This is a genomic window from Pseudomonas sp. TE21394, assembly GCF_054057835.1.
The window spans coordinates 4050265-4161768 of the sequence record NZ_JBSRZR010000001.1 but is presented as its reverse complement, the minus strand read 5'-3'; the positions used below and the strand labels follow the sequence as shown (position 1 = coordinate 4161768).

At 58.0% G+C, this 111504-nt stretch carries 116 protein-coding genes, 4 tRNA genes and 3 pseudogenes (2 of these 123 cut by a window edge); 58 read left to right on the top strand and 65 right to left on the bottom strand.

Annotated elements, in window-relative coordinates; translation table 11 throughout:
- Positions 1 to 565 carry the 5' portion of a substrate-binding domain-containing protein gene (locus tag ACVWZT_RS19055; RefSeq protein ID WP_457470773.1) on the bottom strand. It extends 392 nt beyond the left edge of the window, so the window shows 565 of its 957 coding nt (coding positions 1-565); its start codon is at positions 563 to 565; its stop codon lies off the left edge, out of view.
- Positions 566 to 804: 239 nt separating this feature from the next.
- On the opposite strand from ACVWZT_RS19055, the gene ACVWZT_RS19050 reads away from it, so the two are divergent.
- Entirely contained in the window at positions 805 to 1047 is a 243-nt protein-coding gene (locus ACVWZT_RS19050; RefSeq protein ID WP_296230757.1) for a DUF1654 domain-containing protein, read from the top strand.
- A gap of 21 nt (positions 1048 to 1068) precedes the next feature.
- Here ACVWZT_RS19050 and ACVWZT_RS19045 read toward each other — a convergent pair whose 3' ends face one another.
- From ACVWZT_RS19045 to ACVWZT_RS19030, 4 genes are all read right to left on the bottom strand, one after another.
- Positions 1069 to 1494 carry a GTP pyrophosphokinase gene (locus ACVWZT_RS19045; RefSeq protein WP_296230756.1) on the bottom strand — a complete coding sequence of 142 codons (426 nt, stop codon included), beginning with the start codon at positions 1492 to 1494 and terminating at the stop codon, positions 1069 to 1071.
- A gap of 189 nt (positions 1495 to 1683) precedes the next feature.
- Positions 1684 to 2253 (bottom strand): SPOR domain-containing protein, encoded by a 570-nt coding sequence (locus ACVWZT_RS19040; RefSeq protein ID WP_457470772.1) that lies wholly within the window; start codon positions 2251 to 2253, stop codon positions 1684 to 1686.
- 131 nt (positions 2254 to 2384) lie between these two features.
- A tRNA-Val gene (locus tag ACVWZT_RS19035) sits at positions 2385 to 2461 on the bottom strand.
- Between the two features lie 190 nt (positions 2462 to 2651).
- Positions 2652 to 2728 (bottom strand) — tRNA-Val (locus ACVWZT_RS19030).
- A gap of 203 nt (positions 2729 to 2931) precedes the next feature.
- Here ACVWZT_RS19030 and ACVWZT_RS19025 point away from each other — a divergent pair.
- Entirely contained in the window at positions 2932 to 4215 is a 1284-nt protein-coding gene (locus tag ACVWZT_RS19025) for an NAD(P)/FAD-dependent oxidoreductase (protein ID WP_186674499.1), read from the top strand.
- A 78-nt stretch (positions 4216 to 4293) separates the two neighbouring features.
- Here the strand turns inward: ACVWZT_RS19025 and ACVWZT_RS19020 are convergent, their stop codons facing one another.
- Positions 4294 to 4980: a peptidase C39 family protein gene (locus ACVWZT_RS19020; RefSeq protein WP_296230752.1), complete on the bottom strand. Its 687-nt coding sequence runs from the start codon at positions 4978 to 4980 to the stop codon at positions 4294 to 4296.
- 221 nt (positions 4981 to 5201) lie between these two features.
- On the opposite strand from ACVWZT_RS19020, the gene ACVWZT_RS19015 reads away from it, so the two are divergent.
- Complete coding sequence (locus ACVWZT_RS19015; RefSeq protein WP_296230750.1) at positions 5202 to 5378, top strand: hypothetical protein; 177 nt, start codon at positions 5202 to 5204, stop codon at positions 5376 to 5378.
- A 126-nt stretch (positions 5379 to 5504) separates the two neighbouring features.
- Here ACVWZT_RS19015 and ACVWZT_RS19010 read toward each other — a convergent pair whose 3' ends face one another.
- Together ACVWZT_RS19010 and ACVWZT_RS19005 are read right to left on the bottom strand one after the other, a co-directional pair.
- On the bottom strand, positions 5505 to 6257 hold the full coding sequence (locus ACVWZT_RS19010; RefSeq protein WP_296230749.1) for a TerC family protein: 753 nt from the start codon (positions 6255 to 6257) through the stop codon (positions 5505 to 5507).
- A gap of 29 nt (positions 6258 to 6286) precedes the next feature.
- Positions 6287 to 6526: a hypothetical protein gene (locus tag ACVWZT_RS19005; protein WP_457470771.1), complete on the bottom strand. Its 240-nt coding sequence runs from the start codon at positions 6524 to 6526 to the stop codon at positions 6287 to 6289.
- A gap of 132 nt (positions 6527 to 6658) precedes the next feature.
- Here ACVWZT_RS19005 and nhaR point away from each other — a divergent pair, with 132 nt between their 5' ends.
- The 3 genes from nhaR (at position 6659) to ACVWZT_RS18990 (ending at position 9602) form a co-directional block, all read left to right on the top strand.
- On the top strand, positions 6659 to 7552 hold the full coding sequence (nhaR, locus tag ACVWZT_RS19000) for a transcriptional activator NhaR (protein WP_296230746.1): 894 nt from the start codon (positions 6659 to 6661) through the stop codon (positions 7550 to 7552).
- Positions 7553 to 7655: 103 nt separating this feature from the next.
- A complete protein-coding gene (gene sstT / locus ACVWZT_RS18995; protein WP_296230744.1) occupies positions 7656 to 8867 on the top strand; it encodes a serine/threonine transporter SstT in 1212 nt (403 codons plus the stop codon).
- Positions 8868 to 8954: 87 nt separating this feature from the next.
- Positions 8955 to 9602 (top strand): YceH family protein, encoded by a 648-nt coding sequence (locus ACVWZT_RS18990; protein WP_296230742.1) that lies wholly within the window; start codon positions 8955 to 8957, stop codon positions 9600 to 9602.
- 4 nt (positions 9603 to 9606) lie between these two features.
- Here ACVWZT_RS18990 and ACVWZT_RS18985 read toward each other — a convergent pair whose 3' ends face one another.
- The 11 genes from ACVWZT_RS18985 to ACVWZT_RS18935 form a co-directional block, all read right to left on the bottom strand.
- Entirely contained in the window at positions 9607 to 9795 is a 189-nt protein-coding gene (locus ACVWZT_RS18985) for a hypothetical protein (RefSeq protein ID WP_170030426.1), read from the bottom strand.
- A 167-nt stretch (positions 9796 to 9962) separates the two neighbouring features.
- A complete protein-coding gene (gene ahpF / locus ACVWZT_RS18980; RefSeq protein WP_296230739.1) occupies positions 9963 to 11525 on the bottom strand; it encodes an alkyl hydroperoxide reductase subunit F in 1563 nt (520 codons plus the stop codon).
- Positions 11526 to 11716: 191 nt separating this feature from the next.
- Positions 11717 to 12280 carry an alkyl hydroperoxide reductase subunit C gene (ahpC, locus tag ACVWZT_RS18975; protein WP_054884952.1) on the bottom strand — a complete coding sequence of 188 codons (564 nt, stop codon included), beginning with the start codon at positions 12278 to 12280 and terminating at the stop codon, positions 11717 to 11719.
- Positions 12281 to 12419: 139 nt separating this feature from the next.
- Positions 12420 to 14849, bottom strand: a complete 2430-nt coding sequence (locus tag ACVWZT_RS18970) for a fimbria/pilus outer membrane usher protein (protein WP_457470768.1) — start codon at positions 14847 to 14849, stop codon at positions 12420 to 12422.
- 67 nt (positions 14850 to 14916) lie between these two features.
- Positions 14917 to 15654, bottom strand: coding sequence for a fimbrial biogenesis chaperone (locus tag ACVWZT_RS18965; RefSeq protein ID WP_457470766.1), 738 nt, complete (start codon positions 15652 to 15654; stop codon positions 14917 to 14919).
- Positions 15655 to 15715: 61 nt separating this feature from the next.
- On the bottom strand, positions 15716 to 16240 hold the full coding sequence (locus ACVWZT_RS18960; protein ID WP_457470765.1) for a fimbrial protein: 525 nt from the start codon (positions 16238 to 16240) through the stop codon (positions 15716 to 15718).
- Between the two features lie 197 nt (positions 16241 to 16437).
- Complete coding sequence (gene gorA, locus ACVWZT_RS18955) at positions 16438 to 17793, bottom strand: glutathione-disulfide reductase (RefSeq protein WP_296230734.1); 1356 nt, start codon at positions 17791 to 17793, stop codon at positions 16438 to 16440.
- A gap of 96 nt (positions 17794 to 17889) precedes the next feature.
- On the bottom strand, positions 17890 to 18729 hold the full coding sequence (gene galU, locus ACVWZT_RS18950) for a UTP--glucose-1-phosphate uridylyltransferase GalU (RefSeq protein WP_013973181.1): 840 nt from the start codon (positions 18727 to 18729) through the stop codon (positions 17890 to 17892).
- Positions 18730 to 18985: 256 nt separating this feature from the next.
- Entirely contained in the window at positions 18986 to 19900 is a 915-nt protein-coding gene (locus ACVWZT_RS18945; protein WP_296230732.1) for a c-type cytochrome, read from the bottom strand.
- On the bottom strand, positions 19897 to 20547 hold the full coding sequence (locus tag ACVWZT_RS18940) for a c-type cytochrome (RefSeq protein WP_296230731.1): 651 nt from the start codon (positions 20545 to 20547) through the stop codon (positions 19897 to 19899). The genes ACVWZT_RS18945 and ACVWZT_RS18940 overlap by 4 nt, the downstream gene beginning before the upstream one ends.
- Positions 20548 to 20624: 77 nt before the next feature.
- Positions 20625 to 20984 (bottom strand): hypothetical protein, encoded by a 360-nt coding sequence (locus ACVWZT_RS18935; protein WP_457470763.1) that lies wholly within the window; start codon positions 20982 to 20984, stop codon positions 20625 to 20627.
- A gap of 160 nt (positions 20985 to 21144) precedes the next feature.
- Between ACVWZT_RS18935 and ACVWZT_RS18930 the strand changes: the two genes are divergently transcribed.
- The 8 genes from ACVWZT_RS18930 to csrA all read left to right on the top strand — a co-directional run bounded on the left by ACVWZT_RS18930 (position 21145) and on the right by csrA (position 26902).
- A complete protein-coding gene (locus ACVWZT_RS18930; RefSeq protein WP_004375922.1) occupies positions 21145 to 21447 on the top strand; it encodes a DUF1883 domain-containing protein in 303 nt (100 codons plus the stop codon).
- A 6-nt stretch (positions 21448 to 21453) separates the two neighbouring features.
- A complete protein-coding gene (locus ACVWZT_RS18925) occupies positions 21454 to 21624 on the top strand; it encodes a hypothetical protein (RefSeq protein ID WP_170030435.1) in 171 nt (56 codons plus the stop codon).
- Positions 21625 to 21663: 39 nt separating this feature from the next.
- A complete protein-coding gene (locus ACVWZT_RS18920) occupies positions 21664 to 22752 on the top strand; it encodes an NAD(P)H-dependent flavin oxidoreductase (protein WP_296230725.1) in 1089 nt (362 codons plus the stop codon).
- 91 nt (positions 22753 to 22843) lie between these two features.
- Positions 22844 to 23599 carry a molybdate ABC transporter substrate-binding protein gene (gene modA, locus ACVWZT_RS18915; protein WP_296230724.1) on the top strand — a complete coding sequence of 252 codons (756 nt, stop codon included), beginning with the start codon at positions 22844 to 22846 and terminating at the stop codon, positions 23597 to 23599.
- Positions 23599 to 24279 carry a molybdate ABC transporter permease subunit gene (modB, locus tag ACVWZT_RS18910; protein WP_296230723.1) on the top strand — a complete coding sequence of 227 codons (681 nt, stop codon included), beginning with the start codon at positions 23599 to 23601 and terminating at the stop codon, positions 24277 to 24279. The genes modA and modB overlap by 1 nt, the downstream gene beginning before the upstream one ends.
- A 1-nt stretch (position 24280) precedes the next feature.
- The gene (gene modC / locus ACVWZT_RS18905; RefSeq protein WP_296230721.1) at positions 24281 to 25372 is read left to right on the top strand and encodes a molybdenum ABC transporter ATP-binding protein; all 1092 of its coding nucleotides are present in this window, start codon (positions 24281 to 24283) and stop codon (positions 25370 to 25372) included.
- A 57-nt stretch (positions 25373 to 25429) separates the two neighbouring features.
- A complete protein-coding gene (locus tag ACVWZT_RS18900) occupies positions 25430 to 26452 on the top strand; it encodes a DNA topoisomerase IB (protein WP_296230719.1) in 1023 nt (340 codons plus the stop codon).
- 252 nt (positions 26453 to 26704) lie between these two features.
- Positions 26705 to 26902, top strand: coding sequence for a carbon storage regulator CsrA (gene csrA, locus ACVWZT_RS18895; RefSeq protein ID WP_004375914.1), 198 nt, complete (start codon positions 26705 to 26707; stop codon positions 26900 to 26902).
- A 45-nt stretch (positions 26903 to 26947) separates the two neighbouring features.
- Here csrA and ACVWZT_RS18890 read toward each other — a convergent pair whose 3' ends face one another.
- The 4 genes from ACVWZT_RS18890 to ACVWZT_RS18875 form a co-directional block, all read right to left on the bottom strand.
- The gene (locus tag ACVWZT_RS18890) at positions 26948 to 27301 is read right to left on the bottom strand and encodes a response regulator (RefSeq protein ID WP_457470760.1); all 354 of its coding nucleotides are present in this window, start codon (positions 27299 to 27301) and stop codon (positions 26948 to 26950) included.
- Positions 27302 to 27313: 12 nt separating this feature from the next.
- The gene (locus ACVWZT_RS18885) at positions 27314 to 28759 is read right to left on the bottom strand and encodes an ATPase domain-containing protein (RefSeq protein WP_457470758.1); all 1446 of its coding nucleotides are present in this window, start codon (positions 28757 to 28759) and stop codon (positions 27314 to 27316) included.
- A 5-nt stretch (positions 28760 to 28764) separates the two neighbouring features.
- On the bottom strand, positions 28765 to 29922 hold the full coding sequence (locus ACVWZT_RS18880) for a two-component system sensor histidine kinase NtrB (RefSeq protein ID WP_457470757.1): 1158 nt from the start codon (positions 29920 to 29922) through the stop codon (positions 28765 to 28767).
- Positions 29923 to 30019: 97 nt separating this feature from the next.
- A complete protein-coding gene (locus ACVWZT_RS18875) occupies positions 30020 to 30295 on the bottom strand; it encodes a hypothetical protein (protein WP_296230715.1) in 276 nt (91 codons plus the stop codon).
- 199 nt (positions 30296 to 30494) lie between these two features.
- On the opposite strand from ACVWZT_RS18875, the gene ACVWZT_RS18870 reads away from it, so the two are divergent.
- Both ACVWZT_RS18870 and ACVWZT_RS18865 read left to right on the top strand, forming a co-directional pair.
- Positions 30495 to 30579, top strand: a tRNA-Leu gene (locus tag ACVWZT_RS18870).
- A 103-nt stretch (positions 30580 to 30682) separates the two neighbouring features.
- Positions 30683 to 31096: a DoxX family protein gene (locus ACVWZT_RS18865; RefSeq protein WP_457470755.1), complete on the top strand. Its 414-nt coding sequence runs from the start codon at positions 30683 to 30685 to the stop codon at positions 31094 to 31096.
- Position 31097: 1 nt separating this feature from the next.
- Here ACVWZT_RS18865 and ACVWZT_RS18860 read toward each other — a convergent pair whose 3' ends face one another.
- Positions 31098 to 31295, bottom strand: a complete 198-nt coding sequence (locus tag ACVWZT_RS18860) for a hypothetical protein (protein WP_457470754.1) — start codon at positions 31293 to 31295, stop codon at positions 31098 to 31100.
- A gap of 256 nt (positions 31296 to 31551) precedes the next feature.
- On the opposite strand from ACVWZT_RS18860, the gene ACVWZT_RS18855 reads away from it, so the two are divergent.
- The 4 genes from ACVWZT_RS18855 to ACVWZT_RS18840 all read left to right on the top strand — a co-directional run bounded on the left by ACVWZT_RS18855 (position 31552) and on the right by ACVWZT_RS18840 (position 34119).
- Complete coding sequence (locus ACVWZT_RS18855; RefSeq protein WP_296230711.1) at positions 31552 to 32226, top strand: polysaccharide lyase family 7 protein; 675 nt, start codon at positions 31552 to 31554, stop codon at positions 32224 to 32226.
- A gap of 221 nt (positions 32227 to 32447) precedes the next feature.
- Complete coding sequence (gene adhP / locus ACVWZT_RS18850; protein ID WP_296230709.1) at positions 32448 to 33458, top strand: alcohol dehydrogenase AdhP; 1011 nt, start codon at positions 32448 to 32450, stop codon at positions 33456 to 33458.
- 155 nt (positions 33459 to 33613) lie between these two features.
- The gene (locus ACVWZT_RS18845; protein WP_457470752.1) at positions 33614 to 33832 is read left to right on the top strand and encodes a hypothetical protein; all 219 of its coding nucleotides are present in this window, start codon (positions 33614 to 33616) and stop codon (positions 33830 to 33832) included.
- Between the two features lie 50 nt (positions 33833 to 33882).
- A complete protein-coding gene (locus ACVWZT_RS18840; RefSeq protein ID WP_296230706.1) occupies positions 33883 to 34119 on the top strand; it encodes a hypothetical protein in 237 nt (78 codons plus the stop codon).
- A 51-nt stretch (positions 34120 to 34170) separates the two neighbouring features.
- On the opposite strand, the gene ACVWZT_RS18835 is transcribed toward ACVWZT_RS18840, so the two are convergent.
- Positions 34171 to 34635 carry a GNAT family N-acetyltransferase gene (locus ACVWZT_RS18835; protein WP_296230705.1) on the bottom strand — a complete coding sequence of 155 codons (465 nt, stop codon included), beginning with the start codon at positions 34633 to 34635 and terminating at the stop codon, positions 34171 to 34173.
- 287 nt (positions 34636 to 34922) lie between these two features.
- A complete protein-coding gene (locus ACVWZT_RS18830) occupies positions 34923 to 35222 on the bottom strand; it encodes a hypothetical protein (protein ID WP_457470750.1) in 300 nt (99 codons plus the stop codon).
- Between the two features lie 317 nt (positions 35223 to 35539).
- On the opposite strand from ACVWZT_RS18830, the gene ACVWZT_RS18825 reads away from it, so the two are divergent.
- Positions 35540 to 36043 carry a DUF6630 family protein gene (locus ACVWZT_RS18825; protein ID WP_457470749.1) on the top strand — a complete coding sequence of 168 codons (504 nt, stop codon included), beginning with the start codon at positions 35540 to 35542 and terminating at the stop codon, positions 36041 to 36043.
- A gap of 805 nt (positions 36044 to 36848) precedes the next feature.
- On the opposite strand, the gene ACVWZT_RS18820 is transcribed toward ACVWZT_RS18825, so the two are convergent.
- The 4 genes from ACVWZT_RS18820 to sohB form a co-directional block, all read right to left on the bottom strand.
- Positions 36849 to 37034, bottom strand: coding sequence for a hypothetical protein (locus ACVWZT_RS18820; protein ID WP_353853243.1), 186 nt, complete (start codon positions 37032 to 37034; stop codon positions 36849 to 36851).
- A 46-nt stretch (positions 37035 to 37080) separates the two neighbouring features.
- Entirely contained in the window at positions 37081 to 37230 is a 150-nt protein-coding gene (locus tag ACVWZT_RS18815) for a hypothetical protein (protein WP_296230702.1), read from the bottom strand.
- Between the two features lie 62 nt (positions 37231 to 37292).
- Positions 37293 to 37366 (bottom strand) — tRNA-Cys (locus ACVWZT_RS18810).
- A 154-nt stretch (positions 37367 to 37520) separates the two neighbouring features.
- Complete coding sequence (gene sohB / locus ACVWZT_RS18805; protein ID WP_296230700.1) at positions 37521 to 38546, bottom strand: protease SohB; 1026 nt, start codon at positions 38544 to 38546, stop codon at positions 37521 to 37523.
- Positions 38547 to 38743: 197 nt separating this feature from the next.
- Between sohB and ACVWZT_RS18800 the strand changes: the two genes are divergently transcribed.
- The 4 genes from ACVWZT_RS18800 to ACVWZT_RS18785 all read left to right on the top strand — a co-directional run bounded on the left by ACVWZT_RS18800 (position 38744) and on the right by ACVWZT_RS18785 (position 41935).
- Complete coding sequence (locus tag ACVWZT_RS18800; RefSeq protein ID WP_457470746.1) at positions 38744 to 39454, top strand: histidine phosphatase family protein; 711 nt, start codon at positions 38744 to 38746, stop codon at positions 39452 to 39454.
- Between the two features lie 56 nt (positions 39455 to 39510).
- On the top strand, positions 39511 to 39828 hold the full coding sequence (locus ACVWZT_RS18795; RefSeq protein ID WP_186687057.1) for an SCP2 sterol-binding domain-containing protein: 318 nt from the start codon (positions 39511 to 39513) through the stop codon (positions 39826 to 39828).
- 236 nt (positions 39829 to 40064) lie between these two features.
- The gene (locus ACVWZT_RS18790) at positions 40065 to 41132 is read left to right on the top strand and encodes a phosphotransferase family protein (RefSeq protein ID WP_296230695.1); all 1068 of its coding nucleotides are present in this window, start codon (positions 40065 to 40067) and stop codon (positions 41130 to 41132) included.
- Positions 41133 to 41167: 35 nt separating this feature from the next.
- On the top strand, positions 41168 to 41935 hold the full coding sequence (locus tag ACVWZT_RS18785; RefSeq protein WP_296230694.1) for an SDR family oxidoreductase: 768 nt from the start codon (positions 41168 to 41170) through the stop codon (positions 41933 to 41935).
- Positions 41936 to 42080: 145 nt separating this feature from the next.
- Here the strand turns inward: ACVWZT_RS18785 and ACVWZT_RS18780 are convergent, their stop codons facing one another.
- Entirely contained in the window at positions 42081 to 42431 is a 351-nt protein-coding gene (locus ACVWZT_RS18780) for a hypothetical protein (RefSeq protein WP_457470743.1), read from the bottom strand.
- Positions 42432 to 42544: 113 nt separating this feature from the next.
- Between ACVWZT_RS18780 and ACVWZT_RS18775 the strand changes: the two genes are divergently transcribed.
- The 5 genes from ACVWZT_RS18775 to ACVWZT_RS18755 all read left to right on the top strand — a co-directional run bounded on the left by ACVWZT_RS18775 (position 42545) and on the right by ACVWZT_RS18755 (position 47150).
- Positions 42545 to 42835, top strand: a complete 291-nt coding sequence (locus ACVWZT_RS18775; protein ID WP_296230692.1) for an RcnB family protein — start codon at positions 42545 to 42547, stop codon at positions 42833 to 42835.
- Positions 42836 to 42969: 134 nt separating this feature from the next.
- Complete coding sequence (locus ACVWZT_RS18770) at positions 42970 to 43161, top strand: hypothetical protein (RefSeq protein ID WP_186687162.1); 192 nt, start codon at positions 42970 to 42972, stop codon at positions 43159 to 43161.
- Positions 43162 to 43233: 72 nt separating this feature from the next.
- Positions 43234 to 43617, top strand: a complete 384-nt coding sequence (locus ACVWZT_RS18765) for a glycine zipper domain-containing protein (protein ID WP_296230689.1) — start codon at positions 43234 to 43236, stop codon at positions 43615 to 43617.
- Positions 43618 to 43755: 138 nt separating this feature from the next.
- Positions 43756 to 45585, top strand: a complete 1830-nt coding sequence (locus ACVWZT_RS18760) for an SLC13 family permease (RefSeq protein ID WP_457470741.1) — start codon at positions 43756 to 43758, stop codon at positions 45583 to 45585.
- Between the two features lie 140 nt (positions 45586 to 45725).
- On the top strand, positions 45726 to 47150 hold the full coding sequence (locus ACVWZT_RS18755; RefSeq protein ID WP_457472114.1) for a diguanylate cyclase: 1425 nt from the start codon (positions 45726 to 45728) through the stop codon (positions 47148 to 47150).
- 1 nt (position 47151) lies between these two features.
- On the opposite strand, the gene ACVWZT_RS18750 is transcribed toward ACVWZT_RS18755, so the two are convergent.
- Positions 47152 to 47913 carry a sulfite exporter TauE/SafE family protein gene (locus ACVWZT_RS18750; protein ID WP_457470740.1) on the bottom strand — a complete coding sequence of 254 codons (762 nt, stop codon included), beginning with the start codon at positions 47911 to 47913 and terminating at the stop codon, positions 47152 to 47154.
- A 98-nt stretch (positions 47914 to 48011) separates the two neighbouring features.
- Between ACVWZT_RS18750 and ACVWZT_RS18745 the strand changes: the two genes are divergently transcribed.
- The 12 genes and pseudogenes from ACVWZT_RS18745 to ACVWZT_RS18690 all read left to right on the top strand — a co-directional run bounded on the left by ACVWZT_RS18745 (position 48012) and on the right by ACVWZT_RS18690 (position 62675).
- Positions 48012 to 48917 (top strand): LysR substrate-binding domain-containing protein, encoded by a 906-nt coding sequence (locus ACVWZT_RS18745; RefSeq protein WP_457470739.1) that lies wholly within the window; start codon positions 48012 to 48014, stop codon positions 48915 to 48917.
- A 536-nt stretch (positions 48918 to 49453) separates the two neighbouring features.
- Positions 49454 to 50032 carry a cysteine hydrolase family protein gene (locus ACVWZT_RS18740; protein WP_457470738.1) on the top strand — a complete coding sequence of 193 codons (579 nt, stop codon included), beginning with the start codon at positions 49454 to 49456 and terminating at the stop codon, positions 50030 to 50032.
- 146 nt (positions 50033 to 50178) lie between these two features.
- Complete coding sequence (locus tag ACVWZT_RS18735) at positions 50179 to 51222, top strand: alpha/beta fold hydrolase (protein WP_457470736.1); 1044 nt, start codon at positions 50179 to 50181, stop codon at positions 51220 to 51222.
- Between the two features lie 291 nt (positions 51223 to 51513).
- Complete coding sequence (locus ACVWZT_RS18730; protein ID WP_296230680.1) at positions 51514 to 51699, top strand: hypothetical protein; 186 nt, start codon at positions 51514 to 51516, stop codon at positions 51697 to 51699.
- Between the two features lie 208 nt (positions 51700 to 51907).
- Positions 51908 to 53248, top strand: a complete 1341-nt coding sequence (locus tag ACVWZT_RS18725; protein WP_457470734.1) for a cytochrome C — start codon at positions 51908 to 51910, stop codon at positions 53246 to 53248.
- A 4-nt stretch (positions 53249 to 53252) separates the two neighbouring features.
- Positions 53253 to 53744, top strand: a complete 492-nt coding sequence (locus ACVWZT_RS18720) for a sorbitol dehydrogenase (protein ID WP_296230678.1) — start codon at positions 53253 to 53255, stop codon at positions 53742 to 53744.
- Positions 53741 to 55963 (top strand): GMC family oxidoreductase, encoded by a 2223-nt coding sequence (locus tag ACVWZT_RS18715; protein ID WP_457470732.1) that lies wholly within the window; start codon positions 53741 to 53743, stop codon positions 55961 to 55963. The genes ACVWZT_RS18720 and ACVWZT_RS18715 overlap by 4 nt, the downstream gene beginning before the upstream one ends.
- A 448-nt stretch (positions 55964 to 56411) precedes the next feature.
- Positions 56412 to 57659 (top strand): tyrosine-type recombinase/integrase, encoded by a 1248-nt coding sequence (locus ACVWZT_RS18710; protein WP_457470731.1) that lies wholly within the window; start codon positions 56412 to 56414, stop codon positions 57657 to 57659.
- Between the two features lie 227 nt (positions 57660 to 57886).
- Positions 57887 to 59149, top strand: coding sequence for an AAA family ATPase (locus ACVWZT_RS18705; RefSeq protein ID WP_457470729.1), 1263 nt, complete (start codon positions 57887 to 57889; stop codon positions 59147 to 59149).
- Positions 59146 to 60033, top strand: coding sequence for a hypothetical protein (locus ACVWZT_RS18700; protein ID WP_457470728.1), 888 nt, complete (start codon positions 59146 to 59148; stop codon positions 60031 to 60033). Before ACVWZT_RS18705 ends, ACVWZT_RS18700 begins: the two co-directional genes overlap by 4 nt.
- Before the next feature lie 332 nt (positions 60034 to 60365).
- Positions 60366 to 61127: an Abi-alpha family protein gene (locus ACVWZT_RS18695; protein WP_457470726.1), complete on the top strand. Its 762-nt coding sequence runs from the start codon at positions 60366 to 60368 to the stop codon at positions 61125 to 61127.
- Between the two features lie 563 nt (positions 61128 to 61690).
- Positions 61691 to 62675, top strand: a pseudogene (locus ACVWZT_RS18690) (IS5 family transposase).
- A 176-nt stretch (positions 62676 to 62851) separates the two neighbouring features.
- On the opposite strand, the gene ACVWZT_RS18685 reads toward ACVWZT_RS18690, so the two are convergent.
- Together ACVWZT_RS18685 and ACVWZT_RS18680 are read right to left on the bottom strand one after the other, a co-directional pair.
- Positions 62852 to 63040, bottom strand: a complete 189-nt coding sequence (locus ACVWZT_RS18685) for an MbcA/ParS/Xre antitoxin family protein (RefSeq protein WP_457470725.1) — start codon at positions 63038 to 63040, stop codon at positions 62852 to 62854.
- A gap of 50 nt (positions 63041 to 63090) precedes the next feature.
- Positions 63091 to 64281, bottom strand: coding sequence for a hypothetical protein (locus ACVWZT_RS18680; protein ID WP_457470723.1), 1191 nt, complete (start codon positions 64279 to 64281; stop codon positions 63091 to 63093).
- Between the two features lie 392 nt (positions 64282 to 64673).
- Between ACVWZT_RS18680 and ACVWZT_RS18675 the strand changes: the two genes are divergently transcribed.
- Complete coding sequence (locus ACVWZT_RS18675) at positions 64674 to 65993, top strand: hypothetical protein (protein ID WP_457470722.1); 1320 nt, start codon at positions 64674 to 64676, stop codon at positions 65991 to 65993.
- 106 nt (positions 65994 to 66099) lie between these two features.
- Here ACVWZT_RS18675 and ACVWZT_RS18670 read toward each other — a convergent pair whose 3' ends face one another.
- Positions 66100 to 66264, bottom strand: coding sequence for a hypothetical protein (locus tag ACVWZT_RS18670; protein ID WP_457470720.1), 165 nt, complete (start codon positions 66262 to 66264; stop codon positions 66100 to 66102).
- 183 nt (positions 66265 to 66447) lie between these two features.
- Between ACVWZT_RS18670 and ACVWZT_RS18665 the strand changes: the two genes are divergently transcribed.
- Positions 66448 to 66711, top strand: a complete 264-nt coding sequence (locus ACVWZT_RS18665; RefSeq protein ID WP_457470719.1) for an enoyl-CoA hydratase-related protein — start codon at positions 66448 to 66450, stop codon at positions 66709 to 66711.
- A gap of 252 nt (positions 66712 to 66963) precedes the next feature.
- Here ACVWZT_RS18665 and ACVWZT_RS18660 read toward each other — a convergent pair whose 3' ends face one another.
- Entirely contained in the window at positions 66964 to 67881 is a 918-nt protein-coding gene (locus tag ACVWZT_RS18660; RefSeq protein WP_457470717.1) for a LysR substrate-binding domain-containing protein, read from the bottom strand.
- Between the two features lie 190 nt (positions 67882 to 68071).
- On the opposite strand from ACVWZT_RS18660, the gene ACVWZT_RS18655 reads away from it, so the two are divergent.
- The 4 genes from ACVWZT_RS18655 to ACVWZT_RS18640 all read left to right on the top strand — a co-directional run bounded on the left by ACVWZT_RS18655 (position 68072) and on the right by ACVWZT_RS18640 (position 72094).
- Entirely contained in the window at positions 68072 to 68821 is a 750-nt protein-coding gene (locus ACVWZT_RS18655) for an SDR family NAD(P)-dependent oxidoreductase (RefSeq protein ID WP_457470715.1), read from the top strand.
- A 100-nt stretch (positions 68822 to 68921) separates the two neighbouring features.
- On the top strand, positions 68922 to 70223 hold the full coding sequence (locus ACVWZT_RS18650; protein WP_457470713.1) for an MFS transporter: 1302 nt from the start codon (positions 68922 to 68924) through the stop codon (positions 70221 to 70223).
- Between the two features lie 18 nt (positions 70224 to 70241).
- Positions 70242 to 71090 carry a transketolase gene (locus ACVWZT_RS18645; RefSeq protein WP_457470712.1) on the top strand — a complete coding sequence of 283 codons (849 nt, stop codon included), beginning with the start codon at positions 70242 to 70244 and terminating at the stop codon, positions 71088 to 71090.
- Positions 71087 to 72094: a transketolase family protein gene (locus ACVWZT_RS18640; protein WP_457470710.1), complete on the top strand. Its 1008-nt coding sequence runs from the start codon at positions 71087 to 71089 to the stop codon at positions 72092 to 72094. Before ACVWZT_RS18645 ends, ACVWZT_RS18640 begins: the two co-directional genes overlap by 4 nt.
- A 552-nt stretch (positions 72095 to 72646) precedes the next feature.
- Here ACVWZT_RS18640 and ACVWZT_RS18635 read toward each other — a convergent pair.
- Both ACVWZT_RS18635 and ACVWZT_RS18630 read right to left on the bottom strand, forming a co-directional pair.
- Positions 72647 to 72781 (bottom strand): SMR family transporter, encoded by a 135-nt coding sequence (locus ACVWZT_RS18635; RefSeq protein ID WP_457472113.1) that lies wholly within the window; start codon positions 72779 to 72781, stop codon positions 72647 to 72649.
- Between the two features lie 144 nt (positions 72782 to 72925).
- On the bottom strand, positions 72926 to 73612 hold the full coding sequence (locus ACVWZT_RS18630) for a B3/B4 domain-containing protein (protein ID WP_457470708.1): 687 nt from the start codon (positions 73610 to 73612) through the stop codon (positions 72926 to 72928).
- A gap of 45 nt (positions 73613 to 73657) precedes the next feature.
- Between ACVWZT_RS18630 and ACVWZT_RS18625 the strand changes: the two genes are divergently transcribed.
- Positions 73658 to 74260, top strand: a complete 603-nt coding sequence (locus ACVWZT_RS18625; protein WP_457470707.1) for an XRE family transcriptional regulator — start codon at positions 73658 to 73660, stop codon at positions 74258 to 74260.
- 192 nt (positions 74261 to 74452) lie between these two features.
- Here the strand turns inward: ACVWZT_RS18625 and ACVWZT_RS18620 are convergent, their stop codons facing one another.
- The 4 genes from ACVWZT_RS18620 to ACVWZT_RS18605 form a co-directional block, all read right to left on the bottom strand.
- Positions 74453 to 74875 carry an aminotransferase class I/II-fold pyridoxal phosphate-dependent enzyme gene (locus ACVWZT_RS18620; protein ID WP_457472112.1) on the bottom strand — a complete coding sequence of 141 codons (423 nt, stop codon included), beginning with the start codon at positions 74873 to 74875 and terminating at the stop codon, positions 74453 to 74455.
- Between the two features lie 579 nt (positions 74876 to 75454).
- A complete protein-coding gene (locus ACVWZT_RS18615; RefSeq protein ID WP_457472110.1) occupies positions 75455 to 75661 on the bottom strand; it encodes a hypothetical protein in 207 nt (68 codons plus the stop codon).
- A complete protein-coding gene (locus ACVWZT_RS18610) occupies positions 75606 to 76616 on the bottom strand; it encodes an SLAC1 family transporter (protein WP_457470706.1) in 1011 nt (336 codons plus the stop codon). Before ACVWZT_RS18610 ends, ACVWZT_RS18615 begins: the two co-directional genes overlap by 56 nt.
- Before the next feature lie 148 nt (positions 76617 to 76764).
- A complete protein-coding gene (locus ACVWZT_RS18605; protein WP_457470705.1) occupies positions 76765 to 78264 on the bottom strand; it encodes a CoA-acylating methylmalonate-semialdehyde dehydrogenase in 1500 nt (499 codons plus the stop codon).
- Positions 78265 to 78402: 138 nt separating this feature from the next.
- Here ACVWZT_RS18605 and ACVWZT_RS18600 point away from each other — a divergent pair, with 138 nt between their 5' ends.
- Positions 78403 to 79338 (top strand): LysR family transcriptional regulator, encoded by a 936-nt coding sequence (locus ACVWZT_RS18600; protein WP_457470703.1) that lies wholly within the window; start codon positions 78403 to 78405, stop codon positions 79336 to 79338.
- Positions 79339 to 79402: 64 nt separating this feature from the next.
- Here ACVWZT_RS18600 and ACVWZT_RS18595 read toward each other — a convergent pair whose 3' ends face one another.
- On the bottom strand, positions 79403 to 80317 hold the full coding sequence (locus ACVWZT_RS18595; RefSeq protein WP_457472109.1) for an alpha/beta fold hydrolase: 915 nt from the start codon (positions 80315 to 80317) through the stop codon (positions 79403 to 79405).
- Between the two features lie 324 nt (positions 80318 to 80641).
- Here ACVWZT_RS18595 and ACVWZT_RS18590 point away from each other — a divergent pair, with 324 nt between their 5' ends.
- The 5 genes from ACVWZT_RS18590 to ACVWZT_RS18570 all read left to right on the top strand — a co-directional run bounded on the left by ACVWZT_RS18590 (position 80642) and on the right by ACVWZT_RS18570 (position 85867).
- Positions 80642 to 81610 carry a GlxA family transcriptional regulator gene (locus ACVWZT_RS18590; RefSeq protein WP_457470702.1) on the top strand — a complete coding sequence of 323 codons (969 nt, stop codon included), beginning with the start codon at positions 80642 to 80644 and terminating at the stop codon, positions 81608 to 81610.
- 328 nt (positions 81611 to 81938) lie between these two features.
- Complete coding sequence (locus ACVWZT_RS18585; RefSeq protein ID WP_457470700.1) at positions 81939 to 83003, top strand: NAD(P)H-dependent flavin oxidoreductase; 1065 nt, start codon at positions 81939 to 81941, stop codon at positions 83001 to 83003.
- A 21-nt stretch (positions 83004 to 83024) separates the two neighbouring features.
- Positions 83025 to 83414 carry a tautomerase family protein gene (locus tag ACVWZT_RS18580; RefSeq protein ID WP_457470698.1) on the top strand — a complete coding sequence of 130 codons (390 nt, stop codon included), beginning with the start codon at positions 83025 to 83027 and terminating at the stop codon, positions 83412 to 83414.
- 369 nt (positions 83415 to 83783) lie between these two features.
- Complete coding sequence (locus tag ACVWZT_RS18575; protein ID WP_457470696.1) at positions 83784 to 84686, top strand: LysR family transcriptional regulator; 903 nt, start codon at positions 83784 to 83786, stop codon at positions 84684 to 84686.
- Positions 84683 to 85867 (top strand): YbfB/YjiJ family MFS transporter, encoded by a 1185-nt coding sequence (locus tag ACVWZT_RS18570; protein WP_457470694.1) that lies wholly within the window; start codon positions 84683 to 84685, stop codon positions 85865 to 85867. Before ACVWZT_RS18575 ends, ACVWZT_RS18570 begins: the two co-directional genes overlap by 4 nt.
- A 42-nt stretch (positions 85868 to 85909) precedes the next feature.
- Here ACVWZT_RS18570 and ACVWZT_RS18565 read toward each other — a convergent pair whose 3' ends face one another.
- Positions 85910 to 86578, bottom strand: a complete 669-nt coding sequence (locus tag ACVWZT_RS18565; RefSeq protein ID WP_457470690.1) for an MOSC domain-containing protein — start codon at positions 86576 to 86578, stop codon at positions 85910 to 85912.
- A 109-nt stretch (positions 86579 to 86687) separates the two neighbouring features.
- On the opposite strand from ACVWZT_RS18565, the gene ACVWZT_RS18560 reads away from it, so the two are divergent.
- Positions 86688 to 87599: a LysR family transcriptional regulator gene (locus ACVWZT_RS18560; protein ID WP_457470689.1), complete on the top strand. Its 912-nt coding sequence runs from the start codon at positions 86688 to 86690 to the stop codon at positions 87597 to 87599.
- A 2-nt stretch (positions 87600 to 87601) separates the two neighbouring features.
- Here ACVWZT_RS18560 and ACVWZT_RS18555 read toward each other — a convergent pair whose 3' ends face one another.
- From ACVWZT_RS18555 to ACVWZT_RS18525, 7 genes and pseudogenes are all read right to left on the bottom strand, one after another.
- Positions 87602 to 88579: an NAD(P)H-dependent flavin oxidoreductase gene (locus ACVWZT_RS18555; RefSeq protein WP_457470687.1), complete on the bottom strand. Its 978-nt coding sequence runs from the start codon at positions 88577 to 88579 to the stop codon at positions 87602 to 87604.
- Positions 88580 to 88581: 2 nt separating this feature from the next.
- Positions 88582 to 89130 (bottom strand): cytochrome b, encoded by a 549-nt coding sequence (locus tag ACVWZT_RS18550; protein WP_457470685.1) that lies wholly within the window; start codon positions 89128 to 89130, stop codon positions 88582 to 88584.
- Positions 89131 to 89191: 61 nt separating this feature from the next.
- Positions 89192 to 90865: a cation/acetate symporter ActP gene (actP, locus tag ACVWZT_RS18545; protein WP_457470683.1), complete on the bottom strand. Its 1674-nt coding sequence runs from the start codon at positions 90863 to 90865 to the stop codon at positions 89192 to 89194.
- Positions 90862 to 91380: a DUF485 domain-containing protein gene (locus ACVWZT_RS18540; protein ID WP_457472107.1), complete on the bottom strand. Its 519-nt coding sequence runs from the start codon at positions 91378 to 91380 to the stop codon at positions 90862 to 90864. The genes actP and ACVWZT_RS18540 overlap by 4 nt, the downstream gene beginning before the upstream one ends.
- Positions 91381 to 91478: 98 nt before the next feature.
- A pseudogene (locus ACVWZT_RS18535) lies at positions 91479 to 91845 on the bottom strand (IS3 family transposase); the annotation flags it as partial.
- The gene (locus ACVWZT_RS18530) at positions 91767 to 91961 is read right to left on the bottom strand and encodes a transposase (protein WP_457470682.1); all 195 of its coding nucleotides are present in this window, start codon (positions 91959 to 91961) and stop codon (positions 91767 to 91769) included. The gene ACVWZT_RS18530 and the pseudogene ACVWZT_RS18535, both read right to left, overlap by 79 nt.
- A 517-nt stretch (positions 91962 to 92478) precedes the next feature.
- Positions 92479 to 93378 (bottom strand): LysR substrate-binding domain-containing protein, encoded by a 900-nt coding sequence (locus ACVWZT_RS18525; protein WP_457472105.1) that lies wholly within the window; start codon positions 93376 to 93378, stop codon positions 92479 to 92481.
- Between the two features lie 174 nt (positions 93379 to 93552).
- Between ACVWZT_RS18525 and ACVWZT_RS18520 the strand changes: the two genes are divergently transcribed.
- Positions 93553 to 94308 (top strand): class II aldolase/adducin family protein, encoded by a 756-nt coding sequence (locus tag ACVWZT_RS18520; protein ID WP_457470681.1) that lies wholly within the window; start codon positions 93553 to 93555, stop codon positions 94306 to 94308.
- An 83-nt stretch (positions 94309 to 94391) separates the two neighbouring features.
- Here the strand turns inward: ACVWZT_RS18520 and ACVWZT_RS18515 are convergent, their stop codons facing one another.
- The 10 genes from ACVWZT_RS18515 to ACVWZT_RS18470 form a co-directional block, all read right to left on the bottom strand.
- Entirely contained in the window at positions 94392 to 95771 is a 1380-nt protein-coding gene (locus ACVWZT_RS18515) for a sodium:solute symporter (RefSeq protein WP_457470680.1), read from the bottom strand.
- 272 nt (positions 95772 to 96043) lie between these two features.
- Positions 96044 to 96775 carry an amino acid ABC transporter ATP-binding protein gene (locus ACVWZT_RS18510; RefSeq protein ID WP_457470678.1) on the bottom strand — a complete coding sequence of 244 codons (732 nt, stop codon included), beginning with the start codon at positions 96773 to 96775 and terminating at the stop codon, positions 96044 to 96046.
- A 13-nt stretch (positions 96776 to 96788) separates the two neighbouring features.
- Complete coding sequence (locus ACVWZT_RS18505) at positions 96789 to 97532, bottom strand: amino acid ABC transporter permease (RefSeq protein ID WP_457470677.1); 744 nt, start codon at positions 97530 to 97532, stop codon at positions 96789 to 96791.
- 68 nt (positions 97533 to 97600) lie between these two features.
- Positions 97601 to 98422: an ABC transporter substrate-binding protein gene (locus ACVWZT_RS18500; RefSeq protein ID WP_457470675.1), complete on the bottom strand. Its 822-nt coding sequence runs from the start codon at positions 98420 to 98422 to the stop codon at positions 97601 to 97603.
- Between the two features lie 244 nt (positions 98423 to 98666).
- Positions 98667 to 99275, bottom strand: coding sequence for a DUF1989 domain-containing protein (locus ACVWZT_RS18495; RefSeq protein WP_457470674.1), 609 nt, complete (start codon positions 99273 to 99275; stop codon positions 98667 to 98669).
- Positions 99275 to 100558 (bottom strand): amidase, encoded by a 1284-nt coding sequence (locus tag ACVWZT_RS18490; RefSeq protein ID WP_457470673.1) that lies wholly within the window; start codon positions 100556 to 100558, stop codon positions 99275 to 99277. Before ACVWZT_RS18490 ends, ACVWZT_RS18495 begins: the two co-directional genes overlap by 1 nt.
- A gap of 409 nt (positions 100559 to 100967) precedes the next feature.
- On the bottom strand, positions 100968 to 101813 hold the full coding sequence (locus ACVWZT_RS18485) for an IclR family transcriptional regulator (protein WP_457470672.1): 846 nt from the start codon (positions 101811 to 101813) through the stop codon (positions 100968 to 100970).
- Positions 101814 to 102120: 307 nt separating this feature from the next.
- Positions 102121 to 103560, bottom strand: coding sequence for an NAD-dependent succinate-semialdehyde dehydrogenase (locus ACVWZT_RS18480; protein ID WP_457470671.1), 1440 nt, complete (start codon positions 103558 to 103560; stop codon positions 102121 to 102123).
- A gap of 84 nt (positions 103561 to 103644) precedes the next feature.
- The gene (locus tag ACVWZT_RS18475; protein WP_457470670.1) at positions 103645 to 105186 is read right to left on the bottom strand and encodes an acetolactate synthase large subunit; all 1542 of its coding nucleotides are present in this window, start codon (positions 105184 to 105186) and stop codon (positions 103645 to 103647) included.
- A 73-nt stretch (positions 105187 to 105259) separates the two neighbouring features.
- The gene (locus ACVWZT_RS18470) at positions 105260 to 106474 is read right to left on the bottom strand and encodes an aminotransferase-like domain-containing protein (protein WP_457470669.1); all 1215 of its coding nucleotides are present in this window, start codon (positions 106472 to 106474) and stop codon (positions 105260 to 105262) included.
- A gap of 346 nt (positions 106475 to 106820) precedes the next feature.
- Between ACVWZT_RS18470 and ACVWZT_RS18465 the strand changes: the two genes are divergently transcribed.
- Positions 106821 to 107723: a LysR family transcriptional regulator gene (locus ACVWZT_RS18465; RefSeq protein ID WP_457470667.1), complete on the top strand. Its 903-nt coding sequence runs from the start codon at positions 106821 to 106823 to the stop codon at positions 107721 to 107723.
- 56 nt (positions 107724 to 107779) lie between these two features.
- Here ACVWZT_RS18465 and ACVWZT_RS18460 read toward each other — a convergent pair whose 3' ends face one another.
- The 4 genes and pseudogenes from ACVWZT_RS18460 to ACVWZT_RS18445 all read right to left on the bottom strand — a co-directional run.
- Entirely contained in the window at positions 107780 to 109051 is a 1272-nt protein-coding gene (locus ACVWZT_RS18460; RefSeq protein WP_457470666.1) for an MFS transporter, read from the bottom strand.
- A 63-nt stretch (positions 109052 to 109114) separates the two neighbouring features.
- Positions 109115 to 109900 (bottom strand): methyl-accepting chemotaxis protein, encoded by a 786-nt coding sequence (locus ACVWZT_RS18455; protein ID WP_457472103.1) that lies wholly within the window; start codon positions 109898 to 109900, stop codon positions 109115 to 109117.
- 69 nt (positions 109901 to 109969) lie between these two features.
- Positions 109970 to 110977 (bottom strand): annotated as a pseudogene (locus ACVWZT_RS18450) (HAMP domain-containing protein); the annotation flags it as partial.
- 217 nt (positions 110978 to 111194) lie between these two features.
- Positions 111195 to 111504, bottom strand: partial view of an acyl-CoA dehydrogenase family protein gene (locus ACVWZT_RS18445; RefSeq protein ID WP_457470664.1) — the 3' end only. It continues 845 nt past the right edge of the window; only the last 310 of its 1155 coding nucleotides appear in the window; its start codon lies beyond the right edge, outside the window — the gene reads right to left on this strand; the stop codon is at positions 111195 to 111197.

Here is a 111504-nt window from a genome sequence, read left to right as displayed (position 1 = left end):
CCTTGAAGCCGGCGGTGCGCTGCTGGGCATTGGTCGTGGTCGGCACGCCTTCGATGATGCCGACCTGGTCGCCGGCCTTGAGTTTCTCGTTGGCCAGGTAGTCGCCGACCAGGCGCGCGCCCTTGCGGTTGTCGGGGCCAACGAACGGCACGCTGATGCCTTTGCTCTTGAGCAGGTCAGGGTCCAGGCGGTTGTCGATGTTGATCACCACCACGCCCTTGTCCATGGCTTTCTTCACGGCGGACACCAGCGCCTTGGAATCGGCCGGGGCGATCACCAGCGCTTTGGCACCGGCGTTGACCATCTGCTCGACGATGCGGATCTGTTCGCCGGTGTCGGTTTCGTTCTTGATCCCGTTGGCGATCAGCTCGAACTCGTCAGGGTGGGCTTTCTGGTAGTCCTTGGCGCCGTCTTCCATGGTGCGGAAGAACTCGTTCGCCAGCGATTTCATCACTAAGGCAACCTTGGGCTTGTCTTCGGCATGGGCTGCCGAGAACGGGATGGCGAAGGACAGAGAAGCAACGACAGCGAGGGCCAACAGGCGACCGGGGAACGGCAGTTTCATGGACGATGACTCCGAATCTTGTGGTTTTTATCGGATAGCAAACGTTTGCGATACGTAACTATGGAAACAGTACCGAGGTTTGTCAAATCCGCTTGGCTGTCGGATGTCAGCGAACTGCCGGGAGCGATTATCCAGAAAACTTCTCCAAAACCGAACGTTTATATTATCCCGGCACCCTGTTGCGTAATAACTGACAGTGAAATACTGTATGTGCATACAGCAAAAACAAGGAAACACTTGTGTCCAACACTGCCTCCGCCACCCCAAACAGCTACACACAACTGGGCATGCGTATCCAGAAGATCATCAACAGCCCCACCGCCCAGCGCAGCCGGGCAGCGTTGATCTTCCGCCTGGAACAGGAAACCCCCGAAGACTGGGAAACGTTGCTTGAGGAAATTGCCGAAAACGACAATGTCACCCTCGCCCACCGCGACGATGGCGGCGTGCAGATTTTCTGGACTGTGCCCAAGGAAGATTGACCGCGCAAGCGCCCGCCGCCATCAGGCCAGCGCCTGCAGATAGGCACTGGCCTCGCGGTAACGGGCCAACCGCGCCAGGTCGGCTGGGCCGGGACTCGGAATGCGCGAAAGGTCGCTGTTATCGGCCAGGTCGGCCAGTTTGACCGTGCGCGCCAGCGGGTCATCGCCCAGGCGCACCACGAAGTCCTGGTAAGCCTCGCCTTCGCGACGGCTGAGCGCCAGCAAGGCGGCAAGAATTTTCAGCGCGAAACCTTCACGCGCCAGGTCGGAGAGGGTCAGCGGGGTATCTTCGATCACGTCGTGAAGCACCGCGACAATCCGTTGTTCTGGGGTGGAAACCCGCATCATCACGCGTAGCGGGTGGAGGATATACGCTGCCCCACCCTTGTCATATTGCCCTTCATGCGCGCTGGCGGCCACGGCAATGGCCCGCTCCAGTGTAGACATGAGCCCCTCCCTGTTCGGCTTGTTCCTGCCAAGCATAGCCAAACTTGGGCCGCCGCGGTCCGTGTAGGAGCGGCCTTGTGCCGCGATGGGCTGCGTAGCAGCCCCAAGGGTTCAGCGTCACGGCAGACTCTGTGGGGCTGCTACGCAGCCCATCGCGGCACAAGGCCGCTCCTACAGAGGGCCGCGCAGTCAGCGAGCTGCGCCGTGCTGAATGACAACCGAATCGGTGCCCAGCTTGGCCATGACCTCGGCCTTGCGTGCTTCGGCTTCTTCACGGGTCGGGAACGGCCCCATCAACACCACCGGCTTGCCGTCGCGGTACTCCACCGAGGATGGAATGCCCTTTTCGATCAGGCGCGCAGTCATGTCGCTGAGCGCACCCATGTTGGCCCCCTGGATCACTTCCACGTCCCAGCCTTGCGGGGCCGGCTGGCCAGCCAGGGCCTCGGCGCGGCGCTGCAGGTCGGCGCCGCCGCACAGCTCGCGGATGCGCAGGTTGTTGCCGCTGTCATCGACAATGATTTCGTACCGGCCATCACGCTTGATCGCCACATAGCTGCGGTAGGGCTCGTACTGCCCGGCGTCGTCCTTGCCACGCACCTGGCCACAGATGGTGCCCTGGGTGTCGATCCGCACGTTACCGAACTTGGCCGTCTTGGGGTTATGCAGGTGTTCGGCCACTTGCTTGTGCACGCCTTCGACTTCGTTCTCACAGCCCGCCAGGGCGAGCACTGCCATTACCACAGCCAGTTTGCGCACGCGTGTACCTCCAGATTCGAAGAGGCGGATTCTAGCACGCCGGGCCATGCCCCGAAGCGCGACCAAACGTTACAGCCTGCTTCGCGCGCATAGCAAAAAGGGCGATCATTGCTGATCGCCCTTTTCGAATTTGGTAGGCACAATTGGACTCGAACCAACGACCCCCACCATGTCAAGGTGGTGCTCTAACCAACTGAGCTATGTGCCTGTCGTGTGGTGCGCATATTAGAGATCAAACACACGGCTGTAAAGCGTTTTTTTGAGAAAAATCAAAAACTTTCGAGTACCGCCCACGCCGAGGCAACTTCGCTGCGCAACCGCCGGCACAACAGGCTGGGCGCCACGTAGAACTCCAATGAAAAAAGGGATGACCCTTGCGGATCACCCCTTCTTCGATTTGGTAGGCACAATTGGACTCGAACCAACGACCCCCACCATGTCAAGGTGGTGCTCTAACCAACTGAGCTATGTGCCTGTCGTGTGGTGCGCATTCTACTCATTCCAAAAACCCTGTCAACACTTTTTTTCACGCTAAGCTACTGAATCATAACCCCTTTATAGAAAGGTGCACGAGCCAGGACCGAGTAAAGGATTTTCAACGGACGACTAGCGGGTGTTTATTATTATTGATAGCATCGGTACATTCGTTAAAAATATAAAACACGAGGTTCCTGCAACATGGCTAACACCCCCTACCCCCAGTCCTACTACGCCGCCTCGGCCAACCCGGTGCCGCCACGTCCGGCGCTGCAGGGTGAGGTGGAAACCGATGTGTGCATCATCGGCGCCGGCTACACCGGCCTGTCCAGCGCCCTGTTCCTGCTGGAGAACGGCTTCAAGGTGAGCATCGTCGAAGCGGCCAAGGTCGGCTTCGGCGCGTCGGGCCGTAACGGCGGCCAGATCGTCAACAGCTACAGCCGTGACATCGATGTGATCGAACGCACGGTCGGCCCCAAGCAGGCGCAACTGCTGGGCCAGATGGCCTTCGAAGGCGGGCGCATCATTCGTGAACGCGTGGCCAAGTACAACATTCAGTGCGACCTCAAGGACGGTGGCGTGTTCGCTGCCCTCACCAGCAAGCAGATGGGCCACCTGGAGTCGCAAAAACGTCTGTGGGAGCGCTTTGGCCACAACCAGCTGGAGCTGATGGACCAGAAGCGCATCCGCGAAGTAGTGGCCTGCGACAACTACGTGGGCGGCATGCTGGACATGAGCGGTGGCCACATTCACCCGCTGAACCTGGCCCTGGGCGAGGCGGCGGCGGTCGAGTCGCTGGGCGGCATCATCTATGAGCAGACCCCGGCCGTACGCATCGAGCGTGGCGCCAACCCGGTGGTACACACCCCGCAGGGCAAGGTCCGCGCCAAATTCATCATCGTCGCCGGCAACGCCTACCTGGGTAACCTGGTACCGGAGCTGGCCAGCAAGTCCATGCCATGCGGTACCCAGGTGATCACCACCGAGCCGCTGGGCGAGGAACTGGCGCGTACCCTGCTGCCGCAGGACTACTGCGTCGAGGACTGCAACTACCTGCTCGACTACTACCGCCTGACCAGTGACAAGCGCCTGATCTTCGGCGGTGGCGTGGTATACGGCGCGCGTGACCCGGCCAACATCGAGGCGATCATCCGTCCGAAGATGCTCAAGGCCTTCCCGCAGCTGAAGAACGTGAAGATCGACTACGCCTGGACCGGCAACTTCCTGCTGACCCTGTCGCGCCTGCCACAGGTCGGCCGTATCGGTGACAATATCTACTACTCGCAGGGTTGCTCGGGCCACGGCGTGACCTATACCCACCTGGCCGGCAAGGTCCTGGCCGAGGCCATGCGCGGCCAGGCCGAGCGCTTCGATGCGTTCGCCGGCTTGCCGCACTACCCGTTCCCGGGTGGCCAGATGCTGCGTGTGCCGTTCAGCGCCCTGGGTGCCTGGTACTACAGCCTGCGCGATCGCCTGGGCTTCTGATGTAGGCAGGCCTGGCCCTGTCGTCGGCGAGCCGGCTCTCACAAGAGCCGGCCGGCGACATGCCGGGGGCAGGCAAAGCTATCTGCCCAAGCTGCTTACGGCCTGTTTCGCGGCAATCTCCTGCCCGGCCCGGGCCAGTTCATCGGCAGCCTGCAGCCAGCGCTGGCGGTCGACCTGGGCCGGCAGCTGCCGCGGCGGCTGCACCAGCACCGCCCAGCTTCCCTGGCTGGCCCACGCCGAGGCAAAGTCATCGAACGCCATCAGCTGTCGCCGGTGCATGCCCGAGCGCAACAGCACGCGCTGCTTGTAGCGGTCATAACCGATCAGCACGGCGTAACGTGGCTCACCCCACCAGGCCGCGCCGTCCTCATAGCGCAACAACACCGGGTTGCCCGCCGCCACCTGGGTCAGCAGCGCGTCCAGCTGCTTGTCCAGCGGATACACCACCATGCCGTAGTCACGCGCCACCCGAGGGATGCTGCTGCCCAGTGCGTCGGCGCCCTGGGGCAGGTTCAACGGCTTGTCCAGCAGCCCCGGGGTAATGGGCGCACCCTGTTGCGAAAGTACTGCCGCCAGGGCCATGGCCCCGCTGTGGTTGGCGTTGCCACGGTAGAATGGCACGCTGCTGATTTCGACCCGCTGTGGCAGGCCATTGAGGCCGGCGGGCGGCGTGCCGGCACAGCCGGCCAGGCTGGCTGCCACCAGGCAGGCCAGCAACAACCGGCGTGGGCTGGTGATTGCCGACTTGAAGGAATCTTGCTCCATGGACACTCGCTTGTTCCAACGCCAGGCAGGCAGCGCCCGGCTCTGCCAGCGATCATAGGGCGGACGGCGGCGCGGGTATAGCCCGGCACTGGCTTGGAGCAAAACGGACCAAGCAATAGACCTTCGGTCAATGGAACGTCACGGGCGAACGGCTAGACTAAAGCAGTGTCTGGAAGGCAAGCGCTGGCTGGCCGAGCGCGGCCCTGAAGAGGGAGGCACAGATGAGCCTGACCATGGCAATTCTCATGCTGGTAGGTATGTGGCTAAGCGTCGCAGCCGCCATGCTGTGGGGTGTAATGCGTATCGTGCGGCGCCATGCCCACCATCACCTGCCGCCACAGGCCCCTGCCCGGGCGCAGCCTGCACACCGGGCACGGCGGCATGCCGGGGTGCACTGAGCAAAGATTCCTCATAGCCATTCGCGGGCAAGCCCGCTTCCACAGGGACAGCACACGCCCTGAAGCGGTGCTGTGCTGTGAAAGCGGGCTTGCCCGCGAATGGGGCGCAAAGCGCCCCCCGCTACTTCACCCTTGCGCCGCTTCGCGCTTCAACCGCGCCCGGCGGGCCAGGATGTTGAGAATCTCGATCGCCGTCGAGAACGCCATGGCCGCATACACATAGCCCTTCGGTACATGGGCGCCGAAACCTTCGGCAATCAGCGTCATGCCGATCATGATCAGGAAGCCCAGCGCCAGCATCACCACGGTCGGGTTGTCGTTGATGAAATTGGCCAGCGGGTCGGCGGCCACCATCATGACGATCACCGCAGTGATCACCGCAATGATCATGATCGGCAGGTGCTCGGTCATGCCTACGGCAGTGATGATGCTGTCGACCGAGAAGACGATGTCCAGCAACAGGATCTGGAAGATCGCCGCGGCAAAGCCAAGGGTAACTGTCGAGGAAACCTTGGCTTCTTCCTTGGCACCGTGCGGGTCGACGTTCTCGTGGATCTCCCTGGTCGCCTTCCACAGCAGGAACAGGCCACCGGCAATCAGGATCACGTCCTTCCAGGAGAAGGCATTGCCGAACACTTCGAACACCGGGTCGGTCAGCTGGACGATCCAGGCCACCGTGCTGAGCAGGGCCAGGCGCATCACCAGGGCCATGCTGATACCGATACGACGCGCCTTGGAGCGGTATTCCACCGGCAGCTTGTTGGTCAGGATGGAGATGAAGATCAGGTTGTCGATGCCTAGTACAACTTCCATGGCCACCAGCGTAGCCAAGGCAACCCAGGCGGTAGGGCTAGCGACGAGTTCCAGCAAGTATTCCATTGTTCACATCCTGCAGCAGCGGTTAAGGGTCAGATTTCCTGGTTGTCTTTGTGCTTGTCGGCGTCCTCGGGTGCGCGCCCTTCACTGCCGATGGCCTCGCTCAGCGCCTGCTGGGCGGCCTTGTTGGTATCGTCGATCGCCTGCTTGGCCGACTGCGCGGCCTGGTCGAGCATCTGCTGGGCGGACTTCTCGGCCTGCTCGCAACCAGCCAGGGCGAACAGGGCCAAGGCTAGCACCAGCGGCGTGCCGATGGATTTGAATTGCAGCATGGGTTCCTCGCTTGTGTGTTCCGGTGGCGCACATGGCGCCCGATGGAGCGCATTCTAAATGCGCGTGATACATCAGGAAAATTCGTATTTTCAGCGGTTATACTTCGGCTTTTACGAATCCGGAAAGCACTGATGCTCAACTATCGGCAATTGCACTATTTCTGGGCCGTGGCCAAGACCGGCAGCATCGCCCGCGCCAGCGAACAGCTGAACCTGACCCCGCAAACCATCAGCGGGCAGATCAGCCTGTTCGAGCAGACTTATGGCCTGGAGCTGTTCCAGCGCGTCGGGCGCCAGCTGGAGCTGACCGAAACCGGGCGCCAGACGCTGATCTATGCCGAGCAGATGTTTCAGCTGGGTGGCGAACTGGAAGCCATGTTGCGGGCCGGCCCGCAGGAGCAGATCCTGTTCCGCGTCGGCGTGGCGGACGTGGTGCCCAAGTCCATCGTCTACCGCTTGCTGGCGCCGACCATGGAGCTGGACGATGTGCTGCGCATCAATTGCCGTGAAGACAAGCTTGAACGGTTGCTGGCCGACCTGGCGATCCAGCGCCTGGACCTGGTCATCTCCGACAGCCCCATGCCCAGCCACCTGGACATCAAGGGCTACAGCCAGAAACTGGGTGAGTGCGGGCTGAGCTTTTTCGCCACCCCGGCCTTGGCCCGACGGCATGCCGGGGCCTTCCCCGGCTGCCTGCACGATGCGCCCCTGCTGATCCCCGGCCAGGAAACCGTGGTACGCAGCCGTTTGCTACGCTGGCTGGGCGAACAGCAGGTGCAGCCACGCATCGTCGGTGAGTTCGACGACAGCGCGTTGATGCAGGCGTTCGGGCAATCGGGCAGCGGCATCTTTGTCGCACCCAGCGTGATCGCCGAGGAGGTGTGCCGCCAGTACGGAGTGGAACTGGTCGGGCAGACCGAGGCCGTACACGAATCGTTCTATGCCATTTCCGTGGAGCGCAAAGTCAAGCACCCGGGCATCGTGGCCATCACCGAGGGGGCGCGGCGGGAGTTGTTTCATTGGTAGCCCTGGGCTTGCTCGCGGGTAAACCCGCAAAGGGCCGACACTGCTCGACAAAGGTCTATGGTAAAGTCGCGCCCTTTTCGAACATGCCGGGATACCGCTGCACATGACCCCAGTCCTCCGCTTCCTCAACCGCACCAGCCTGGTGACCCAGATCGTCATCGGTCTGATCGCCGGTATCGTCCTGGCCCTGCTTGCGCCCGACATCGCCCGCGACCTGGCCTTCCTCGGCAAGGTGTTCGTCAGCGCCCTCAAGGCGGTGGCACCGGTGCTGGTATTCATCCTGGTCATGGCCTCGATCGCCAACCACCGCCACGGCCAGGAAACCCACATTCGGCCGATCCTGTGGCTGTACCTGCTGGGGACCTTCGGTGCCGCGGTCGTGGCCGTGGTAGCCAGCATGCTGTTCCCCTCGACCCTGGCACTGAGCACCGGCGGGGCCACGCTGAGCGCTCCGGGTGGTATCGGCGAAGTGTTGCAGAACCTGTTGCTGAGCGCGGTCGACAACCCGATCAACGCCCTGCTCAACGCCAATTTCATCGGCGTGCTGACCTGGGCCATCGGCCTGGGCGTGGCCTTGCGCCATGCCGGCGAAACCACCCGCAACGTGGTCGAGGACCTGTCCACTGGCGTCACGTTGATCGTACGCGTGGTCATCCGCTTCGCCCCGCTGGGCATCTTTGGCCTGGTCAGCGCCACCCTCGCCCAGTCCGGCCTGGACGCCCTGCTCGGCTACCTGCACCTGCTGGCCGTGTTGATCGGCTGCATGCTGTTCGTGGCGCTGGTGATGAACCCGTTGATCGTGTTCTGGAAAATTCGCCGCAACCCCTTCCCGTTGACCTTGCTGTGCCTGCGCGAAAGCGGCATCACTGCGTTCTTCACCCGCAGCTCGGCGGCCAACATCCCGGTCAACCTGGCCCTGTCCGAACGCCTTGGCCTGCATGAAGACACCTATTCGGTGTCGATCCCGCTGGGTGCGACCATCAACATGGCCGGTGCGGCCATCACCATTACCGTACTGACCCTGGCGGCGGTGCATACCCTGGGTATCGTGGTAGACCTGCCGACCGCCGTGCTGCTCAGCGTCGTGGCGGCGATCTGTGCCTGCGGTGCATCGGGGGTGGCCGGCGGCTCGCTGCTGCTGATTCCGCTGGCAGCCAGCCTGTTTGGCATCCCCAGCGAGATTGCCATGCAGGTGGTGGCGGTGGGCTTCATTATCGGCGTGCTGCAGGACTCGGCCGAGACGGCGCTGAATTCTTCCACCGATGTGCTGTTCACCGCGGCGGCGTGCCAGGCCGAAGAGCGGCGCAACGCTTGAGATGGCCGGGGCCGCGTTGCGTCCCCAATTGCCTTGTACGATGGCATTACCTACCCTAGTGGCCTTTCCCAGCAACGAGGCAGGGCCATGTCAGAACACCAAACCGCAGGCGAAGGCCGTTTCAACAGCATCGAGATCCGCATTCTCGGCGCGCTGATCGAAAAGCAGGCCACCAGCCCGGAAAGCTACCCGCTGACCCTCAATGCCCTGGTGCTGGCGTGCAACCAGAAGACCAGCCGCGAACCGGTCATGAACCTTACCCAAGGCCAGGTCGGCCAGGCCCTGCGCGCCCTCGAAGGGCAAGACATGGCGCGACTGCAAATGGGCAGCCGCGCCGACCGCTGGGAACACCGGGTAGACAAGGCGCTGGAGCTGGTGCCGGCGCAACTGGTGCTGATGGGCCTGATGTTCCTGCGCGGGCCGCAAACCCTCAACGAACTGCTGACCCGCAGCAACCGCCTGCATGACTTCGACGACATCGAACAGGTCCAGCACCAGTTGGAGCGCCTGATCGCCCGCGGCCTGGCTTTGCACCTGCCGCGCCAGGCCGGGCAGCGCGAAGACCGTTATACCCACGCGCTGGGCGACCCGGCGGAAATCGAGGCGATCCTCGCCGCACGGCAGCAGGAAGGCAGCCCGCGCAGCAGTGGCGGGAGCGTCTCGGAAGAACGCATCGAAGCCCTGGAAGCCCGTATTGCCGCGCTGGAGGCCCGCCTGGCCGAACTGGAAGGCTGAGCCGTCACGGCTCCGGGTCGGGGAAATTGCGGCAGCTCTTGCGCTCTGCCAGCTCCCGGTCAGTGGGGCGCTGGTCGACGAACACGGTGCGGCCGTCGGCGTAGATTTCCAGGTAGCCCCAGTGCAGGTCCTGCTCTTGCTGCCCGGGCTTGGGCGGGACTAGCCACCAGGGTTCGCGGCTGATCAGGGTCATGGGTGTGATTCCTGAGGGAGTCTGCAGTAATCATAGACACCCCCGGATATTGCTTTGCCTGGGCCGGCCCTTGCGCAGCCAAAACCGCTCCTGCAAGTAGCGCACAGTTTTCGCAACCTGCGCAGTACCTGCAAGAGCGGCTTGGGCCGCGAGAGACCGGTGCGGGCTTACGCCGGTGCCGAGGTGCGGATCAGGTGATCGAAAGCCGCCAGCGAAGCCTTGGCGCCCTCGCCCACTGCAATCACGATCTGCTTGTACGGCACCGTGGTCACGTCACCGGCAGCGAACACACCCGGGATGCTGGTCTGGCCCTTGGCGTCGACGATGATCTCGCCACGCGGCGACAGCTCGACGGTGCCCTTCAGCCAGTCGGTGTTCGGCAGCAGGCCGATCTGCACGAAGATACCCTCCAGCGCCACCTCGTGCTGCTGCTCCGTGGTACGGTCCTTGTAGCGCAGGCCGGTCACTTTCTCGCCATTGCCCAACACTTCGGTAGTCAGCGCGCTGGTGATCACCTTGACGTTCGGCAGGCTGTGCAGCTTGCGCTGCAGCACCGCATCGGCGCGCAACTGGCTGTCGAATTCAATCAGGGTCACCTGGGCGACGATGCCAGCCAGGTCGATGGCCGCCTCCACGCCCGAGTTGCCACCGCCGATCACCGCCACCCGCTTGCCCTTGAACAGCGGGCCATCGCAATGCGGGCAGTAGGCTACGCCACGGGCGCGGTATTCCTGCTCGCCCGGCACGTTCATTTCGCGCCAGCGCGCACCGGTGGCCAGGATCACGGTCTTGGCCTTGAGCGCAGCGCCGCCAGCCAGGCGGACTTCATGCAGGCCGCCATCGGTGGCCGGGATCAGCGCTTCACCGCGCTGCAGGTTCATGATGTCGACGTCGTACTGCCTGACGTGTTCTTCCAGGGCCGTGGCCAGTTTCGGCCCTTCGGTTTCCTGCACCGAGATGAAGTTCTCGATGGCCAGGGTATCGAGCACCTGGCCGCCGAACCGCTCGGCCGCGATGCCGGTGCGGATGCCCTTGCGTGCAGCGTAGATGGCTGCCGAGGCGCCAGCGGGGCCACCACCGACCACCAGCACGTCGAAGGCGTCCCTGGCGTTGATCTTCTCGGCCTGGCGAGCGCCTGCGTTGGTGTCGATCTTGCCGAGGATTTCCTCCAGGCCCATGCGGCCCTGGCCGAACACTTCGCCGTTCAGGTAGATGCTCGGCACCGCCATGATCTTGCGCGATTCCACTTCTGCCTGGAACAGCGCACCGTCGATCGCCACGTGGCGCACGTTGGGGTTGAGCACGGCCATCAGATTCAGCGCCTGGACCACGTCAGGGCAGTTCTGGCACGACAGCGAGAAATAGGTTTCGAAGGTGAATTCGCCTTGCAGCGCCTGGATCTGCTCGATCACTTCGGCACTGGCCTTGGACGGGTGGCCGCCGACCTGCAGCAGGGCAAGCACCAGCGAGGTGAATTCGTGGCCCATGGGGATGCCGGCGAAGCGCAGGCTGATCTCGCCATTCGGGCGGTTGAGCGAGAACGATGGACGACGGGCGTCATCACCATCCACGCGCAGGGTAATCAGGTTCGACAGGCCGGCGATCTCCACCAGCAGGTCGTGCAATTCGCGGGACTTCGCGCCGTCGTCGAGGGAAGCAACGATCTCGATCGGCTGGGTGACCCGCTCCAGGTAGGTTTTCAGTTGCGATTTAAGCGTGGCGTCCAACATACGGGGCGATTCCTTTTTCAAAACACGGATACAAAAACGCCCAGGCGATCGCGCCCGGGCGTTTTTACGGGGGCGGTGAGAGAATTCAGCTTTGGCGGCTGCTCACCGCCCACGGCTTGCACATGACCGGATTTTCCTTCGAGAAGCGACTGCGCGGCATGGTCGTCGCGCAGGCGCTTGTCAGGCGAAAATCAGATCTTGCCGACCAGGTCCAGCGACGGCGCCAGGGTGGCTTCGCCTTCCTTCCACTTGGCCGGGCACACTTCACCCGGGTGGGCGGCGACGTACTGGGCAGCCTTCACCTTGCGCAGCAGTTCGGCAGCATCGCGGCCTACACCACCGTCGTTCAGTTCGACGATCTTGATCTGGCCTTCCGGGTTGATCACGAAGGTACCGCGATCGGCCAGGCCGGCTTCTTCGATCAGCACGTCGAAGTTGCGCGAGATGACGTGGGTCGGGTCACCGATCAGCGGGTACTGGATCTTGCCGATGGTTTCCGAAGTGTCGTGCCAGGCTTTGTGGGTGAAGTGGGTGTCGGTGGACACACCGTAGATCTCCACGCCCAGCTTCTGGAACTCGGCGTAGTTGTCAGCGAGGTCACCCAGTTCGGTCGGGCAGACGAAGGTGAAGTCGGCCGGGTAGAAGAACACCACAGACCACTTGCCTTTCAGGTCGGCTTCGCTGACCTGGACGAACTCGCCCTTGTGGTAGGCGGTGGCGTTGAACGGTTTGACCTGGCTGTTGATGATAGGCATGAGAGACGCTCCTTCATGGGTTGGAATCAGTTGACGGAGAGAATCCTAACCGCTGGTCGGTGATTAGGCTCATTGGCAAACCTCATGCGCATCATTGGTTTTGGCTATAAAGCCTGTGCCTGGATAGACACGTCGCTTTCTAAGCGCCGCCGCGCCTGCAGATGTGCACCCGCTGCATCGGCCTTTCGTCCAGCTGGTACGCCAATGAACATTGCTCATCTGGCGCGTCACCCCACTTGACCAGCAGCGTGCCGGCATCCCTGGCGGTACGCACATGCAGCCGGCTGCCCTGGCCGACCATGCCCAACTCGCTGGCCTGGCCACTGGCCTGTGCGGCAAACACCAGCGCGCCGAACGGCAGCGCACTGCCATCCTCGAAACGGGCCCGTAAGGTGAACTGGCGACCGCTGCGCGTCGGGTATCGCAGCAACGAGGCAGCACCGGCGCGTGGCACCACCGATTGGGCGGTCAGCTGCAACTCGGTATCACGGGACATGCCTTTGGGGTCGAGCTCGACCGTATTGACGTGGTAAGGCACCAGTGCCGGCATGACCGCGTAACCGCGCCGGTCGAGACTGACCTGCGGTTGCTGGCGCAGGCGCGCGGCATCGGCGCCCGGCGCATGCACGATGGCAAAGCTCTCGCCCAGCGACGGTGCGGTGATCAGGCCACCGGCATGGGCGACCACGGCGCCTTGCGCCCCCAGCGTCGCCTGGCGATAGCCACGCCGGCTCGACAACGCGCCCTGGATATCCCCACTCGACCCACGGTGCTGCAGGGTGGCGTCGAAGCCACTGTCGGCCCGCTCGCCCTCCTGGCGCACCAGCGCCAGCCCATGGCCCCATTGGCCATGCTCACCGGACACGCCTCGCCAACGAACGCTGGCGCTGCCCTGGCCGCGAGAGTCGCTGTTCAGCGCCGTGCTGAGCGAGGACCGCCGGCGCTCGCCAAGCGGCAGGCTGGCATTGAACATGAGGGCGTCGACAGCATGGCCTGTCACAGCCAGCTCGCGGCTCAGGTTGATGCCATAGCTGAGCGACCCGATGTGGTTGTTGTAGCCAACGCTGTAACTCTCGCTACGGCCACTGCCGGCCCAACGCTGTCGCAGGCTGGCGCGCAAAGTGAAGCGACCGCCCCGCTCGCCCACGGGTTGATCCACACCCAGGCCCGCCTGCCAACGCAGCGGTTCGATGCGCGCACCAGTCACGGCGCGGGCATAGTCGTTGAAGCTGTAGTAGCCTGGCCCGTCGCTGCGGGACAACGTCGCGCTCAGGTCGGTACCGGTAGTGCTCAAGCGCTGGCGCCAGCTCAGGCGCCAGGCCTGGCCACGCACCTGGCGGTTGCGGGCAGGCTCGGCGCTGGCGTGATACCCGGTCAGGCCCAGCGCTCCCAGCCCGGTGTTCATGGCAACCCCCATGGCACTGGCCAGGTAATCCTCGGCCAACCAGCTACCGCCGTGCACGCTCAAGTGGCTGCCCAGGCCTTGCTGCCAACTGCCTTGCACAAAGCCCGGGCCCGAGCGCCCGTACGCCTGACGCCAGACGCCACTGGCCAGTTCGAAACGCCTTGCGCCAGGGCGCAGTGCCAGTGGCGCGGCGGCATAGGGCTGGATGAACGTGCGCACACTGCCATCGGCCTCGCGCAGCGTCACCTCCAGGTCATCGTGCAGGTCATTGGCGTACAGGTCGTCAATCTCGAACGGCCCCGGCGCGACAGTGGATTCATGGATCAGCACACCGCGCTGGCGGATGCTGACCAACGCGACGCTGTTGGCGACGCCCTTCACCACAGGGGCGAAGCCGCGTTGCTGCTCCGGCAGCATGCGCTGGTCGCTGCCCAGTAATAGGCCGCGCATGGCGCTGCCCTCGAATACTTCCGAGCGGCTGAAGCTGTCGCCAATGGTCAATTGCGCTGCCCAGGCGGGAATATCCCGCTGCACCGACGTGGCCATGGCCTGATAACGCGAGGCAATACCCGAGGAAGCCTGCCAGCTGCCTTCGTGGCGCCAGTACCAGCGGCCGCTGTTGAAACCGGAGCGTACGCCCAGGTAGGCCTGGCGGGTGGTATTGCCCTGCTCGAGGTCCTGCTGCTCATACAGGTTCAGGCGGTAGTCGAAGAACCCGGCAGTAATGCCGCTGTCCCAGTTTTCCGCCGGCAGGTATCCGCCGGGCAAGCGCTGCAAGGCTTGCTGCGGGATGCTCAGGTCCAGCCTCAGGTTGGCGAAATCCAGCGTTTCGCGGCTCTGCGCAACGAGGCTACCCAGCCCTGCGCAAGCGCCCTCCTGGGCGAGCAGGTCGGCGCTCTCGCGGCCAAGGCGGCGCAGGTCCACGCCCAGCGCCTGCAGCAAGGTTTCGCTGTAGCAAGGTGTTGCCTGACCACTTTGCCCCTGCGCCCGCAGAAGCACCCGATGACGCCCCAGCCACTGCTGGTTCAGCATCACGTCGAGAGAGTACCTGCCCTCGGGCACTACCGTGTCTTGCTCGTAGCGACGCAGGTCGGCTGGGGTTCCCTCCCGAAGCAGCCCGGCATCGAACTCGACGGCGCTTGCCGGGGCAATGAGCAACCCCATCAACACGCCCGCGGCTGAAGGACGGCGAAGCTTGAGTCGCAATGGCTTATGCATCGTACCCTGCGCCTCAGTTGGCCAAATGCACGGTCACCGCTTGTGGCGCGGCACGTACCGCGCCGTAGTCGTCGATGAAGGCATAGTGCAGCCGAACAGTGGCCTGGCCAGCCAGGCGCTCGACGCTGAAGCGGGTGCTGGCGAACGGCAGCACATGGTTGGGGCCCAGCTCCACTGGGCTGTGGCGGTCCTGCTCCAGGGTCACACTGGCCAGGTTGACCACATACGGGCCGGGGTTGCTGGCGGTAAGCAGCCATTGCTGGCCTTCACGCAGCAATTGCCAGGTAAGCCGACGGTGGGCATCGACGGCTTTCCCCGGCAGCCCTGCCGGCCGATAGAGCAATTTGATGCGTGAACGTAGCGCCACCTGCAGGGCATTCCCCGAACCCTTCGGGGGCACTTCCAGCACATTGAGCCAGTACAGGCTTTCGCGGTCGGCGGGCATTGCCTCACCGTCATGGAACAGCCTCAGGCTCTGGCCTTTGCCAGCATCGAGGCGAAACATGGCGGGCATCACGTTGAATGGCAGCTGCAGGTCCTGTATCTGGGCCTGTGGCCGACCATCGTCGACCCAGGCCTGGACCAGCGAGGGCGAACTGCCGACATTGCTCAGTTTGACCGTGACTTCGGACTGGACGGCAGGAAACACAACCCGCGTGTTGGCGATGACCACATTGGCGGCAAGAGGCGGCGATGCCAGGCAGACGGCCAGCAGCAGTCCACGCCGCAGGACGTTGGAGAAGAAACGCATGATGTAGGTGCTCAGGAACGTCGGAAAGGCAGCCCTGGAACGGGCCGCCTTCAGGGAAATGTCATGGATAGTCGAGCGAGTACTGCACGCGGGTTGCCACCAAGCCAGGCGTGGTGCCACCGGTGGAGTAGTAGCGGGCGGTGTAACGCAATGTCGCACTGCCGCTGACGATCGGCACCACCTGCGAGTTCTGCGAGCCCTTTGGCGCCGCCAGGTTCATCGGCCGCTGCTCATCGTTGAGCAGTTCCACCTGGACATTCTCGCTACCGCCTGCATCCACGATCAGACGCCCTTCCGGGCTGATGGTCGGGCCAGTTTCGAAATAGGTCGATACCCGGGTGACACCGGGGGAGCAATTGGTGAGATCCAGCTGGAAGGGCGTGTTCCCGGCAGTCTGACCGGGGCTGGCAAGCAATGCCGCGTTTACCGGAGGCAACGAGACCGGCAGGTTGCCGTTACCACCATTGATTTGACAGGTTGGCGCCTCTACCAGGCCGTCCAGGCTGATCTGGCCATAATCGGCCTGTGCTGCCTGCGCCCAGAAGAACAGCATGCAGCAGCCTGCAAGCAACGACTTCGAGTTCATAGTCACCCTCTTTACTCATGGAAATGGCCAGGCATTGGCTGCCAGGCCCCGGCCGCTGAATGCGGCGCGGTGCAGTATCAGTAAGGTGACACGGGAAAAATGTAGGCTGACTCAGCAGCCGAGCAGTTGAAAATCACCCCCCCGAGGTAGGAAACATGACCTCGTGTACACGAGACCATGCTTCCCGCCGGGGGCCATCAGCGGGTGATGGTGCGCAGGGTAACGAACTCTTCGGCGGCAGTGGGGTGAACGCCGATGGTCTCGTCGAACTGCTGTTTGGTGGCGCCGGCCTTCAGCGCGATGCCCAGCCCCTGGATGATCTCGCCGGCATCCGGGCCGACCATGTGACAGCCCAGCACCTTGTCGGTCTCGGCATCCACCACCAGCTTCATCAGGGTCTTCTCCTGGATATCGGTGAGGGTCAGCTTCATGGCGCGGAAGCGGCTTTCGAAGATCTGCACCTTGTGCCCGGCTTCCAGCGCCTGCTCTTCGCTCAGGCCCACAGTGCCGATCGGTGGCTGGCTGAACACTGCCGTGGGGATGTTGCGGTAATCCACCGGGCGATATTGCTCAGGCTTGAACAGGCGCCGCGCCACGGCCATGCCTTCGGCCAGGGCGACCGGGGTGAGTTGCACACGACCAATCACGTCACCGATGGCCAGGATCGACGGCGCGGTTGTCTGGTATTGATCGTCGACATGGATGAAGCCGCGCGCGTCCAGTTCCACACCGGTGTTTTCCAGGCCCAGGTTGTCGAGCATCGGGCGGCGGCCGGTGGCGTAGAACACACAATCGGTAACCAGCTCGCGGCCGTCGTGGAGGGTGGCCTTGAGGCTGCCGTCCTCGAGCTTGTCGATGCGCTGGATGTCGGCGTTGAACTGCAAGTCCAGGCCGCGCTTTTCCAGCTCTTCCTTGAGGTGGGTGCGCACCGAGCCGTCAAAGCCTCGCAGGAACAGGTCGCCGCGATACAGCAAGGTGGTGTTGGCACCCAGCCCGTGGAAGATGCCAGCGAACTCCACGGCGATATAACCGCCGCCGACCACCAGCACCCGGCGCGGCAGGTCCTTGAGGTAGAAGGCTTCGTTGGAGGTGATGGCCAGTTCCTTGCCTGGAATGTCCGGCACCTGTGGCCAGCCACCGGTGGCAATGAGAATGTGCTCGGCAGTGTAGCGCTGGCCTTCCACTTCCACTTCATTGGCACCGGTCAACCGCGCATGACCCTGCAGCAGGGTCACCCCACTGTTGAGCAGCAGGTTGCGGTAGATGCCATTGAGGCGTTCGATTTCGCGGTTCTTGTTGGCAATCAGCGTGCCCCAGTCGAAGTGCCCTTCTTCAAGGCTCCAGCCGAAACCTGCCGCCTGCTCCAGCTCGTCGGCAACGTGCGCGCCGTACACCAGCAGCTTTTTCGGCACGCAGCCGACGTTGACGCAGGTACCGCCCAGGTAGCGGCTTTCGGCCACCGCCACCTTCGCGCCGAAGCCGGCGGCAAAGCGCGCCGCCCGCACACCGCCGGACCCGGCGCCAATCACGAACAGATCAAAATCGTAGGCCATGTATTCAGTCTCCTAGGCAGGCGCCCAGCATAACGCCGTTGGCTGCCGCAAACAAAAAAGCCACCCCGAAGGGTGGCTTTGCGGCCAGCAGGCTGATCAATAAGCCTTGCCGGTCTTGTAGTAGTTCTCGAAGCAGAAGTTGGTCGCGTCGATATAGCCTTCGGCACCACCGCAGTCGAAACGCTTGCCCTTGAACTTGTAGGCGATCACGCAGCCATTCTGCGCCTGTTGCATCAGCGCGTCGGTGATCTGGATCTCACCACCTTTACCCGGCTCGGTGTTGGCAATGATATCGAAGATATCCGGGGTCAGGATGTAACGGCCGATGATCGCCAGGTTGGACGGGGCGTCTTCCGGCTTTGGCTTCTCGACCATGTTGGTGACACGGAAGATGTCGTCACGGATCATGTCACCGGCAATCACGCCGTACTTGTTGGTTTCCTGCGGGTCGACTTCCTGGATGGCAACGATCGAGCAGCGGAACTGGTTGTACAGCTTGACCATCTGGGTCAGCACGCCGTCACCTTCGGGGTTGACGCACAGGTCGTCCGCCAGCACCACGGCGAACGGCTCGTCGCCGATCAGCGGGCGGCCGGTGAGGATGGCGTGGCCCAGGCCTTTCATTTCGGTCTGGCGGGTGTAGGAGAACGAGCACTCGTCGAGCAGGCGACGGATACCGACCAGGTATTTTTCCTTGTCGGTGCCCTTGATCTGGTTTTCCAGCTCGTAGCTGATGTCGAAGTGGTCTTCCAGGGCACGCTTGCCGCGCCCGGTGACGATGGAAATCTCGTTCAGGCCGGCATCCAGTGCCTCTTCAACGCCATACTGGATCAGTGGCTTGTTGACCACCGGCAGCATTTCCTTGGGCATGGCTTTGGTAGCGGGCAGGAAGCGAGTGCCGTAACCGGCTGCCGGGAACAAGCATTTTTTGATCATATACGTCCTTACAAAAGGCTAGGCCTGTGGAATTCGGCGCAGTCTAATCACGCGGCAGTCACCTTACAATGCCCTACCGCCGGCCGACCGTTGGGAACATAGAGATAACCCAGTGTAGATAGTTCCAATGGAAGGTAAATATTGCGTTCAGGGATGGCCACGGCGGCGTTCGCCAGTACCGGCCTCTTCGCGGGAAACCCGCTCCCACAGGGTACTGCAACAGCATTCCCCCGGCGAAGAGTCCGGTACAGGTCATTCAGCTACCTGTGCCCTGCCCGATCAGCACGCCATCGACCTTCTGCCCATACAGGTTCACCCCGTCATTGGCGTGGAACTTCAGCCGTGTCTTCTCGATGGAGTCTTCGACCAGCCGCGGGTCCTGCGGCCGCTCATGGCGGTTGATCCAGGCCGCCACGTCCCAGGCCTGCTGGTCGCTGAGACTGCCCGGCCTGCCCAGCGGCATGTTGTACTTGATGAACGACGCCGCTGTGTTGATGCGGTGCATCCCGGCACCCCAGTTGTAGGAGTCCTTGCCCCACAGTGGCGGCATCACGTACTCACCGGCTACCTTCTGCCCTTCGCCGTTGTCACCGTGGCAGATCGCGCACTGTTCGCGGTACACCTGCTGGCCACGCTTGAAGTCGTAGCCGCCCTGGGGCTGCGCCACCTCCGGGTAACCGCGCCCGGCAATCTCCACGCCCGTCGGCGCCTTGGTCGACAACCAGTACGAATACACGGCCAACGCCGTCATCTGCGGGCTGTCGGCGGCCGGCGGCGTGCCGTTCATGCTGAACTGGAAACACCCCTGGATTCGCTCGGCATAAGTGTTGACCTTGTCGTTTTTCTTGCGGTATGCGGGGTACATCGGGTACGCCCCCCACATCGGCGCGGAATGCGCCAGCCGGCCCTGGTCAAGGTGGCAGTTGCTGCAGTTCATGCCGTTGCCCACCGCCTCAGGCATCAGCCGACGGGTGTCGACGAACAATGCATGCCCCTCGCGCACCATCTTGCCGAAGGCATTGTCGGGCAAATCGCTTTCGGCTGGCGGCACGAACTGCGGCGCTTTCCGGGCCCCAGGCACTTTCAACTGGGACTGGTCTTCCATGGCGATCTGGGCGGCCTGGGCGCTGCCCATGGCCAGCAGCAACAGGGTTGCAAGCAGCGGTTTCATGGCGTGACCTCCTGGCTGGCAGGGCGGGCGAAGAATTCGGCGATGGCCTTGATCTCGTCATCGGTCATGGCCTTGGCCACACCGACCATCAGCTGGTTGGGGTCATTGCTGCGGCTGCCGTCACGCCAGGCATCAAGCTGAGCCACCAGGTAACTGGCGGGCTGCCCAACCAAAGGCGGGAAGTGTTCGCCAACACCGCTGCCGCCCGGGCCATGGCACTGCACGCAGCCGGGTATCTGCCGGCTCCAATCGCCGTACAGGGCCAGGCGGGTGGTTGGGTCATTGGCGATCTGCTGACGGCGCAGTTCGCCGGCGGGGCTGGCCGGCAGGCTGGCCAGGTAGCTGCTGACCGCGTCGATCTCGTCATCGCTCAACGCCTTGGCCAATGGCGCCATCACCGGCTGCTTGCGGCTGCCGCTGCGCCAGTCATGCAGCTGCTTGCGCAGGTAGCCAGCCGGCAGCCCGGCCAGGCGCGGAAAGCCGGCAGCGGCAATGCCCTTGCCGTCTGGGCCATGGCAACCCAGGCAAGCCATGGCGGCGGGGTTGGCCCCACCCTGGGTGAAGACCTTCTGGCCATCGGCGGCATGCGCCGCAGGCCAGGCCAGGATCAGCAGGCTGCCGACCACGACACGTCTCAGGGGTGTCATCACGAATCTCCTTTTCTATTGTTATATGCTTAGGCCTAAAACATATAAGCAAAAGGAGCGAGATCAGTTGCCCTGGATCAACTTCCGGAGATGCATTGCGTGGCTGCGGTGCGTACGTCGCCCAGGCGCAGCGGGAAGTTGTTCAACCGTTCGTGTAGCTTGATGCTGCTGCCGCTGCCACGCTTGTCGATGTCAATCAGCGCCGCCGGGCCGACGCCGGAGCTGATCTTCTGCGGTACGATCAGCCGCAGGCCATCGCCCCGCTGCTCTTCCACCAGCGGGTCGCGCGTTTCGGCCAGCTTGTGCTTGACGCAATCGGCATACTCGCGCGGGGATTTGCCGGAAATCACGTCCAGTGTTTCATGCGATTGTTCCAGCTCCGCGACACTCACGCAGCCACCCAGCGTTACCGCCAACGCCGCCACCATCCACTTCATTTGCAGCACCTCTGCCATCAAGAATCCGCTTCGACCACTGCCAGGCGGTTTTGCTCCCTGCTTTGGCAGATTTATCTGCGCCTGGCTGAACAGCGCGGCAGTGTAACCCGACATCATGGTATCGTTTGCCTTTGCAGAACCAATCCTTGCGGAGCATCACATGAAATTCGTACACCAGCGCGAGCACCTGAACGAGGACGACATCGTCGTCATCGAGTGCTCCCAGCGCTGCAACATCCGCCTGATGAACGACGCCAACTTCCGCAGCTTCAAGAATGGCGGCCGTCACACCTACCACGGCGGCCATTTCGACAAGTTCCCGGCGAAGATCACCGTGCCCAGTACCGGCTTCTGGAACATCACCATCGATACCGTGACCACCCGTCCGATCTCGGTCACCCGCAAGCCGACCTTGACCCACAAGATCAAGATTGTCCGTCGTTCGTCGTCGAAACTCAGGTAAGGCCCCATGACCCAGACCATCAAGTACGTCATCAAATACAAACTCGACGGCCAGCGCCGCTGGGACTTCGCGCAGATGCCCGACGCTTCCCTCGAACAAGCCCTGGAAGCCCTGCGCAAGATCCACGGTGAAGACGCCGAGAAGATCAGCGACATCCAGGTCAGCAAAGCCTTGTAAGCCCCGCCCCCATTGCATCGCCCAAGCAAGGAGAACCGCATGAGCCACTGGCCCGACCGCCGCATCCTCGACCTGCTGGGCGTTGAATTGCCCATCCTCCAGGCGCCGATGGCGGGGGCGAGCGGTGCGCCCATGGCCATTGCGGTGGGCCTGGCGGGCGGGCTGGGGGCCCTGCCCTGCGCCATGCTCACGGCTGACCAGGTGCGCGACGACATCGCCGCCTTCCGGGCCGCCTGCCCGGGCCGCTCGCTGAACCTGAACTTCTTCTGCCACCAGCCACCTGCGCCCGATGCCGAACGCGATGCCCGCTGGAAACAGGCGCTCGAACCGTATTACCGGGAAGTAGGGGCGGATTTCGCAGCCCCCACACCGGTGTCCAACCGCGCACCTTTCGACGAACAGAGCTGCCAGCTGGTCGAACAGCTGCGCCCGGAGGTGGTGAGTTTCCATTTCGGCCTGCCCCGTACCGACCTGCTGCAACGGGTCAAGGCCAGCGGTGCCAAGGTGCTGTCCAGTGCCACTACCGTGGAAGAAGCCTTGTGGCTGGAGCAGCACGGCTGTGACGCGATCATCGCCATGGGCTATGAAGCGGGCGGCCATCGCGGCATGTTCCTCAGCGACGACATCACCAGCCAGATCGGTACCTTCGCCCTGGTGCCACAGGTGGCCGACGCGGTCCGCGTGCCGGTGATTGCCGCCGGCGGCATTGGCGACCACCGCGGCCTGGCCGCAGCACTGGCCCTGGGTGCCTCGGCGGTACAGATCGGAACGGCGTACCTGTTCTGCCCCGAGGCCAAGGTTTCGCTGGCGCATCGCCAGGCCCTGGACACGGCATCTGCCAGCGATACAGCGCTGACCAACCTGTTCACCGGCCGCCCGGCGCGCGGTATCAACAACCGCATCATGCGCGAGCTGGGGCCGATGAGCGAGCTGGCACCGCGCTTCCCGCTGGCCGGTGGCGCACTGATGCCGTTGCGCGCGATCACCGACCCGCAGGGCATCAGCGATTTCAGCAACCTGTGGTCGGGGCAGGCATTGCGCCTGGGCCGGCACCGGCCGGCGGGCGAGTTGACCCGCGAAATTGCCGAGAAAGCACTGGCCATGGTCGGGCCAGCGGCATTTTCCTGAGCAAGCCTGACCCGCGCTTTTTGCCTCTTTCAGACCTGCGGCCCATCGCTATATAGTTATCAATATAACGATAACCCGAGGAGCTGCGTTCATGCGTAACCGCCTTCCCTACCTAGCCACCACCCTGGCCAGCCTGCTTGCCTACAACACTGCCTGGGCCGATGAGGTCCAGGTCGCGGTCGCAGCGAACTTCACAGCCCCCATACAGGCCATCGCCCGGGACTTCCAGAAGGATACCGGCCACAAGCTGATCGCTGCCTATGGCGCTACCGGGCAGTTCTACGCGCAGATCAGCAATGGCGCGCCATTCGAAGTATTCCTCGCCGCCGACGACAGTACGCCGGCCAGGCTCGAGGCGGAAAAGGCCATCGTCCCGGGCTCGCGCTTCACCTACGCCATCGGCACCCTGGCCCTGTGGTCAGCCAAGCCAGGCTACGTCGACAGCCAAGGCCAGGTGCTGCAGAAGAACCAGTACCAGCACCTGTCGATTGCCAACCCGAAAACCGCACCGTACGGCGTGGCTGCCCTGCAGGTGCTGGACAAGCTGAAGCTGACCGAGGCCACCCGGCCGAAGCTGGTGGAGGGGCAGAACATCACCCAGGCGTTCCAGTTCGTCTCCACCGGCAACGCCGAGCTGGGCTTCGTGGCCCTGTCGCAAATCTACAAGGACGGCAAGGTCGAAAGCGGTTCGGCGTGGATCGTGCCATCGTCCTTGCATGCGCCCATTCGCCAGGACGCGGTGATCCTTGCAAAAGGCAAGGACAACCCCGCCGCCAAGGCGTTGGTCGAGTACCTGAAGGGCCCGAAGGCCGCAGCAGTGATCAAAGCCTACGGGTATGAAATCTGATGCCGCTGGACGCCAGTGACCTGGGGGCTATCTGGCTGACCGTGAAACTGGCCAGCCTGACCACCCTGATTCTGCTGATCGTCGGCACGCCGATCGCCTGGTGGCTGGCGCGCACGCGTTCATGGCTGCGTGGCCCGGTGGGTGCCGTGGTGGCCTTGCCGCTGGTGTTGCCACCCACGGTAATCGGTTTCTACCTGCTGATCGCCCTCGGCCCGCAGGGTTGGCTGGGCCAGGCAACCCAGGCACTGGGCCTGGGCAGCGTAGTGTTCAGCTTCAGTGGCCTGGTGATCGGCTCGGTGATCTACTCCATGCCGTTCGTGGTCCAGCCGCTGCAGAACGCCTTTGCCGCGATCGGCCAGCGCCCGCTGGAAGTGGCCGCCACGCTGCGCGCCAGCCCCTGGGATAGCTTCGTCCACGTGGTGCTGCCGCTGGCTCGCCCGGGCTTCATCACCGCCAGCATCCTCGGCTTCGCCCATACCGTGGGCGAGTTCGGCGTGGTGTTGATGATCGGCGGCAATATCCCGGACAAGACCCGCGTGGTCTCGGTGCAGATCTTCGACCACGTCGAGGCCATGGCCTATACGCAAGCGCACTGGCTGGCTGGCGCCATGCTGCTGTTCTCTTTCCTGGTGCTGCTCCTGCTGTACGCTGGACGCCGCGGCAAAGCTGGCTGGAGCTGAAATGAGCGGTTCGATTGTGGTACGCCTGAAACTGGCCCGCGACGACTTCACCCTGGATGTCGGCCTGCACCTGCCGGGGCGCGGTATCAGCGCACTGTTCGGCCACTCGGGCTCTGGCAAGACCAGCTGCCTGCGATGCCTGGCCGGGCTGGAACGGGCCGCCAGTGCCTATATCGAGGTCAATGGCGAAGTCTGGGAAGACAGTGCTCGCGGCTACTTCCGACCGCCGCACCTGCGCCCGGTAGGCTATGTATTCCAGGAGGCCAGCCTGTTCCCGCACCTGTCGGTGCGTGGCAACCTGGAGTTCGGCTGGCGCCGGGTGGCCCCTGCCGAACGCAAGGTCAGCCTGGAGCAGGCCTGCCAATTGCTGGGCATAGGCCATTTGCTGGCACGCCGGCCTGCAACCTTGTCGGGGGGCGAGGCACAGCGGGTGGGCATCGCCCGCGCCCTGCTGAGCAGCCCGCGCCTGCTGTTGATGGACGAGCCGCTGGCGGCGCTGGACGGGCCACGCAAGCGCGAGATCCTGCCCTACCTGGAACGCCTGCACGGCGAGCTGGACATCCCCCTGGTGTATGTCAGCCATGCCCAGGACGAAGTGGCGCGGCTGGCCGACCACCTGGTATTGCTGGAACAAGGTCAGGCGGTGGCCAGCGGCCCGGTCGGCGAGACGCTGGCCCGGCTCGACCTGTCGCTGGCCCAGGGCGAGGACGCCGGCGTGGTGTTCGACGGCCTGGTGGTGGGCCACGATCCACACTACGACCTGCTCAGCCTACGCCTGCCCGGCAACAATGGGCCGCTGCTGCGCATCGCCCACCCGGCCCAGGTGATCGGCAGCACCTTGCGGGTCAAAGTGCAGGCGCGTGACATCAGCCTTGCGCTGACTGCCGATGGCACATCGAGCATCCTCAACCGCCTGCCGGTGCGCGTGTGCGCAAGCCGGGCGGCGGCCAACCCGGCCCATGTGCTGGTCAGCCTGGATGCCGACGGCAATGCCCTGCTGGCGCGGATCACCCGCTTCTCGGCAGACCAGCTCGGCCTGCACCCGGGCCAGGTGCTGTTTGCCCAGATCAAGTCGGTGGCCTTGCTGGGCTGAGCATCCGCCGCATGGCCGCTGTCCATTGATCAGTCACCTGATCGAGGCCTGCTGCCGATGCTCGACTGCCCGCTTCCCGCCACACTGCATTACGTCGATGACAGCCAGCCCGGCCTGACCCGCCGACGCTGGCGCGACCGCTTCATCTACCTGGACGCCGAAGGCCGCCGGGTGCGTGACCCGGACACCTTGGCACGCATCGCTGCGCTGGTGATACCCCCGGCCTACACCGATGTCTGGATCTGTGCCGACCCGCAGGGCCACCTGCAAGCGACGGGGCGCGATGCGCGTGGCCGCAAGCAGTACCGCTACCATGCACAGTGGCGGGAAACCCGCGACCAGCACAAGTACGGGCGCATGCTGGCCTTCGCCCAGGCCTTGCCCAAGCTGCGCAAGCAGCTGGAGGCGCACCTTGCCCGCCCGGGCCTGGATCGGGAAAAGGTCATGGCCCTGGTGGTCAGCCTGCTGGACCACACCCTGATCCGCATCGGCAACCAACGCTACCTGCGTGACAACAAGTCTTACGGGTTGACCACCTTGCGCAACCGCCACGTGCAGGTCAAGGGCAGTACCATTCGTTTCCAGTTCCGTGGCAAGCGTGGTGTCGAACACAACGTCACCCTCAACGACCGGCGCCTGGCCAACCTGCTCAAGCGCTGCATGGAGCTGCCTGGCCAGTCGCTGTTCCAGTACCTGGATGAGAATGGCCAACGGCATAGCGTCGGCTCCAGCGAGGTCAACCAGTTCCTGCAACAGTTGACCGGTGCCGATTTCACCGCCAAGGACTACCGCACCTGGGCCGGCAGCCGCCTGGCCCTGGAGTTGCTGCGGCCCCTGGCCTGGGAACCCGAAAGCGAAGCCAGGCGCCAGGTCAGTGCCATCGTCCGCCAGGTCGCCACGCGCCTGGGCAACACACCGGCCGTGTGCAGGCGCTGCTACATCCACCCGGCGGTACTTGAACACTTTGCTGCGGGGCGCCTGGCCAACTTGCCAAAAAGCCGACTGCGCAAAGGCCTGGACCGCGAAGAAGTGGCATTGCTGGTATTTCTTCAAGCACTGGCGGAACAGCAGGACCATTAACCCGGTCTATTCAGTCCATGATGCGAAGAAATTTCCCATTGGCCACCAAGCCCCCTATTCTTGCCAGCGAGCACCTTGGCCGACAAACCCCTGGCGGTTTGCTTCGGCACCTGCGACTGAAAGCACGCAACAGAATTTGTCTGTCGGGGAATTACTATCCGCCGAAAGCGTCTTTAATGAGAAGGAAGAGGGACCAGCTCCCGCCGCCGTGGCAACTAGCCCGACGGACTTTTAATTACCAAGGAGAACTACATGCTGATACTCACCCGTAAGGTTGGCGAAAGCATCGTCATCAATGATGACATCAAAGTCACCATTCTGGGCGTCAAGGGGATGCAGGTGAGGATCGGTATCGATGCACCGAAAGATGTCCAGGTCCATCGCGAAGAGATCTTCAAGCGTATCCAGGCCGGCAGCCCAGCCCCGGAGAAGCACGACGACTCACACTGAACGACCTGCCTCGAGCCGCACGGATGCGCTTGATCGCCCCGCGCTTCAGGCGCCCAGCAGCTCGCGTACCTTGGCGATCATACAGTCCATGTCGAACGGTTTGTCGAACACTGCGGCAAACAGGTCCGGGCAGCCTTGGTTGGCTTGCGCGCCACTCATGAGAATGACCGGCAAGCCGCTCAGGGCCGGGTCTTCGCGCATCGAGCGCACCAGCTCCTCGCCATTGAGCAGCGGCATCATGTAGTCGGTGATCACCAGCTGAACGCGCTTTTCCTTCAGCGCTTCCAGCGCCTTGCAGCCGTTGCTCGCCTTCTCCACCAGAAAACCTTCATCCTCCAGGGCGAAACCAAGGATGTCGGCAATCAGGTACTCGTCATCGACGATCAGGATGGTGTTCATGGGGCCGTCCCGTCAGCCACTTCCCTGTGGCACCGGCGTTCCCGAAAGCACACCACAGGCGCCTTCGAACGCCTTGCGCAAGGTAATGCCATGTGAACCGATCTGCAGCTCGTGCAAGGCAGGGTCGTGGTGGCTGTCACGCACCTTGAGGATCGACAGCATCCGCCGCAACTGCGATTGCAGCTCGACGAAACGCATCAGCATCAGGTTGTCGACGATGCTCGACAGGTCCGGCGCGGGGGCACTGATTTCCGCGCCGAAGATATCGCGCATTTCCCAGGTCAGCATCACGCTGACGTCACGCGCGCGCAGCTCGCCGGTCAACGCGCGGAAAAATGCATTGAGCCGCGCCGGGTCGGTGGCCAGGCGGCTGAACGCCCCCAGGCTATCGATCAGCACGCGTTTGCTGCCTTGTGCCTCGACACGCTCCAGCAGGCGCGCCCCGACCTGGTCGAGCAAGCCCTCGGTAGTCGGCTGCCAGCACAGCTGCAGGCTGCCGGCCTGCTCCATCGCGACAAAGTCGTGCCCCAGCGACGCAGCCTTGTTACGCAGCCGCTCGGGCGTTTCGTAGAAGCCGAAATGCAGCCCCGGTGCCTGCGGGCTGCTGGCACCGAGGAAGGCCAGGCCCAACGAGGTCTTGCCAATGCCGGAGGGCCCGATCAGCAAGCTCACCGAGCCGGTGGCGAGGCCACCACCGAGCATTTCATCGAGGGTTTCCACCCCGCTGCTGACACGCTCGCGGGTAGCGCTGCCAGCATTGCTGGGGTGACTGAACAGCGCCTCCAGGCGCGGGTAGACATGCATGCCGGCTTCATCGATAAGGCATTCGTGGCGCCCCGACAATGCCCCACTGCCGCGCGTCTTGCGCAGCTGGATATGGCGCACGGCACGGCTGCCGCACAGTTGCTCGCCCAGTTCGATCACGCCGTCGACCATGGTGTGCTCCGGGCTGCCTTCTTCCAGCCGGGCACTGGTCAGCAGCAGCACGGTACAGCCGGCAAAGGCCGCATGGCCCTGCAGTTCGGAGACGAACTTCTTGGTGTCCAGGGTGGTTTCCGCGCGGACCCGGGCATTGAGCACGCCATCGACGATCAGCAGGCTGGCCTGCTGGCGGGCGATTTCCTGACGCAGCAGCCGTACCACCGCGTCGAGGCCTTCCTGTTCCAGGGCGTCAAAGGCACTGACGAACTGGATCGGGTCGCCGACCAGCGCCGGGTCGAAGAATTCCAGGGTCGCCAGGTACTGGAACAGCCGCTCGTGCGACTCGCTCAGCAGGGTCGCCACCAGCACACGGCCGCCGCCGCGCACATGCCCGCAGGCCAGCTGGTTGGCGAGAATGGTCTTGCCGGCCCCCGGCGGCCCCTGAATGATGTAGGACGCACCGGCCACCAGGCCACCCTTGAGCAACGCATCGAGCCCTTCGATGCTGGTCTTCAGCCGCCTGAGTGCCTGAGCCATGGTGTCTACCTGTCGAGTTGGCTGTCTGCCGGAGCCTGATAGATTGGCAAGTAAAGCTGCATGCAAGTTCCCTGGCCGGGTTCGCTTTTCACGCAGATCGCGCCGCCGCTCTGCCTGGCAAAACCGTACACCTGGCAAAGGCCCAGGCCTGTGCCCTTGCCAAACGGTTTGGTGGTGAAGAACGGCTCGAAGATGCGCGGCAGTACCGCTGGCGCAATACCCTCGCCGCTGTCTTCCACCTCGAAACGCACGAAACCACCGCACAGCCCTTCGACCTCGCCGGCCAGTTCGACCACGTCGACCGTCAAGCCGATCCGGCCCGGCCCGGCAATGGCATCGCGGGCATTGAACAGCAGGTTGAGCAGCACCATCTGCAACTGCCCGGCGTCGATCTCGATCAGCGGCAGGTCGGGTTGCACCAACACCGTCAGTTCGATCGAATCTGGCAGCGCATGCTCCAGCAGACCGCGGGTGGCGTCGATCAGGTTGGCCGGGGCGACCCGGGTCACGTCGAGCTTGCGATGGCGAGCAAAGCTGAGCAATTGCTGGGTCAGCTCAGTGCCGCGCTGCCCGGCATCGACAATGTGCTGCAGCATGCGTTGGGCGCGCGCCGGGTCCTTGGTGGACAGGGCCAGGTGCGCCGAGCTGAGGATGATGGTCAACAGGTTGTTGAAGTCATGGGCCAGGCCACCGGTCAACTGGCCGAGTGCCTCCAGCTTCTGTGCCTGAAACAGCTGGGCACGTACCGCATCCAGTTGCTGCGCCGCCTCGCGGCGGTCGGTGATGTCCCGGATCACCTTGGCCACGACAACCACCTGGCCTTGGTCATCGTGGATCACATGCAGCACGGCCAAGGCCCAGAACTGCGTGCCATCCTTGCGCACCCGCCAGCCTTCGTCCTGTGCCCCGCCCTGCTCCAGCGCCTGGCGCAGCAAGCGTTCCGGGCGGCCTTCGGCACAATCCTGGGGAGTAAAGAACACCGAAAAATGCTGGCCGATCACCTCATCGGCACGGTAGCCCTTGATGCGTTGCGCACCAGCATTCCATGACACCACATGGCCCGACGGGTCGATCATGTAGATGGCGTAATCCACCACCGACTGGACCAACTGCTCATAGCGGTGGTCAGGCATCACGGGTTCGAAACAGTCGGTTGAAACCATGCAAACTCCACCGGTACGACAGGAAAGGGAAAACCGGCTTGGCCGAGCGCGAGCACCAGCCAGCATTCATGTGACTGTCCCAGGTGAAGGGTTAAGCTCAGCGCTCGGAATCAATCGCTGCCGGGCCAATGCACCACGGCATCGTCACTTCGATCAGCCACAGGCTGACCAGCAATATGAAGCCACCACCGGCCAGGGCCACCCATTGCTGCGGCTGGGCCTGTTCGGCATCGAACCCCAGCATCAGCAGGTAAACACCGAGGCTGATCAGCGAAATATACAGGAATGCGCTCAAGACAAGCATCTGCGCGAACACCAGGCGCCAAAACAGCCGTGGGCACACGTTAGGCTGCGAAACATTGGGCTGAGTCATTGCTGCACGCTCATTGGATCCAGGCGGGGGGAAAGTGGCGCAATGACAACAAGGTGTCAATTACCCCTTCGATCGACACCTTCTCTATTGATCATAGGCGCTGCGGTTGACTCAACTATAACGATGGGTTATAAAGCGCGCTTGATTGCGAAGCCCTTCTGCTTAGAAGCGAGCCGGTCGTCGCGACCCCTTCAAACGTGCGAGTGTGGTGGAATTGGTATACACAGCAGACTTAAAATCTGTCGGCGTGAGCCTTGCGGGTTCGAGTCCCGCCACTCGCACCAAATTTCTTTGAAAAGGCGCCTTTAGGGCGCCTTTTTATTGCCCGCCAGCAATCCGTGGCGCAACTGCTAGAGTGAGCTTAAACGGGTTCACTGGAGCGCCGCCATGCGCTACTCACTGTTCGATGGTCAACGCGACACCCTGCTACTGATCGCCCGCATACTGCTGATGGTGCTGTTCATCTTGTCTGGCTGGGGCAAGCTGACCGGTTTCGAAGGCACGGTCGGCTACATGACCTCACTGGGCGCCCCTGCCCCAACGCTGGCCGCAGCAGTCGCCGTGGTCATGGAGTTCGTTGTCGGCATTCTGCTGATCCTTGGTTTCTATACCCGGCCGCTGGCCTTCCTGTTCGCCCTGTTCGTGCTCGGTACCGCGCTGCTTGGCCACCCGTTCTGGAACATGGTCGACCCGGAGCGCAGTGCCAACATGACCCAGTTCCTGAAGAACCTCGGCATCATGGGCGGCCTGTTGCTGCTGGTCGTGAGCGGCCCCGGCCGTTTCTCGCTGGACCGGCGTTGAATCACTCCTCTTCGCAGTCGTCGAACCAGGCTGGGTGATCACGCTCCTCCTCGTCGAGGTCATCCAGCGTTTCTTCATCCTCCTCGACATCATCCTCGACGCCTCGGGCGTCGGCTTCAGGCTCACTGTGGTCATGGAGGAATTCGTGATCAAGCAGGTGATCATGCTCGGGTTCGTGCAGGTAGTCTTCGTCGTGCATGCTGGCTCCTGGGCGGATGGCAGGCCTATATAGGCCGAACAGTTGCAGAGGTCAATGCATAGCGTTTAATGCTGGGTTAACCGGCCAGGTCCACTCTGCAGGCTCTCCCTTCAAACGTTGCTTGCCCGCCTTCCCGGCGGGCTTTTTTATGGCCGTCGTTCTCCCTCCGTCCCGTGCAGAGAAATCACAGGGAACCCTGCCAATGCTGGCCACGCTCGCAAATGATGCAGGACCTTTGTTTTCAAGGAGAACATCCATGACTGTAAACATCGACACCCTGATCATCACTACCCCTGTAGCCAAATCCGCAACCAACCCGGTAGCGCTGGAACTGACCGGCGCCCAGGCGCTGGCGACGCTGCCCGAGGTGGTTACCCGCCTCAGTGATGGCTCGGTGCGCCTGACGGCCCCGACCAAGGGCGCCTCCAGCAAAAGCACCCACCGCACCCGCTGTGAATGGAAGGAGCCGGTTTATTGGGCGTTGAACAGTGCCGCTCGCCACCGCAACCACCAGACCATGGTTCTTCAGAAAGTCAACCTGGTTCAGAAAGTGGTGATAGCCCAGCTGCACGTCAAGGATGACGACAGCCCACCTATCAAAGTGTTCTGGAACAAGGCCAGGATCACCGTCGGTTTCCGCACCGAATTCAACCAGCTCACGACAACCAGCAGTACGGTACTGACCGACGTCCCGCTAGGTGCGCGGTTCGACGTCACCATCGAGGTAACGGGAGACGGCGCCTGCATGGTCAGCGCCAGCTGTAATGGCCGCACAGGTACCACTTCGGGGCTTCAACTCAGCAGTAGCTGGGCCACGCGCACGCTGAAATTCCATGGCGGTGTGTACAACCAGGTGGACTATACCGATACCACGCCAGCCGAGGACGGCTCGGTGTGCGTTATCAGCCAGCTTGAACTGCGCCATGCGTGACACTCTCATCACCTGAGCTTCACAAAATACTGACATGCGGCGGGGCACACTAACCCTGCTCCTTATGTTCTTGCAGCCCGCCGCATTTTTGCCGCGGGCTTTTCTTTTTGCGGCATGCATCCGCCCGCAGACCATGACCTGAAGCAGTTTTACCGTACCAGCCCAGGGCTATGCTTACCCGGCGATAAGCCCGCTCATTCGGATAGGACATGGAGGCTGGTATGAAAGCTGCTGTTGTTGCACCAGGTCGTCGCGTGGAAGTGGTGGAGAAAACCCTGCGTCCACTCGAGCACGGCGAGGCGCTGCTGAAGATGCAGTGCTGTGGCGTATGCCACACCGACCTGCATGTGAAAAATGGCGATTTCGGTGACAAGACCGGGGTGGTACTAGGCCACGAAGGGATTGGCGTGGTCCAGGAGGTCGGGCCGGGCGTCACCTCGCTCAAGCCAGGCGACCGGGCCAGCGTGGCCTGGTTCTACCAGGGTTGCGGCCATTGCGAGTACTGCAATAGCGGCAATGAAACCCTGTGCCGCGAAGTGAAGAATGCCGGCTACACGGTGGACGGCGGCATGGCCGAAGCCTGCATCGTCAAGGCCGACTACTCGGTCAAGGTGCCCGACGGGCTCGACTCCGCTGCTGCCAGCAGCATCACCTGTGCCGGTGTGACCACCTACAAGGCGGTGAAGGTGTCCAACATCCGCCCCGGCCAGTGGATCGCCATCTACGGCCTCGGTGGCCTTGGCAACCTGGCGCTGCAATATGCCAGGAACGTGTTCAACGCCAGGGTGATCGCCATCGATGTCAATGACGAGCAGTTGCGCTTCGCCAGCGAAATGGGCGCCGAGCTGGTGGTCAACCCACGCACCGAAGATACCGCCAAGGTCATCCAGGCACAGACCGGGGGCGCCCATGCTGCGGTAGTGACTGCAGTGGCCAAGGCGGCCTTCAACTCGGCGGTCGACGCCCTGCGCGCCGGGGGACGCCTGGTGGCAGTAGGGCTGCCATCGGAAGCCATGGACCTGAATATCCCCCGCCTGGTGCTGGACGGTATCGAAGTGGTCGGTTCGCTGGTTGGTACCCGGCAGGACTTGCAGGAAGCCTTCCAGTTTGCCGCGGAAGGGAAAGTGGTGCCGAAGGTCACACTGCGCCCTATCGAAGATATCAACCACATCTTCGAGGAGATGCTGGAAGGCAAGATCAAAGGGCGTATGGTGATTCAGTTCGAAGGTTGAGGTTCGCGTGCGCTGGCTGTGGCTGCAGCGCACGCTTCCCCTTGATCAAAGCGAACCAACGGCGCGCTCTGGGCTCTAGTTTCTGGTAAGCGTACGAATTTCTGCCCGGCAACCAGCCAGGCATGGATGACACGTAGCCGAAGAGGGTGAACAGCATGACGGAAGAAGAAGCAAACGATGTGCTTGAGCGAATCGAGTACGAGCTCAGCCTTCAGCAGCCGCACACCGCGACGCGCATAATCATCCATGACCTGGGGTTATGGGCCCGTCTGGAGAAAGCCGGCGGTATCATCAATGGCACTATGCTGTTCGACAGGCCGGTGTTGCTGGAGCCGAAGTGTGATGCTTCCTATACGGTCCTGCCCAAACCGTGAGCCATGCGGTTTTGCAAACAGAAACCTGAAGGACACACCGGGGTGAAAATATGGGCATCCGCAGCTTGGCGAAGAACCTGCCACCCGATCCAGGCAATGAAGGCTGGGTGCTTGGCTGGGGTGTACTGAGGGACCGCTATCCCTGGCATTTCGTCGATGTATACGCCGACCAGAAGACCGCCACGGCCGAGGCGCAGCGCCGTGGTCATGGCTATGTTGTCGAGTTTGGTTCACACCGCTTGGGATCGGATGAATTTGTCTGTGGGGTAACTCCGCCTGAAGGCTAGCACTTGCTCACGAGGCGAGGTGGCGGGGACGCCTGGGCGCCCCGCCTTCGCTCATGCCAACATTCGTCGCATGATCAGCTCGTCATCAATCACTTCGCCAGTTTCGACGAAGCCTTCGCCAGCGTAGAGGCGTCGTGCCGCGACGTTTTCCGGGGCTACGCCAAGGGCCACGCCGGGCCCACCCGGCAGCTGTTGCAGGTATGCCAGCAGCGCGCGCAAGGCTGCGCGCCCATAACCACGCCCCTGATATTGATGGTCGATCATCAGGCGATAGATCCAGCGGCTGTTCTCATCCGGATCGAGAGCATGCATCAGGAAACCGACCATTTCACCGCTGTGCAGCGCACGCACGGCCAAGGGTTCACACCAGGGGCTATCGGCGGCCTGTTCCAGCGATTCGCTGTTGCTGGCGATGAAGTCAGACTGCTCGTCGCGTACCCGCAGGGCACGGCATTGGGCTTGCTCCTCAGCCGAGCTGAGGGCCACCAGAAGCACTGATGGACAGGGAGTAGACATGTTGGGTTCTCCGCGGGGCAGCAACGGCCCCTCCAGGATTTCGTTGACGGTTCATTGACGGACACATCATTGGAAACTGGGTCATGGGCACCTCCTTGTTCGCGGATGGGAGAGAAAGACAGTCGGCAGCTCCGGCCGACCGGGCCGTGATTCTAAAGCCGTACTTGAAAAATTCAAGCGACAAACGAGGCATTGCAGTGCGGGGGGGGTGGCGACGGCGCAAATGCTGAAATCGGAACGATTAGCCCAGCGCCCATTTGTTCTCACCACTGACCCGCCTCTCGCTTCTATTTTGAGCAGACGACCCGGTCGAACTGCGGCTGCGTGTCAGTGGCAATGCGGCGAGCCCGGCCCACACCCCAGGCCAAAGCCCTGGTCATGGATTCACCGGGGCGCGATTCAATTGCCTCTTCGTGAAGGGCCATGCCGCGTGCGGCGTACACCCCAATGAACATCTGTGTTTTACCCGTGCGCGACAGTCGCACTTGAACATCTATGTACGTTCCATCGCTGAGGGTCTCGTTGTGAGTGCGGTGGTGAAGGGTCGGATCAGCCCACTCCCAGAAAACTTCACCGCGATTTCTCATGTCAGCCTCCTACGACTTTAGTTGTATGCCATTGGTGAACTTTCACCATAGCGAAAGCGAGGCGGCACGCAATCGCTGTAACCCAGTTCGAGAACGGAATCGGACCACCGGCTGTTTTTAGCCCTCCTTGGACAGTTGCCGCGATATGGCAACCTTGAAAATGACCGGTGATATCACCTGGACCCTGTTCGCTGTCACTGAACCGCTGGGGTAAGCTTTGCAACTGGCTTCACTGACCAAGGGGAATGAACGGAATGGGCTTGTTCAGTCGATTGTTTGGCGGTCGCTTCACACAACCTCCACCCGATGAACCACGGATGAGCGACGCCGCGATAATGCGAGAGCTTTATCCACTGCGTGCCCAGTTGAAAGTATTCACCCAAGCCTTGTTGGCGCGTCTGCCAGAAAAAGAACGCATGCGTCTCGTCAGAAGGGTATTGCGCTATTACAACCAGGGAGAGGATCCAGCCACCGCGCTCGCAAGCGGTCTTCTGGACGCTGAGAAAGGCCAGCCACTCAATCATCTGATTCTCATGGCCGTGGATGTGCGTGGCTTCGATGATTTCGAGTACCAGGCACCGAAGCTGGTTGAAGCCAGCGGTATTGACCAGGTTTATGCCTACAAGCTGGAAGGTACACAATCACTGATGCAGGTGCTGATCGATTTCGATCAATGGCTAAGCGGGTTCGGAAAGCGCTTTGTGCATATGGACACAGGCGGCGCCGATTACGTGGGCTGCATAATTGAACAAGAAGGCGTCGAAGACCTTATTACTCTGGCCAGGCAGGCCGGCATCGATGCACGGCTCGATCCCTTTTGAGGCACATTGGCAGGCTGAAATGCCATGTGCGCTAGCGCCTTATTCTCGCAGCATCCATGATGCGTCGCCTATGAAGGTCAAGTCCGCAACTCAACGCCCGCAGGGCGCCTTCGGCGGGTTCAGTTATCCCCCGGGGCCCGATCCTTTCATCAATGCCCATCTACAGCTGGACGTTATTCCAATGGGCGCTTGTGATAACCATAACGCTGCGCATGGGATACCCTCGGTGGGTCCGGCGGCCCCTGCTTATGCCCTCTTCGCAAGGGAGGGTGTCGAAGTTGTCGTCACGCTCCTCTTGGCAAACGGTTCCGTTGTGAGCGATTGATCTCTGTAGCGGACCTTCATTACCGGCTGGCTGGCAGCACTGTCTTTCGCTATCTACACCATACCTGTCTCTGCACATACACACCTCTCAATGCTCAGAAGTACTGAGCTATTTGAAGTATGCGCCTCCAACGCTTTCAGGCGGTTTAAAACGGACCACCGGGACAAGGCTTGGAATGAGCTTGAGTCCAGATCGTATGCTCAATCCAACTCGCTCATACGCCTGTCGCCTGGGTTTTCAGCTTTTACAAGGAGGGTGAAACTGCCAGTAAGGCTGTGGCGAAGCTCGCGGGGCATTGCGAAAGAAAAATGGATGAGCCACGAACCATCCTTCAATCGAAATGTATCACCCCGGTAAAGAGCGACATCCGTCTCGCTGACTCCAATCCACCCGGCAATATCCAAATCACTAGGTGCCTCAACCATACTTGTGCCCTCGCATTCGCTATGGAGCAACCAAGCAGTGCTGTTTTTGAACGTGCTATCGCTTGTGGATGGGCTTGGCCGTGTGAGGGTTGGTCCAAACGACCTTCGGCTTGCTCGCTAGCACTCCGCTGACTCCAGAGGGAACGCTCTCGATCTGGCCTCCCTGCTTGATGAACCGCTCGGTCTGTTCATTCAAGCGCTCATGGGCACGCTGCGTCTCGGGGGATATGGCCTGGTGCATAAAGCTACCTCAACGTGTAAAGCCGCAGAAAACGGCTAGGCAGTCATTATACAGGCAATTGTGCAGAATCCCTGGCAATTAAAGCCAGATACTGAAAAATGCCCGCAAAATAAATACCAAATTCTGCAATTTTGCTCAGAAACCCATGAGCCAAACCTGCCGCCGCCGCTCTACCGCTACATTTGCAGGTGCTCATGGCATTTTCCGACCCATAAAAGAAAAACCCCGCAGACGTTAATCTGCGGGGCTTTCGAATGGTGGAGGCCGAGGTCGGAATCGAACCGGCGTAGACGGATTTGCAATCCGGAGCATAACCACTTTGCTACTCGGCCTCAAAGTTCGGATCTAGCGGCTTGCGCTTCGCTATCTCCTTGAAACGGTGAACCTTTTTCAAGGTTTGCTGCGTTTCGATGGGCGCCATTATGTCTGCATTCGTTTAACCTTGCAACCCCCTGAACGAAAAAAAATTTCAACGGGTTCAAGGTGTTAGCGCAGGCGGCCGAGTTTACTCCATAAACCCACCACGGTGTTTTCCACCGTGCCGCTGGCCGCCATGCCGATGCGCTCCTGCAGGCTCTTGCGTTCGGCATAGTGCAAATGGAACAGGTTGGCCGTGCGCGCGCGTTCGCTGAGATACTCGTCGCTGGTCTGCAACTCGTCCACCAGCTTGCGGTTGAGTGCCGCGACGCCCAGCCAGACCTCACCGGTGGCCACTTCGTCGATGTGCAGTTGCGGGCGATAACGGGCGACGAAATCCTTGAACAGCTGATGGGTGATGTCCAGGTCTTCCTGGAACTTCTCCCGCCCCTTCTCGGTGTTCTCGCCGAACACGGTCAGGGTGCGCTTGTACTCACCAGCGGTGAGCACTTCGAAATCGATGTCGTGCTTTTTCAGCAGGCGGTTGACGTTGGGCAGTTGCGCAACGACGCCGATGGAACCCAGCACGGCGAACGGTGCGCTGACAATCTTTTCGCCAATGCAGGCCATCATGTAGCCGCCGCTGGCAGCCACCTTGTCGATGCACACGGTCAACGGAATACCGGCCTGACGAATACGCGCCAGCTGCGATGCGGCCAGGCCATAGCTGTGTACCAGGCCTCCCCCGCTTTCCAGGCGCAGTACCACCTCGTCCTGCGGGGTGGCCAGGGTCAGCAGTGCGGTGATTTCGTTGCGCAGGCTTTCGGTGGCAGAGGCTTTGATGTCGCCATCGAAGTCGAGGACGAAGACCCGACCCTTTTCCTCGGCCTTGCCCTTCTTCTTCTGCTGCTGTTTTTCTGCCTTGGCCTGTTGCTTGCGCAACGCCTTGAGCTGGGTCTTGTCGAGCAGGCCGGACTCCAGGCGCTCACGCAGGTCCTTGTAGAATTCGTTCAGGCGGGTGACCTGCAATTGCCCACCCGGTTTACGCCGCCCTTTGCCCCGCAGCCCGGCAATGGCCGACAGCACCACGAGGATGGCGATGACCAGGGTGGCGGTTTTGGCGAGAAAGCTTGCGTATTCGGCAAGAAACTCCACATTGACTCCTTAAATACCTGCGCCACAACGGCGCGTAACTGTAGCAAGCATACCGTTGCGCCTCAGGTGCTGCCAGCCAGTGCAAACGCTGGCAACATCTTTCAAACAACCTTTTCAAACGCTTGTATGTTTTTTCGTTGACAGCCCGTGTGCCGCATCCTAACCTCGCAGCAACCTCCAACAGGCCGGAACCTTTCGTGGGCAACCTCTACTTGATCCGACATGGCCAAGCCTCCTTCGGCGCCAAAGACTACGACGTCCTCTCACCCGTGGGTGTGCGCCAAAGTCAGGCCCTGGGCGAACACCTGGCCCAGCTCGGCCTGCGCCTGGACCGCTGCGTGGCCGGCGACCTGCGCCGCCAGCAGGATACCGCGCGCCTGGCATTGGCAGCCTTGCATGCCAGCGGTTGCCCGGTGCCGGCTGTTGAGACCGACGCAGCGTTCAATGAGTTCGACGCCGACGGCGTGATCCGCGCCCTGTTGCCCGGGCTGCTACCGGACGAACCCGACGCCCTGCACATCCTGCGTAACGGCGCACAGCATCGCAGCGAATTCCAGCGCCTGTTCGCACTGATGGTGCAGCGCTGGTACGAGGGCGAGCGTACCGACGATGGCCTGGAGACCTGGCAGGCCTTCACCGCCCGGGTGCAAGGTGGCCTGCAGCGTGTGCTCGATGCCGCCGGCGGCGGTGACAATATCGCCATCTTCACCTCGGGCGGCACCATTGCCGCCCTGCTCCACCTGGTTACCTGCATTACCCCCGGCCAGGCGTTCGCGCTGAACTGGCAGATCATCAACACGTCGCTCAGCCAGCTGAAGTTCCGCGGCCGCGACGTGGCACTGGCTTCCTTCAACAGCCAGGCCCATGTGCAGCTGTTGAAGGCGCCGGAGCTTGTCACCTATCGATGAGCCCGGCTTGTTGTGTCCCTGCGGGGACATGTAAATCACTCTATAAGGAATGCGCCATGACCTCCGTAGCTGATGCCGTCAAAAAGATGCAAGAGAAGTTCAACCCATCCGCTGCCGCCGGCCTGGACCTGGTGTTCGGCTTCAACATCACCGACGAAGACAAGCACTACGCGCTGATCGTCAAGGACGGCACCTGCGACCTGCAGGAAGGCGAAAACCCGGATGCCAACTGCACGCTGGTCATGGACAGCGAAACCCTGAAGGGTATCGTCAGCGGCGAAACCGACGGCATGCAGGCATTCATGAGCGGCAAGCTGCGCGTCGAAGGCGACATGATGCTGTCGATGAAGCTCAGCGAGCTGTTCCCGTCCTGAGGGCTGGGGATACCGCCTGATGGAAAACCGAAGCCTGAATGGCTTCGGTTTTTTTTTGCCCTCGCCAGGCTGAGCTTGCTTTTGTAGCAGCGCACCAGGCGATCAGCGCAGCTTTCATCAAGGCAGTTGATCGTGCAGCAACACCCGCACCTATTTGGCAATTGGCACGCTTGTTCCAACCTCACCAGCGCATTAGATTAGCCAATAGTCCTTGCGATCGAGAATAAGGAAAACGCATGACGCTCACCGACCAGTCCACCCAGGTACGCCCCGGCGAAGAACTTGATGCAGCCGTCATCGACCCTTACCTCAAGGCCAATATCCCCGGCCTGCACGGCCTGCCGCGCATCACCCAGTTCCCCGGAGGCGCCTCCAACCTTACCTATCTGGTCAGCTACCCGGGCCGCGACTTCGTGCTGCGCCGCCCGCCGTTTGGCCAAAAGGCCAAGTCGGCCCACGACATGGGCCGCGAGTTCCGTATTCTCAACCAGTTGAACAGCGGCTTCCCGTACTGCCCCAAGGCCTACGTGCACTGCACCGACAGCAGCCTGATTGGCGGCGAGTTCTATGTCATGGAGCGGGTCAACGGCATCATCCTGCGTTCGGACATCCCGGCCGAACTGGACCTCGATGCCCCGCGCACCGAGGCCCTGTGCAAAAGCTTCATCGACCGCCTGGTAGAGTTGCACCAGGTGGACTACAACGCCTGCGGCCTTGCCGACCTCGGCAAGCCGCAAGGCTATGTACAGCGCCAGATCGAAGGCTGGACCAGCCGCTATGAAAAGGCCCTGACCCCGGATGCCCCGCGTTGGGAACAGGTGACCGCCTGGCTGCACGAAAAGATGCCTGCGGACCACCCACGCCCGGCCATCGTGCACAACGACTACCGTTTCGACAACGTGATCCTCGATGCCGTAAACCCCATGCGCATCATCGGTGTACTGGACTGGGAAATGGCCACCCTCGGCGACCCGCTGATGGACCTGGGCAACAGCCTGGCCTACTGGATCGAGGCCGATGACCCGGCGCCGGTGCAACTGATGCGCCGCCAGCCCAGTAATGCGCCGGGCATGCTCAGCCGCCGCCAGTTCGTCGACTACTACGCCGAGCGCGCCGGCATCCGCCTGGACAACTTTGACTTCTACTATTGCTATGGCCTGTTCCGCCTGGCCGGCATCGTCCAGCAGATCTACTACCGCTATTACCACGGCCAGACCCAGGACAAGCGTTTCGCCCAGTTCATTCACATGAACCGCCTGCTGGAGCAAATGACCCTGCAGGTCATTGCCAAGTCCAGCCTCTGAGCCCGACCTCGACGACGGATAACAAGGAAAACAGCATGTCCAAGACCCACCTGTTCGACCTCGATGGCAAGATCGCCTTCGTTTCCGGCGCCAGCCGTGGCATCGGCGAAGCGATTGCCCATCTGCTGGCGCAACAGGGCGCCCATGTGATTGTGTCCAGCCGCAAGCTCGATGGCTGCCAGCAGGTCGCCGACGCCATCATCGCCGCCGGTGGCAAGGCCACGGCGGTGGCTTGCCACATTGGCGAACTGGAGCAGATCCAGCAGGTGTTTGCCGGCATTCGCGAACAGTTCGGTCGGCTGGACATCCTGGTCAACAATGCGGCGACCAACCCGCAGTTCTGCAACGTGCTGGACACCGACCCGGGCGCATTCCAGAAGACCGTGGACGTCAACATCCGTGGCTACTTCTTCATGTCGGTGGAGGCCGGCAAGCTGATGCGCGAGCAGGGCGGCGGCAGCATCATCAACGTCGCATCGATAAACGGGGTGTCGCCGGGCCTGTTCCAGGGCATCTATTCGGTGACCAAGGCGGCGGTCATCAACATGACCAAGGTCTTCGCCAAGGAATGTGCGCCGTTCGGCATCCGCTGCAACGCCCTGTTGCCGGGCCTTACCGACACCAAGTTCGCCTCGGCACTGGTGAAGAATGACGCCATCCGCAACGCCGCGTTGCAGCAGATCCCGCTCAAACGCGTAGCCGACCCTAAAGAGATGGCCGGCGCCGTGTTGTACCTGGCCAGCGATGCCTCCAGCTACACCACCGGCACGGCGCTCAATGTCGACGGGGGATATCTGTCCTGATCAGGGTTCTGCAGCCATAAGGTTCGCGCGGCCCCTGTGGGAGCGGGTTCACCCGCGAATGCGCCGGGACGGCCAATGTCGCATTAGCGGGTGAGCCTGCTCCCACAGGGACGGGCGTTGTGCCTTCGGCCTGCCATTCGGCGCGTTACAGGCAGGTCGCCGCCGCCGCACGGCGCTGCAGGGCCACGCCGTCGTTGTTCTGCGCGTAGAAATCCACCCGTGCCCCACCGGCTTGCGGGTACACATCCACGAACGCTTCGGCTTCACGGGTATAAACCGTGAACCCGCCCTGCTCGCGCGGTTCCAGGTAGCCGCTGGCGTCGTCGCCAAACACCTTCTCCTCCTGCCAGCTGAACTGGATGCACTGGGCTACCAGTTGCGGCGCCTTGTGCGAGTCGAGTTGCGCGGTCGGCTTGCCGTCGCGGGCCGTTTCCATGGTTGCAGAAGCACAACCCACCAGCATCAGCGCCGCGGCCATCGGCAGAATCGCACGCATGTTCCATCCTCAGGGTTAAAAAGAAGGCGACTCTAGCATTGGCAGGCATCGCGAGTGAATTGCCAGGCGCAAACCGCTGTCGCAGCTAATACACGTCGTTACGAGGAATCGTCATGAAACTGCACTACCTGCTTCTTGCCGCCCTGCCTTGCCTGCCCCTGGCCGTTAGCGCCGCCCCGTCCAGCGAAGAAAGCATCACCGCCCCGGAAACCCACAACCGCGAACTCAAGGTCGGCGACAAGGCGCCTGACCAGTACAAGCGCGACGACCAGGCGCTCACGAACTGGAAAGCCAAAGGCCTGCCGGCACCGGAAAAGGAAAGCCATTGGGTACGCATGGGCGACCACTACGTGCTGGTGCAGATCACCAATGGTGTCGTGCTGGCGATCCAGCCAGCACGCTGAACCTACCCGCATCAGGCCAAGCAGCTCATCGCTGGCACGGCAATTATTTTTTGCCTGCCAGCGAAACCAAATGGAGCATTTTCAGTCTCAGGGGGTGTGCCGTAAACCATTGCGGATCAAGGACCTATATCGTGATACCCCGTCTTGCAAGCCTTTCGCTGATCGCCGTTGTCCTGCTTACCGCCGGCTGCCATAGCCATCGCTACCATGACGATGACGATGGCTGGCGGGACCGCGACCATGAGCACCGTCACCACCATCGGCATGATCGCCATGACGACGATGATGACGACCGTGATTACCGCGGTGACCGCTACTACCGCTGAAGCGTCTTTTTCCCCTGACCCGCCGCCCATTGCGCGGCACCTTTACCTGATGACTCCTTCGAGGTTCGTATCATGCGTCTGACTCTGCCTTCCCTTGCCTTTGGCCTGCTGCTGTGCCAGGGCGCTTTCGCCGGTGACGGTACTGCCGCCATTGGCGGTGGCCTGGGTGGTGTCCTGGGTAACGTTGTCGGCCAACAGATCGGCGGCCGCACCGGGGCGGCCATTGGTGCCGGCCTCGGCGGCGCAGCCGGCAGTGCAGTAGGCGCACGCAAAGGCAACCGTACCGAAGCTGCCATCGGCGGTGGCCTGGGCTCGGCTGGCGGTTCGCTGCTGGGCGGCGCGGTGGGCGGCAAGACCGGTTCTACCGTGGGTGCCGGCCTGGGCGGCGCGGCCGGTGGTGCCATCGGCAACCACCTGGGCGACAATGGCGGCCGCCGTCACCGTCACCGTCACTGATCGCGGTGACCAAGGGGCCGCCATGCGGCCCCTTCTGTTTTGCCGACCCTGCAGTACATCAATATCTCCTTCAGCACAATCCGGCACACTGCCTGCTACTGTCTAACGTGCCCCCGTGTGAAGGAACACCCCCTCCCCATGAACCAAGAGCTGCTCTGGGTCCTCGGCCTGCTGGCCATCGTCATCGTCCTGTTCGTCATCAACCGCCCGCGCATGGACGTGGTCGCGCTATTGGTGATACTCGCCCTGCCACTGTCGGGCATCCTGACCGTGGAGCAGGCCCTGGCCGGCTTCAGTGACCCCAACGTAGTGCTGATCGCCGCCCTGTTCGTAATCGGTGAAGGCCTGGTGCGCACCGGTATTGCCTACCGCATCGGCGAGTGGATGAGCGAGCGTGCCGGCAACAGCGAAGCTCGTTTGCTGGTGCTGCTGATGGTGGCCGTGGCGGGGCTGGGGTCGATCATGAGTTCCACTGGCGTGGTGGCCATCTTCATTCCGGTGGTGCTGAGCATCGCCGCGCGCCTGCAGCTTTCGCCCAGCCGCCTGATGATGCCGCTGGCCTTCGCCGGCCTGATCAGCGGCATGCTCAGCCTGGTGGCAACGCCGCCCAACGTGGTGGTGCACAGCGAGCTGGTGCGCCATGGCGAAGTGGGCTTCAGCTTCTTCAGCTTCACCCCGTTCGGCCTGGTGGTGCTGGTGCTGGGCATCGGCTACATGCTGCTGACCCGGCATTGGCTAAATGGCGAGGTGCGCAAGGACGGCCGGGTGGAAAGCCGTCGCACCTTGCTCGACCTGGTGCTGGACTACAAGCTCAGCGGCCGTGAACGGCGCCTGCGCATCCGCCCGCACTCGCCATTGATAGGCCATACCCTGGGCGAGCTGGAACTGCGTACGCGGCATGGCGCCAACGTGATCGGTATCGAGCGCCAGCACAAGTTCACCACCCGGGTGATCGCCGCCGACTCCGGCACCGTGCTGCAGCAGGGCGACGTGCTGCTGCTGGATCTGTTTGCCAACCGGGACGACCTGCGCAGCCTGTGCCAGGCCATGCAACTGGAGCCATTGCACTTCAAGGCCGCCTACTTCATTGACCAGTCCCAGGAGCTGGGCATGGCCGAGGTCTCGCTACCGCCAGGCTCGCAACTGATCGGCAAGAGCATTCTCGAGCTGGCCTTCCGCACGCGCTTCGACCTCAACGTGGTCGGCCTGCGCCGCGAGCAGGCAGCGATCGAGGCGCAACTGGTGGAAGAGAAGCTGCGCCTGGGCGACACCCTGCTGGTAGTCGGACCGTGGAAGGCGGTGCGCCAGCTGCAAAGCCGGCCCAAGGACTTTCTGGTCCTGAGCCTGCCTGCGGAAATCGACCTGGTCGCGCCCGCCCGCAGGCGCGCACCGCAGGCGCTGCTGAGCCTGGCAGTGATGGTCGGCCTGATGGTCAGCGGCGCGGTACCCAACGTCATCGCCGCGCTGATCGGCTGCCTGCTGATGGGCGCAGGCCGCTGCATCGACATGAACAGCGCCTACCGGGCCATCCACTGGCAGAGCCTGGTACTGATCGTCGGCATGCTGCCCTTTGCCCAGGCACTGCAGAAAACCGGCGGCATCGACCTGGCCGTGGGCGGGCTGGTCAGCGTACTCGGCGGTGCGGGCCCTGGCGCCATCCTGGCCTGCCTGTTTGCGGTCACTGCGCTGATCGGCCTGTTCATCTCCAACACCGCCACTGCGGTATTGATGGCCCCGGTAGCCGTCAGCACCGCCGCGCAGTTGGGCATGTCACCCTACCCGTTCGCCATGACCGTGGCGCTGGCCGCCTCGGCCGCGTTCATGACGCCGGTTTCCTCGCCAGTCAATACGCTGGTGCTGGGCCCTGGACAATATCGCTTTGCCGATTTCGTCAAGGTCGGCGTGCCGTTCACGCTGCTGGTGATGCTGGTGACCGTGTTGATGGTGCCTTGGTTCTTCAGGCTGTGAGGCGCGTCGCAAGCGGTGACGGCAGTTTGACATCATCCAGCCCGATCGGGGGCAGATTGACATCAAGTCCCCTGACGAAACACACTGATGCGTCATTGCCCCAGGTGCGTCCAGCCGTTGTCCTGGATTTCGTTTCCGCTTTGCCGGTCGAGCCCATGGTTTTTCCAGCCCAATCGCGCTTGTTGCACCTCGTCATTCTGCTCACCCTGACCTTTGCCCTGACGGTGGGCGGTATCCTGGCCCGGCCGATCGAATCCCTGTCGTTGTTCTGGCCGGTCAATGCGGTACTGGCCGGGGTGCTGCTGCGTTTCCCCCGGCAGGCCACCCTGGCCGGCTTCGCCCTGGTCTGGTTGGCCATGGTGGGCGCCGACCTGCTGTGCGGTAGCGCCTGGGTACCGGCGCTGTGGTTCAACCTGTGCAACCTGGGCATGGTCGTCACGCTGTGGCAATTGCTTGCGCGCCTACCGCGCCTGCACCGGCGCATGCGTACCCCGCACGGCGTACTCAGCATGTTTGCCGCCAGTGCCGCTGGCGCCGCGGTAGCGGCCAGCATGGCCACGCTGATGGCTGCCCCCTGGTTCGACCAATCCTTGCGGGCGACCTGGCTGGCCTGGTTCAGCGAACAGTTCTCGACCAGTGTACTGGTGCTGCCAGTGCTGCTCACCGCGCCCTCGGCGCCCGCCCTGCTACGCGGCGGCGCCGAGGCCATCCGCCTGGCGCCGCTGCTGGTGCTGCTGGCCTCGCTGGCGTTCGCCATTGCCTTCGGTGGGCCCGGGGCCATCGCGTTCCCGATTGCCGCGCTGCTGTGGTGTGCCTGGACCTACTCACCCTTTCTGGTTGCGCTGTTGACCTTGACTGCCGGCAGCACACTGATCGTGGCCGTGGCACAAAACCTCATGCATTTCATCGTGCCGCAGAGCGAGCCGGGCGTGACCTCCCTGGTGTCGGCGCGACTGGGCATCGCCATGCTGGTGCTCGGGCCGTTGGTGGTGGCCTGCGTCAGCCAGGCCAACCGCAGCCTCATGGCTCGCCTGGCGCACCAGGCCACCATCGACCACCTGACCGGCGTGCTCACCCGCAGCGCCTTCACCCGCCGCGCCAATGCCCTGCTGGACAGCCGCCAGCAACACGCCCAGGCGCTGCCGTTGACCCTGATGATGCTGGACATCGACCATTTCAAGGCGATCAACGATGTCCACGGCCACGCCATAGGTGACCAGGTGCTGCGCCAGTTCGCCGCTACCCTGCAAGATCAGTTGCACGAAGGTGAATTGCTCGCCCGCATGGGTGGCGAAGAGTTCGTTGTGGTCGTGCCGGGGCTGGCGCCCGAGCGGGCCAAGTTCACTGCCGAACGCCTGCGCCGCGCCGTGCAGGACCTGCAGGTGATGCAGGCCGACCAGCCCCTGCAGATTACCGTGAGCATCGGCGTGGCCGGTTGTGCCGCCGACACCCCGGCTCCCAGCCTGGACGCGCTGCTGGCGCTCGCCGATCAGGCGCTGTACCGGGCCAAGGCCCATGGCCGCAACCGCGTGGAACAGGCCGAGGCACAGCGCCAGGTAATCTGAACTAGCCGGCGAGCAAGTCCCACGACAACTTGGTGATCAGCACGCACAACAACACCAGGAACAGCCCGCGGACAAAACCCGCGCCCTTGCGCACCGCCAGCCAGGTGCCGGTGAGCGCGCCAAGGATGTTGCACGCTGCCATGGGCAAGGCGATGGCGTACAGCACGTTCCCCGAGGGCACGAAAAACACCAGTGCCGCCAGGTTGGTGGCGATGTTCACGACCTTTGCCGACGCCGAGGCGTGCAGGAAGTCCAACGCGAAAAAGCGGATGAACAGGAAGATCAGGAAGCTGCCGGTACCCGGCCCGAACAGGCCGTCGTAAAAGCCGATCGCGCCGCCGATCAGCACTGCCAGGCACTGTTCCTTGCGGCCGATCTTCGCGGGTTTGTGCAAGGTGCCGAAATCCTTCTTGCAGAAGGTGTAGATCGCCATCAGCACGATCAGTACCAGCACCGCCGGGCGCATCACGCTGGGCGGTACCAGCGACACCGTGGCAGCCCCGGCAAACGACATGACAAAGGCGCTGAGCGCAGCCGGCACGATCAACCCCCAGTCCAGCGTCACCTTGCGGATGAACGAACGCGCCGCGAAGGCCGTGCCGCATACCGAAGCCAGCTTGTTGCTACCAAGCAGGGCCGCCGGTTGCGCAGTAGGCAACACGTTGAACAAGGCCGGAATCTGGATCAGCCCGCCGCCACCGACGGCGGCGTCAATCAGCCCGGCGGCGAAGGCGAACACGGAAAGCACAGCGATATCCATCATGATGCGGTTCCAGGCAGTGAAGACGCCAGCAAGGCTAATCAAAGTGCTGCACTTGTGGTGAAATACCGCATTGCGAAAACTGCAACAAGGAGCCGGCAATGGCACTGGACATGCTGCGGGAGATACAAGCGTTCGTCAGTGTCGCGCACAAGCGCAGTTTCGTCGCCGCGGCCCGCGCCCTGGGGCGCTCGCCCAGCGCAGTGACTCGTGCGGTACAGGCGCTTGAAGATAACGCTGGCAGCAAGCTGCTCAACCGCAACGCCAGCGCCGTGAGCCTGACCGAAGCCGGTGAGCGCCTGCTGCCACACGCCGAACGCTTGCTGGATGTGCAACGTGATGCCGCCGACGAACTGGCCGCGCTCAGCGGCAGTGCGCAAGGCTGGATTCGCTTCGCCGTACCGCAACTGCTGGGCGAACATATGCTGCCACAGGTGCTGGCCGAGTTTTCCCGCTGCCACCCGCAGGTCACCCTGGATGTGCAGTACAACGACGGCGCCGTCGACCCGCTGCAAGGCAAGTTCGACTTCGTGGTGCGCGGCGCCTTTCCGCAATCGAGCGAGTTGATTGGCTACCCGCTGTGGGATTACCAGCGCCACCTGTATGCAAGCCCGGCATACCTGGCATTGGCCGGCACGCCACAGCACCCCGAAGACCTCCAGAGGCATGCCCTGATCCTGCACACCGCGCCGCGGATCCTCAAAGCCTGGCACTTCTGTCGCGACGGCCAGATCACCAGCCTGCGCCCCAGACCGAGGCTGCGCCTGGACTCAGGCCACGCGGTGTACCACAGCACGCTGGCCGGTGCGGGCATCGCTCGCCTGGCTGCCTGGGTCGGCGAAGCACAGGTGAAGACAGGGCGGCTGGTGCGGGTGTGCCCGCATTATCGCCTGACCTCCAGCAGCGGCCAGGACCCGCAGATGCATGCCGTCTACCCCGCCGGCGAACTACCGGCGCGGGTACGTGACCTGCTTGGCGCCCTGCGCCGCGCCGGCATGGCCTGCTGAAACGCCCCGGGAACGGCTGTTCAAATTCTGCTCAATTTAACAGAGCCCGCCGCAGGCTTGGCTTGCAGCACTTTATCCACAGACCTACCCACGTTTTTTGTGGACAGATTTCCCAGCGTAAAGAACGACTTATCGTACAAATCGGCAGGGTGAATCGGCCAAAACGAACGGCAGCCGGCCCGCCGGGAAACCGGGCAGGCCGCGCAGAGGTGGGAAGTGCAGGAATCGAGTTCAGCTTGGCGGGATGGTGCCAAGAATACCTATCAGCAGGGTCAACAGCAGAAAACCACCCAGGAACAGCGCGAGCTTGCCCATCGGAACCTCAACAGTGTGGATGCGGGAATGGGCCTATTGTCCGATCTGGACTGATACGGTTACAGATTCAGGTTTGTGGAAAAAAAGCGGATCAGATGACCAACCCAGCTGGCCTCGCTGGGCTGCGCAACAGCCCGCAGGCTGATGTTCACGCAGGCTGCCCTGTCATCGACGCTGTGCTAGGGTCAACCGCTCGAACCTGCCAGGGAGTGCCACCCGCCATGACCGCTTTTACCGACAACACAGCCCTGCTGCTGATCGACCTTCAGGCCGGCATCCACCACCCACGTCTGGGCCGGCGCAACAATCCCGAAGCCGAACTGCGCATTGGCGAGTTGCTGGCTGCATGGCGTCGTCTGGTGCGCCCGGTGGTGCATGTACGCCACCTGTCCCGCTCGCCGGATTCGGTGTTCTGGCCTGGGCAGTCCGGTTGCGAATTCCAGCCTGCGTTCAGGCCACTGGCGAGCGAAACGGTGTTCGACAAGCATGTGCCCGATGCCTTCGCCAACTCTGGCCTGGAGCGCTGGCTACACACTCGCGGAATCAGCCAACTGGTCATCGCCGGGGTCATTACCAACAACTCCGTGGAATCCACTGCCCGCTCGGCGGGCAACCTCGGTTTCGATGCGGTGGTGGTCGAAGACGCCTGCTTCACCTTCGACCAGCACGACCTGCATGGCCGACTTTGGCCCGCAGAGGACGTACACGCCCTTTCGCTGGCTAACCTGGCCCTGGATTATGCATGGATCTTGCGCACGGAACAGGTACTGGCTGACAGCGCGCTTGCCGGCGGCGGCTGACGCTGCGGTTTGTAGCTTAATGTGTACAGACCGAACCCTGATACACAACCACGCGGCTGCACGCCGAGCGGACACATCACCGATACAGCCATCCTCTCTACTGGGCCCATCAACCCGCACCGATGGTTTCGTCAAGGAGATGCCCAATGTCTGCCCGCCACCCGAGCACCGCCCTGCCACGCCGTTTCAGCCGTACGCTGCTTGCCTGTGCCCTGTTGCCGCTTGGCCTGATGTCGGTGAATATCGCCACGGCTGCGCCACAGGAGGTCCAGCCAGCCGCCAGCGTGAAGGATGACTTTGGCCCGCTGAAACATATCAACGCCGGCGTGCTCGACGTGGCCTATGTCGAGCAGGGCCCAGCCGACGGCCCGGTGGTGATCCTGTTGCATGGCTGGCCCTACGACATCCACAGCTTCGAACATGTCGCGCCTGCCCTCGCCGCCAAAGGCTACCGGGTGTTGGTGCCCTACGTTCGCGGCTATGGCCAGACCCGTTTCCTGTCTGCCGCCACCCCACGCAATGCACAGCCCGCGGCGCTGGCCAGCGACGTCATCGCGTTCATGGACGCGCTGCACATCCAGCGTGCCGTGCTCGCCGGCTTCGATTGGGGCGCACGCACTGCCGATATCGTCTCGGCACTGTGGCCCGAGCGGGTCAAGGCGCTGGTGTCGGTCAGCGGTTACCTGATCAGCAGCCAGGAAGCAGCCAAGGCCCCCCTGCCCCCCAGTGCCGAACTGCAATGGTGGTACCAGTATTACTTCGCCACCGCACGCGGCCAGGCCGGCTATGAGCAGAACCGCCATGCCTTCGCCAAACTGATCTGGCAAACCGCTTCCCCGAAGTGGGCCTTCGACGACGCCACCTTCGAGCGCAGCGCCAAGGCCCTGGACAACCCCGACCAGGTGGCGATCACCGTGCACAACTACCGTTGGCGGCTGGGGCTGGCACAGGGCGAAACACGCTACGACCCGCTTGAAGCCAGGCTGGCCCGCTTCCCCAGCATCGGCGTGCCGACCATTGCCTTGGAGGGTGACGCCAACGGCGCCCCGCATCCACCAGCCTCAGCGTATGCACAGCGCTTCACCGGCAAGTACGAGTACCGGCTGATCAGCGGCGGCATTGGCCACAACCTGCCCCAGGAGGCTCCGCAGGCGTTCACCCAGGCGGTTGTGGATGCGGATCATATGTAGTGCTGGCCTCTGCAATTGCTACATAACGTTTCAAAAGCATGGCAGGCCGGAGTGAAGCGCAGTTGCTGGCCTGCCTCGTGCAAAAACGGCAGCGGCCAGCTACCTCGCGCGTTGAGACGGGCCGGAAAGACATGGTTTGAAACGTGGCTTGTAGGATGTTTTTCCAGGCAGAGTAGGAAGATTCGCGTCAGCAAGCATTGCCTGTATGAAACATCAGTTTCTCCCGCAAATTCGAGCTGTTAGGGTCCAGTTTTCCTACAACGGCACGGACGCCCACAGCGTGAGAAAAGCATGGATCCGTTCAACGCCTCGGCCCTGAAACTGCAGAAAAATCTCCTCAACCTGCGCCTGGAGCGTGATCGCCTGAGAAGGGAGGGCAAGGACAAGGAAGCGGATGAACTCGCAGAGACGATTGCCCGGCTTGAAGAGACATTGCGCAAGCTACCGGACGGCATGAAGCCGATGACCTTGCAATAGACGCTACGAAAGGGTTCGCAGGTAGCCAGACCGGCGCGCTTAGACAAGGCGCGCCACCGCCTTATCCAAACCGTTGGTCGGATATATCCGGGGGTTCCGACGCGACGGCTAGCCTTCAGCCTAGCGTCAGGGATAACGCTAAACATAGGGTCCAGGAAGGGCCACTCCGCCTCGTCGTCCCGACGCTCTATCTGCTGAGGAGACGACAATGAAAATAACCCTGAAACGGTTGGCGTGCCTGGGTGCAAGCTTCACCAGTGCGCTCGCCATGGCCGATGCGGCCAGCCCCCCGGTGCTGTCACCGGCGATTCCCTTCGATGTCAACGCCACGCCCCCCTTCACCCTGGACAACCTGCAACACGATTTCGACGTGCTCTCGTGGCAGACCTTCGTCGCCCTGAACTGGCCTGCCAATGCCGACGGCAGCGCCAACACTTCGCTGAAGATCGGCGCGCCGGGGCAGACGGTGTGGGAGTCGTGGAAGGAAAGCTACGAGATTTTCCTGCCCAAAGGCCAGAAGCCGGTCGCCTGGAACCAGGACTCGCCGCTACCCGCTGCCTGCCAAGGCCAGGGGGACCTGCCCGTGCTGCAGCAGATGGGCAAGGTCGCCGGCGTGCTCGACGAGTTCATCCAGCCGTTCAAGACCGGCCCACTGGTCGACCAGAGCGGCACCTACACGCGCAACGCGATCATGGTCAACCAGCCAATGTTCGATGACATCGTCAACAACGGCCTGTACAGCAAGGAAGGCCAGCAAGCGTTCCTGGGCAAGGCCGGCAACCGCATCGCCTTCGCCTGCGGCTCGCAAAAAACCCAGCAGGTCGGCGCGATCATGGTCAAGTCGGCCTGGAAAGTGCTCGATGGCAGTGACAACCCGGCGGATTTCCACGCCGTCGACGCGCTGGTCTACACCCCCGGCAACGCCGACCCGAACAAGGGTGCGGTGATTCCCGAGTCGTGCAGCGCGCAGAAGGTCGGGCTGGTCGGCCTGCACATCGTGCACAAGACCAGCAGTGCCCCACAGTGGGTATGGTCGAGCTTCGAGCACGTGCGCAACGTGCCGGAAAAGACCACGCCGGTCAGCGAGCGCAAAGGCCCCTACCTGTTCTACGACGCCCAGGCCAGCGACCGCCCGGTGAACGAGCCGCCCGCACCACCGTGGGACCCGTCGAAGAAGGCCACGCCTTCGCAGATCGTGCGGGAAATTCCGCTCACCGCCGCTACCCACCAGCTCAACGCACAATGGCAAGGCGCGCTCAAGGGCACGGTGTGGGCCAACTACCAGTTGATCAGCACCCAGTGGCCGACCGACCCCGCCGATGACTGCCAGGTACCCTCGGCAACCAACCCGCTGGGCACGCCTGCGCCGAATTTCCTGGCGAACGCCACGCTGGAAACCTACAACCAGGGCACCACGCCGCAGGCGTCATCCAGCTGCATGGAGTGCCACAACAACGCGACCACTCGTGTGACCCAGTCACCGCGCACCAGCTTCGCCGATTTCACTTTCCTGCTTGAACGTGCCCAATCCACTGGCGCCAAGGAGTGATGCCATGAGCGACCCGAACCTGCAGAACTTCATCGAATTGTCCGCCGTACTCACCGGCCTGTCAGCCGACCGGCTGGCGCCTGCCGTCGACCCGATCAACCTGCCACCGCTGTTCTTCGCCACCACCCAGCAAGGCATGGGCACCGCGGCGTTCAGCAACCTGCTGGAGCTGTACGTCAGCCTCAAGGGCCAGCCCCCTGCACAGATTGCCAGCGCCGTACTCGGCAATTCGGACCCGCAGATCGCCCAAGGCGCGCGCTCGATCATGAAGCTGTGGCTGCTCGGCAGTTGGTACCAGCCGTATGACCAAGGCAGCGCACACAAGGGTGACACCAGCGTGGTGTCCGACCAGGCCTACAAGCAAAGCTGGGCGTGGAAGATCGCCCAGTCCCACCCCATGGGCTACAGCCAGTTCCACTTCGGCTACTGGGCCGAGCAGCCCCCCACACTCAAGCAGTTCACCGGTGTTGACGCCAAGGAAGGGCAGCAGCCATGAGCAATGTACAAACCCAAAGTATCGAAACCGCCGATGTGATCGTGGTGGGCGCCGGTATGGCCGGCAGCGTCATGGCCTACCAGTTGGGCCTGGCCGGCTTGAAAGTGTTGGTGCTCGAGTCTGGCCCGGCCATACCGCCGAACCGCAGCGAGTACCTGGAGCGCTTCTACACCGCCGTGCTCAAGGCGCCCGAGTCACCCTACCCCCCCGAGCAGACCGAGCAGACCCCGGCCACGCAGTTCGCCCCACGGGCAACCATCCAGGACCTGATAACCGCCGGCAGCAGTGACCCGAACAAGGCGCAGAAGAGCTACCTGGTACAGCAGGGACCGTTGCTGTTCGCCAGCACCTATGAACGCGTGGGCGGCGGCACCATGTGGCACTGGATGGGCACGGCCCTGCGCCTGTTGCCCAACGACTTTCGCATGCGCAGCGTGTATCAGGTTGGGGTCGACTGGCCGATCAGCTACGACGACCTGCAAACCGCCTATTGTCGCGCCGAGGAGGAGATAGGCGTATCCGCCGATGTCGCGTCGCAAAGCTACCTCGGCGTAACCTTCCCGCCGGGCTACAAATACAGCATGCACGGCATTCCTCCGTCATTGGTCGACCAAGGCCTGGGCAAGGCCGTCGATGGCACCCAGTACCAGGGTGTCACGCTCAAGGTGCGGCAAACACCAGCCGGGCGCAACTCGCAGAACGACAACGGCCGCCGGGTGTGCGCCGGCAACACCAGTTGCACGCCGATCTGCCCGATCCAGGCCAAGTATGACGCCACCGTGACCATGGCCAAGGCGCTGGATACCGGCAATGTGCGCATCCTTTACCAGAGTGTGGCGAGCAAGGTGCAGGTCGATGCCAGCGGCGTCACCGGCATCGAGTACATCCAGTACCAGAACGACGGCAGGCGGCAGAACGGCTTGGCCCAGGGTAAACGCTACGTGATCGCCGCCCACGCGATCGAAACGCCGAAACTGCTGCTCAACTCGGTCGGCCCGCACAGCCCGAACGGTGTGGCCAACAGCAGCGGCCAGGTCGGTCGGGGGCTGTCCGACCACCCGGTATACCTGGCCTGGGGCCTGATGCCTGAAGGCAAGCCGCTGTTCCCGTTCCGCGGGCCGCTGTCCACCTCGGGGATCGAGGACATGCGCGACGGCGCGTTCCGCAGCCAGCGTGCCGCCTGGCGTATCGAGATCGGCAACGAGGGCTGGAACTGGTCGGCGAATGATCCGTACACCACGGTCTGCGATTACATCGACGGCACCAACATCGGCGGTGCCAACCCCGGCCAGCAGGCGTTGTCCGGCACGGCACTGGTGCAGCAGCTCAACAGCGTGCTGACCCGCCAGTTCCGCCTGGGCTTCCTGGTCGAGCAACTGGAGCAAGACCCGGACAAGGCGGTTTGCCGGGTGGAGGTGTCGAAGACGTTCACCGATGGCCTAGGCCTGCCTCGGCCGCAGATCACCTACGACTTCTCCAACTACACCAAGGAGGGATTCAAGCAGGCGCGCCTGGCCGCCACGCATATCATCACCGAACTGCTGGGCGCCACCGAACTGACCGACTTCGCGCCCAAGGTGGGCCCGGGGCCGCAGACGGTGTTCGAGTATGACGGCCAGCACTATCCGTTCTTCGGCGCCGGCCACCTGATGGGCACTTATCGGATGGGCACGGACAGCACCAAATCGGTGGTGAACAAGGACCAGCGCAGTTGGGACCACCCCAACCTGTTCCTGGTCGGTGACGGCGTGTTCCCCACCACCGGCACCGCCAACCCGACCCTGACCATCACCGCGCTGACCTTCCAGGCCGCCGACGTGGTTGCCAGCGACCTGCTCAAGCGTACCGTGCAGGTGCAGGCCAACCAGGCCTGGCAGGGCACCGGCGTGCAGGTCAACGGGCAGAGCTGGCAACTGGCAGTGTGCACCGGTGGGCAGTGGACAGCCAACCCGGCCACCGGAATGGTTGGCGCGGCGGGCAACCCTGGGCTCATCGCCAAGCCCGGCTACACCTTGCCGGGCCAACCGGAAGGAGCGCTGATCGGGCGTATCGGTAACAGCGGCGCGCCGTTCCTGGTCGGCAACCAGGCACAGTTGCCGCGTGGCCAGCAGGGCGAGCTGCAGCTGTGCATCAATGACGACCTGGACGGGCGTTACGGGGCTGGCCTGCGCGATAACCTGGGCAGCCTGGCGGTGGAGGTGCGTTTCGGGTCAGTGTAGGCGCTTTCATACAATCCCACAGGTACACGTCAGCGGCGCTGACCTTCGCGCATTATGCGAAGTGGCTCAGCGAGCAAGGGCCGGTCGTGGTGGGGTTGGCGAACCTGGCGCTCAGGCTGAGCTGCAGAAACGACAAAGGGGCCACGGAGGGCCCCTTTCTCTTGCCGTGATTCCCCAGTGTTCCCGAAACGCTCCCGCTTGAGCGGTAAGCAGTCGTGAACATCAACTGAATCAAGCACTTGTATGGCGGAAGCGTAGTCATTCGAAGTGTGTTTCCACTCCCGACCACCGGCATCCAAAACCCGACATCCGGCCGCTCTAGGACGGCATATTTGGGGTAGCTTGCATGTTGCCGCAGTCTTCTAGCTTCCGCCCAGTTCCGTCTGTTTCCAGGCTACGAGTGGGGGACCAAATGGGGGACCGGATTCAAAGATCGGAGGCCACCACCATGCGCAAGCTCACCGCGAAATTGATAGAAAATCTCAAGGACTATGGCAAATACGATGATGGCGATGGCCTGCGCCTTGTCATTCGAAAGTCTGGAAAAGCGTGGGTGCTGCGCTACCAGCTTGCAGGCAAGCGCAAGGAAATCGGCTTGGGCCCTTACCCTCACTATGGATTGAAGGAGGCGCGCTCCCGCGCCGACACTCACAGAGCATTGATTCGTGAGGGTATCGACCCTCTGACACACAAGGCTGATGCACTCCAGCAGGCTGAGGCTGCGCGGGTTGCTCGGGAGATGAATCTTGAAAACACCTTCCGCGCTTGTGCAGTGGGCTACATCGAAGCCCATAGAGCCGGCTGGAAAAACGCAAAACACGCGCAACAATGGGTCAACACACTCACAACTTATGCATTCCCCTTTATCGGAGAAAAACCAGTCGACGAAGTAGAAACAGACGATATCCTCAAGATTCTGAATCCAATATGGACCACTAAACCTGAGACAGCGGCCAGGGTCAGAAACCGGCTAGAGCTTGTTCTCGATGCCGCCAAAGCACGCCGGCTGCGCACGGGTGAAAACTGCGCTCGATGGAGAGGGCATCTGGACAAGCTTCTGCCTAGAAGAAGGCTGGCAGATCGTGGTAATCATCCGGCGCTACCCTGGGAGCAATTGCCAGCCTTCATGGCAGAACTTGAGCATTCCAGGGATCTTAGTTCAACAGCGGTAAAGTTAACCGTGCTGTGCGCTCTGCGTACAAGCGAAGTGATAGGTGGATATTGGGAAGAAGTTGATCTGGATGAAGAAATTTGGACTATTCCGGCTTCCCGAATGAAAGCCGGGCGCCAGCATCGAGTGCCGTTATCTAAAGCCGCCCTTCATACGCTCAGGTGCCTGAAGGCGGTAAGCAAAAGCGGGTTGCTTTTCCCTGGTCGTAGCATTGGTCGACCGATCTCGAACATGACAATGCTACAAAAAATACGCGGTATGGATGAGAAGTCCTTAGCCAACAATGGACCAGGCTGGCGCAACGAAGCCGGCGAAGTCATCACCATGCATGGTTTCCGATCAAGCTTCAGAGACTGGGCTGCCGAGACAACCAACTTCGCCAACATCGTTCCTGAAATGGCCTTGGCGCATAAAATTAGTAATGCGACTGAAGCAGCGTATCGACGAGGCGATCTGCTGGAAAAACGAAAACAGCTTATGGAGGAGTGGGCTCGCTATGCACTGTCAGGTTGCAAAGCAACCTGACAAAGGCAAGGTGCTGCCGGAACTGAATTAACGAATGGAAACGAGACTCGAACTGCGGATGTCTACCTGCTTGCGCAGGTGTACGCGATGGTAACGGTGATCAATGAGCAGCCGGTGGCCTCCAAAGCGGATCAGGCCGGCACCAGGTAGATACTCAAGGGGCTGAAGTTGCCCTGATTGCGACGTACACTGTGCGCCTACCACGCACTCATCCATGAGGTACGGCCTTGTACGCCAAATCCCTGCACATCTATGACTTCAAATGCTACGGCAAGGCAGTGCTTGATCTGCAGTATCCGAGTCGTGTTGGCAAAAGCGTGCCTGAGCTGAAAAACGTCAATCTGATACTCGGTGACAACGGCGGTGGCAAATCCTCGGTGTTGCGCGCCCTGGCCATTGCCACCCTGGCCCCTGCACTGCTGGAGTCGGGGTTTGTGCCCTATCGCCTGGTTCGGCGCGCAAAACCCGACGCTCCCAGTGTTGCGCAATGCCTCCTGAAGATTGAAGCCGTCATCACACGCGATGAATCCTTTCCTCAATCTAGGAGCAAGAAGCTGGAACTGCTGGCTCGTCTAGAAACACGTGGAAAGGGGAGCCTGGACCGGCTTCATCTTGAAAGCACGCCAGACTCTCCGATCAGCCGGTTGCTTGAGGATGTTTACTCACCCGCCTTCTTCGTGGTCGGCTACGGCGCCACAAGACGGGTCGAGACCGGCGACTATTCCGCAAGCAGCGCGCGACGTTCGCGAGGTTTGCGCTACCAGCGAATCGCCGGGTTGTTCGAAGATCAATTGACGCTGCGCCCGCTTCAACTGTGGCTTTCACGCCTGCAGCATCGGGCACCTCAGCGCTTGGAGTCGGTCATCGAACTGCTTAACCGTGTGTTGCCGGGCAACATCCGGTTCACCGGGGAGCGCGATGAGGAAGACGAGCAGTACCTTTTCCTCTTCGAAGGCATCCCTACCCCCTTCACCGCCCTTTCCGATGGCTACAAGGCCTTCATCGGCTGGGTCAGCGACCTGCTGAGCCACTTGTGCGACGTGACACCCGAAAACCGGCGCATCGATGAAGTGCCCGGCATGGTACTGGTGGACGAGATCGACCTGCACCTGCATCCCGAATGGCAACGCAGTGTCGTGCCCACGCTGGCAACCACCTTCCCCCATCTGCAGTTCGTCTTCACGTCGCACAGCCCACTGGTCGCCAGCACCGTCAAGCGCGAGAACATCTTCATCACTGATACGGCCGAAGACGGCACTGCGACCATCAAGCAACTTGAGGAACATGTGTTCGGCAAAAGTATGGAACAGCTACTTTTGTCCGCCTACTTCGGGTTGCAGACGACCCGGCCGGATGCCTTCAAGGCTGAAGATGAGCAACTGTTCGAGAAAGCCGCAAACGGTGATACGACAGCTGCCCTCGAATTCCTTGCACGGCTCACGCACCCGGCGCCACTGCCTGCCAGTGCCAAGGGAGAGGGCAAGCAATGATCAGGTATGCCGTCGAGCTGGCAGAACTGACGACCGAGATTGCCGCTGTCGACCCCAAGTGGGCCGGCAAAGCCCAAAAACGCAAGCTCAAGCTGGTCGCGCAAGGCCATTACGCCGAAACAGCGGCTATCTGGAGCACGGTGAAACCCGTGTTCATGAAGCTGCAGCTCAACAAATGCGTGTTCTGCGAGCGGCAATTCGAAAGCCCGCTATACGGCACGATTGAATTCGACCTTGAACATTTTCGGCCAAAATCCAACGTTCTGGCCTGGCCCGACCCGCAGCGGCATTCTGCTTTGAACTACACCGTGGCGATGGGCGACGCCAGCGAACAGGGTTACTTCTGGCTTGCCTATGACCCTCTGAACTACGCCGCTTCCTGCAAGGTGTGCAACTCTATCTTCAAGTCGAACTACTTCCCGATTGCAGGAGCAAGAGGAGCGATCGAGTCATCCGTCGCGGACCTAACCACCGAGCGGCCCTACCTTTGTTACCCGCTGGGGACCCAGGCAGAAGACCCTGAAGCGCTCATTACCTTCAAGGCAACGGTAGCCGTTCCGACACAGGCAGCAGGCCCGGACAGGTTGCGCGGACAAATCATCATCGACTTCTTCGGGCTGAATGCGCGTGAGCAATTGCACCGTGACCGGGCGCGCATGATCACAGTGTTCGGCCCAGCGCTGCTGGCACAGCAACAAGGCCAGGCCAGCGCTTCGGACCTTGATCTGATTGCCAGGATCGACTCGCCAAACCTGCCGCACGCCAACTGTCTGCGGGCCTTCAAACGGCTGTGGGCAAGCGATGCTACAATGGCCAGGCAGGTTTTCGAACAGTGCCGGGTATATATGTTGAGCGAGTTGGGGACACCGCTGCCGCACGCCTGAACGGCGTGACTACCCATAAGCGTTCCAGGGTGGCATGCTTCCCACCTTCGTTGCTGCTGCCCCGTCATGGCAGTGCTCCCCTCGATCCGGTGAACAGTCGGGCTCAGGATTGCCGCTTCCCTGCGATGATTGATTGGGAATAGTTTCATTGCGGACCAATATCCATAAAGCCTGTAGGCTGCACCATCCAGTTCAGTGCCAATTTAGCTCGGGAGGACTACACTCCACGCTGATCTAGCAACAGCTTCTAGCTCCATGATTGATTGAATTCTGACCTGAGCCTCTGCGCTTTGCGGCTAATCTCAATTCCACTCCGAAGACACCGGATACCTATGGACGAACAAGCCAAAGCAGTGCAAGAAGTCGCAAAAACAACTGGCCAAGCTATCGAGGCCGCTAGGGAAGTAGGTGGATTTATCTCAAAGTTCATTTCCGGCACTCTTGAGCAAGGACTTGGAATTTTTGAAGACAAATTAAAATACCTGCGCTGGGAGCGATCAGTCCGACTAGCAAAAAAGGCTGAGGAGCTAATGGCCCAGGTGGGGCTTACAACCCCCAGTCGTCCTATCCCCCTTAAACTAATGCTCCCATTGCTACAGGGAGCCACGTTGGAAGAGGACAACGAGCTCCAAGATCGCTGGGCCGCATTGCTCGTGAATGCAGCGAATGCAAATTTCAACGGCGAGATCCGACGTTCCTACGCAGTGATACTTGAGCAGCTGACTAGTCTTGATGCTCGAGTACTTGACGCAATTTACTCGCTACCATTCGAGAACAGCCAACACAAGGGCATAATTACAAGCGGCCTCCCTAATCAAGCTCGCATCGCAGATGACTCCGATACAGAGCCCGCCCTTCCTGAACAAGCTGTACTGCTATCCCTCAGCAATCTCGCTCGCCTAGGCTGCATAGCCCCTGCACTCACCTGGGGTGGCGGGGAAAGTTACAATCGAGTAAATCCAACCGTAGCAGGAAAGGCATTTGTGGACGCCTGCCGCATACCCCCCTCTAGACTTCGCACGGGATACAGTGAATCGCATACTACCCATACAGACGATCGCGATCTGAGTAGGCCTGGCCTTCCAGCCGAATAGCCGCTCGACTAACACTCCTGGGGAAGCTGGGCGAGGTCTCTGCTGTGGTCACTGGCATCCAATGTGCCTGGCTGGCGAGTCTTTGATACGATAACCACCGAATGATGGCTACATGATGCCCCTATCACACTGCCTATTAGTGCGTCTACGACAGGCGCAGTTCACAAGAAAGGAAGATATGCGTATTTTCTTTACAATTGCCGCTGCGATGGTCGCAGCCACCCTCCTATCAGGTTGCGGCGACAAAGATCAAAATTTCACTGGTGCGTGAACATCAAGTAGATGAGTGTGCTCAGAAGGGTGTATCCCGAAATGTGTGTGCATGCGTCCCGAAAGAGATGAAAAAGCTTGGTTTTAGTGAAGCGGAATATATGCGCTTCACTCGTCCAGATTTTAAAGTGACTTCAGAAAACTCACTTCGGGTCGTATCGTGTAATATCAATGTAAGAACCGCAGCCGCCTACTGCATAAGAAATGCCTAAGGATTTTCCGATCAAGTCAGCACAGGCCATCTGACCTGTGCTGAAATAGCCTCCGTTCAGTCGCCTCAACAAGCCTTGCCCATGAGTCAGATGAGCTTTTCCGATTTCGAGTACGCCGGTAAGCACAAGCAAACCCGTCGCGAGCGTTTGCTGGCCGAGATGGAGCAGGTCGTGCCGTGGAGCGGTTTGCTGGCATTGATCGAGCCGCATTACCCAAAGGCCGGCGGTGGTCGCAAGCCGTACCCACTGGACACCATGCTGCGTATTCACCTGCTGCAGAACTGGTTCTCATTGAGCGATCCAGCCATGGAAGAGGCGCTGTAAGAGATCACTTCGATGCGCCAGTTTGCTCGTCTGACGCTCAGCGCTCCGATCCCAGAAGACACGACAATCATGAATTTCCGGCACCTGCTGGAGAAGCATCAGTTGGCAACGGGCATTCTGGAAACCATCAACAATTACCTGCGAGACAAGGGCTTGTCGTTGCGCCAGGGCACGATTGCCGACGCCACCATCATCCACGCACCCAGTTCTACCAAGAACAAGGAAGGCAAAGGCGATCTCGAGATGCATCAGACGAAGAAAGGTAACCAATATTTCTTTGGCATGAAGGCGCATATCGGTGCAGATGCCGAGTCGGGTCTGGTGCACCACGTTCACGGCACAGCGGCGAATGTGGCCGATGTAACGGAGGTCGCTCAGCTGTTGCATGGCGATGAAAATGTTATCTGTGCCGACGCGGGTTATACCGGCGTGGAGAAGCGGCCAGAGCATGAAGGAAGGCCGGTGATCTGGCAGATTGCGGCTCGTCGTAGCACCTACAAGCACTTGAGCAAACGCAGCGTGCTCTACAAAGCCAGACGCAAGATCGAGAAGGTCAAAGCGCAGGCACGAGCGAAGGTCGAACACCCCTTTCGTGTGATCAAGCGCCAATTCGGCTATGTGAAAACCCGCTTCCGTGGCTTGGGCAAGAACACGGCGCAACTGACCACGCTGTTTGCCCTGTCGAATCTGAGGAGGGTGCGCCGGCATTTTATTGATTGCTGCGGGAGAGGTGCGCCCGTAAGGCCTGATGACCAGGGTTTTACCTTGGTTTTTCAATAATCAGCGCCTGTAAACCGAACTTTTCTGAGGCCAAACGTCGTCCATTGTTGGTTGCTGGGCGACTTGTTCGGAGCTTCCTTAAAGACCAGCATCCAGGGCTCAATACACACCCACACACAGAAGCAGCAGAGGGCGCCGCTAAATGTAGCCCTCCTCCAACCGTATCAGTTCATCCCTCACCCTCTGGTACCCAGCCTCATCCACAACGATCTCCAGTGCAGAGCGGCCCTCAAAGGCTGCTCTGCGCTTGCTTAGCCAGACCGCCGCTTTTGCTTTGTCACCAAATATCCTTTCTGCTTCGCCAAAAATCAAAAGCGTGTAGTCCATGGTCAGACCCTCTGCGGTGGCAGGTGAACACGCTGCCTGAATGAGTGCCGTCAGGCTCTCTCGGTACAAAGAACTTGAATCAGCTTGGCAGGCGATTCCACGACCTGTGTTCCGAAGCGCGTGGCCAGCGGCTGAAGCACTCCACACATGTAGCGATCCGCTCGGAAGAACGATACGTATGGAATGTAGAGCGCGTGGATGATGTCGACGAAATCGCTGCCTTTCAGCGCGCGCCCCTTCACCCCCAGCGAGTTCTGAAGTGAATTGTATATGCCGTTGATGCAGACGAAGAGGCCAGGGCAGTAATGCTCGATCAGGGCTGCGTCGTCACATTCCGAAGCACCAGGAAATAAACGTGCGGTCACTCTACTCACGATATCGAGCAACCCCTGTTTTTTCAACTTCACCCAGCGATCGCCGCTGACCCCCTTCAGTGCTTTGGCCTGTTCATCCTCCGGAAACCTGGCCAGGTTTTCGGCCAGCGTCATCAGCGTCTTATTGCAGCTCTCCAGAAACTCCTGGGCAGGCCGCCTAACCCAATCGGTAATCGCGCCCATCTGATCGTGGTGGTTGATGAACCACTGCGCCATGAAGGTTGGATCGCGCAGGCTTTCCAGAAAGGCCTTCTCGGCCTGCTGCCGCGCCGCCTTGCCGATAACATACCGTTTCATCACTAAGGCATCTTTCGGTCGCATCGGTATCTTGGTCAGAAGCTCGCTGATATCCATCTCCCCAGCACGCTGCTCGAAACTGCTTCGGAAGCTGCCGTTTTTTATCAGGGCGGCCTCGGCCCTCCTGCGCTGCTGGCGGTTCATCTTCTTCCAATCTGCGTCTTCCTTTAACCGCCCGCTCAAATCCAGTTTATCCAACGGATTTATCAATGAGCCCATGTCGGGGAACCAACCACCGTTGTCGTCGAAGACGTTCACGGGGTGCGGGTCGCGCTCCACCAAGCGAGTCAGCTCCGCCCGTATCAGTCGATCGTAAGCAATCATAGTTGAGCGGCCACAGAGCTCGACCATCCACTCAGTACGTGCCACAGCGGCGTTGGCGTATTGCTGATCCAAGGGCGACATCTCGGAAATGTGCGCGCCGGAGTACACAAACACCACATCGCCGCGCTTCTTAAGTGCCCTGAGCGCAGCCAACTGTTCAGCTTTTGCAGCGTCGAGCGAGGGGCGGCTGAGGTTCGAATAGTCGCAACTGTCGAGGTAGATGACGGTGGATTGCTGAGTTTGCATTCCGGCTTCCTTGTCAGGTGAGCGTGGTCAGGTCGGCGCCGTGGCGCTCGCGCCAGGGCTGAGTGGTGGCACTAGCCGATGATCCGAGCCCCCCCAGCATTTCGCCACCCTGATCAACCTGGCCCGCGAGACCACCAGGCAGCATGAACGTCGCCTGCCCTCACCCGCTCTTGCCTGCCAGGAGGCGACAACCAGCGAACGCAAGATCTACAAATCGCCCGCTTTCCTCGATGTCGAGTTTTGCATAAATTGGTGGGTCGTTTTGATCGTCCGCCGAGCGCATTGCTGCCGGCGCGGGCCACGAGGGAGGTGGGGCTTCCTGGTGACCAACGTGCACCACAGCACGCCGACGGTCACCGTCAAACCATTGGACTCATTTAGGTCGATTCTACATGGCAGTAAAGCTTGAATTTTTAACCACGGATCCGGAAGAGATCGAACTGGCCAGCCGCTACTGGGGCATGAACGAGCACGGGGAGTTTTTGGAGGTTTTGAAAAACCTCGTTCCGTTTCGAGAGCTCAAGCAACCTGCACAACTGACAAAGTACGTGCGCGAGCTGTGCATCGCTTACGACCTCAATCACCAGTGCAAATGCGGCAACCACATCCGAGCAAGCGGGCGTACCGACATGAAGAAGACCGTCGGCCACTCCAACCGCTCCTGTGATGCATGCTTGCAAACCGCGCAGAGGGAGCAGGAAGCAAAAGAGGCAGCCGAGAAGGCTGAGCTCGACGCCCTGCTCTCGACTCATATCGACTGGATGAAGCACAAGACCATCTCTTATCAAGAGCTGTCGGACGATGCGGTACTCATACTACGCGCGCTCTACGCATCCGTAGGCCAGCGCCTATGGACAGACAGGTTCAAACATGATGACTGCCACGACTTGTCCCCATATTCCAGCGGCAGTTTCGTTAACCGGTTGTACCGGCAAGGTGTGCTCGGTGATGATCCAGAAAGAGCCTGGCACGGCACCTACTTTCTAGCCGAAGGCAAGGTTCGCATCCGACTGGAGTTCGCACATCTGTTCCTACCGCCGGATGAAGTTTACGGAAGCGGTGAAGAGGCATTCGGCCAGCTGCGCGACTGGGAATTCACCGATGCTGAGGCGCTGAGCAATCTCTGGCTGGATTACGCTTGTGACGATGTCACCTGGTACCTGATGGATCAGTGCGATCTGCACAACCAGCAAATCTATCCCGAAGACTACGTGAAGATCCAAGACCTGATTCGCGATGGACTACGCACCTACAGCGTCGCGCAGATGTGGTTCATCATGTGGAAGGTTGCCCGGGATGCAGCTGCACTGTCCAGGCGCAGCTACTACAGCCAGCAGAGCGCGACTGCCACAATCCCCACCAAAATTCGCAAGCAGCTGGAGATCGCCGACCAAACTGGCGACCTGCGCGACACGTGGAAGCGCTCCAATCATCACATCGCCGGTACGTTGGGTAAGGTGTTCAACGAGCTGTTTGCCATTGATGAACGCTCGCCCGGCGCCAGGGTGTTAAACATGTTCGAAGAGCTGTGCACACCACAGGAACCCGCCAGCGCAATTGATGACCTCGCATCAGCCTTCATGAGAGATACGTTGGAAACGAACAAGTCACTGCCGGCACTGGAAGCATTTGCCGAGATGATCAGGTCGGGCCTGACCACGGAAGACGCGTTGATCGAGACAGTTCAACGCCACCCCGCTCTGTTCGAATAGCCGACCACGTTCCAACGGTATATCCCGCAAGGGAACAGTGCCCAGAGCCATCAAAGCCCTCATGACCGAGGGCTTTGTAATTGATAGAGCTAACGTTCGCACTTCGTTAATGCAGCGTGTCGGAGCGGCGCCCTAGCACCCGCTGTTGAAATTCGTTTACCGCCCTGAAAAGCGCCTCGGCCTCCAGCCGAATGCGCTCGATCTCATCGTCAGGCAGCTTCGCCTGCTGAGCTTCGTAGTAGCGCTTCATAGCATCGAGGGCCTGGGTCATGAGCGGGTTGCCCGGCTCCAGGCAAACATGTCTTTCTTCATCCCTCCTCCTCGATGCGAAAATCGAACTCACGTTAAGCAATTGCCAGTTGAGCCACCCTTGAACCTGGAAATCAACACCTGCTGGCCGAGGCCGTGGAAACGCTGGCAGGCGACCCACGCGTCCATGCCTTGGTGATCACCGGTGCCGGTGGCTATTTCTCGCCGGGACAGAAATCGCCGAGATGCGCGACATGCCCTCACCCAACACACGGCCCTACAGACCGGACAGCTGTTCGAAGTCGTCGACCGCTGCAAAAAGCCGGAGATCGGCGCGATCGAAGACTACGCCCTGGGTGGCGGCTGTGAGCTTGCCTTGGCCTGCAACATCATCATTGCCTCGCACACGGCGCGCCCGGGTCAGCCGAAAATCAACGTTGGCATCATGCCAGGCGCAAACGGCGCGTAGACCGCTGCTTGGATCGATGGCTCGCTCAGGGTGCGTGATCCTCACCTTGTCGCTAGATGGTTTGGTCGTCTCTCTTGATAGGTTTCGCGTCGTTCGGCGCAAGCGCCGGCTGTTCTACCGTGATGTCTTCAGAGGCTTTATGGTCCGGATGCCATGATGTTCGGGTGCTACACCGCGCCATCTTGAATGATCAAAACCCTAATCCTCGCTTGGATTAGATGGCACAACTGAAGCTAGCGTTCAGACGCACCTTCAAAAAACAAAGTTATGACCTAGCTCGCTCTCCATCCACTTCAAGAACCTCCTGACGCGCGGAAAGCTAGAGTGAGCCTTCGGAAACACTAGGTGATGCGCTGCCACTGGGGCCGTCAAGCGCTCCGGAGCCACCTCGACGAGCGCTCCTGATGCCAAATATTTCTGGGCAAGCAAAGTACTTTCCAGGGCGAATCCCAGACCATGACTTGCAGCCTCAAGCGTCATGTACGAGCGATCAAAACTCAACGCATAGGGATGCTCCGGACGCGCCAGGCCGTGCTGAGCGAACCACGCGGGCCACTTTAGCAGTGTGGCCTCCGACAGAATCAAGTCCCGCTCGAATAGATCCGCAGCCTGAGTAACTGGATACCGCGCAAGCAACGAGGGAGCTGCCAAAACCGCAAACGTTTCGTGTCGGACGGTACGCACTTCATAGCTCGGCCAATTGGGATGCCCGTGACGGATGTCGACGTCGATTTTGTCTCTGCTGAAATGCAACGATTCATAGGAGCAGGAAAGGTTGATCTGAATGTCAGGGTGGCTATTGCGAAACGCTTGCAGACGAGGCATCAACCAGAGCAAGCCGAAACTAGGTGACGAATGCAGTCGCAGGCAATCCAGGCTCACATCACTGGCTGCGCGCTCAGTGGCCATCTCCAGGCTATGCAACAGCCCCGAAATATCTTTCAGATACTGCTCACCTACCGGAGTCAATGTCACACCACGTGCGGCCCGAACGAACAGCTGACGCCCTATCAGCGCTTCGAGTTTAGCCAGTTGGTGACTGACGGCGGAAGGCGTCAGATCAAGCACTTCAGCCGCCCTTGCCAGATTTCCGAATCGAGCGGTTTGTTCGAAGGCTTGAATAGCTCTCAGCGGTGGGAGGTCAATGGGTGCACGGTCGTCTTGGCGCATAGCTGCTCTCACTCGGTATTTATTGCTGTCCAGGCCACATCGGATTCAACCACCTGATATGCGAATTGGCGAGAGGTGAATTTTATTCACCTACTAGTGACGTTTACATAATTGCTCGAGCGGCTGCAAGGGAACACTCTGAATCATCGATCATCGAGTCGAACCATAAAAACAATCAGAGGTACTCTTCATGCTGCTTCAAGGTAAAGTTGCCATCATCACTGGCGCTGCATCGGAACGAGGGATCGGTCGCGCCACGGCCATCACCTTCGCTAAACATGGCGCCAAAGTGGTAATCGTGGATCTAGATGAATCCTCGGCACGTGATGCTGCTGAAACTCTGGGTGAAGGCCATCTAGGGCTGGGAGCCAACGTCGCTGATGAAGCGCAAGTGAAATCCGCGGTGACTAGAGTTCTTGAACACTTCGGGCGTATCGACGTTCTGGTCAATAACGCGGGGATCACGCAGCCTATCAAGACACTGGATATTCGCCCCTCTGATTACGATAAGGTGCTAGACGTCAGCTTGCGTGGCACCCTCCTCATGTCGCAAGCGGTAATCCCGACTATGCGAGCCCAATCCACAGGCAGCATTGTGTGTATGTCGTCTGTTTCCGCCCAGCGTGGGGGCGGCATCTTTGGCGGCCCACACTACAGTGCTGCCAAAGCCGGCGTGTTAGGCCTGGGTAAGGCCATGGCCCGGGAGTTTGGCCCTGACCAGATTCGCGTCAACTCCATCACTCCCGGCCTGATACACACCGACATCACAGGTGGCCTTATGCAAGACGAGCGTCGACACGCAATCATCGATGGCATCCCGCTCGGCCGCCTGGGTGCAGCCCAAGACGTGGCCAACGCTGCACTGTTCCTTGCCAGCGACCTTTCCTCCTACCTCACCGGTATAACCCTGGACGTGAATGGCGGGATGCTCATTCATTGAGTTGAAGTACGTGGGTTGTCGACGGCCCGCCCTGTTCTGAATCGATGACCCACCCGGCATTACCGCTGGGTGGTCTATAAAAACAAGAGATCAGACTGTCATGATTACTACAATGCCACTCGACGCGGCCTCGACCGTGCGTTCAAATGCTTACCGCAAAACGGCCTGGCGACTCATGCCATTCCTGATGCTGTGCTACTTATGCGCGTATCTGGATCGGGTGAATGTCGGCTTTGCCAAGCTGCAGATGATGAGCGACCTTTCGCTGAGCGAAACCGTTTACGGTTTGGGCGCGGGTATGTTCTTCATCGGTTACTTCCTCTGTGAGGTACCCAGCAATCTGATCCTGCACAAAGTCGGCGCGCGGCGCTGGATTGCCAGAATCATGATTTCCTGGGGCATCATCTCTGCCCTCTTCGCTTTCGTCGAGACCGCTTGGCAGTTCTATGCACTGCGTTTTCTGCTGGGGATCGCCGAAGCAGGCCTGGCCCCCGGTCTGCTGCTGTACCTGACTTATTGGTTCCCCTCCTACCGGCGCGCCAAAATGACCGTGCTCTGGTTTGTAGCTATCCCGTTGTCGGGCATGATTGGCGGCCCGCTGTCAGGCTGGATCATGAATCAGTTCGCGGGGGTACACGGCTGGGCAGGTTGGCAATGGATGTTCGTGCTGGAGGCAATCCCTACGGTAATCGTCGGGCTGTTGGTACTGAGCTACCTCAAAGACGGCGTGCATCAGGCCAACTGGTTAACCGATGAAGAAAAAGCGCTCATCAACAAAGAATTGGCTGAAGACAACAGCCATAAGGTCACTCATGGATCGCCACGCGAGTTCATCCGTGACAGCCGCCTATGGCTACTCGCATCCATCTACTTCTGCGTCGTCATGGGCCAGTACGCAATCACCTTCTGGTTACCAACCCTCATCCGCAATGCCGGGGTTTCCGACCCACTGCACATCGGCTTGCTGACCAGCCTGCCCTACATGTGCGCCATCGCCGCCATGTTGCTTATGGGGCGCAGCGGCGACAAGCATCGCGAACGTCGCTGGCACCTGATCGTGCCGATGCTCGCTGGGGCCGTCAGCCTGACGCTTGCGGCGATGCTTGGCGGTAACCTGCTGCTGTCAGTGCTGAGCCTTTGCGTGGCCGCCGCCGGCGTGCTTTCGGCTTCGTCACTGTTCTGGATGCTACCAACCACTCTGCTTGGCGGGGTCTCTGCGGCGGCAGGCATCGCCGGCATCAACAGTTTTGCCAACCTCGCGGGCTTCTGTTCGCCCTACTTGATCGGCTGGATTACTGCCACGACCGGTTCGAGCGCCATCGGCATGTATCTGATCACCGGCGTGCTGTGCATCGGCGCGTGCCTGGTGCTGCGTATTCCTGCCGCTTCGGTCAATCGTTAACTATTTGGAGTTATCACCATGGCTGTCAATGCCTCAAACACCGGGCTCTCGGCTCTGACCGAGCGCGCCTTCAACATTCGCCGCCATGCTCTGCGCATGGGCCAAGTGCAAGGCCAAGGTTACGTCGGCCAAGCACTGGGAGCTGCCGATCTGCTGGCAGTGTCGTACTTTCACGCACTGCGATACCAGCCACAAAACCCTGAATGGGAAGAGCGCGACCGCTTTTATCTGTCGATCGGTCACTACGCCATTGCCCTGTATGCAGCGCTGATCGAGGCCCAGGTCATCCCCCTCGACGAACTGGAAACCTACGGTTCAGATGACAGCCGCTTGCCGATGTCAGGCATGGCGGCCTACACGCCAGGTATGGAAATCACCGGTGGCTCCCTCGGCCACGGACTAGGCATTGCCGTTGGTGCTTGCCTGGGTCTGAAACGCAAAAAATCCGATTCGTTTGTCTACAACCTGTTGTCCGACGGCGAGCTGAACGAGGGTTCGACCTGGGAAGCTGCAATGTCGGCCTCGCACTGGAAGCTCGATAATTTGATCGCGATCATCGACGTCAATAACCAGCAGGCCGATGGGCATTCGAGTGAAGTCTTGACCTTCGAACCCATCGTCGACCGCTGGCAAGCGTTTGGATGGTTCACCCAACGTGTGGATGGCAATGACATCGGGGCATTGGTCACCGCCTTCGATGCAGCACGCAGCCACCAAGGCCCACAGCCTCGGGTCATTATCTGCGATACCAAAATGGGTAAAGGCGTCGACTTTCTTGAAAGCCGCGAAAAGACGCATTTCATCCGTGTCGATGAAAATGAATGGGATCTGGCACTGAAAAACCTGAAGGTCGGGAGAACCGTATGAGCCGCGTAAACACTAACGAGAACGGTAAGAAACGACTGACGACATCGGCGATGATTGCCTCTATCGCCGCCGAAGGTCAGGCAACCCGCTCTGCGCCATTCGGTCATGCGCTGGCTGCGCTTGCGGATCAGCGCTCGGATATCGTCGGTCTTTCTGCTGACTTGTCGAAGTACACCGACCTTCATATTTTCGCCAAGGCCCACCCAGATCGCTTCTATCAGATGGGTATGGCTGAACAATTGCTCATGAGCGCTGCTGCCGGTATGGCGCGTGAAGGCTGCGTGCCATTTGCAACGACTTACGCTGTTTTCGCTTCACGGCGGGCCTATGACTTTATCTGCATGGCGATCGCCGAAGAAAACCTCAACGTGAAAATCGTATGTGGGTTGCCTGGCCTTACCACCGGATATGGGCCAAGCCACCAAGCGACCGACGACCTGGCGATCTTCCGCGCCATGCCAAACCTGATGATTGTCGACCCCTGCGATGCCTTGGAAATCGAACAAGCGGTGCCAGCCATTGCCGAACACCAGGGCCCTGTGTACATGCGTCTGCTGCGTGGCAACGTGCCGCTGGTGCTCGACGAGTACGGCTACAAGTTCGAGATAGGCAAGGCCAAGACGCTGCGCACTGGCAAAGACGTGCTGATTATCTCAACCGGTTTGATGACCATGCGCTCGCTGGAAGCGGCAGCACAGTTGCAAAAGGACGGGATTGACGTGGCCGTGCTGCATGTACCGACGATCAAGCCTTTGGATGAACAAGCAATTCTCAGCGAGGCTCGTAAATCCGGGCGTTTGGTGGTGACCGCCGAGAATCACTCGATCATCGGCGGCCTTGGCGAAGCGGTCGCAGGTTTGCTGCTGCGCAACGGTGTGTCACCCACCTTCCGTCAAATTGCACTGCCGGATGCGTTCCTCGATGCCGGAGCACTGCCAACGTTGCATGATCGGTACGGCATCTCTACACAGGCGGTTAGCGCTCAGATTAAAAGTTGGATGTGACACCAGGGAGGGCGGCCACGCCCTCCTTTGCTTTTCATGACAAAAAGCCTGACAACGAGACGTTTAATATCAGCATGAGTGGCTTCATAAACGGTGAAGCCTTGACATGCAATCAAATGCCACCCGAGAGAATAACGCTACGAAAATTGGCAGACTCAGCAGAACCACCAGTGTTTACGTAGTCCATATTCACCCCAAATAATAATTAGCGACCATCATGCGCGGCTAGAAAAACCATCAGACATCCCTAAAGGCACTTTATGCACGCAACATCAGCAACTGAATAGGACAAATCGCATTATTCTATGGTCAAAATGCCCAGATAAGAGAATTTTTCCCGCGCCCCCTGAAATCAAAATGTGCTGACTCATTATAGGATGAAAACATCCGCTCAATGGCGACCTTTTGTGTCATTTCATAAAGCTCACGCTGCAGACGAAAATTTCATAAGCAACAGCCACCGATAATCATAGTGGCAGCAATAATTCTGATGGTACCAGGGGGCTCGCCGAGAAATGCAATGCCTACTGCAAACGCACCAATTGCACAAATCTAAGTCCAGATAGTGTAAGCGGCACCCAAGGGAAAACTGTTAATCGAATATGAAAGCAGAATAAAGCTGACGACACCAGTAATGACAGTTACTACTGACGCTCCGAACTCATTGAAGCCTTCGGACTGCTTCATCGAAAAGGCCCATATAACCTGAAGAATTCCCGCAACAAGCCTGAACCAAGCCATCGACGGCTCCATTAAGAAGCCGGGTCGTCCCGGCAAGATTAAACCAAATTCAAGGGGTCGTCCCCTGGGCAACAGAACTCTGAAGCTAACTCAAGCTTCGATGAGCTCACTAGTAATTACAGCGCCCGGCATCATTTTCGACAAGCCGGTGATAAGATCATCTGCTGCTGCATTCAGTGCCTCAATTGGCATTTCTGGCAAACTTTCGAGAATGAACCACATCTGCTTCGCCTCGGCATCCAGACGGGTTCGGACACCTTGACGCCAGTTCCAACGACGGCAGGTGACACCCCGATCATCGCGCCAAATGACCTCACCAGCATCAGGTGTTTCATTCGCAGGCTCGCCACTTTTCATCGTGTCAAACTCTTCACTGCCATCAGCGAAGGTCAACCGGGGCATGCCAACGTAGGCGGCAAAATTCTCGCCACCCACTGGAATGGCATATTGAATGCTGATGGCATTGTAAAGGTCGACCACCGGATCAATTGTTGGAAGCTTCCCATCTTTTTTGACCCGCTTCAGGAGCGCCTCGGCAGAGCACGGGGTACGCTGCGGCTTCACACCAAACTTACGGAACGCATCACCCCATGCAGCGAGGTGAGTATCAGCCCAATGTGCAGTGCCTGCCTCAACAACCTGATACGCACGCTCCATCGCTTCAGCGGCTGCACCAGGATTGACGATAGGAGCCGCTTCTACGACGACGCTGACGGCTCGAAAACCTGGAGTGAGCTCGGCAATCCTTGGGTCAATTGACGGATGTACAGAAAGCATCAGAGAATCTCCTAAACTGACCAATTTAGAGCATTTTACTGACCGATGACCAAAAAAGTCAATATAACGACCGCCCCAGAAATCCACCTCCAACAGGTCAGCGAGGCAGTGGCCAAGCGGCTTAGGGAGGTACGCAAGCAGCAGAAAATCTCTCTTGATGAGCTTGCCCGTCGCTCTGGCGTCAGCAAGGGAATGGTAGTGGAGATTGAAAACTGCAAAGCGAACCCGAGTATCGGCATCTTGTGCAAGATCTCAGCAGCCCTTGGGTTGTCCGTCGCTGACGTCGTGAATGTGGCGCCCCCCCCCACGGCCCGTCTAATTGAGGCGCAGGAAATTCCGACGCTCTGGAATGGGCCTGAGGGTGGCACAGCCCGCTTACTCGCAGGCACAAGCGGGCCTAACATGATTGAGCTGTGGAAGTGGGAAATCAAACCTGGTGAAGCTTTCGAGTCCAGCGGCCATCCCAAGGGCACCTTCGAGCTGTTTCATGTTGAACAAGGTACGTTGACCCTGCAGATCAACGAAACAACGATCATCATTGAGCAGGGGTGTTCAGCAGTTGCGAAAACAGATGTCCCCCATCGGTACATCAACGATGGAAAAAAGGCCGTCATTTTCGCCATGACCGTAGCCGAGCTTCATCAGTAACTTTTTAAGTAAAAAAAACCTCCCGGGTAGGCAGGCAAAGAGGGTTACCTACGAAGATCAGTGATTCGGGAGATTGCATGAACTCTCCCGAATGAATTTCAGCCACTTAAGGTCTCATCCAGGGCCGCCGAAATGTCCTTGATCAGGTCGTCAGCATCTTCGAGACCAATCGAAAGACGCAGGTGACCATATTCAAGGAACCCTTCGGGATAGTGCTCTAATCAGCCAGGCATTGAATGGGGAAATGACAGCACCCAGGTCAACCAAGGCGTCATGCTTGATCTTGCCGATCAATTCCTTGCTGTCAATCACAACACCGTCAATGGCGTCACCATGACAATTGATGTACTTGGTCAGGGAGTGAACGACCAGATCAGCCTCTTTGCTCAACGCGTAGAAGAACGGAGGCGGGGTGAAGGTTGCGTGAACCGACAGCAGAGCACCATGCGCTTTGGCAATATCTGCCAAGCTTTCGATATTAGCGACCTTGGTGGTCGGGTTCCCGATGGACTCGGTGTGGATTAGCTTGGTGTTAGGCTTCATCGCCTTATTCGCCGCGTCCAAATTACCCATGTTGACGAAGGTCGCTTGAATGCCATAGCGCTCAGGAAGCAGCTCTGCGAACAGACGCCAAAGCAGGCATTCTGGGCATGCTCCGCGTTCCTACGGGCCCCAAGCGCAGATATTTCAGCTTACAGGCAACTGCTGCAGAAGCTGGCGAGGCGACGAGTCTGAGACCTTTTGAAGGTCTTCATCACATACTATGATATGTGTTTCGAGACAGCAGCCTCTGACCTTGGCATGATGGCAATCGATTGTCTCTCCTACACCCGTAGGCGGCGATTCGATGGAAAGCATTTTAGCTACGACATCGCCAGGCGAGAGGCGGAATGTCATGAGTTCCCCGAAGGTGTGTTCCAGCTACTGAAGTTGCATGGATAGGTCAGCTGGAGCAGAGAGGGAAAGGGTATCAAGGAGGACTCGGGCCTTCAGAATACTGCTCCGCATCGAAAGCTACAAAAGATTTTTTTTGTTATGGCTTAGAGCCAGTGCCCTGCAGGTCGGTGGGTACCTGAGCATTTTTAGATTACCGACTTTTATCTCAACAATGCCCTCCAGTGGCGGATCCTTTGAGATTCAGTGTAATGCCGAACGGCTACCATGACTGAGTACCGCAGGTGGTGAAAGCGACCATTACGGGATGGGTCTCCAATGCCAATTGAATGCCCCAAACCAACGTCCGGGAGACTGTTCCACTCGCCCGCGTCCAAAACGCTTAAACAGCCACCAAATCAGTTCAGCAACCCAGGGAAGGACTAACAATGAGAGGCTGAAGCTTCGGTGGTCAGTCATGGCCGCCGCCGGATCGATGGCTGAGAAACCCAGCCAAAAAGCATCCAAATCTGGCAAGGCGCCCAACGCGGCACCTGCCCGCAGAGCGGCGCGCCGATGATCCGATGATCACTGCGACCAGTATCAGGCTGCAGAAAGTCAGACTAGAATCTGCGAGTATATGATTTACCTCGCTCATATCTGCCGCGTAGACACGAAGCAAGGCGGCTGAGATAGCGGCACTTGGAAACGTGAATGCCCACCAACTCTTGCTGAATCCATCAGAAATTAGCGCTGGGGATAGGCTCAGCACGACAACTACGAAACACAATGAAGTCCATGTTAGGTATGCAACCATATCCGCACCTGGATGAAGCGAATCGAATGCTATTGCCAAAACCGCTGGAGCAGAAACGAGTATAGCGACGGAAGGTTTGGGCTGGGGCTTGTGCCCATCTCGCACGAAGATCGATTTGTATATCAGCAAAGGCAGAAAGATGGCCCACGTGACCAATGCAGTAACCAACAATACTTGACACACGGCACCATATCCGAAGCTAACCCCGGTGAAGCTTGGAGATGCATTGCCCACCAGAGGTATGAGCCAGGTGGGGCTTAAGTCTGAAATACCAATTTTCCCTACAAACCATGATCGAAAAATGCCAGTAAAAGCAATAACCTGCCCTACGCATCCACACCACCAAAGCGCATGACTGATGGCATGATGGTAGGGCAAAACAGCGGCAGAAATCAGCCCGAATGAAATGGTAGCGGCACAAAAAAAATTGCGCCGATCAACATCCCTCCACTCTGACTTCAAGCTCTGCCAAAACAAACCGGCCCTGAGAATCTGAACTACCATCAGCACCACAAATACACCACTCGCGACAGCGATCAGAAGCTCCCCAACTAAAGCTGATGCGCCTATTGAATGCGCAGCTGCTCGCCAGGCCAAACCAGTTCCCGCCCCCCCCATTACGACTGTGAAAAAGTCAAATCCAACATCATTAATCTTGATACCCATGGGGATACCCCTTTGGTCAAACACTACCCAAGAATGGCGGGATACTTGTGCTAACGAAGCAATAAAAAGAGAGGCGGCCGTCATCCACACGGTCACCCCTTAACACGCCAAACAACAGCGCACGGATCAGACTTTACTCATCAAAAACTCACTTCGAGACCGGCATCGTGAACTCGGCACCCTTCTCAATGCTTTCTGGCCAACGTTGCATAATCGATTTTTGCTTGGTGTAGAAGCGAACACCTTCAGTCCCGTAGGCATGGGTGTCACCGAAGAGGCTCTTCTTCCAACCGCCAAACCCGTGCCACGCCATCGGAACCGGGATCGGAACGTTGATCCCAACCATGCCAACTTGCACAAGACGACCGAACTCACGAGCGACGTTGCCGTCACGAGTGAAGCAGCTAACACCGTTACCGAATTCGTGCTCGTTGATCAGCTTCAGCGCAGTCGCAAAGTCAGGAACACGCACGCAAGCGAGCACAGGGCCAAAGATTTCTTCGCGGTAAATGCTCATGTCTGGAGTGACGTGGTCAAAGAGTGTCGCCCCCATCCAGAAGCCATCACGCAGCTCGGCTTCTTGAGGAACGAAGTCGCGTCCGTCAACCAGCAACTGAGCACCTGCATCGACACCTTGCTGGATGTAGCCATTAATGCGCTGCAATGCAGCTTGGCTTACGATTGGCCCCATCTCAGCCTTGAGATCGCGCCCGTCAGTAATCCGAAGCTCGCGTGCTCGCTCTGCAACCGCTGTAACGACCTTGTCTGCTACATCCCCTACCAGAACGGCGACAGAGATAGCCATGCAGCGCTCGCCGGCACTGCCGTATGCTGAGCCGATCAGCGCATCTACCGTACGGTCGATATCAGCGTCCGGCATCACAACCATATGGTTTTTCGCGCCACCAAGACCTTGCACACGCTTGCCATTGCGAGCGCCCGACTCATAAATGTACTGAGCAATCGGAGTAGAACCCACGAAGCTGACTGCTTTGACATCAGGGTGTTCGATCAGTGCATCTACAGACTCTTTGTCGCCCTGGACGACGTTGAATACACCCTTTGGCAGACCAGCTTCACGCAGCAAATCAGCCATGAACAAAGAAGCGCTTGGATCCGTAGGGCTAGGTTTCAGGATGAAGGTGTTACCTGCAGCGATCGCAATCGGATACATCCACATCGGAACCATCACAGGGAAGTTGAATGGCGTCACGCCCGCGACCACGCCGAGTGGTTGACGCAACGTCCAGTTATCCATGCCACGGGACACTTGATCCGTGTGATCACCTTTCAGCAGATTCGGGATCCCACATGCGAATTCAAGGATATCGATGCCGCGATCAACCTCTCCCTGAGCATCGGTAAAGACCTTGCCATGCTCGGCAGTAATGATGTGTGCCAACTCGTCCTTTCGTTCTTGCAGCAGTTGCAGGTAGCGAAAGAGCACGCGTGCTCGGCGAATCGGAGGGGTGTCGCTCCAGCCGGCGAACGCCGCCTGAGCCGCAGCGACCGCTTCATTCACTGTCGCAACGTTTGCCAGAGCAACCTTACCTGTCACCACACCGGTCGCCGGGTTGTACACATCCTGGTAGCGGTCATTTCGAGACACGCGCTCATCGTTGATGTAGTGCTCAATCGTGTTTTGCATCGCCTAACCCTCCGCTAGAAAGATCTTCTACTGCCACCTGAGATCGGGCGGTCAGCAATGGAGCCACGATAGCGCTTGATTTTGTTCAAAACGAGAGCAAAATTGGAAACTCATTGTCCTTTATGGCGAACAATTCGCATGGAAAAATTCGAGATTGAAGCCCTCTGGTCGCACATTCACTGGTTATCGGTGCTGGAAGAGCAAGGTACCTACACGGCTGCTGCCGCGCGTCTGGGTGTCAGCAAATCAGCTGTAAGCCAGCGCATTGCTGATCTCGAAAAAGCCGCAGGAACCCAGCTGGTCATCAGGACGACCAGAAGTGTCAGACTAACGGAAGCCGGAACAGCCCTAACGCGGGATGTCAGAAGCGCCTACAGCCAGATCGCACACAGCTTCGCCTCGGTCAAGGAGTCGGTCGGATCCATCAGAGGGTTGATTCGTGTCACCGCTCCAGTCGCATTCGCACGGCAACAGTTGGTGCCTAATCTGTCCTCATTCGTCGAACGCTATCCCGAAGTTCGTATCCAGTTAGACGTCAGTGATGCGTTAAGCTCTATTGCCTCTGAAGGCTATGATCTGGCTGTGAGACATAGCTTCCAGGTTCCCGAAACACATGTCGCGTGGAAGCTCTGCGATACATTCTCAGTTCTGGTTGCATCCGAGCGGTATCTTGCCCGCCACGGACACCCTGCCCACCCGACTGAGCTGTCCAAACACAACTGCTTATACTATCCTCGCTCGGATCATCCTGCCTGGACGTTTGAGCGCAAAATAAAAGATGAAAGCGACACGGAGCGTTTGACTGTACCGATATCCGGGAATTTTGCGACCAATAACAGTGAGTCGTTAAGAGATGCTGCTTTGAATAATCTGGGGATTGCACTGTTGCCAGATTTCAGTGCGACATCCGCCATCAAACGGGGCGACCTCGTTCCGCTACTGTCGGACTGGACACTCAAAGGCGTGTTTGCTAATGAGATTCATCTTATCCGACCTTACTCCCCTTTGGTACCTCGCTCAATAACTGCGCTCGTCAATCATCTACGAAACGCTCTCTCAGGGGGGTTCAGCTAATTATCTCAAGAAAGAATCGCCCGAAAAGGTACTTACACTTTCGAGGCGAAGTCTTTAGGTAAACTTATTTACTATTTACTTTATCGAGGAAATTACTGGTCAGCGTAGCAATTTCTTCAGTTTTCTCATCAAGCGCGAAATGCCCAGCGTCCAGCACATGGATCTCCGCATCTGGCTGATCACGCTTGTAAGCCGTTCCACCGGGAGTGATGAATGACGGATCATAACGCCCCCACATTACCAACGTTGGCAGGCGCCGCTCTCTCATCCATGCTTGCCAGCGCGGGTAGGATGCAACGTTAGTTCTGTAATCATAGAGCAAGGCAGCTTGAACCTCTCTCTGCCCTGGTCGAGATATGGCCACAAATTCGTCCTCCCAAGCATCAGGATTGTAACGCTCAGGATTAGGGCTATCCCCAAGATGCCGCTTCTTAGTGCCATCGTAGCCTACGAAAGCATCAATTTGCTCTTGGTGGCCTTTGGGATCCTCCCAGTATTTAGCGATGTTTGCCCACTTTGCACCAAGCCCCTCCGGGTAGGCGTTGGCATTTTGCACAATTATCGCTTGAACCTGATCAGGTTTGGTGAGTGCCATTCGGAAGCCCACAGGGCCGCCATAATCTTGCATGAAAAGTGTATAGCGGGTCAGGTTAAGATCATCTAGTAACGCAAGGGTCGTTTTAGCTAGATTGTCAAATGTGTAGTGATAATCCTTGGGTGAAGGTCTATCACTCTGCCCGAAACCTGGGTAGTCAGGTGCAATCACGTGATACCTGCCCGCCAAGAAGGGAATCAAGGAGTCCCACATGCGCGAGGACGATGGGTACCCGTGAAGCAAGACAACTACTGGCGCATCCCTAGGCCCCGCCTCTCTATAAAACACTCTGACCCCATCGACATTCCGGGTATGGTATGTCGTAGTAGAGCTGTCATATCCGGCAACTGAAACTGTAGATGCCGTAGCTTCTGTAATTACCATTGCACTACCAGCCATAACAGCCAAACTCAGCAAAGCAATCTTTAAACACTTCATACTGACTCCTTCCACCAGTATAGGCAACTACGAAAACTACCAATAGATAAATGCCCCAGGGTTTCAGCTCTACTCAACCCTGAAGAATCAAAAACTTGGAGACTTACCTTCAAAACTCAAACCAGACTTTTGAATCGGCAGAAGGCCCCCATGGGCGGCATCGTCAATATCTGCCGTCTATCCGACCCTGTGCAGGGTGCCCCCTTCCTCCGATAGCTACCATTGGCCCGAAAGCCATGATTCGATAGAATCGGGCCATTTGGAGCTTTTATGAGCCGTAGAGCCTTGAAGGTAGCTGTCATCGCCTTCGACCAGATAAGCCCTTTCCATCTCTCTGTCCCTTGCCTCGTCTTCGCCAAGGAACGACGGGTCAACGACTCTCCTTGGTTTGATTTGAAGGTGTGCGCAGGTGAACCTGGAGAGCTGCAGACCACTGCAGGCTTCGGTATTCACTGTGACCATGGACTTGAGGCTCTCACCGACGCTGACATCGTAATCATGCCCTCCTGGAGAAATACGGCAGAAAAGCCCCCCTACGCGCTACTGGAAGCTCTGAGACGAGTCAGTGACAACGGAGCACTGATTGTTGGGCTATGCCTAGGCGCTTTTGTGATTGCAGCCGCTGGGTTACTAGACGGTCAACGGGCTACGACCCACTGGGCCTGGGCTGATGAGCTTGCCCTTACCTACCCGGAAATCAAGGTTGACCCCAAAGTACTCTATGTGGAGTCGAACAACGTCATGACGTCCGCCGGGGTAGCTGCCGGTATTGATTGCTGCGTACATATCGTGAGCAGGATTTATGGATGGGAGATCGCAAATGCGCTGGCTCGACGCCTTGTCGTCTCCCCACAACGCGAAGGTGGCCAAGCTCAGTTCATTGAGCAGCCAATCGCTAAGAATATGAGTGACGAACGAATGAACCAATTGCTGGAATGGATCAGGGAGAATCTACACGCCCAATTACCAATCGACAAAGTTTCTTCTAAATTATCTATAAGTAGGCGTACATTCACGAGAAATTTCAAATCGCTGACAGGATCTTCATACAATAAATGGATTCTGCAGGAACGATTGAAACTAGCCAAACAATATTTAGAAACCACCAAGCACAGTGTAGAGTTCATCGCAGGACAGTGCGGATTTGGTACAAGCACTTCTCTCCGCCAGCACTTTATGACTCATATAAGTGTTTCTCCCTCCGGTTATCGGAAGGGCTTCCAATCCTCAACCACCTGATACTAAAAACCCTGAGACAACTTGCTGAAAAAAGTGGTCAAATTGAACACAGCTAGAGTCATTATGACTATGTCTTAATGACACGATTACTGCCGCGACCCTCGAAAAGCAGCGACTTAGAGCCTGGCATACCAATTGCATTTCCTAGAGCGGCACTGGGTCTTTGCTTCATAACGACCAAAGACCCTAGCTCAAGGGCTAGCAAGAGGAGGTTCGTTCACCGGTCTAGTCGTCAACTTTGATTCAGTGAACTGCTAGAAACTCAGCCTACCAGTCTGACTCCTTGAGCATTTGGCCTTCGTATTTAAGTCCTTGCATGAGAACGCTTATGAACCAGAAGCCGCTTCTTCACCTTCTCGGCGTGCGCCACCCCATTATCCAGGCGCCAATGATAGGCGTCGCCACCCCAGAGCTCGCAGCAGCAGTAACTAATGCAGGTGGCTTGGGCTCACTCGGCTTGGGAGCTAGCACCCCAGAGCAAGCTAAAGAACTCATTGAACAAACCAGAGCATTAACGGGCGGCCCCCTAAATACAAACCTCTTCTGCCATCAGCCGGCGAAATTTGATAGCGCTCGTAACGATGCATGGATCAAACAGCTCAGCCCCTTCTTTGAAGCTTATGGTGGCCAAGCCCCGACCGACCTCAAAGAAGTGTACCGAAGCTTCCTGACCAACGAAGAGATGTTGGTAACGATCTTGCGCGAACGGCCAGAAGTTGTCAGCTTCCACTTCGGACTCCCGCCCGCAGAATGGCTGCAAGCCCTGAAACAACGTGGGATTGTCACGTTGGCATGCGCAACCAGCGTCGACGAGGCGCATCTCGTGGAAGCCGCCGGGATCGACGCTATCATCGTGCAAGGGATCGAAGCTGGTGGCCACCGTGGAGTATTCGACCATGAAAACGGCGACGATACAGAGCTTGGTCTGTTTGCCTTACTTCGCCTGGTGGCGAGTCAGGTTAAGCTACCCCTGATCGCAGCTGGCGGCATTATGGACGGGGCAGGCATTCGAGCCGCAATGGATCTGGGGGCTTCAGGGGTGCAAATGGGTACAGCCTTCCTCCGCTGCCCAGAATCCTCTACTAGCACGGCTCACAGAGAAGCGCTGCAGAGCAACCGAGCTTATGACACACGGATGACGCGTGGCATCTCTGGCCGGCCTGCTCGTGGGCTTCCAAACAAACTTTTCTTCGAGCACCTGGCAGAAGAATGGGCGATCGCCGGTGAGTTCCCATTGGCTTACGATCTATCCAAGCAACTCCATGCACTCGCTTCAAAATCGGGCTCCACGGATTTCGTCGCACAATGGGCAGGTCAAGGTGCGCCCCTCACACGTGAACTACCTGCGGCTAAGCTGATCGAAACCGTGGTCAATGAGCTTAATAACGCTTAACTTCACCATAGAGACATCACCATGCCAATGCTCAAAGTAGACGTCATCAAAGGAAGATCCAACGAGGAAATCCAGCTGCTACTCGATACGGTACATGGCGCGATGGTGGAGGCCTTTCAGGTGCCCGAGCGTGATCGTTACCAGATTCTGAATGAGCATGAACCATCGCACATGATCATCCAGGATACCGGACTGGGCTTTGAACGAAGCGCGAACGTCGTGGTAATCACTGCGGTGAGTCGACCTCGATCTCAGGAGATGAAGACACGCTTCTATGCCTTGCTGGCCGAACGGTTGAAAGACAAGTGTGGTATCGAGCACAACGACCTGATGGTCTCGATCGTCATCAACGACGATGAGGACTGGAGCTTCGGCTTTGGGCGCGCTCAGTTCCTTACTGGGGAGCTGTAAGGGCCTGGTTCACATCGATACCGCACTGGCTATCAAATTGACTACTCAATAGCGGTGTGCCGACCTATGTGCTTGCGCGTCAGTGATGATCGCTCACGATGCAAGCACATTTCAAAAATGCATCCTTCCAGAACACTTGCTTAGCCTCCTTTGCCATCCAAGTTCCTGCTGATGACTCGCCGGCAACACGGCAGTTGAGCACCTGCCAATGACCTCTCCTCCCATGTCCTCAGCCGGTGGGCTTGAAGCAGCATGCTGTGTACGCATCCTCTCGGTACCACACATCAGACAGGCTTTATTCTCAAAAAAGGATATATTGACTATCCTCAATCTCCACATAAGAATGCAGCCATCGCTTCTTGAGGCCCCATGATGGACAGTTCAACGCTCGAAATTTTCAAAGCAGTCGCGTCGGAGTTGAGCATCACCCGAGCAGCTACGCAGCTGGGCAGGGTGCAGTCCAACGTCACTACCCGTATCCAACAACTTGAAGCGGAGCTCGAAACCGAGCTGTTTCATCGAGAGGCCAAAAAACTGAAGCTTACCGAGCAAGGTAAGCTTTTCCTGGAGTACGCGAATCGGCTACTGGCACTGGCTGGCGAAGCTAAGCAAGCCATGCACCCTGAGAAGCCACAAGGTGTCTTACGGGTCGGCGCAATGGAAAGTACGGCAGCAAGCCGTTTACCTGATCCCCTGGCTGCATTTCATAAAATGCATCCTGACGTCACCATGCTGGTCGAAACGGGGCCCTCCCAAAAACTGATAAATTCGCTAATCGATGGCTTGATCGATTGTGCATTACTCGCAATTCCACACGCCAACTCATCCCCTGAAGAATATTTCAAAGAGCATAAATTAGAAGCAGAACGTGCTTTTGAAGAGCGTTTGAAATTAGTCTTACCCCTTGGATACGACGTCGATGATATTTTTGAAAATGACACCGACTTATCACTCGCAGCATTTCAATATGGCTGTAGCTATCGAAACGCAGTGACGGAATGGATAGCAAGCAAAAGGCCCTGGACTGATAGACCTATAGCAGTCAATGAAGTGGGATCTTATCACCTCATGCTTGCGTGCGTTGCAGCAGGCCAAAGTTATAGCGTCATCCCTGATAGCGTATTAAAAATCAGTGGAAGCACTCACCATGTAAAGACAGCTACTGATTTCCCAAGCACAACCTGGCTTGTTTGGCGCGCTGGTTTCTCAGTCCCATCATTTAACAGCTTCAAAGCGCTCCTCAAAAGCACCTACTCGGAGAATTTCAAATGACTACCCAGCTCTCAGGAGCTCTTGAAAAAAGCGACACAAAGCTTTTCATATCAGCCATCGCCGCCGCACTGGCGATGGCCGTAGGAATGGGCTTTGGTCGATTCGCCTATACCGGTATTTATCCGATTATGGTACATGAAGGCGTCATTACTGTTCATGAGGGCACTCTTGCTGCATCAGCAAACTATGCTGGCTATTTAATTGGAGCGCTTCTTTCCGCACGCCTAGCGGCTCACCTGGCTTCAAAATGGGTAATCGCGTCCATTGTTGCAAGCATTCTCTGCCTCTTCGCGCTCGCGATCACCGACTCACCGTGGGCGATCATCATCATCCGTGGCCTCGCTGGTGTGTTCAGTGCGGTTTCAATGATTTCGGCGTCACTGTGGCTATTGCAACATAAAGGGCATCAAAGCGGTGCGCCCATGCTTTTTGCAGGAGTCGGTATCGGCATACTGTTATCTGCAGAGCTTCTTGCACTGGTTGAGACGTTCAATGCCAGCAGCGCTCAACTGTGGGCGGCTTTAGGCGTGGGAAGTCTTATCCTGGGCGCTATCGCGATTTATACGCTGGATAACCGTTCGGTACACCTAAAGCATGCTCACGGCGCGGATAACGCAAGCCATCATATCCCGCTGGGCGCTTGGTCATTGATTACCTCATATGGCCTGGCAGGATTCGGGTATATCATCACTGCCACCTACCTTCCTATGCTTGTCAAGGATAGCTTAGGCGACATAAACCCTATTCATGTCTGGTCAGTGTTCGGTTTGGGGGCAGCCCCATCCTGCTACCTCTGGCACAAGGCTCATCAACTTTACGGAACCCGGGTCACGCTGCGCACCAACCTCTTGCTGCAAGCTGTTGGTGTTGTATTGCCTGTGGTGACTCCCAATGCTATTGGCTACCTTGCGAGCGCACTGATTGTTGGTGCCACCTTCATGGGCACCGTGACGGTTGTGATGCCAGCGGCCAAACGCATTTCACACACAATTAAATTCAACCTAATTGCGATATTAACGGCGTCTTACGGCGTTGGCCAGATAATCGGCCCCTTGTTGGCCGGCTATCTCTATGCTCAACATCAATCGTTTGCATCATCATTGGTGTCCGCAGCTATAGGGCTCGTGCTTGCCACTGCATGCACCTTCGGCGTTCCGTTCTCAAAGACGAAGGTTTCCTAGCCCTAAATGCGCCCCCGCCTCAGGGAGCGCATCTATTGCATATTATGACGCATACTTTTTTCTTAGCCATTCAGCTCTTCCAGCCAATCGCTGGCACCAATCCTGTGCAAGCCCTGGTGTGACGCTCAACTTTATCAGATCATCCAACTCAGGACGGTGCGCGAGCTGAATCTGCCAAAACCGCTTAATTGAATACTCCTCGGTTTCTCGATTGATTAGCTGTATGACATCTCCGACATAAAACGAACCTTCACGGAGAACGCGGTAATACCAGCCTGTCAAATGCTCATTCACCACGAACATGGACATTTTTTCTTCGCCGAACCGGTGATTGATTTTCCAACAAGGGCTCCTGGGTTGCGAAACCTGTATCAGGCAGCTTCCCACCTGATAGATATCACCAATATATACATTTTTCTCGTTCATCCCTTGGGTAGAAATATTCTCACCCAAGCTACCAGCTACCAGACTATCAGCACTGTTAGGGAATTCAGCGGCAAGCAGACTGTAATTCTCAGTAGCATAATGGTGTACCGCTTTTTCCGGGCCACCATGCACTCGTCTATCGGCCTGCTGATCTCCGACGATTCCGTTCCGTGTTACAAAAGCTGGCCATGATAATTTTTTCTTATAAATACCGGTACTCTGCCCTTCTGGCTGCAGTTCCGTGATACCACCTGCAAATATGTGGTCGATTGTGACATCGCTCATCAGTAAGGCTCCAATCCAACTCGAACTTTTCCACTTTACGCAATGGATATCATAACGTAAAATGATTTCAACAGTTGTTTTCAATCATAATTAAAGATAGGTATTCAGCATGGAGATGCGTCAGCTTAAAATTTTCTGTGCAGTATCCGACTTGGGTAGCTTCACAGCGGCTGCCGAACAGGTGAATACCGTCCAATCCAACGTCACCATGCGAATAAAAGAGCTCGAAGCTGAGTTGGGCCACGAGCTGTTCATTAGAAAAAAAACTGGCGTCACGTTGACTCCTGCTGGCGAAACCTTCCTTAGCTATGCTCAACGCATTCTGCGATTGACGGACGAGAGCCGAACAGCTCTCGTAGACAGCGGGACACCTGCCGGCCCATTGCGTTTAGGTTCAATGGAAACAACAGCAGCTATCCGCCTCCCTCAGGTATTGACGCGTTATCGGGAGCTACATCCAACCGTCAAGTTATCGCTCATGACGGGCACTACAACCGAATTGATCAAGGCTATCGAGACACATAAAATCGATGGTGCCTTCGTAGGAGGCTTCCATCAAAACACGAAGTTAATTCAAGATGAGGTCTTTAACGAAGAGCTCGTTTTGGTCAGCAGCACTCAGTTCGATAATCTTGAAACGCTGATGGCTGAGGTTCCCTCACAAACGGTTCTGGTATTCCGAACCGGATGCTTCTATCGATCGACCCTGGAAAATTGGTTCTACCAGGCCGGTCTAATACCAAATCAAATCATGGAGCTGGGCACACTTGACGGTATCTTGACGTGTGTATCCGCAGGATTAGGTGTGACCCTTCTACCGAAGTCCGTAGCTCAGAATAGCAGTGTGCGTCATGCCGTCCGTTGCCATAGCCTCCCGCCCGAATTTGCTAACGTGTCCACGGTGTTTATACGTCTCGCCGAAAGCCTTCAATCATCGGCCATGAAGGCGTTCTTGGATATTGCACTGGAGCTAGGTTCTCGGGCGTTCTGTACTGAACACCCGCAAACCTCCGGGCGCTGAGACTAGGCTGCCGTCTCAATTCTGGCGATGACCTCCGTTAATTGTGATGGTTCTTCAGGAAGGCCCTGAATCAGCTCGGCCATACGTTGCGCCGCAGGAACAACACTATCGATCTTCCCTACCCCTTGACCGGCGTAAAGCGACAGTTTTTTGGCCAAACGAGGCTTGTCAATCGAACGTGCGCCCCCCCCCATCAGACGAAGCAGGTTCCAGGGATCGCGATTCGGAATTACTCGATGAGGCGTTCCGTATGTCCAGCCAAACGAATAACCCGTACGGTACTCGGTATCGTCAACGGTCGCTTCGACAATCTTCTGTTTATAAAGTGGATGAGCATTGGACTCTTCGGTGGCAACGAAAGCAGTACCAACCAGTACCCCCGATGCGCCCATCGACATCAGAGTCCTCACGTCATGTCTGTTAGTGATGCCACCCGCAGCGAGTACAGGTTTGCCAGCGGCTTCCTTCAGTAACGCGGGCAAAAGACTCAGTAAACTGATCGTCCCACGATTCAAATGACCGCCACTCTCGCTGCCCTGGGCAACGATGATGTCCGCCCCCGCAGCCAACGCTCTACGTGCCAACGCTACAGTGCCAACCTGCACCATCACCAGCATTCCTGCTGCTTTGGCGCGGGGTATCATATCCTTACAGTAGTCTTCCGCATAAAACAGGGACAGTAGACGCGGTCTCTCCTCCAAGATCACCTGGAATTGCGCTTCGAATACATCAGGCCCGCCAAACTGAGGTACCAGGTTGACTCCAAAGGGCTTATCCGTCAGCGAACGAACCTCGTGAATCCAGCGTCGCAGAGTCTTGGGCGCAAGTCGCAACCCACCCATCACTCCCATACCGCCAGCATTGGCAACAGCCGCTACCAACTGTGGGCCTGATATGGCTGCCATTCCCGCCAGAAAGATGGGATAGTCCACGCCGCACATTTGCTCAATAGAGTTCACTGAAGATTCTGAAATATCCATGTTCACAACTCCACTTGTTTGCCCAGCATTCGCTTGAGCGTGTCATTTTTTAGGAGGAAGTGATTCTTGAAAGCACCAAACATATGCAACGCCAAACCAGCCAAGAACGCACTCGACCCTATATTAAAGAGCACATCAACTACGGACTTTAGTGTTGAATTTTTTGAAAACACCATCGGAAGTGTGATTCCGCCTGGTAGAGACACAGGAACCCCTTCAGCAGCACGAGCCCCCCAGACAGCGATCGGCAATAATACGGTAGCCAACACCAATGCAAAAGCAACAGAACGACTAATGATTACCTCGATAGGATTCGGCGTACCGACAGGCAAAGGATGGTAGCTCTTCATACGCGTCCAGAGCCTGTATATAGCTACAACAAATACAATCAGCCCTGTGAGATTTTGAGCTTCTACCAGCCCTATAGAACCAGACTTATCGCTCCCAATCATTACCTCAAAGATAAATAATGCGAGCAAGCCAATTACCGAAACCCAGTGAAGAATTATTGTAATTGGCGAATAACGTAAACCATTATCACGAATCTGCATGACACTCTCCCTTGATCATCACGATTTCACTACGCATCTAGCGTACAAGACAACCAGTCGATCAATGCGACACGGCCTTATCCGCGCCAATCCCAGTCCGCGCCCTGAATACTTGACCTGCAAATCTTTGCCGCTCCAGGGAGGCTGAGTTGCTGCGATCTGTAATAGATCCGAGCCATGTGAAAAAGAATGCAACGTTCATCGAGATAATTGCTGGATAGTCGTAGGGGAAAATCGCCTCTGGGTTTCCTAAAACTTTTACCCAAACCGCCGGAGACAAAACAACCAGTGTCACTGACGATATGAGACCGGCAACCCCACCAATAAGCGCCCCTCGCGTGGTCAGCCCTTTCCAATAAAGAGAGAGTGCAAGAATTGGGAAGTTAACGGATGCAGCCACACCAAATGTCAGTGCAACCAAAAACGCAATATTCTGATCTTTAAATAGAATCCCAAGCACCACTGCGACGATTCCAATACCGACGGAGGCCAGTCTTGAGACCCTACGCTCGGACTCTACAGTGACCACGCCTTTTTTCAAAACCTTAACATAGAGATCGTGGGCTATCGCCGAGGTACCCGCCATGGTGAGTCCAGCCACTACTGCTAGAATGGTGGCGAAGGCAACAGCGGAAATAAAGCCCAGCAGCAAATTACCACCCACCGCCTTGGCCAGGTGCATGACAGGCATATTACTGCCGCCGATCAGCTTGCCACCAACGATACCAGATTCGAAGAATGCAGGGTTTTTACCCACGATCACGACTGCAGCCAGTCCCAAGATTGCCACTATCAGGTAGAAAAAGCCGATAAAGCCCGTCGCGACGAACACAGACTTACGTGCTTGTTTAGCATCCGGAACAGTAAAGAAGCGCATTAGAATATGCGGCAAGCCAGCAGTTCCGAATACCAAGCCGAGTGACAGAGACAGCATCGAAAGGGGATCTGCTACGAGCTTGCTGGGCATCAAAATAGCGTCACTCTGGGGATGCGCATCAACGGCTTGTCTGAAAAGGTTTTCAAATGATAAGCCAAATTGACTGAGCGCTAACCCTGCGAGTAAAGTGCCTCCAACCAACAACAATCCCGCCTTGATGATTTGCACCCAGGTTGTTGCAACCATACCGCCAAACGTCACATAGATCGCCATGAGCAAACCCACAGCAATGACGGCATAGTTGTAAGGCAAGCCAAACAGCAGTTGAATCAACTGCCCCGCACCAACCATTTGTACGACCAAGTAGAAGCAAACAACTGTCAGGGATCCGAAGGCAGTCAGAGTTCTTATTCTTTGCTGATCGAGGCGAAATGACGCGATATCGGAAATCGTGGTTCGACCGAGGTTCCTAATACGCTCAGCAAAGAGAAACAGCAAGAGGGGCCACGCAACAAAAAAACTGACCGAGTACAGAACCCCATCGAACCCGTTGAAGTAGATCATACTGGTCACGCCTAGCAACGCGGCAGCGGACATATAATCCCCAGCCAAGGCCAGTCCATTCTGAAAGCCGGTAATACCTCCGCCCGCGTTGTAAAAGTCATTCATTGACCTAGTTTTGCGGGCCGCCCAGTAAGTGATAAATAGGGTAGCCACCACAAAAAGTAAAAACATTACAATTGCTGTCAAATTCAACGGTTGCCGCTCAGCATTTTGAATCGCATCAGCACCAAGGGCCCGATTGGCGGCAACGATCATGAGTATTGAAACAAAGGGCTTAAAATTGAATTTCTTCATGATGCTGCCTCTTCACGGACTTTATCGGTAAGTCTATCTAGCTCGCCATTGGCATAACTGTTATAGACACCGGTTAGTAGCCAAGAGCCGACCACAAAAAACACGCCCAACGGCCACGCCACATTAATCACACTATCTGTTGAAATCTTGATAGCAAGTAAATGGGGATAGAATGCCGCCACGATCACGAAAGCGGCGTAGGGACAAAGGACTGCAGCGGTGAGGATACTTACCAGCCTTTGCTGCTTGGCAACCAGCTCTTGGTAAGTAGTAGACGGACGAGGTGCATCGAGCGAATCAAGGACATGGTTCACATTGACTCCGTGTAGCAGTGGATAAATTATTTTTTTCCACAACCTCGGATCTAGAATCCGCCACTGGCTGTGCTTCTTTGCTTCACAGAAGCACCGTAAGCCGGACAGTAAATCGTGTAAAATGATTGTTCGTGATGACATAGATCGTTTTTCGTGAACTCTCAACGATCGGCGTTGTAGACACGCGCGTTGGGATTGCATCGCCAAGATGCGAAGTTTTCTCAACAAAAAAATGGTATTGCTGGCAGGCATACGTATCGCGTCAGAGTTTCTTGACAGGCCGAGTAAACCTCCAGTGTGAGGTTTGCGTCGCCAAACGGCCATCAACATCGCGTCGATAGCCAAGTCACCGCACATCCTTGGCTTCATTGACCCACCAATTACTTGGCGTGAGAACAGCACTACCGCGAGGTAGTGCCACCCTTCATAGGTGCGGAAGTAAGTGATATCTGTCACCCAGACCTTGTTCGGCTCATTGACCTTGAACTGCCGCGCGAGGTGGTTGGGCGAGGCCACTGTTGGTTTACCACCGTAAAATCCTGGACGCCGCCGCTAGCCCGTTTGCGAACGCAGCCCCTCTGCGTGCATCAAGCGCCAAACTCGATTTCGACCGCATTCCTCTCCCAGCTCACGCAGGTCATCGTGAACTTTGCGGTAGCCGTATAGAGGCTGTGCACGGACATCCCTTGGCGCTGGGCAACATCGGCGATAGGCTTGCCTTTCTCGGTCAAGTGCTTGACCGCTTCGATCTTGAATTCTTCGGCGTAACGCTGACGACTCATGGCACCTCCCCTTTTGGGCCATTATGAGGCTTGGAGGTGTCTACGAAACCAGGGGCCATTCACCTTTCGGTTGCTGGCATCTCAAATGCGTTCGCACACGGTATGTTCAATACGCTGGAGTCGTTCGACATTCTCCTCACACCCTTCTTTTCAGGTCTTCGGCATCCTAGCTAATAGCGGTAACACCTCTAACAGCTTGCTCACGAAATCTCGGTCCGCTTTGGTCTTACAAGCCGGGCTCAGTGTCCATGCTGTTACTGCTTTGCAGCATGCATCTGGCACCTGCATGGGAATCTTCTCACCAGTTCGTATGTCTATCGCTACCGGACTTGCAAACGGTTATGGCCAGGAACGCTGCATAAAAGAAACTATGGCCTTACGTTGCGGCCGCTTTCTCTATTTTCTCCCTGATCGCAATTATTGTTCCCTATACTGTTTAAGCCAACATGCTGCAAAGCGCCATGAGCATTTTGCCCCGCGAAACTGCAACTGCAACTGAAACCCGATTTCATATGAGCTATATAAAGTTAACTTGCCCCTCACACTTCTGTGGATCGTGAGCGAGCGTAAATATTAGCCAATCGGTAAAAGCGCGTACCACTGGCCGCATGGCTTTGGCTGGCTGGAGGGCTAAATAATAACCGCGACTAGAGCGCACGCGAATATCGTACGGTGTCACTAGGAGCCCTCGCTTCAGAGCGGTGCTGCTAAGGAGGCTGTCTCCAATTGCAATGCCCTGCCCTGCCATGCAGGCAGAAAGCGCACATGGTGCATCCGCAAAAAGAATTCCGCTACTGCAGTCGATGTCATTTCGACCCGTCGCCGCTAGCCATAACTTCCAATCCGTAAAGTCATTCATGTGCAACAACGTGCATCTTCCTAAATCCTCTACTGATTTCAGCCCTCCTTGTTCATTGAGATATTGAGGACTGCACACCGGAAAGTGATGAAGGTCGACAAGTTGCGTAACCTGCATATGGGGCCAATTACCATTTCCGTAGGTAACAAAAACATCGGCCTCGTGAGCAGTTGTATCCGCAGGTGACGGCGGCGAAACAAGGTGCAGTTGAACCAGCGGATACAGCGAAATAAAGCTTCCAATACGTTGGCACAACCAAGAACTGGCAAACCCAGTATTGCAGCTGACACAGAGACGACCTGTCACTAAAGGCTCTTGGGAGTTATATCCAGCTCGCAGCACAGCGCTGAGCGCTCGCTCAATCTCGCGAGCATAGCGCTCGCCTCGAGGAGTGAGCTTGACCCCACGTCCAACGCGCTCTGTTAACTCAAACCCCAAGCGTTGCTCCAGGGCACTGATTTGATGACTGACAGCACTTCGAGTGAAGCTCAACTCATCAGCCGCCCCTGAAATGCTTCCCAGCCGGGCGACTGCGTCCAGTGCGCGGAGCGCTGTCATTGAAGGGTATGACATGGATTTTGCCCTATCGGTGCACATGAATAGTGAAATTAAATATACACAATACGCCAACAAAATTCGATTGTTGGTAAATTTCTTTCACGCATACTTCCCCCGTCGATCCGACGAATTTCCGGATGGCTCTATACACCACTAACTCACCAAGGGGGCTTTATGGCTTTGACAGAACAGACACTTCGGGAAGACCTAGCTGCTTGCTACCGATTGGTCGCACACTTTCGCATGACTGACTTAATTTTTACGCACCTTTCAGTGCGAATACCAGGACCTGAGCACCATTTTTTAATCAATCCGTATGGTTTGATGTTCGACGAAATCACTGCCTCTAAACTCGTGAAGATTGATCTAAACGGAAATCCAGTGGAGCCAACACACTATACCGTTAATCCAGCGGGATTTGTGATTCACAGTGCCATTCACAGCGCTCGTGAAGATGCCCAGTGCGTCCTTCATACACATACTCGAGCAGGATGCGCGGTAGCAGCGCTAGAGTGCGGGCTGCTTCCCGTCAGCCAGATTGCTATGGAATTTTACGGTAAGACTGCTTATCACGAATACGAAGGCATCGCTCTAGACATGGATGAACAGCAGAGGCTGATTGCTGACCTTGGTCAGCAACCTGTCATGATCCTGCGAAACCATGGACTTCTTTCAACTGGAAAGACGGTAGCTGAGGCATTTTTACGGATGTATTACTTAGAAAAGGCCTGTGAAATTCAGCTCGCCGCTCTGCAAGCAGGGCCTCTACGAATCCCGAACGCTGAAGTATGCGCTCGTACAGAACAACAACTCAACAATGACTCTCGAATTTTGAAGGAAGGGGAATTAGTCGATACGCAAGCTACTACCTTGGCGTGGGCAGCTCTTATGCGCATGATCGAAAAGTCAGCACCCGACTTTCGGAATTAAGGCCTCGCTCACAAAGCAACAATAGATTTTGGCCCGCGCTAGCGGGCCAAAATCTATTAAGAAATACTCGAAAAAGCTATATCTCAAGCCAGTTCACGCGTAATTTCCGAACGAGGCGACAACAAACTTACGGCAACGAAACTAACAACCCCCGCAGCGAGACTATAGTAGATAGGTGTATTAGCCTCTAGGCCATCGATAACCATAAAAGCGATCACTGTCACACTCCCTACAACCATACTCGCTACTGCACCCGCAGTAGATGCGCGTTTCCAATAGATAGCTCCGATCATCGGTATTAGCATTCCGCCTACCAAAAGATTGTAGGCCAGCGTCAATGCACTGAGGACATCCGAGACCACGAGTGAAATCCCCAGAACAACTAACCCCGAGAAGGCAGTGGAAATACGACTGATAGCCAACGACGAATTTTTTCCGCCTCGCAATTTAGGAAGTATGTCTTCAGCAAAGGTAGTGGAAGCTGCCAGTAATGCCGCGCTTGCGGTCGACATCATTGCAGCGAGAGCGGCAGCGATTACAAGACCTCGAATCCCTTCAGGAAGAGTGAATTGCACAATCGCAGCAAATGCGTTGTTCACGTTATCAAGATCAGGCAGCAATAGCTTCGCGCACATTCCAATCGCAGCGCCCACTAAACCGTAGAGCACGCAGTATATGCCAGCGGCGGAACCAGCATACTTGGCAACGCCTACGCTACGTGCGGTAAAAACCCGCTGCCAGATATCCTGCCCAATGAGATTCCCAAAGAAGTAAATAAGAAAATACGTGATGATTGTATCGTATCCGATGGTCGTGAAGCTAAACGCCGACTCCGGCAATTTCATAACTAGTTCATCCCAACCACCCACCTGGTACAGACAGATGGGCAAAAGCAAGAACATTATGCCTATCGTTTTTATCACGAACTGCACAATATCAGTCAGTGTCAAGGACCACATACCACCGATAGCAGAGTAGATAACAACAATTCCCCCACCAAGTAGAACAGACATCCAAAATGGCAGACTGAACAGAACCTGCATAATGGTACCGATGGCCAAGATAGAGACGACGGCCACCATCAGTGCATAGATGAACATAATTACCGCGCTGGCTTGACGCGCCAATGAATTGTAACGTATCTCCAGCACCTGGGTGACGGTGAAGACGCGTAGCTTCAACAAGGGTTTTGCCAAGAACAGATTAATCGCAATAATTCCGGCGCCCAGTGCTGCGCAGAGCCAGAATCCGGAGATACCATGAACATAACCTAAACGCACCGTTCCAATAGTCGATGCGCCACCCAATGCAGTTGCACCCATGGTTGCCATGTAAAAAGTCGGTCCAAGATTTCGTCCTGCCACTACAAAATCTTCATGAGATTTTGCACGCCGCATACCAAACCAGCCCAGCAGAAGCATTCCAACGGCATACAACACCACTACAACTATATCTAAAGCCATTTCAGATCTCACTTACTATTATTATCGACTGCGTGTGCCAATCGGTGCTACCACCCAACATCAAATCGTAACGGATCACCGCGCAAGCCTGTGTACATCAGCTCTCATTTATAGATCGAATTAAATCTCTAAAATATTGTGAGCTAATAGCGAAACAGTGAACCCATTCACGCATGCAAAAGAAGTTTCAAACAACGACAGATGCGGCGACGGTCTATTACCGACGCCCGCAATCTAAGAACCGATGCCAATGCATCGATATTCCGATTCGATCAGTGTCGAATCTGAGATAGGAAAGCGCGAGTCCTTTGATGTTGAGGATTATCAAAAAAATCAGCTGGGGCTGCGGTTTCAACTATTTGACCAGAATCCATGAATACAACTCTATCGGCAACTTTCCGCGCAAAGCCCATTTCATGAGTAACGCAGAGCATGGTCATTCCGTCCTGGGCGAGCTCGGTCATCACCTCGAGGACTTCGCCAACCATTTCTGGGTCCAATGCGGAGGTGGGCTCATCGAAGAGCATCACCTTAGGGCTCATGCACAAAGCCCGTGCGATAGCAACTCGCTGTTGCTGACCGCCGGAGAGTTGCCCAGGCTTCTTCTGTGCTTGTGAGCCGATGTGCACCCGGTTCAGGTAACGCAACGCCAGTTCTTCGGCTTCTTTTCGGCCTAGTCCTCGCGCCTTCATCGGCGCAAGGGTGCAGTTCTCGAGCACAGAAAGATGGGGGAAAAGATTGAAGTTTTGGAATACCATACCCACCTCCCGGCGGACATGGTTGCTTCCTGACTTGGTCGAAATGTCTTGATCCTCGACAGTAATCGTCCCAGTATCGTGAGGATTTAACCGATTAATGCAGCGGATTAACGTTGATTTACCTGAACCAGACGGCCCGCAGATGACAATTTTCTCGCCTTTGAGCACGGAAAGATTGATATCTTTTAACACTTCGAAATCAGCGTAGCGCTTGCCAACGCATTCCAAACGGATGATCTCATTCATTCTCATGTCCTCCTCAGATACGCCGCATGCGGGCTAAGGTGCGTTGCACAAGCCCAATTGACTTGCTACTGGTGTCTGCGAGGGAGTCCCATGACAGCCTCTTTTCAAGGCCGCCTTGGAGCCATGTCAAGGTGTAAACCATGACGAGGTAGTAAGCGAGCGCCACGGCGTAGTACTCGGAGAACTGGAACGTAGTGGCGACTGTCTGGGACGTTACCGCCATCAGTTCCTGCAGTGAGATCACGGATGCCAGCGATGTGATCTTGAGAAGCGTGATGAATTCATTCGCCGTCGGCGGAATGGCTATACGCGCGGCCTGTGGCATCACGACATAACGAAAGATATGCCACCGGGAAAGCCCTAACGCATGACCAGCGGCATATTGGCCCTTGTCTACCGCCTTTAACGCAGCTCGGTTGATCTCTACTTGATAGGCTGCTTCGTTAATGGATAGCGCGATCCAAGCGGCGATGAACGGTGTAAACCACTCTTCACGGAATGCGGGAAAGAATTGAGGAAGAGCGTTCCACACGAACAGCAGTTGAAGCAAGGTCGGCGCCCCACGGAACACGCTCAACACCCCACGCAAAGTGCCGCGCCAGACGTTAGGAGGTCCATCCAGCGCTAGGGCGCAAGGGATGGAAATGAGGATGCCTACTGAGTGCGACACCAGTGCCAGGACTAAGGTGATGCATGCACCGCGGAAAAAATGCCAGGACGTAAATGCGTCCCAAAAGACTGCCACATCGAAATTCATGAACGTGCCCTGCCTGAATAGAAGCGACCGGAAACCCTCCCTGAAAGGAGAGGGTCAAATATCGGTAATCAATGCGTGACGGATTCCACATTCACAGGATCGAGCTTCCATTTCTCGGCAATCGCTTTCAATGTGCCATCAGACTTCAATGCAGACAATGCTTGCCGCACCGCTTTTTCATCGTCCGGGCTAGGGCGAAGGTAGGCACCGAAGACATCCTTTTCTGGAAAGACAAAGAGAGTTTTGAACTGCCCCGGTGTTTGCAGCTCACGGTAAGCCAGCTCTGTGTCTTGAGACAGACCTGCTACCGCGCGCCCCACCAAGATCTGTTGAGCGACATCGCTTCCTTTGGGATACGTCTGGACTACCGCCGGAGTTTTACCTGCCGCCGACAGCTGACCATTGAGTTTTTCCATGATGGTTACATAGCGACTGCCGGACTGAACCGCTACGACCTTCCCGGAAAGATCCTCAAGCGAGTTCAACTTGAGGTTGCTGTCTCCCCGGCCAAAAACGATCGTTGAGCTTGCCAGGTAGGGTACGGCGCTCAGCTTCTGTATACGCTCAGGGGTGATGAGTGCGCCGCTAATCACGGCATCGCAACGTTTAGCCTCTAAACCAGGGAGCATGCCTGTGAACTCTGCTACGACAAAGCGTGGCTTCACTCCCCAGTGTTTAGCTAGGGCATTGATCAGGTCCGCGTCAAAGCCTGTTGGTTCACGATCGCCAGCTTTCTCGAAAAACTCCATCGGGGGGAAGGTAGGGTCCGAGCAAACCTGGAAGTTTCCAGAGCTCACAAAGGATGGTTTTGCGTCAGCAGCGACAGCCCCTAAGCTGAGCCCACTGAGAACCATGCCGAGGGCGGCGATTGGTTTCAAAAATTTGTTCATTGGTCACTCCTTCACGCGTTGCATTGGTTGTTGTTGTAGGCAGTCGCAATCAAGTGGAGCTAGTTATCGTTGTAGGTACAGATGCCTTTTACGGCTGGCTTGTGAAGGGCATCCCTCCCCTTCGCGTTGCACACCGCCACCACTCTCAGTGCTGCTGAGCAAGCAACCTTGTCGAGGTCGCAGAGGTTGGCAGCAGTGTAAAAAGTCAGATAGGCCGACGCCTGCCAAGGCGGACATACCCTTTTTATTGATTGTTTACCGCCTCCAAAATCTCAAAGTGAACCGGCTTCAAGGTTCGATCTGCTCCATTCACAGGTGTGATATCCATCGGACATGCTGAGAAGATCACGATCACGTCTATCAGCGCTCGCAGCACAATCCGATCGCCAGCTTTGCTGACAGGGGGCTCCAAGGAAATCTTGCCCTGCACATCATGCACAGGGACATTCATCCACAGATTCAAGGGATTAGGCACGTGGCTCGAGCCGAAGCCTGCATCAAATAATGAGGACTGGAAGTTGTCGTGGCAATTGCGGTGCCCAGCTTCGCAACCATAGTGCTTGTACAACCACGGATCACAGCAGGCCACCAGCATGTCGTGCTTACCGGTAAACGTGTCTTCTTCAATCTTAAGCATCGGCGTTCTGCGATTCGAATAAAGCACGTCGCCTGTACTCGGGAAGAGGTTGAAGAGCATACGCCGCGTGTGTTCTACCGACATAAACTCGCTCGTGTCACCAAGCGCAAGCGCCCACGTGTCAACGACCTGAGTACCATGAGTATTAACCAGCCGAACCGCCTGGCCCTTTTTAAGTACGATTGCACGCCCGTTGCCACCACCGATCTCTTGCATCAACGTACTCTCTCTTTTAGTAATTGTTTGGTGTTCGATTCATCAAGCGCACGCTCTACCACCTTCGCCAGCAAGAGAAGTTCCTCTTCCGAGCCAGTCCCGGTGAGCAACAGTCCGACCGGGGCTGAGCCCGACTCATGGCAAGGAATGCTGATTGATGGCTGATCGAGGATATTGGCGATCACCGTAGTCACCATCATCTTGATGCTGGTTTTTATTTTTTCCTCGTCACTCTCCAACTGAGCAATAAGAGGGGCAATTATTAGGCTCGCCGGTTGCAGAATTGCATCGAATCCGGCGAACGCGCGGGCCGCCTCTTCGATCAGTTCCAAACGACGAGCTAGCAGCGACTCGTACTGTTCAGGCGTGCAAGCCTCACCTGCTCCGAGGCGTTTCAGGGTAAACGGTTCATATTCCGAGGCTAGCCGCTTTAGAAAAGGACGATGGAATGCGAAAGCCTCATACGCGGTGATACCACCCTGCGCAATCAGTTCGATGGCTTGAGACAGGAGAGGCACGTGCGTCCGCACAACCTCAAAGCCCATTGCTTCAATGCGATTGACTGCATGAGCAATCGACCTCTCGACTTCATCAGATATATCGGTCTGTTCCGATCCTGCCAATTGAGATGGCCAGAGCAATCTGAAACGACGTTGCTCAGTTCGCGGCTCAGCCTCCAGCGGAAGCTGATCGTCGGCAATGGCCCTGAACACCTGGTCAACGTTCTCAACGTTTCGGGCGATGATTCCAACGCAATCGTACGTTGGGGCCAGAGGAACGATGCCTTCAATCGGGATGCGTCGCTGCCGCGGTTTAAACCCAACGACCCCACAGAGCGCTGCGGGCACACGGGCCGATCCTGAGGTATCGGTACCGATTGCAACATCGCCTATCCCTCGCGCAATGGCAACGGCAGCGCCACTGCTGGACCCACCTGGAATACGCGGGCCACTGCCATTCTCCCAGGGATTGACTGGGGTGCCGAAGTGACTGTTGATTCCATGCGTGGAGTAGGCGAACTCACTCATGTTGGTCCTGGCGAAAACTTTAGCCCCTGCAGCTTTCAATCTGGCTACCACAGGAGCGTCCACCATTGCCGGCGGATTGTGTTGGAACGCCTTAGCACCTGCGGTTGTGACCAACCCTGCGACATCGATGTTGTCCTTGACAGATACAGACAATCCAGCGAGGGGGCCATCGCAAGGAGATGGGGTATCGAGCAGCACCGTGAAAATTCTCTCATGCTCGAACGAAGGATCTTGAGGGCTAGATAGGTTCTTCATGTCTCGCAGCTTTTTCGTTGTGATTATTCAAGCGGATGAGACAAATCATTCCGCAAAGCCATATGCGGAATTTAATTCCGCAAACTGCGACTGTCAACACAATCCCCTGCCGATAGCTGGCACAGCGGTACCAATACGACAGAAGGCGTTCAAAAGCAGTGGAAGACGAATGCGTCGTAAGGGCCGGACGAGTAACAGTTGAAGCAGAAGGAGATCGAGTCGCGGGCAGGCTTGCTGAATAAGCTGCCTATCGCAGGCTCAGATTAAGCTCGTGAATTCGCACCAGCGACTCGTGCTCGATGCTGGGCTGCTCATCAGCGCAAGATTTGAAAAGGTGGATCGCCGTCAGACGAAGACGCCAGTTGGAAGCGGGCCTGTCAGCGGCGATCTGAATGAAGGAGGTCTTGAGTCACGCCTGGTACTGCCGGGCCAGTCCCGCATCGCCTTGCAGGATAAGCTCTACGCGTTTCACCAACTCGACAAGGCGGGGCGCAATCTCTTCGTGCAAACGCTGTTCGCTGGCGTAATAGCTGAGTCCCCCACAGGTAAATGCTAGCGTGGAAGTCCCATCGGCCGGGGTAAACGGCACCCCTACTGCGTTCACATGCGGATGCCAAAGGCCTGTCACGATGCTATAGCCGCGCGAGCTGCAAAGCTCAAGATTTTGTTCAAGTTGTTGATCGCTAGCCTGCATCCGTTCTGGGAAGTCTGCTCGAAGGGCAGCTAATAATTCCTCACGAGGCCCCGCCTCGATGCCTGCAAGGTAAGCGTGGCCAATGGCTGTGGACTCGATCGGAATGATGGAACCCTCAGACAGCCGCATGCTAAGCAAGTCGCTGCTTCGTTCACTTCCCAGGTAAACCATATTGAGTCCCGTCCGAGTCCCCACTGCGACGGCAAGCCCAGAATACTCGGCTAGCTCCCTCATCAGCGGGCGGGCGACATGCTGAACCACACTACCGCTAAGACTCGAATAACCCAAGGCAATCCCGCCAGCCCCTATTCGGTAGCGACCAAGCTGCTCGATATAATCTACATAACCGAGGGAGGATAGCGTGTAGGTAATGCGAGACACTGTTGCCTTGGAGAGACCAGTGAGATGGGCAAGCTCCGCGTTCCCCAGAGATGCTTGGTGGTTTTTACCCAGCACCTTGAGAATATTGAGTCCGCGAGCAAGCGCGACTAGAAACTGTCGATCATCGCTTCTATCCAAGTCGGGATCATGGTTGAGATCCTCTGCATCTCTTTTCTTCATACACCTTCCTACAGACTCAATGTCACTGCATGCGCCGCCCGACGAATTTATACGCTCATAAGAAGCTATTTCAAAGGAGAGATCTCACCTGACAGGGCGCGTCACTGGCCGCCTCCTCCACATTGGCTAATCTACGCGCTCGCTTCAAGCATGGTTGCCGCGCAGCAACTACAGGGGGCTGCTAAGCAATGGCAACCCCATGCGTTGTTTCCAACTTGGGATCATGCTTACCCACAAGACGCCGGTGCTGAAAAAAAAAGCCCCAGTTCCGTCAGTGACAGCGCTGGGGCTAAGGAGGGTGACGCGTCTATACGTTATTCAGTACGACTGAGCGTACATTTAGGTAAGCCTCCAGCGCCTCTGGACCACCTTCGGAGCCGTAACCCGAATCCTTCAGGCCACCAAATGGCAGCTCTGGACTGGTCGACGCTGGCATGTTGATCCACATCATCCCCACTTCCACTTTGCGCGAGATCAGATCGGCATTCTTGAGAGATGATGTAAACGCGTACCCCGCCAGGCCAAACGGCAGTCGGTTAGCCTCAGCAATCGCCTCTTCAAGATCACTAAAGCTGCGGATGGCCGCAATCGGACCAAACGGTTCGTCGTTGTAGAGTTTCGCATCCAAGGGCACGCCAGAAATAACCGTCGGCTCCCAGTAGTTACCCTGTGTTCCCAAGCGATTTCCACCCGCAACAATACGCGCGCCTTTTTCCCGAGCATCCTCGACAAATTCCGCCATGGCAGTCAGCCGCCGGTCGTTAGCCAGAGGCCCCATCTGGGTACCCTCCTCCAAGCCGTTACCAACTTTGAGCGACTGGGCTCGCTTGCCAAGCTCAGTAACAAACTGCTCCACGACGCTCTCATGAACGAGGAATCGGGTTGGCGAAATGCATACCTGACCTGCATTGCGGAATTTGGCCGCAGCCGCAGACTTCACCGCGAGCTCGATATCGGCATCAGCGCAAACGATGACCGGCGCATGTCCTCCCAGCTCCATGGTTGCACGTTTCATATGCGTAGCGGCCAGAGCTGCCAAGTGCTTTCCAACCGGGGTCGAACCGGTGAAAGTCACCTTGCGGATGACTGGGTGGGCGATCAGATAGCTTGAAATATCCGCGGGTTCGCCATACACCAGCCCCAGAACCCCAGCAGGCAGACCTGCGTCTGCAAATGCCTTGACGAGTGCAGCAGGTGCCGCTGGTGTTTCTTCCGCAGCCTTTGCAATTACGGAGCAACCGGCAGCCAAGGCCGCACTGATTTTCAATACCAGCTGATTGATGGGGAAGTTCCAGGGAGTGAATGCCGCCACCGGGCCTACAGGATCTTTCACAACCATCTGGCGGATCGCGGGGTCACGACGCGACGCCACCAAGCGACCGTAAACACGAAAGCCTTCTTCAGCAAACCACTCAATGATGTCTGATGCCGCACCAACCTCGCCCTGGGCTTCCTGCAGTGGTTTGCCTTGCTCTTGGGTCAGCACCCTGGCGATGTCATCAGCCCGCTCGCGCAAAATGCCTGCGGCTTTACGCATGATCTTGCTGCGAGCCGCCGGCGTCATGTTGCGCCAGGCTTCGAAACCTTGCTCGGTCGCTGCCAGAGCCTGATCCAAATCAGATCTTGTCGCTCGAGCGACCCTACCAATTTCCTGGCCGGTAGCCGGGTTGTACACCGCGATAGTCTGGCCGTCCGCGGCATCTTGCCACTCACCACCAATGAATAACTGAGTATTTGGGTATGTCATTCACGCTCTCCAACTAAGCGAGCACTCTGAAGGGGGATAGCTTCAGAGCGTGTTTATCTTTCAGTAAACGGTACCGGCTAACCGCTAGATCATCAGCTCAATCAGGAACGGGCCATTGCGCTTGAAGCTGCTGCTCATCAGATCCGCCAACTCGTCTAGGCTGGTAGCGCGCGCCGCTTCGACACCCATGCCGTTGGCCAGCTTTACCCAACTGATACCTGGGTTGCTCAGATCAAGCATGCTCATCGCTGTGTCACCCGGTACCGCGCCGACGTTTTTGTACTCGCCAATAAGAATGTTGTATTTGCTGTTGTTGAGGATGATCGTGGTAACTGGCAGCTGCTCACGTGCTTGAGTCCACAGCGACTGGAGCGAATACATCGCCGACCCATCCGCCTGAAGGTTAATCACTCGACGTTGCTTGTTAGCTCCCATTGCAGCGCCTGTAGCTACCGGCATACCGTCACCAATGGCTCCACCAGCCAAGTGAAGCCAATCATGCGCAGGCGCCGCATGTGTGAATTTGTAGAAACCACGGCCATAGGAAATACTTTCGTCCGAGACGATGGCGTTGTCTGGCATGAGCGCGGCAAGAGTCTGCGCTAACCCTTCAGGGGTCGGAGCGCCACGAACGATGTCTGGACGAGGCCCTGGATCCGGCATCTCTACCTCTGGCGCATTCAATGCATTGACTAACCCTTCCAGCGCCTCAATTGGATCTTGGTCAGGACGCGCCAGCACATGTATCTGTGCTGTCGGAGAATACTGAGTCGACGGCAATCCCGGGTAACCGAAGAAGCCGACAGGCGCCTTCGCATTGATCAAGATGATGTGCTCGAATGGCTTCAGGGCGGCGATAGCTGCCTCCATACCATATGGCACGCGCTCAAGCTGCATGCGCCCTCTGCCACGGGCCACGTGACCAGTAACGTAGTCCGCCATTACTGCGGCACCGGTTGCTTGAGCAACGCGCCAGGCCAATGCTTGAGCCTTGCCCAACACACCGTGACCGGCCAGCAGGATCAATACATTGGAATTGCTACGCAAAACACGAGCAGCATTTTCCAACGCATGGCCGTCGATGACCGGCGGTTGTGGCGCCTCGATTGGAGTGCCTACAACGCCGCCCTCTTCCCACGACACGTCAGCCGGAAGGATCAGAGTGGCCGTCTGCCCCGGGAAGGTATTCGCTGCCCGAACGGCCAACGCTGCGTCCCGGCCGAGATCTGCCGGGTTAGTGCTGGTGTGCACCCATTGCGAAACGGTACGTGCCATCCCGTCAGTATCGCCGGTCAGTGCCGCATCGAAGGGCCGATGATAGGTTGCCTGGTCGCCGACAATATTCACAATGCCACTGCGCGCACGCCGAGCATTATGGAGATTGCCCATCCCGTTGGCGAGCCCTGGGCTACAGTGCAGTAACGTACAGGCCGGCTTACGAGCAATACGGAAATAACCGTCTGCCATGCCGGTCACGATGTTTTCTTGCAAACCGAGCACGCACTTCATACCGGGAATCTGATCAAGCGCAGCGACGAAATGCATCTCACTGGTGCCGGGGTTTGCGAAACAGGTATCTACCCCTGCAGCGAGCAGGGTTTCAACCAGACTTTTTGCGCCGTTCATAGTTGTGCTCCGGAAATCGATTTTCATCAAGGCGTTGGTACGCACACCGTTACAGTGAAGCTTGCGGGTAGAATCAAGCCGTCAAGCCACGGAGTGCGCGCAGCGACTCAGATAAACGCATCACACCCTCTTCTACTTCATTCAAAGTAGGTGCAGCGAAGGAAAGACGAAGTGATGACTCATCCGGCGTATCCACATGGAAACCCGCGCCAGGCACGAACATCACCTTCCTTGAAATTGCCTCTTTCAGCAGCTCAGACGCTTTAAGCCCATGTTTGAGCCTTGCCCAGACGAACATCCCACCGTTTGGTTCGTGAAATGAAATAAGGTCACCCGCTTGTTCACGCAGCAGACGGCACAGCAGCGAACACTTAGCTCCATATGCTTCACGAATTTTGATCAGGTGTGCATCAAGACGATCACTCATCAGATACTCGGCTGCGATGCCCTGCGTCCACGGCGAGCTGCCGACGTCTGCGCTTTGTTTAGCAATCGTACAGCGGCGCGCAAGCTCCACCGGTGCGATGGCCCACCCCACACGAATACCCGGTGCGACTATCTTAGAGAGGCTTGCCAGATGAACGACCCAGTCCTGAGCGCCATCAACTTGGCTAGCCAGTGCGAGCAGCGAAGGTATCGCCTCTCCAGAAAAACGAAGATCACCGTAAGGATCATCTTCAACGATAACAAACTTGAATTGCACAGCAAGCTCAAGCAAGCGCTTGCGACGCTCAAGTGACAGGGTCGCGCCCGACGGGTTACCGAAAGTCGGCACTGTGTAGAGCAGCTTGGGCAAATCTCCTTTGGCTGCAGCTTCTGCAAGCAAACGCTCCAAAACCTGTATATCTAAGCCATCCCCATCGACTGGTACTGCGGTCATATTCGCCTGGTAGGTATGGACAGCTTGGATGTTAGTGGAGTACGTGGGCTGTTCGACAAACACTCGATCCTCAGGCCCAACCAAGACACGCAAGAGCAGATCAAAGGCCTGCTGAGAGCCGGTTGTCACAACAACATTCTCCGGAGACGCTTTGGCGCCCCTGCGCTCCATCAGTCGAATCACTTCCTTCTTCAGAGTCGGGGAGCCATCTGTGACACCATACTGCAGACACGCGCGAGTATCCTGAAAAGCACGGGAAGCTGCAGCCCCCAAACCTTCGACGTCGAATAGGCTTGGATCAGGGTAGCCACCCGCAAAGGAAATCATTCCAGGTTCGCTGAGGTACTTGAATAGCTCTCTGATAGGAGAGCTCATAGGATTCTGAAAAGCTGGAGCGTAACTGTACATAACCGTCCTTCGATTTCGTATCGACTGTCAAAAGGGTCTCAGCGGTTCGGCCTTCAAATCGTGCTGAGCCTTTGCCAAGCTCCTCAAGCGATCAGCAACGATCATGACGAATCTGCTGACGAGAGGTTTCGCCTCGCCTAGCGGCTGAGCGATGAAGCACCCTGAAGCACGTAGCCACCTTGAAATCTTCAGTTCTTGCGAAAAACTCATTTATGAATATTTTCCAGCGCGTGATAGCTTTAAGAGGCTGGCTATAACAATTGAGGCTTTGGAGATTCATTTTGCGCCTCTCAGCGGCCACGTAAAGCAACATTTTTTTGCCAGTTAATGAGTTTTCGGAACTACTATGCGCAGATCCCGTATCCCCCCAATCGCGGCGCTCATCGCGTTTGAAGCTGCCGCACGTCACGAAAGCTTCACCTTGGCCGCGCGCGAGCTGTCGTTGACGGAGAGCGCGATATCCAGACAGATCAACTCCTTGGAGACGAACCTGAACATCCGGCTGTTCGTACGGATCAAGCAGCGCGTCGAGCTGACGAAAGCTGGACGGCTATACAGCGAACAAGTACGAGAGTCATTACAGAAAATCGAGCGGGACACTATGTCGCTGGCTGCCCACGGCTCAGGCGATAACAGTTTGGAGCTGGCTGTGCTACCCACCTTTGCTCAAGAGTGGCTGATACCCAGACTGCCGACGTTCTATGCCCAATTCCCGTCTATGAAGATCAACATGGGAGTACGAACCAATCCGTTCTCCTTTGAGGATGAGCACTTCGAAGCTGCCATCCACCACGGAAAGCCGGTTTGGCCTCATGCAACTTCAGATTTCCTGTTTGGAGAGCAGATGATTGCGATTGCGCGGAAAGAGCTAATTGGTGATGAGATCAAGGAACCACAGGATGTCCTGAAGTTCCCCCTGCTCTTTTCAACCACCAGACCGGAGTCGTGGGCCCAGTGGTACGAGGCTGCAAACATCCCCAAGGACGCCACCCCAGTGCAAACCGTTGGTTTCGAACTCCACTCTATGCTGGTAAAAGCTGCTGAGGCAGGGCTAGGAATTGCTCTGGTTCCCGAATTTTTTGTTCCAGAGGCTGCCTGGGCGAGCGGCTTGGTGAGGGCCCATGAACTCAGCATTCCTGCCAAGCACTCTTATTACCTGGTTTACCCCAATAATATGCGCCACAGTGGACCACTGGAGGCCTTCCGCACTTGGATTCTAGACGAGGCCAAACGCTTCTGGACGCCTTGATGCGCGAAGCGCCTTGCAACGGAAAGGCGCATCCGGCGCTGCGGCGGTATTAGCCCCTACTCTCGTTGAGGGTCATACTGCTTGTTCGGAATGAACAGTGCCGGAACGAAACCACAGATCAAATAGGCCGCCCCCAACACCATGAATCCCATCCCGATGGAAACGTGAGTGGCTAGGTAGCCAATGATGATCGGAGCAACGGCGGCACCTGCCCTGCCGAGATTGTACGCACCGCCGATTGCACAGCCCCGATACCTCCCAGAGAAACTTTCAGTCATATAGGTGGCGTTGACGCCGTAGGGAATTCCATACACGAAACCAAAGAGAACCAACATCCAAAGTACGTTGTCTTGGGTATGAAAGTTGACGATAGCTGCCAGGAAGATCGAGGCGCTTACGGCACCGATGCAGAACACCGCACGACGCCCCAGCCAGTCAGCCGCCAGGCCGGCCAGCACCTTCCCCACAATCGATGCGGTGTAGGTACCAATGAGATAGCCAGTGAGCGACTTGAAGTCCATACCCATTTCGCTTTCGAGATATGCGGGCATCCAGTTGGCCACACCGTAGTAGCCAAACTGCAGAAGTCCCGCCGTGAGCGCCCAGAAGAAGAACATCGCGCGCGCTTTGGAATCGGCAAAAATCATTTTGAATTCGCCTTTCGGCTTAGGTTGACCCACCCCAAGACTGCCAGCGCCGAGCCTGTGCTTTTTTTCTGCCTGCGCTTTCACCCAAATTGGCGGTTCAGGCACAAGCTTACGCATGGCGACGGTTAGCACGATGGGAACGATCGCCACGAAGAAGAGATAGCGCCAACCGTGATCCGGGAGAATTCCACGAGCCAAAATCGTGGCCGCGATATAGCCGAAAACCCAACCCGTCTGCATCGTCGCTAACACAGTAGTGCGGTACTTCGACGGCACGTATTCCGCCATCAGGGTATTGCAAGCGATGTACAATGCTCCCAGCCCTAGGGCCCCCGCAAAGCGAATAATCGCGAATTGCCAATAGCTCTGTGCCAGACCCAGCAACGCAGTACCTAGCGAGAAGATAGTGATACACCACACAACCGTTCGCACACGACCGAAACGATCACATGCCCAGCCGCCATAGATGCCACCGATTGCCATTCCGGCCAGCGTCAGACTGCCTAGGCTTCCCGCTTCGGTATTGGTCAGTCCAAACTCAGTCTTGATACTGGTCAGGCTGTAAGACAACAGCATAACGTCAGCACCATCAATTAATAGCCCGAGAAACGAGAAAAGAAACACCCATATCCATGTGCGCTCACGCTTAAACGAACAGGGCTCAGCCACCACTTCCTTCATAGTCTATCTCCTTTATATTTATAGAGATGCCTTCCTGCGCTTTCTTGATTAGCAACCTAAAACTCAAATCTGAAAACCTTTAACTAATCGCTCCAAACGACGCGCTTCACTTTCCAGATCCGTACAGGCGAGCAGCGTCGACTGTAGCGCTTTCACGCCACTTTGATTGAGTTCGTTGATTTGAGTAATATCAATGTTAAGAGACTCTACAACGGATGTTTGCTCTTCCGTCGCAACGGCAACGGACTGGTTCATACCGTCAATTTCAGCGATACGACGAGCGATTTCAGCCAAATGATCGCCGGCCAAATTGGCGACCTCGACACTTTTCGTACTTCGCCCTTGGCTTTTCTCCATCAAGGTTACGGCTCCGCCCGCGCCAGTTTGTAATTGGCTGATCAGGACGTGCACCTGTTGGGCAGACTCTTGAGTTCGATGTGCAAGACTGCGAACCTCATCAGCAACTACAGCGAAGCCACGCCCAGCCTCTCCCGCCCTGGCAGCTTCGATAGCAGCGTTAAGTGCCAAGAGATTGGTTTGTTGCGAAATCCCCGCGATCACGTCGAGGATCTGACCAATGTTGGCGGTACTTGCATTGAGCTCCTCAATGGTCGCGCATGAAGCGGCAATATTGGTCGACAGCTGGTTGATGGCAGTAATCGTTTCACCAACCACGACCTGACTATCTGCAGTAAGGCTGCGAGCGTCGGTGGAAGATTGGGAAGCCGTGGCGGCGTTACGGGCTATCTCCTGCGCAGTGGCACCCAACTCATTAATAGCTGCAGCGACACCAGCGGTTCGAGCAGCCTGCTGGTCGAGATTGGTAACAGAAAGATTGGATTCACGCACTACTCGCCGTGCGACTTCATTAACCTCGATCGCCGCGGTCGATACCTCGCGAATGGATTCATGGATTCTTTCAACAAAACGATTGAATGAGCTGCCGAGCTCCCCAAACTCATCATTACCACGGATGGTCAGACGTCGAGTAAGATCCCCCTCTCCTTCCGCGATGTCACGCATCGCGCTGCCCATTGCACGGAGCGGGCGCATCAGAATTTTGAGCAATAAGCCGAGTACCGACACGATTGCGATTACAGCACCAAACGTTGCTACTGCCGTTGTTTTACGGAACAGGCTCAGCGTGCCGAATGCTTGATCCTTATCGACCGAAACACCGATGAACCATTTAACCGAGGGCAGGCCGTTAACAGGGGCAAAAGTAAGCAGCCTTGATTTGCCCTGCTGCTGCACCTCATAGACCACGTCCGCCTCAATAGCCTTTACCCCAGAGAAAGCGTCATTGAGCGGCCTCATGACTAAGTCTTGATTGGGATGAACCAAAATGGTGCCATCTTCACTGACAAGAAACGCTGCCCCGTCAGATGAAAAGTCTTGCGCGTTGATGATTTCTATCAAAGCTTCGAGACTGAGGTCTCCACCAACCACACCTGCTAACCGTCCATTCGATCGAAACACTGGGTCGGCAATCGTCATGGTCAGTTGGTTGTTGGAAGGGTCCAGATATGGCTGAGTTAGAATAGTATGTGCCGACGCGACAGCTGCCTGGTACCAAGGCCGCTCGCGCGGATCGTAGCCCTTCGGCATATCATCCGGGGTAGGCGTCACGAATTGACCGTCTTGCGTACCAACATAGGCGGCAAGAAAGGTAGCAAACACCGTCTTTTGCGTTAGAAGATCTAACGAATTCAGCAGTTCTGAACGCGCAGCAACGGTTTCAGTAATACTCTCGATCAGCAACATTCTTCCGGTTAGCCACGCTTGAACATTGCTTGCAGTCCCCGTACTCATTTTACGAAGATAGCTATCTAGATCAGACCTTATCGCAGTCCGCTGCGTGTAATCATTGTAAAGCGCAAACAGACAAAAAACAGCGATAACCGTAGCGGATACAGCAAACAGCATTTTATGACTGAACTTTAGCGTCCTGCTCATGCAAGAAGTCTCCACCCCACCTAAAGCAGGGCATCAGCAGTCAGATAGGTAGAGCGCCTCAATTAACTAAGGTCCCTTGAAGCGCCACTAAGTATGACCCCACCCCCTACCCAACAATGGAGTTAAGCAGGTACGCAGCTAGGGGGTGAACTTTTAAGTGATCAAAAAATTGCGCCCACAAGCGAGATCAGGATTGCGCCTCGCGGATCATATTGCGCGCGATGATTACCTGTTGAATCTGAGTTGTACCCTCATACAGGCGGAACAGTCGTACATCGCGATAGAAACGTTCGATTGCATATTCACTGACATAACCAGCGCCACCATGAATCTGCACACAGCGATCAGCTACCCGACCACACATCTCCGTGGCAAACATCTTCGAGCACGAGGCTTCAGTACTAACGTTCAAGCCTTCGTCGCGCTTGCGCGCAGCGTCCAATACCATGCAGCGAGATGCATAAATTTCCGCTTTGCTATCAGCAAGCATTGCCTGG

Bases quoted from the DNA above. Each gene is read 5' to 3' on its own strand.
- ACVWZT_RS18715 (WP_457470732.1), top strand. From the start codon at position 53,741: ATGAGCAATGTACAAACCCAAAGTATCGAAACCGCCGATGTGATCGTG.
- ACVWZT_RS19010 (WP_296230749.1), bottom strand. From the start codon at position 6,257: ATGGAATACTTGCTGGAACTCGTCGCTAGCCCTACCGCCTGGGTTGCC.
- ACVWZT_RS18595 (WP_457472109.1), bottom strand. From the start codon at position 80,317: ATGGTAATTACAGAAGCTACGGCATCTACAGTTTCAGTTGCCGGATAT.
- ahpF (WP_296230739.1), bottom strand. From the start codon at position 11,525: ATGTTGGACGCCACGCTTAAATCGCAACTGAAAACCTACCTGGAGCGG.
- ACVWZT_RS18570 (WP_457470694.1), top strand. From the start codon at position 84,683: ATGACTACCCAGCTCTCAGGAGCTCTTGAAAAAAGCGACACAAAGCTT.
- ACVWZT_RS18530 (WP_457470682.1), bottom strand. From the start codon at position 91,961: ATGAGTCGTCAGCGTTACGCCGAAGAATTCAAGATCGAAGCGGTCAAG.
- ACVWZT_RS18610 (WP_457470706.1), bottom strand. From the start codon at position 76,616: ATGGGTATCAAGATTAATGATGTTGGATTTGACTTTTTCACAGTCGTA.
- ACVWZT_RS18815 (WP_296230702.1), bottom strand. From the start codon at position 37,230: ATGAGCACCTGCAAATGTAGCGGTAGAGCGGCGGCGGCAGGTTTGGCT.
- ACVWZT_RS18685 (WP_457470725.1), bottom strand. From the start codon at position 63,040: ATGGACTACACGCTTTTGATTTTTGGCGAAGCAGAAAGGATATTTGGT.
- ACVWZT_RS18935 (WP_457470763.1), bottom strand. From the start codon at position 20,984: ATGAAGTGGATGGTGGCGGCGTTGGCGGTAACGCTGGGTGGCTGCGTG.
- ACVWZT_RS18985 (WP_170030426.1), bottom strand. From the start codon at position 9,795: ATGACCCTGATCAGCCGCGAACCCTGGTGGCTAGTCCCGCCCAAGCCC.
- ACVWZT_RS18795 (WP_186687057.1), top strand. From the start codon at position 39,511: ATGACCTCCGTAGCTGATGCCGTCAAAAAGATGCAAGAGAAGTTCAAC.
- ACVWZT_RS18965 (WP_457470766.1), bottom strand. From the start codon at position 15,654: ATGCGTTTCTTCTCCAACGTCCTGCGGCGTGGACTGCTGCTGGCCGTC.
- ACVWZT_RS18600 (WP_457470703.1), top strand. From the start codon at position 78,403: ATGGAAAAATTCGAGATTGAAGCCCTCTGGTCGCACATTCACTGGTTA.
- ACVWZT_RS18670 (WP_457470720.1), bottom strand. From the start codon at position 66,264: ATGACCCAGGCCCTCGATGCTATGAAGCGCTACTACGAAGCTCAGCAG.
- ACVWZT_RS18630 (WP_457470708.1), bottom strand. From the start codon at position 73,612: ATGCTTTCTGTACATCCGTCAATTGACCCAAGGATTGCCGAGCTCACT.
- ACVWZT_RS18560 (WP_457470689.1), top strand. From the start codon at position 86,688: ATGGAGATGCGTCAGCTTAAAATTTTCTGTGCAGTATCCGACTTGGGT.
- ACVWZT_RS18750 (WP_457470740.1), bottom strand. From the start codon at position 47,913: ATGATGGATATCGCTGTGCTTTCCGTGTTCGCCTTCGCCGCCGGGCTG.
- ACVWZT_RS18695 (WP_457470726.1), top strand. From the start codon at position 60,366: ATGGACGAACAAGCCAAAGCAGTGCAAGAAGTCGCAAAAACAACTGGC.
- ACVWZT_RS19015 (WP_296230750.1), top strand. From the start codon at position 5,202: ATGAGCCTGACCATGGCAATTCTCATGCTGGTAGGTATGTGGCTAAGC.
- modB (WP_296230723.1), top strand. From the start codon at position 23,599: ATGCCGCTGGACGCCAGTGACCTGGGGGCTATCTGGCTGACCGTGAAA.
- ACVWZT_RS18990 (WP_296230742.1), top strand. From the start codon at position 8,955: ATGTCAGAACACCAAACCGCAGGCGAAGGCCGTTTCAACAGCATCGAG.
- ACVWZT_RS19020 (WP_296230752.1), bottom strand. From the start codon at position 4,980: ATGGAGCAAGATTCCTTCAAGTCGGCAATCACCAGCCCACGCCGGTTG.
- adhP (WP_296230709.1), top strand. From the start codon at position 32,448: ATGAAAGCTGCTGTTGTTGCACCAGGTCGTCGCGTGGAAGTGGTGGAG.
- ACVWZT_RS18785 (WP_296230694.1), top strand. From the start codon at position 41,168: ATGTCCAAGACCCACCTGTTCGACCTCGATGGCAAGATCGCCTTCGTT.
- ACVWZT_RS18525 (WP_457472105.1), bottom strand. From the start codon at position 93,378: ATGACAGCGCTCCGCGCACTGGACGCAGTCGCCCGGCTGGGAAGCATT.
- ACVWZT_RS18480 (WP_457470671.1), bottom strand. From the start codon at position 103,560: ATGACATACCCAAATACTCAGTTATTCATTGGTGGTGAGTGGCAAGAT.
- ACVWZT_RS18890 (WP_457470760.1), bottom strand. From the start codon at position 27,301: ATGAACACCATCCTGATCGTCGATGACGAGTACCTGATTGCCGACATC.
- ACVWZT_RS18625 (WP_457470707.1), top strand. From the start codon at position 73,658: ATGACCAAAAAAGTCAATATAACGACCGCCCCAGAAATCCACCTCCAA.
- ACVWZT_RS18835 (WP_296230705.1), bottom strand. From the start codon at position 34,635: ATGTCTACTCCCTGTCCATCAGTGCTTCTGGTGGCCCTCAGCTCGGCT.
- modA (WP_296230724.1), top strand. From the start codon at position 22,844: ATGCGTAACCGCCTTCCCTACCTAGCCACCACCCTGGCCAGCCTGCTT.
- ACVWZT_RS18540 (WP_457472107.1), bottom strand. From the start codon at position 91,380: ATGCAATCCCAACGCGCGTGTCTACAACGCCGATCGTTGAGAGTTCAC.
- ACVWZT_RS18730 (WP_296230680.1), top strand. From the start codon at position 51,514: ATGGATCCGTTCAACGCCTCGGCCCTGAAACTGCAGAAAAATCTCCTC.
- ACVWZT_RS18900 (WP_296230719.1), top strand. From the start codon at position 25,430: ATGCTCGACTGCCCGCTTCCCGCCACACTGCATTACGTCGATGACAGC.
- ACVWZT_RS18460 (WP_457470666.1), bottom strand. From the start codon at position 109,051: ATGAAGGAAGTGGTGGCTGAGCCCTGTTCGTTTAAGCGTGAGCGCACA.
- ACVWZT_RS18475 (WP_457470670.1), bottom strand. From the start codon at position 105,186: ATGAACGGCGCAAAAAGTCTGGTTGAAACCCTGCTCGCTGCAGGGGTA.
- ACVWZT_RS18740 (WP_457470738.1), top strand. From the start codon at position 49,454: ATGACCGCTTTTACCGACAACACAGCCCTGCTGCTGATCGACCTTCAG.
- ACVWZT_RS18745 (WP_457470739.1), top strand. From the start codon at position 48,012: ATGGCACTGGACATGCTGCGGGAGATACAAGCGTTCGTCAGTGTCGCG.
- ACVWZT_RS18830 (WP_457470750.1), bottom strand. From the start codon at position 35,222: ATGAGAAATCGCGGTGAAGTTTTCTGGGAGTGGGCTGATCCGACCCTT.
- ACVWZT_RS19025 (WP_186674499.1), top strand. From the start codon at position 2,932: ATGGCTAACACCCCCTACCCCCAGTCCTACTACGCCGCCTCGGCCAAC.
- ACVWZT_RS18790 (WP_296230695.1), top strand. From the start codon at position 40,065: ATGACGCTCACCGACCAGTCCACCCAGGTACGCCCCGGCGAAGAACTT.
- ACVWZT_RS18775 (WP_296230692.1), top strand. From the start codon at position 42,545: ATGAAACTGCACTACCTGCTTCTTGCCGCCCTGCCTTGCCTGCCCCTG.
- ACVWZT_RS18880 (WP_457470757.1), bottom strand. From the start codon at position 29,922: ATGGTTTCAACCGACTGTTTCGAACCCGTGATGCCTGACCACCGCTAT.
- ACVWZT_RS19005 (WP_457470771.1), bottom strand. From the start codon at position 6,526: ATGCTGCAATTCAAATCCATCGGCACGCCGCTGGTGCTAGCCTTGGCC.
- ahpC (WP_054884952.1), bottom strand. From the start codon at position 12,280: ATGCCTATCATCAACAGCCAGGTCAAACCGTTCAACGCCACCGCCTAC.
- ACVWZT_RS18825 (WP_457470749.1), top strand. From the start codon at position 35,540: ATGAGCGACGCCGCGATAATGCGAGAGCTTTATCCACTGCGTGCCCAG.
- ACVWZT_RS18930 (WP_004375922.1), top strand. From the start codon at position 21,145: ATGAAATTCGTACACCAGCGCGAGCACCTGAACGAGGACGACATCGTC.
- ACVWZT_RS18765 (WP_296230689.1), top strand. From the start codon at position 43,234: ATGCGTCTGACTCTGCCTTCCCTTGCCTTTGGCCTGCTGCTGTGCCAG.
- ACVWZT_RS18605 (WP_457470705.1), bottom strand. From the start codon at position 78,264: ATGCAAAACACGATTGAGCACTACATCAACGATGAGCGCGTGTCTCGA.
- ACVWZT_RS18885 (WP_457470758.1), bottom strand. From the start codon at position 28,759: ATGGCTCAGGCACTCAGGCGGCTGAAGACCAGCATCGAAGGGCTCGAT.
- ACVWZT_RS18495 (WP_457470674.1), bottom strand. From the start codon at position 99,275: ATGCAAGAGATCGGTGGTGGCAACGGGCGTGCAATCGTACTTAAAAAG.
- ACVWZT_RS19045 (WP_296230756.1), bottom strand. From the start codon at position 1,494: ATGTCTACACTGGAGCGGGCCATTGCCGTGGCCGCCAGCGCGCATGAA.
- ACVWZT_RS18865 (WP_457470755.1), top strand. From the start codon at position 30,683: ATGCGCTACTCACTGTTCGATGGTCAACGCGACACCCTGCTACTGATC.
- ACVWZT_RS18520 (WP_457470681.1), top strand. From the start codon at position 93,553: ATGGCTTTGACAGAACAGACACTTCGGGAAGACCTAGCTGCTTGCTAC.
- ACVWZT_RS18675 (WP_457470722.1), top strand. From the start codon at position 64,674: ATGGCAGTAAAGCTTGAATTTTTAACCACGGATCCGGAAGAGATCGAA.
- ACVWZT_RS18720 (WP_296230678.1), top strand. From the start codon at position 53,253: ATGAGCGACCCGAACCTGCAGAACTTCATCGAATTGTCCGCCGTACTC.
- ACVWZT_RS18565 (WP_457470690.1), bottom strand. From the start codon at position 86,578: ATGAGCGATGTCACAATCGACCACATATTTGCAGGTGGTATCACGGAA.
- ACVWZT_RS18645 (WP_457470712.1), top strand. From the start codon at position 70,242: ATGGCTGTCAATGCCTCAAACACCGGGCTCTCGGCTCTGACCGAGCGC.
- csrA (WP_004375914.1), top strand. From the start codon at position 26,705: ATGCTGATACTCACCCGTAAGGTTGGCGAAAGCATCGTCATCAATGAT.
- ACVWZT_RS18510 (WP_457470678.1), bottom strand. From the start codon at position 96,775: ATGAATGAGATCATCCGTTTGGAATGCGTTGGCAAGCGCTACGCTGAT.
- ACVWZT_RS18940 (WP_296230731.1), bottom strand. From the start codon at position 20,547: ATGACACCCCTGAGACGTGTCGTGGTCGGCAGCCTGCTGATCCTGGCC.
- galU (WP_013973181.1), bottom strand. From the start codon at position 18,729: ATGATCAAAAAATGCTTGTTCCCGGCAGCCGGTTACGGCACTCGCTTC.
- ACVWZT_RS18650 (WP_457470713.1), top strand. From the start codon at position 68,922: ATGATTACTACAATGCCACTCGACGCGGCCTCGACCGTGCGTTCAAAT.
- ACVWZT_RS18760 (WP_457470741.1), top strand. From the start codon at position 43,756: ATGAACCAAGAGCTGCTCTGGGTCCTCGGCCTGCTGGCCATCGTCATC.
- ACVWZT_RS18680 (WP_457470723.1), bottom strand. From the start codon at position 64,281: ATGCAAACTCAGCAATCCACCGTCATCTACCTCGACAGTTGCGACTAT.
- ACVWZT_RS18735 (WP_457470736.1), top strand. From the start codon at position 50,179: ATGTCTGCCCGCCACCCGAGCACCGCCCTGCCACGCCGTTTCAGCCGT.
- ACVWZT_RS18725 (WP_457470734.1), top strand. From the start codon at position 51,908: ATGAAAATAACCCTGAAACGGTTGGCGTGCCTGGGTGCAAGCTTCACC.
- ACVWZT_RS18845 (WP_457470752.1), top strand. From the start codon at position 33,614: ATGACGGAAGAAGAAGCAAACGATGTGCTTGAGCGAATCGAGTACGAG.
- ACVWZT_RS18855 (WP_296230711.1), top strand. From the start codon at position 31,552: ATGACTGTAAACATCGACACCCTGATCATCACTACCCCTGTAGCCAAA.
- ACVWZT_RS18820 (WP_353853243.1), bottom strand. From the start codon at position 37,034: ATGCACCAGGCCATATCCCCCGAGACGCAGCGTGCCCATGAGCGCTTG.
- ACVWZT_RS18515 (WP_457470680.1), bottom strand. From the start codon at position 95,771: ATGGCTTTAGATATAGTTGTAGTGGTGTTGTATGCCGTTGGAATGCTT.
- ACVWZT_RS18505 (WP_457470677.1), bottom strand. From the start codon at position 97,532: ATGAATTTCGATGTGGCAGTCTTTTGGGACGCATTTACGTCCTGGCAT.
- ACVWZT_RS18550 (WP_457470685.1), bottom strand. From the start codon at position 89,130: ATGCAGATTCGTGATAATGGTTTACGTTATTCGCCAATTACAATAATT.
- ACVWZT_RS18700 (WP_457470728.1), top strand. From the start codon at position 59,146: ATGATCAGGTATGCCGTCGAGCTGGCAGAACTGACGACCGAGATTGCC.
- ACVWZT_RS18575 (WP_457470696.1), top strand. From the start codon at position 83,784: ATGATGGACAGTTCAACGCTCGAAATTTTCAAAGCAGTCGCGTCGGAG.
- ACVWZT_RS18920 (WP_296230725.1), top strand. From the start codon at position 21,664: ATGAGCCACTGGCCCGACCGCCGCATCCTCGACCTGCTGGGCGTTGAA.
- ACVWZT_RS18640 (WP_457470710.1), top strand. From the start codon at position 71,087: ATGAGCCGCGTAAACACTAACGAGAACGGTAAGAAACGACTGACGACA.
- ACVWZT_RS18485 (WP_457470672.1), bottom strand. From the start codon at position 101,813: ATGAAGAAAAGAGATGCAGAGGATCTCAACCATGATCCCGACTTGGAT.
- ACVWZT_RS18660 (WP_457470717.1), bottom strand. From the start codon at position 67,881: ATGCGCCAAGACGACCGTGCACCCATTGACCTCCCACCGCTGAGAGCT.
- ACVWZT_RS18710 (WP_457470731.1), top strand. From the start codon at position 56,412: ATGCGCAAGCTCACCGCGAAATTGATAGAAAATCTCAAGGACTATGGC.
- ACVWZT_RS18655 (WP_457470715.1), top strand. From the start codon at position 68,072: ATGCTGCTTCAAGGTAAAGTTGCCATCATCACTGGCGCTGCATCGGAA.
- ACVWZT_RS18970 (WP_457470768.1), bottom strand. From the start codon at position 14,849: ATGGGGTTGCTCATTGCCCCGGCAAGCGCCGTCGAGTTCGATGCCGGG.
- ACVWZT_RS18585 (WP_457470700.1), top strand. From the start codon at position 81,939: ATGAACCAGAAGCCGCTTCTTCACCTTCTCGGCGTGCGCCACCCCATT.
- ACVWZT_RS18500 (WP_457470675.1), bottom strand. From the start codon at position 98,422: ATGAACAAATTTTTGAAACCAATCGCCGCCCTCGGCATGGTTCTCAGT.
- gorA (WP_296230734.1), bottom strand. From the start codon at position 17,793: ATGGCCTACGATTTTGATCTGTTCGTGATTGGCGCCGGGTCCGGCGGT.
- modC (WP_296230721.1), top strand. From the start codon at position 24,281: ATGAGCGGTTCGATTGTGGTACGCCTGAAACTGGCCCGCGACGACTTC.
- ACVWZT_RS18925 (WP_170030435.1), top strand. From the start codon at position 21,454: ATGACCCAGACCATCAAGTACGTCATCAAATACAAACTCGACGGCCAG.
- ACVWZT_RS18465 (WP_457470667.1), top strand. From the start codon at position 106,821: ATGCGCAGATCCCGTATCCCCCCAATCGCGGCGCTCATCGCGTTTGAA.
- ACVWZT_RS18490 (WP_457470673.1), bottom strand. From the start codon at position 100,558: ATGAAGAACCTATCTAGCCCTCAAGATCCTTCGTTCGAGCATGAGAGA.
- ACVWZT_RS18960 (WP_457470765.1), bottom strand. From the start codon at position 16,240: ATGAACTCGAAGTCGTTGCTTGCAGGCTGCTGCATGCTGTTCTTCTGG.
- actP (WP_457470683.1), bottom strand. From the start codon at position 90,865: ATGAAGAAATTCAATTTTAAGCCCTTTGTTTCAATACTCATGATCGTT.
- ACVWZT_RS18875 (WP_296230715.1), bottom strand. From the start codon at position 30,295: ATGACTCAGCCCAATGTTTCGCAGCCTAACGTGTGCCCACGGCTGTTT.
- ACVWZT_RS18840 (WP_296230706.1), top strand. From the start codon at position 33,883: ATGGGCATCCGCAGCTTGGCGAAGAACCTGCCACCCGATCCAGGCAAT.
- ACVWZT_RS18860 (WP_457470754.1), bottom strand. From the start codon at position 31,295: ATGCACGACGAAGACTACCTGCACGAACCCGAGCATGATCACCTGCTT.
- sstT (WP_296230744.1), top strand. From the start codon at position 7,656: ATGACCCCAGTCCTCCGCTTCCTCAACCGCACCAGCCTGGTGACCCAG.
- nhaR (WP_296230746.1), top strand. From the start codon at position 6,659: ATGCTCAACTATCGGCAATTGCACTATTTCTGGGCCGTGGCCAAGACC.
- ACVWZT_RS18945 (WP_296230732.1), bottom strand. From the start codon at position 19,900: ATGAAACCGCTGCTTGCAACCCTGTTGCTGCTGGCCATGGGCAGCGCC.
- ACVWZT_RS18780 (WP_457470743.1), bottom strand. From the start codon at position 42,431: ATGCGTGCGATTCTGCCGATGGCCGCGGCGCTGATGCTGGTGGGTTGT.
- ACVWZT_RS18580 (WP_457470698.1), top strand. From the start codon at position 83,025: ATGCCAATGCTCAAAGTAGACGTCATCAAAGGAAGATCCAACGAGGAA.
- ACVWZT_RS18635 (WP_457472113.1), bottom strand. From the start codon at position 72,781: ATGAAGCAGTCCGAAGGCTTCAATGAGTTCGGAGCGTCAGTAGTAACT.
- ACVWZT_RS18590 (WP_457470702.1), top strand. From the start codon at position 80,642: ATGAGCCGTAGAGCCTTGAAGGTAGCTGTCATCGCCTTCGACCAGATA.
- ACVWZT_RS18555 (WP_457470687.1), bottom strand. From the start codon at position 88,579: ATGGATATTTCAGAATCTTCAGTGAACTCTATTGAGCAAATGTGCGGC.
- ACVWZT_RS18470 (WP_457470669.1), bottom strand. From the start codon at position 106,474: ATGTACAGTTACGCTCCAGCTTTTCAGAATCCTATGAGCTCTCCTATC.